Source organism: Mucilaginibacter sp. RCC_168 (genome assembly GCF_041355315.1).
Classification (GTDB): Bacteria; Bacteroidota; Bacteroidia; order Sphingobacteriales; family Sphingobacteriaceae; genus Mucilaginibacter.
The window spans coordinates 1-109,336 of record NZ_JBFUPN010000027.1; the positions used below are offsets into that span (position 1 = coordinate 1).

Here is a 109,336-nt window from a genome sequence, read left to right on the forward strand (position 1 = left end):
TTGCTGTACTCGTCCGCCAGCCAAATACATGCTCCGTTTGCCACGGAATAGCATGGTCACCCTCCGCAGAATACCCAATTAAAGACCCGATGGTGCTTGAATTCTTGGGACTCAAACCGGAGGCCGCATATTATGAAAAAGATCTAGAAAATGCGTTGATCACCCATCTACAGGAATTTATGCTAGAATTGGGAAATGGCTTTTCCTTTGTTGCCAGGCAAAAGCGTATCCATTTAGATGGTGATGATTTTTTTGTTGATCTGGTGTTTTATAACCGGTTACTGCAATGCTTTGTTATCGTTGAACTGAAAACTCATAAGATTACACATCAGGATATCGGGCAGTTGCAGATGTATGTTAATTATTATGACCGTGTTGAGAAATTATCCCATGAAAGCCCTACGGTGGGAATTTTGCTATGCTTAGAAAAGAACGATACAGTAGTGAAATATTCTCTGCCGGAGAAGAGCAATATTTTTGCCTCTAAGTACCAACTTTATCTCCCTACTTCTGAGCAGCTTGCTTCTGAAATTCAGAACGAAATGCTTAGACAAATGCAAAAATAAAAACTTCTAATTCAACGAAAGTTTTGGTGTAAGAATCACGTTTAATTTGATGAAGTGTTCTGATTCCAATTATGGGCACTTTCATTACACACACAATGTCGAAATGCGGTCAAATTTATGCTGGAGCTAAAGGTCACTTAGTTAATCGATATACGCATTCACGATAAAATTAAACTTATGATACAAATATCCGCGGATACATGCTCAAATTAAATATACAATTTTAATATTTTGATCTTAAGCTTAAGGGTATTAGATTTGGACAAACCTTCGTCGCAATACTGCTTATCTGACCCCGTCAAAATTCAAGAAAGAGCCTTATTTGCGGTAAATAAAGCAAATTTGGTATGAATGAGCCATTGAAACTTATAAGATATAACGACTTTGAAACAAGATTAATTCGTGCTAAGAAATCGAATAATTTAGAATCATTTATAGACGAGTTAAATGATTTATTAAGCAAAAATCTGAATATATACTTGGCAAACTTATTTTTAGCAAGGGCTTTTGTTGCGATTAACGATTTACGGAATGCGAGAAAGTTTTACGACAACGCAATTAAACTTGCTAAAGATCCAAAATGGTTAATAGATGAAATTGACGACTTTTATAGAATTTCACGTCTAAGCTTATCGGAGGCCGGCCAAATGTTCAACAAGGCGAAGATACTAGACAACGATGATCAAAAATTAAGCTTATTCCGCGAGATATATGATTCTTCTGATTTGAGATCAGAAATATTTATACATCACTACGTGACATTATTACAGAGAATGAAGATGTATAATAAAGCACACCATTTGCTTGATGATAATCTTAAGTCTAATCTACCACTTGAGAATAAAGCAAAGTTTTTAATATTAAAGGCCCAAATGAATAGTGCCACCGACGATTACCAGGAGGCCATTAAAAACTATTCCGAACTTATTGAGATTAATAAGACACTAAACGCCAAAACCTCTAATCTTGGGCACTTATATTTCGAAGTGGCAAAATTATATTTAAGATTAAATGAAATTGAAAGTGCTACATCTACGGCTCAAATTGCTTATAAATACACTCCGACTGCAATTATTTCCAATTTTTTAAACTCTATAAAAAGAGACGCTAAAGCTGACTTGGAAAGTGATTTTTCGATCGAAATCAATGACGATCAAATTGATTACGTGAGTCCAATGTTGAAATTTGACATAGAGGACTTTGATTACCGAGATAACATCATTGTAAAGAACGGAAAGGTATCGATTGAAGATGCAGGCAGATTATACTCTATCGCTCAAAACAACATTACGAAAGATTTATCCTTAGTTTATCCATTATATTTAGAAGCTGCAAAAGCTTTTAATGACTTAAAGGCTGCAACATACAACTATAGTGATTTCATTGACGCATTAGCTAAATATTCCGCACATAAGAGCAACGCTATTTTTTATACATATAGAATTGAATTATTTAACTCAGAACCTGACCCTAACAGACTTAAAAGGCTTAAGGATAGTACCTGTAGTTATATCGAAGCCTCTTTAAATTTAGAAAACGACACTAGGAAACTACTATTCCTACTTACAAATTATTTAAAAGTAACAGTTTCTTATTTTCTATATAGAAATGGGGATGACTTTAAAGATATCCTAAGCTTAAAATATTTTAATCAAGTAATAAGGTATTGTGTTTATCACACTAATAAAGATATTGTATTAAAAACCCATCAAGCCATTATCCATTTTGGATCGGTGTCAATCAGAATATGGGATAGGATTAGTCGACCGGGCAGAGACACAGGAGAGTTTTATAATTATTTAAAATCATTGAGGCAACAAGTTGTTAAAAAACAGCTTGTTGAACAACTGAATTTATACGAGAATATACGGGTTGACTCCAATTTAAGTGTTGGACAAGTGTTCTATAGATATATTAAACGCCGAAAAAATCAAAAGGAATTATTTGAGAAGAACTTAGTAAGCCTTCGGAGCCTTGCGTTTATTCCTAAAAACACCCCTATTATTCTTGAAACGTGGAATTCGATAAAGAATGAAAGCGAATTACTCAGCGAAACCGATCATGAGATTTCAAATTCACTGGATGATATATTAAAAATTTATCTACCATACTTAGATAGGACAATTTCGGAAAGAACAAATATACTGTACCAAGTCAGAACGGAAATAGATAACCAAATTAAGTTTATATTAGAAAACACGACCTATTGGGGACGAGCTATGTTTTATCCATTGTTAAAAAAATGGAGAACCGATATAAACCTTATTGAAAGAGAACGGGTCAGGCAAACAATACCAATTTTATCTGCATTGACCGATCCGAGCTTTATATTTAAAAAAAATGGCAGCTTTTTTGTAAACTTAGTAGTAAAAAACCAAGGTCAGTCCACAGCGTCATCTTTTATTTTAAAGCTACAGGTATCGGCATTAGACGGCCAATCCATTTTACACTCAGAAAAAAAATTTGATACAGAGATTGCCGTTAATGGCTTGGTTCCCATAGAAATAGAATTAGATTCCCACCTACTTAAAATTCAGAAAGCTGCTAAATTAAACGTTCAACTTTCACCTATTTATCAAAATAAGGAAATCATTCAACAGGCGATTGAATTCACTCTTGAAAAAGAAACTGGTTCACTTTTGAAACTTGACGAATTACCATGGAATGAAACTAAAATCCCTAAACAGCATTTATTCAAAGGGCGCGAGACTTTGATAAAGCTATTAAGCCAGCATTATAAGTCAATCAATAGAGACAAGACATATATACTATACGGCCTGACTAGGACTGGAAAAAGCTCGGTATTGAGATACTTGGAAAAAGAAATTGAAGGAGAACTGATTAAAATTGAAGGAGAAGAAAAGCATATCATCACGTTCTTTTGGGATTTATCGGAAGCCTCTGGTCAATCAAACGCTCAGGATTTATGGGCATTCCTTTTATATGATAGCACAATTAGTAAAATTGAAAATCTCTGCACTAACGGCTTTCTGCCCCCAGAAGCACTGTTGGCTTTGAACTTAAAACCACGTTTTAAAGATTGGAAGAAGATAATCGAACATCTTAATAACAAGGGATACTATCCAGTTTTCTTAATTGATGAATTTGCCTACTACAAGTTATTACATGATAATGGAAGATTAGACCAGTCATTCCTTGCAGCAATAAGACAATATGCGCTAAATGGCATATCGAGTTTTATTTTCGCTGGCACATACGATCTTAAAGAACTTATTAAAAACTCCCAGTATGGTATAACCGGTCAATTGACTAACACAGTAGAAAAGCTTATTTCGAATATTGACGTAGTTGCAGCAAAGGATCTTATAAATGTTATAAAGGACAAGTTAGAGTTCACACCAGAAGCTATTGAGCACATTTTATTTTTATCTGGTCGAGTGCCTTATTTTATACAAATACTATGTAAAAATTGCGGCTATTACGCGGTTGAAAATAATCGATCAATTTTAGGTTATCCAGAGATTGAAATTGTTGTAAAAACATTGATTGGTGAAAATCGCCCTCCGTCCGAAGATTCACTAATAACTTTACTATCGGCAGGAACATTTCAAAATAACCAGTATAGTCCTTCCGATACGCATGAAATTCAAAGTCTGATTAGTTCTATATGCTTCAAAAATAAAAACAAGATCGTTCCTAGAGGTATTTCTTATCCTGAGCTACAGGAACTATGGAGTTCAAGAGACATTGTAGGTTTCGCACCTAAACTCGCTGAAGCCATCGCTTACTTACGAGACAAGGAAATTATAGAAGAGGTGGAAGACGAAACAATAACAACCTATATTATCAAAGTTGATTTGTTTCGAAGATGGTGGGAAAATCAACATCGAGATATAGAGTTAGAACTAGACATATTAAAGGATAAGTAATGAAAGCTCATTTAAAAGGTATAATTACTGATCCTCAGTATTTATATGGAAGAAATAAACCCGGAGGGCTGCTTGAAAAATTGGTTGGTCACCTGTATCGGTACAATAATATCCAAATAGTCGGCGAAAGAAGATTCGGAAAAACGTCTGTATTACGATGTCTTGAAACGCGACTAAAGTCTGACAATAAATTTGTGACTGTTTTCATAGATATTAAAGAATACTCTTTTATTAAGGGGAATGCAAATGTGTACAGATTTATTTTAGCCCGATCGGTTCAGGAGTTATCGATAAAAGGCCTATTAGACTCTGAGATAAAACTAAAAAATGTTGTTTTTAAAAAAACACTTGATTGGGAAGATTTTTATGAAACGTTACTTAATGTTGCTGACTATCGAATTAATGATCTGCTAAAAGAGTTTTACAATTTTTTTTCTGAGTATTTCAACACAACTTTTGTCCTACTTATTGACGAGTATGAACATCTTTTTCTATATGGATTTGATGACCCCAAAGGATTTTTTTTATTTAGAAATATTGGACAGTCACAAATTAATGAGTCAATAGTACCCCTATGCTTTATTATCGCGGGAACAATGACTTGGGATAAGATTTGCACTATGACAGGCTCAGCAGAGTTAAATACGTTAAGCAGCGAAATTTTATACGTTGATTCCCTGAAAGAAGACAGTTTCACCGAATGGATAAGTAATAAAGTATCTTTCCCAAATAAGGAAAATAGTGACCCCCATTATTATTACAAATTATGTGGTGGCGTTCCATTTTACACAACAATAATAATTGAGTCTCTATTTTCAGGTTTAAGATTTTCTGATAATTCACTATACCCGCACTTTGAGGAAATTTATCGAAATTTCGACGATAGAGAAACTAGACTATTAATGCAGATAGTTAATAAAGAAAAAGTAGACATTAAAAACTACATTGCTCAAGTGCTTATCAACAAAGGACTAATAGAAGAAAACAACAAGCAAGGACTAATTAAAGGTGATCTATTCAAAAATTATTTAATTTCAAAGTTTGATAATACTACGACTGGATTAGATTTAGAACAGTCTGAATTATTTAAAAAAGTGTCGGCACTCTTCCAAAAAATGGCGTCAATTAATGAAACTTGTGAAAACAAATCAAGAGACCACATCTTTAAACCAGTAAATCAAGATGCATTTTTATTAAACGATGTGCAATTAAAGTGCAGCGATTCGCAAGACATCAAACGGTTTGCTAGCGCAATTTATTTGATAACATTCGAAAAGACAAAACTTAATAACAAATCGCTTCAAACGCTTCCATTGAAATTCCAAATTAAAAATGAATTCATAAGAACAGTAGATAGTCTAAGGCATTTCTTTGGAGGCCATTTGAAAGACACTTTTACTCTGAAACCTGGGCAGCTATCAAAAGCCGACCTTTTAATTAAAATTTTGAACTCCCCGAATAATCCGGTTGATGATGAATATTTTATAATGCAAAATTATATTCTCTCCGCTTTTACTGCTTATCTAAAAGATCTGGACAACTTTATAAAGAATCCACAAAACGACAGCAAATGGTAACATCATGCTGACGAGATGCCATTAACATTCAGTCCGACTCGGACAAACTCGGAGTATTTTCCCACTCACTTAACTCAATTTTGTACCAAAGCGATGCATCTCATAATTGTAATGCATGAAGTTAAGCTCATGTCAATTCATACTGGCTCAACCGCTAATAAAAGTGATTTAACAAAATTGAAGTTATGGCAACAGAAATTATCACCAGGGAAGACCTGACTGAGTTTGGTGAGAAACTCGTAAATCAAATCAAGGCATTATTATCCGGCGGATCAGCCGAAGGGCTACCACCTAAATACCTCAAGAGTTACCAGGTCAAGAACCTGCTCAAGATCTCCAACAATACCCTCCAAACTTTGCGGGACAATGGCACTATTCCCTTTACCAAGATCGGCGGCATTTTATATTACAGCTTCGAGGATATACAGAAAGTATTGCGTGGGGAAGTGCAGAGTAAACGTATCCGTATCGCTAAATGAAACTGTCTTTTAGGAATGGAGCAAGCCATGTTTTCGCTACGCTTAAACGGCTTGCTCCTTTGGAGACAAGAGCGATTTTGCACTTCGTTTAAAATCAAAGATCATGGGAAGACCACTGGTAAAGGAAGAAGACAAAAGAGTTGTCCAGGTCAATATCCGATTAACAACCGGCGAGAATGAACGGGTATTAACCTATGCCGAAGCATCGGCGATGACACCCGCCAACTGGATACGGCAGAAGATCTTTACAGGGAAATTCCCACAGGTTAAAATATCGCCGGTCACTGCCGCGATGTACCGGGAGCTGCATCAAATCGGCGTGAACCTGAACCAGATCACCAGGCAGATGAACGCGGGTAAACAACCCAACTTCGTTGGCGTTATCGCGGAACTGGCCAAACAGCAAAGAGACATTCTTAAATTATTGATTCATGACAGCAGACCAGGTGAAGGGCAAAGGATTCAGGGGAGCACTGAATTATAACCTGGAGAAAGTTAGCCAGGGCAAAGCAGAAATACTGGACACTTCTTTTACTGAAGTAAACGAAAAATCCATTATGGAAGAAGTGAAGATGGTCAGGATGCAGCGCCCCAACCTGGCCAAATATTTTTACCATACATCCCTGAACTTTCCGCCTGATGAAAACCTAGGCAATGAACAAATGAACATTATTGCAAATGAATATTTGAACAATATGGGCTTTGATCAGCACCAATATATGATCTTCCGGCATTATGATGCCGACCACCCGCATTTGCATCTCCTGGTCAATAGGATCGGCTATGACGGTAGTTTGGTATCCGATAGCAAAGACTACGAGCGCAGTGAAGCTGTTTTAAGAAAACTCGAAAAGCAATACGGACTAACAGAAGTGATCTCCAGCAAACAGGCACAGGAAAGAGCAATGACCAAGAACGAACTCGAAATGATAAAACGGACCGATACCCCTTCTACCAAAATGAAGTTACAGGTTATGCTAAAAGAAGTGCTGAGTAAGAAACTAATTACAGAGCAGTTCATCAAGCAATTGGAAGCAAAAGGCATCGATGTCCGGTTCAATCAGGCCAGTACCGGCTTCGTGAGTGGTATCTCTTATGGTTTTGAAGGAATGCAGTTCAAAGGGCAACATTTAGGCAATACTTACAAATGGTCATCGGTAAAAAACAGTATCAGTTATGAACAAGAAAGAGATTACGCAGCAGTTCACGAGGCAAACCTTAGAACAGCAGCCGGGCAAAGTGCAACGGGAGTCGATACCTATGGAAGAATCATCGCGATTGCAAAAGGACATAGAAGAGGCCCGAAAACTGCTCATGGAGATCCGTCTACTACATCTCAAGGCACAGGACGACTACAGGAACGGATCAGCAAAGCGGATAGCAGACAGCACATACCGACTACAAGAACTAGAGAGACTAGCGACGGGTATCGTCTTTCAGATCAAAATGACGGAGGCCAGCACGGAACAAATAAGACAAGACAACAACCGGATCGGCAGCAGGTGGCTGCTCAGAGTGTATCTGATCGCGGTTTTATCAGCGATCTGCTCGGCACTAACCACTCTAATAGTGATATGGCTGATCCGGCACTAACACCAAACCGGCGCAGGAAGCGAAAAAAGAAACGCGGGTTATCCATGTAATGGCTATTGCTGTAAATGAATAAAACTGCAATTGTAGTTTTATAGAAATACAGCACTTTTTGCATAAGGTGAGAGGGAAATATTCCAACATTTTGTAAACTGAATTTAGATATTGAAATTAAGAATATATGCTTGTTGGCAAGCTTGCTCGTTCGTGCAAAGATTTCATCAGCCAATAATTTAATAATGCAAACCTACCTGCTTATTATCCAAACAAAGATCACGAACGTAAAAATTCTGGATAGTAAGTTGGTACTAAAGGAATGTATTATGCAAACTATTAAGTACTTCAAACTACCGCACCCTGGCATTTTTTAAACCTGCCCCTGGGTTTAACGCACGAACAGTTTGTCAAATTTGTAAGTGAAAGCGATAATAATGTTTATAGTGCGATCCTGAAGACGGAAGCAAGCCTGCGGGACAAAGGTTTAACACCCGATCAAAAGAACGAGGCGCTAAAATACCTGATCCATCTGGTCGGTGACGCTCATCAGCCGATGCACGTCAGTCGTAAAGAAGATAAAGGTGGTAACACCATACAAGTACGTTTTGACAATAAGGGAACTAACCTGCACAGCCTTTGGGATAGCAAACTGATCGATCATGAAGGTTTCAGCGAAGCGGAAATTGTCAGGTCTTACGATGTAGCGACAACGGCGCAGATCAAGCAATGGCAATCAGATAGCCCCATGGAATGGATCTGGGAAAGCTACCTGGTCAGTAGCGAGCTTTATGCACAAGCCAAACCCGGTCAGGAAATAGATGAAACTTATTACCAGAAATACATCACCGTTATCCATAAGCGTATCGATCAGGCCGGTATCCGTTTGGCTGGTGAACTCAATAAACTGTTCAATAATGGGCAGGTGAAGGTGAACAGCGTATTGCCCTCGCCGTCAGCTGGTACTCAAAGTGTAAGTGCCGTAAAGCTGGAGGCGATCAGGAATGCGATTGGGAAAAACGTGAGTGTGCAGGGCAAGGTGTACAGCAGTAAGGATATTGGCAGTATGGTACTGGTCAATTTAGGCGCAGCCTATCCCAATCAATTATTGACGATCGCGCTAAAAGGTAAAGCAAAAGAATTGGGAAATCAGTTGAGCGGTAAGATGATCACGGTGGAAGGGGAGGTAATTGACTATAAAGGAAAGCCGGAAATTATTATCACGGATACATCAAAGGTCAAATTTTAATGTGCATGAACCGTTTATCATACTCGTATCCTACCTACCAGGGAAAGGAGTACGAATTTAAAGCGCGTTTTGATGGGTGGGGTACACCCACCGATCGCCGTGCTGAATGATGAAATGACTTTTACCTTTGAACCTGATGAGGAAGGCGGCTACAAGGCTTTGATCAATCCGGAGCAGCCCATGGCACCGATTCGATGAATCTTTTCTTTGGCTGACTCTGACTCCAGAGATTGTTTGCGAATTCAAAAAAAAATCTGATTTAAGAGTCTGAATGTGATTGTTGATGTTAAAAAGCGGCTCCGATAAAATGGCTAATTTGGGACGCAATCATGGGATTTGTTATTATAGAATTCATTATTGTTTCTATATCCATAATAAATTCATTTCTAACCCACCTTTGGGGGTTTAAACTACTATCGTATCCGGAAATCTGGCTGAAAGGAATTTTAACAGGATATCAGATCGTGATTCTTTGTTCGAGCCGTTGTTACAAATGTTTGATGATGTTAGGGAATTGGACTTTCTTGACGATGCGCTAAAGAAATTCAGGGGTGCAAGCAACCTAACCTGTTTTACGGACGTATATTGAATATGCCAACCGATGCCTTATTAAAACCGAGCCGCGACATTCGTTTGGATTTAATGCGCGGTATTGCCGTGCTATTGGTGATCTTCAGTCATTTAATAATACCAGATATTAGTCCGGCTGGGGTTAGTGGCCATTTTATACGGTTTTTTTGGAGTGTCTTAAAGTTCATCCGAACGGGGGGCTGGATCGGTGTCGATCTTTTCTTTGTACTTAGTGGCTTTCTGGTATCAGGCCTATTATTTCAGGAATTTAAGAAGACGGGTGAAATAAACCCATATCAATTTTTGATCAGGAGAGGCTTCAAAATCTATCCGGTGTTTTACACCTTTCTGCTTCTTACCTTTTTGATTGATTTTGCCATATTTAAATTAAAACTGCCTGCTTTATATAATTATGAAAGTATAAAACAACAAGTTTTACTTTATACCCGGGATGCGTTTTTTCTGAATAATTATTGGCCGGGTCGCTGGCCACATACCTGGTCACTGGACGTAGAGGAACTTTTTTATATATTGTTGGTTTTCTATTTTTTGCTCCTGATCAAGTGGAAGAAACTGAATTATCGAAATATACTCTACGCCTGGGCTGTTTTATTATTATTGGGTATCCTATTCCGTACTTTCGCATGCATCAATCACCCTGGCTTTAATTTCGGAGCACAATATGCAAAATCGCACTTCAGACTGGACGCATTACTCTTTGGCGTACTGCTTTCCTGGCTTTATCATTATTCCCCGGAAAGATTTCTTTTTTTTAAGCGGTATAACTTTTTCTTAATTACCTTAAGTATAGCATGGCTGCTTACAAACTTCCTGTTCGCACGGTTTGATAACTCCTGGATCGCCATTGTCTCGCTTGGTGTGAACCCCGTTTGTTTTGGAGTTCTGTTAATGGGGGCATTAAATTCCAACGCGCAATTTCTGAGATATAAAATATTGGCTTACATTGGGCGTGTATCCTATGCAACTTATCTCTGGCATGTTTTTATCAACATGTGTTTCATTGCGTGGGTGCCATCGATAAAGGACAATACAGTAATTTGGGCATTATATGCTATTTGCTACCTTTTATTTTCAATACTGATAGGGGCTATTTTCACTCACCTGGTGGAGGCACCTCTCCTTAACTTGAGGAACAGGTATTTTCCTTCCAGTACATCTCCGGAGACTAATCAATGAATTTCTATGAATTAACTTTTTTAATATTAATTAATTTTTTTAATTCAAAATCATAGTTAAGGGTGTTAATTGGAATGTTTTTTAATTGCTTGAAACATAGGGTTATAGTATTTCATTTTTCACATTGATTGAATGATGATTTAACATAAATTATTGCTGCAATGAATATTATTATATTAGATTTGAATACCTAAATCATTTACATATGAAGATACTTCATTAGCGTCTCGCTTATATTTTGCAAGGTTAGGCCAACGTTTGCCAAGGCCAAACTGGCTGTCCTCTGCCGAAGGATGTTAACCGTTCATCCAACTCCCGGCTTTTATAAAATAATAAGACCGAATGTTCCAAGCCTATACTTAACCGATAAATAAACCTAACACAATTTTAACTTATGATAAGAAACGTTGTACTCCTTTTCTTAGGATACTTTGTTATTCAAGGTGCAAACGCACAGAATTCATCTACAAATGCTGCTTCAACAGGAACGGAACTGACAACGCCGCCAAATGCGGCTGCATTTACAACCTATGGCAAAGTTCCTGTAAGCCAATTCACCGGTGTAGCCGACATTAAAGTCCCGCTGTATAATATTAAAGTCGACAATCTCAACCTACCAATTTACCTATCTTATTATTCAAAAGGAATTCAACCGAATAGTCATGCAGGTTGGGTTGGTACCGGTTGGAGTTTATTTGCGGAATCTGCCATCACCAGGAAGATCAATGGAATGACAGATGAGTATGTGAATCCCGATATTGGAATTACTACAGTTAATGGCCGGAGAGAGATTGGATGGTATTATGCAGATGTACATAACCGATTAAATAACGGTACCTGGAGCAGCCAATCCCAAATTGTAAAATATACCGGCGATAACATAGTTGATGGTGCTTTTGCGGATGCCGCTGCTGATGAATTCGATTTTAACATCAATGGTATAAGTGGCGCTTTCTTTATGGGAGAAGATGGTAAATGGAAGGTTAGAGCTGCTGGCGGAGAAAATATAACCATCGAGGAGACTCTTGGACAATGTACATTCAATACTTATCCCTTAAACACTTTGCATCCTTTTTCAAATACTATTTATAATACGTTTACAAAATTTGTCTTGACAACTGGAGATGGAACGAAATATGTATTTGGTGGCGGCAACCCTGCAAACAATACCAGCATAGATTTTAACCGCGCCGGTCCCCATGTTAATTATAATTATTACATCATTCCAATGGCCTGGCATATCACCCAAATCATCCTGCCAAGCGGCAAAACTATTAACTACAATTATTTCCGGGACGGTGTTCAATTAACTTATAGTCCTTTTGCGAATGGGGCTTATTATAATTATCAGGACGGCGTTAAACCAGCTTGGTACCAAATCTTTGATGGCTATGGAATTTCATCTTCGACCACTAACAATGATTTTTTAGATGCCAGCATGAATTTCATGGACCCAGTACACCTACAAAGTATTACTTTTCCGGAAGGTAAATTAATATTTAATTCCACAGTCTCTCCGGAAACCAACCAATTGGACTATCCATATACTGGATTGAATTTTATGGCTAATACTAGTGTTTATAGCGGTGCCCAAACAGCCTATAGCATTTTTAATTCCTTTTTTGATTTGACCTATAATATTGACCCCAATTTGCACGATACACCTTCTTGCCGCTGGCGTCAGCTAAATGATATTGAATTGGATGATTATAACGGCAACAAACTAAAAAATGAACATTTTAGTTATGGTACCCAAGGCAATTATACAAACCAAAACGGCATATCTATTGCCACCACGAGGATGTTTTTAAACTCTGTTCAGGAAACCGGATATTACAACTCGACAACCGGAACATCACTGCCGCCATATACCTTTCAATATAATACCACACCATTGCCAGCTTATGCGACGCTACAAACTGACCATTGGGGATTCTATATCGGCCCATCAACTAACCGACTCTATAAACTTCCAACTACTTTCGACAGTCACAATTTTCCTGATGCAACATGGCAGGCTTATTATACTAATTTTAGAGAACCGGATGCAACCTACGTTACAGCCGGAATTTTAACCCAAATCAATTACCCTTCCGGTGGTTATTCCCAATTTACATATGAAGCTAATCGCTACCGGAAATGGGTGGCTGACCTTCCAATTACTGTCAATATGTTGTCAGCAGATGCTATCGGCGGCGGTGTTCGTGTGAAGAACATAGTTACAACCGATGCGGCAAATGCTGCTCCAATTACCTATGAATATAGTTATGTTAATGACTTAGCTTCGAATGTTTCCAGCGGCGTATTGGGTATGTCCAAACCGGTATACTTTAATGTGACATCCCAGTTTAGATATGGGAACGGCACAAGTTTTTCTTATTTGACCGCTGACTACGCGTTCTATTCCAGCAATCCCATATTTCCTTCACAGAACGATGACGGAAATATCGTCACTTATGGCAACGTTATTGAGCGGCAAAAAAGTAACGGAACATACAATGGAATGACCGTCAACACTTATTCTAATCATGATAATGGTTATGGTAATAACGGCCCCGATGCCGCATTTTGGATATTATCCAGCGAAACTTCGATATATCACTACAATGACCGGGCATTTGAAAGAGGCATGTTGTTGACACAGTTAACAACAGATAACAACAATAAGCCTATAAAGCTAATCCAGAATACCTATAATAATGATTCTAATAGATTCAATTCCTTCGTAAAAAGCGTATTCTCAACCAGTAGGGTACAACAGGTTAATGCTGGCGGAGCGACAAGAATCCTGAACTTCTGGAAAAGCTCCGCCATTCGCAATTATACCTTTTATCCTTATCTGCAACAAAGCGTGGAAACAGATTATCCGTCAGATCAAACTGCTCCGACTACGGTGACCACCACAAACTATGTATACGATGCTGTAAATGGCACCAAAAACATGGTTCAAAAAACATTGCTCAACAGCAATGGAGAAAAACTCATCAATAATTATACTTACCCATTGGATTTTTCCCAGGGCGCCGGAGATAGTTTTACACTGGGGATTATAAATCTCAGAGCACTAAAAGCCGTCAGTCTACCTGTTGAACAGTACACTCAACGCTCGAATGGAGATGGGACGAACCTGCGTACAGTCGCTGGTTCATTAAACAGTTACAATACTGATTTTCCAATCCCGGATCTGGTTTATAAAACAGACCTAGTCTCCGCAAAATCGAATTTTCTCAAAGCGACGAATGCGACGGGTCTTACCAAAGATGCCAGCTATCAACCAAGAACGTATATCGATCGTTTGGACCCTTCGGGAAACCCGTTGCAACAACATACAGCCTATGGCCGAAATCAATCCTATCAATGGGGCTATAATAGTAACTATCCGACGGTATTTATCGATAATGCCTCGAATACCTACAAAGTAACCACCACCCAAACAACGAGTGGGAATGGCTTTACCATTCAATTCCCTTATACCGATAGAAACACCTACACGCAGCAATTCACCGTTGGTGCTGATGGTGCGACAGTTCTGTCTATAGATTATGGCGGCGATGAAGGAAGTGGTACGGTTCGGGCAGAAATATCTATCGACATTACAGGGCCAAACAATTATGACACAGGCTTCTTTTCCCTTTGCTTGGCAGGAGGAACCGCTACATGTGGGAATTATTCTTCAAGCAGGGTAATTAATGGGCTGGCACCGGGAACATACACTTTGCAAGGCAGCATTTATGATTTGCAGAATCTGAGCCTTCCTATCAATTTATCCGTTTCATATCCCACACTTTTAACCACGACGACGACCAGCGGAGTTAAAGACTTTTACTTTGATGGCTTTGAAGAAGGGGGAGGCAACAGCTCCGTCAACGATAGCAAGACCGGCCATTTAAGTTTCATCGGAGCCTACACAAAACCTTTAACTAATCTGTCATCAAAAAACTATGTGCTGAGCTATTGGCTAAAATCAGGCGGCATCTGGACTTTGCAAACATTACCTCCTGTAAGTGTAACCGGAGGAACGTATACGATTAGCATTCCCAACGGGCAGATCGATGATGTACGTTTTTATCCGGTCGATGCTAAAATGACGACTTATACTTTCGATCCGATGGTCGGTATAACAAGCAGTACGGATGCAAAAAATGAGACTACCTATTATGAATATGATAGTTTTCTGCGTCTGATGAACATCAAGGATAAAGACCGGAATATCACAAAACATAATGAATATCACTATCCAGGACAATAAGTAACCTAAACACTTTGACCGATATCGCCATGCTAATCAATCTGAAAAAAAATATAAAAAATAAATTTCACTTTTTATCTGCTTTATGCCTTTTTATCATATCGGGTAACCTGATGGGGCAGGTGCCTAATATTTCCTACAACAGCCCTCAGACATATATCGTTAATACTACAATACCTGCACTTTCTCCTTCCAATAATGGAGGAGCGCCGAGCATCAATGGACAAACCAGCAGGTTCGCCGGAAGTGGCGGTGCGGGAGCTGTTGTCGACGGAACAGGCACAACTGCAAGTTTTAACGGCCCCGTTGGCATAGCGATGGACAAACAGGGTAATGTCTATGTCGCTGATGCGACAGGTAATGTAATCCGTAAGATTACCCCATCGGCTGTGGTGACAACCTTTGCTGGTAGTGGAACACCCGGTGCGACCAATGGAACCGGTACCGTGGCTACCTTGGGTCACCCGGACGGGATCTGTACCGATAATGCCGGCAATATTTATGTTGCGGATTTGGGTAACCAAATGATCCGAAAGATCACGCCTTCGGGAGTTGTAACAACACTGGCGGGAAGCGGAACAGGCGGTTTTGTTAATGGCACAGGTGCTGCGGCCAGTTTTAATTTTCCCACAGGTGTTGTTGCTGATCCATCGGGTAATATTTATGTTGCCGAAAGCGGGAACAATTGTGTCAGAAAAATCACCCCGTCTGGTGTAGTGACGACGCTGGCCGGCAATGGAACCGGGGGATTTACCAATGGAACAGGTACCGCAGCAACGTTTAACTCGCCATTCGGAATCGCCATTGACGCTTCAAATAATATTTATGTCGCCGATCGGTTTAACCACGTGATCCGCAAAATAACCCAGGCTGGCGTGGTTACCACTTTTGCTGGTAGCGGTGCTTCCGGGATGGCAAACGGCAGCGCTACGACTGCCAGTTTCAATGACCCGGCAGCAGTAACGGTAGATCCATCCGGCAACGTATATGTGGCGGATAAAGGGACAGGCAGCTTTCAGATAAGAAGCATTACTCCCGCCGGGAACGTAAGTACACTTTCCGGAACCGGGGCCACTGGCTGGAACGATGGCGTTGGAAATGTAGCCACCTTTGCGACACCGTGGGGTATTACCAATGATGGGCTGGGTAATTTATATGTCTGTGACTACAGCAACAATATCATCCGTAAAGTGATCTATTCCGCGTTTACCATCAGTCCAGGTCTTCCGCCGGGGCTCTCCTTTAACAATGTCAATGGGGCAGTTAGCGGCACACCTACAGTTACCGCACCTATGGCCACGTATACTATAAATGCTTACAACGGCTCTGGTAAGAGCGCTGACGCCCAGCTAAATATTACCGTGAATGCCGGCCCCCCGCTTAATTTTAGCGCAAATCAAAATTATATTGTAACCTCTATACCCCGTGACAGGGGCCTGACGAATAACGCGCTGTTAAGCACTGCCCTTACCGATAAAGTAAAGGTTCAAACCAGCATACAATATTTTGACGGTTTAGGACGAGCCATTCAAACGGTTCAGGTGCAAGGCAGTCCCGGGGGAAAAGACATCGTCCAACCCTTCGCTTATGATGGATTTGGGCGAGTGAGCCAAAAATACCTGCCTTATACGCCAGCTAACGGTTCAAATATAGACGGGAGCTATAAAGCTGACGCATTGACGCCTGGATTAGGGCAAGGGCTGTTTTACGTTTCTCCACCGGCTGGCGTCACAGCAACAAACTATCCTAAGTCTGTCACCGCATTTGAGCCGTCGCCATTAAACAGGAATATTGAACAAGGTGCTCCCGGCACTGATTGGCAACCGGTGCCCAATAGCGTTAATGGACATACCATTAAAATAGCTTACACGGCCAATAATCAAACGACGTTAACAGATACAGCGAATACCAAACTGGTTCTCCTATATCAGTCAACTGCAAACAGTAATCAAAGCCGGACATTAACATTGAACGGCAGTTACGGTGTTGGTCAATTATTCCTAACAACATCCAAAGATGAAAACTGGAAAAGTGGACGAGGCGGTACAGTGGAAGAATACAAAGACAAAGAAGGACATATAGTCTTAAAACGGACCTTCAATTATGTGCCCGGATCATCTCCTGTTTTGCAGATGTTTTCTACTTATTATGTGTATGATGATTTGGGTAACCTGGCTTATGTGTTGCCTCCAGGGGCATTTCCGGATAATGGAATCCCATCTGCTACGGTACTCAACGGATTATGCTATCAGTACCGTTATGATGAACGGAATCGGTTAACACAAAAACGCATTCCAGGAAGAGGCTGGGAATTTACGGTATATAATCGTCTCGATCAGCCGGTACTTAACCAGGACAGTGTGCAAAGGCTTGCTAACCAATGGACGGTTACTAAATATGATGTGTTGGGACGTGCAATCATGACGGGTTTATGGAACGCAGGATCAGTTATTGCTTTAGGAACGCTGCAAAACAGTATCTATGGAGGTGCACAATGGGATGAACGCGACTATACCAATACAGCTTCAACCTATCCAACCGGGTATATACTCACTACCTACCCCACTTTGTCCAAAACCTTAATTATTAATAATTATGATGATTATAAAATTGCGAACTTGCCGGATGGATACAAAGTAACTAACGGCGTGAGTCAGATGACGAATGGTCTGTTGACAGCAACCAGAATGACAATATTAAATACCGTTTCTAATCCAACGCCAGATTTCCTTTGGAATGTAAATTATTATGATGATCTGGGTAATACGATTAGGGCGTATAAACAACATTACCTAAATGGAATATCAAGTCCCGCGAATTTCGATGTCATACTTTATACGTATAATTTCAATAAACAGATGACTACCGCTAACCGGAGGCATTTTACAACTACCAGTACTACAAATCCACAATTGACCATAAATACCCAGTATATTTACGACCATATGGGCAGGAAGACGAAAACCTGGGAACAAATTCAGAATTTGGGGCAGTCTATTGATGCACGCACACTAATATCAAAAACGGATTACAACGAGATTGGTCAGGTTTACAAGAAAAACATCCATAGCCTTGATAGTTTAAATTTTTATCAAACTGTTACTAACAGCTACAATGAACGGGGATGGTTGTCCGGAAGTTCGTCAGATCAGTTCACAATGAATTTATATTATAATTCGGGTACTATCCCTCAGTATAATGGGAATATGTCTAATCAATCCTGGCTGACAGCGGGAGGAACTGCCACCACCGCGATTTACGTATATGATCAATTAAACAGGCTTGTCCTGGGCAACACGACGAACGGGAATAATGAAAGCAACATTGCCTATGACTTTACGGGTAATATCAAGACATTAAACCGTTATACCACCAATACCCTGACCGACCAATTGACATACACTTATGCAACAGGCACCAATAGGCTGCAAAGCGTGAACGATGCGATAGTGGGCACAGTTGGACAAAAAGGCGGAACGACGAATTATACCTATGACGGTAATGGTAACCTTTTCAGTGATGACGGTAAAGGAATCACTGGCATAACTTACAACTTACTAAATCTGCCGCAAACAATAAATGGAAAGAATACAACATATGTATATGATGCCGCCGGGCGCAAATTACGTAGAATAATAAGCACGTCGACTACAGATTATATTGATGGAATACAGTATGACGGAACAACCTCGGCAATGCCAACAGTAAGCTTTATTCAGACAGAGGAAGGCCGCGTATTACCAAAAGATGCTGCGGCTTACAACTATGAATATATGCTGACCGACCACCTTGGTAGTAGTCGGGTAAATTTTGATACAGGCACCGGTGTTACCCGACAGGTGCAGACAGATGATTACTATGCATTTGGAAAAGAAATAAATAATAAAACAAACGGTATTAAGAATGAGTATCTTTATAATAAAAAGGAATTACAGGAGAATCTAGGGCTTTATGATTACGGTGCGAGGTTCTATGATCCGGTGATTGCAAGGTGGACGAGTGTGGATCCGTTGGCGGAGAAGACGAGGAGGTTTAGTCCTTATGTTTATGGTAAGAATAATCCTATTAGGTTTATTGACCCTGATGGGATGAAAGCCTATGACTGGTTGGATAAAGGTAATGGTAACTATGTTTGGGACGACCGTGTTGTTGACCAAAAGACGGCAGAACAATTTCATGGTAACGACGCTAAATATGTAGGAAAGGAGGCGACAATTACATCTTACACAGCTTCAACGGGCGGAGAGAAATTAGATCAAGTAAATCTACATAGTGACGGTACCATAAGCGCGGAAAAGCTTATGGACCACCCCGGTACTCCTAGTTTAAGGTGGGCCAAGGATGGAACCATAACCAATGCTGCGGGCTCTGTGATTACACCAAGGCGAACAGAGGGGGCTTATGTAGACCTAACTGCACAATTTGCATTTATAGGTGGAGCCGGTATTGCTGCTGGAAAGGTTATCGACGCAGTTGGAAACTCAAAAACATTTTTTACATTTTCTGGTAATATAGGAATTGCAATGGGGGCTGGTGTTGATGTTGGAGGTATTAAGCCTACACGCGGAAATCAATTCTATGTAGATCAGTTTTCAGGTACGTCCTCATCTTATAGTGCTTCTGCATTTATCATCGGCGCAAGTTACGGAGGGAGTATTAACCCTAATTTAACAGGCGCTCAACAGATGAACCCTGCTAATTTTGGAAAAAATACAGATGGCTATACTACCGGAGGTGTAACTCTTTCAGGTGGTTTTGATGTAGGTTTAATGTTTAGTCATGGACAAACATGGCTTGGTAATTAATAAAGAAATATGAGAAAAATTGATAAGATTATTATTTACAGTATTTTAGGTATAGTTCCTACATGTCTGATCTTATTTTTTCTTTGGAATACAATTTGGGGACCTTCTTCCAAACAAATAATTACTGAGATGGATTTGTCAGAAAATGTTAATGGCGTAGTTGATTCATTATTTGATGATAAAGCAAATCATAACGTGAGGACAGCTATACTGAAAAATCATTATGTGTTTCAAATAGAATCCCAATGGGCATCAAAAATTGAGATAGGAGACTCATTAAATAAGAAAAAAGGCTCATTTCTTTTAGAAGTATATAAAAAGGGGAATAAGAAGTTGGTTTTAGATTATCGATCGACCTTGCGTTAGTATCCCGGCTGGTGCGCGTGAGCCACGCGTTCTATTGATAAGCGATAGGTAGTTTAAACAGGGCCTGCCCGATGAGCGCCGGGCTTTGTTGTTGTTACTTTTTATAAACTATTCGGGTCTTAGCATGCTGAATGAGGCCATCTATAGCGTACATGATGTGCTCCCTGTCTTCATCAGGGAGTTGCTGGATAGATAGCACCTTATCAAAAAGGGCTTGGTCTATTTGCTTATAGATGATCAAAGACAAGCTACAGACAACCCCGAACTGCTGCATTACATCGCAGGTAAGCTGTACATCACTATCTTGGGTGGTATAAATTAACCGGTCTGGACAGACTGAAAGTAACCCTAAAGATGATCTGTAGTAAAGGAGGAAGTGAGGGTGAAGGTTCAAAAGGAAATCCATTTAATCCAGCTTCATTTGGCACGAACAATCGGGGGTATACAACCGATCAGTTTTCCATTGCTCCAACTGCAAGCGTTGAAGCTGGGTTTATGTATAGCCGCGGTTACACATGGTAAGATTATGAATAATAATTTGGCAGTTAGTAAAACAGGAGTGATTAAAATAATAGTACTACTTATAATAGTAGTATTCTTCATTCTTTGGCAAAAGTATTGGTCTCTCACTAAAGAGGAGATCGTACTGGAGGGCGTTTCTTCTATGGAATTTCACGGTAGAATAGATTCTATTTATCGAGACAAAGGGGATCATAATACAATGAAAGTAATTCTATCTGGAGGGTATGTATATGGTATTTATGCTGATTGGGAATCAGAAGTCGATTTAGGAGACTCTTTATCTAAAACAAAAGATTCTCTTAGGGTAAAAGTATTTAAAGTGAGTGGGGAGAGAAAATATTTAGACTATAGACAGTTAGTTAAAGGGTTTAAGAAAAATTAATCCATTGCTGGCACACACCTGTGAACAGCAGCTATAGTAACAACTAAGCCCAACCAGCGCGTTGGGCTTTTACTTTCCATTCTCGTGCTTATCTGTGCAGGAACCGACCACAATGTTGACCTGCTGGCCGATTTTATAAAGACCGAGCGCCAGTGCTGCGATTTCTTTAACTTTAGTATCGACGTTAACAATGACGAAACGGCCAGGTTGAAGATAAAAAAGGTGTAAATATTATTTGACGGAGAAATCGCGCAGTATTTCTTCCCTAACCATATTGACGTCATGCTCCATTTTTGAGTAGAGGTCCTCATACTGTGAACACATGTCAAAAACGGCTAATGCATATTCTGCGTATAAGGCGTCCTGATCTGTATTCGGGGCCTTCCTGATCCTGTGCATGATGTTCTTGACTTTTAAATAGAGCTGTTGAGACCTGGTATTTGATTCGATGACTTCACTATTGGACATGGATACTCTAAAATAGAGGTTGATCAGGTTAAACTTCCAGTTTTCGGTTTTCAACTTATCCATGTACGTGTTTAATTTCACCATTTCCTTGTTTAAGAATTCCAGGCTGGCCTCGCTTCTGGTATTGTTCCAGTTTTTCCAGTAACCGATATTCTTTTTGATGATCACCATCATCTCGCCTGTCATATAAATTCTCTCCAATCTCCATTTTCCTGGTCCGGTAAAGGTTATTTCTTTCACGGTTATATTTGCGCTTATTGGATCAAGGTGCATTAAATGAGTTTAAGCGAAAACGGAAGAAGAAACGGGGCTTGAGTAACGGAATGTAGAAGTATAGAATTCTGCATTTGTTCAATTGTAGAAATGTAGAAGAATAGATTTACAGATTTGTATAAATGAACATTTATACAAATCTGTAAACTTAGAAATACATAATTATGTATTTCTAATAAACCAACTAATAAGGTCTTAAAACCTTTTGATAAACTGGAGGTCGTTGGGGAACCGTAAATTCATCGGACAGTAAAGAATTATCTGCTGGTTCTTCATTGATCTTTACCGTTAGTTCTTTTCCATCCAACGTAGTGCCGTTTAATGCTTCAACAGCAACTTCAGCACCTGCCCTTTCGTTCATCTCGATAAAGGCATAACCTTTACATAGTTTTGTTTTTTTGTCCCGAACGATTTTAAGGGTGCTGATGTCACCATGGGGTGCAAATAACTTTGCCAGTTCTATTTCTTCAATATCAAGCGGAAACCCGCCAACAAATAACTTAACCAATGCCATACCTTGCTACAAATGTAGAGATATAGAAAACTAGATTTCTACATTTATAGAAATGAATATTTCTGTGACTGTAGAAACTTAGAAATGCATAAGCATTTCTAATACTTGAACTATGCTGATCTCAACTATAAAAGATAAAAGCCCCTTTTTTGGGGCTTCGTATTATTTTGAATTCTTTAAAATCTCAATTTTCTCTCTTTCACTTTGTAACAACTGCTCATAGAGTTTTTTATTTTCTTCGTAAACCTCGATAAGCTTATCGATAGGATTGAAAGTACATTGGTATTGAACCGAGCTTGAATTGTCATGGTAGTTATTTCCAATGATATTGAAAACCGCCTCTTCATTAAAATTTTTTATTCCTTCAGCCGTTACCCCCAGAGCTTGTGCTATTTTTTCAAGAGCCAGGTCCTCAACTTCATCACTTTGCTCAATTTTAGAAATAGCTTGTTGGCTTACACCTAATAAAGTAGCTAACGCTTCTTGCTTCATGCCCCGCAATTCGCGAATCTTACTAATTTTTCGTCCAAGGTTCAATTTAGGTTCTGCCATAATTCAAAGGTATATTATAATGGTAAATGTACAAAACAACCTGCTTATTGTAAAGTACAACTTGCTATGGTTCGCTACGGAGATGTTTTGCTATTCTTTTGTTTTGTCGGTTAATGGAGGCCGGTTCAATGTAGGAGTGATGGAAGCAAACCAATTTAACACACAAAATTTTTATCCAAAATATCTTGATCAAGATGAAGTCGATAACCCTTTATTCGTAATCAGGGACTTCTATTCTGCGGACTGGCTGGCGGGACACCTGGAAGAGTTATTGAAGTGGCGTAAGTATGTAATAGAAGAGGGATATTATAAAGATGATACCGACAATCCAGCCAGCCTGTTATATACTCATCGCCTGAATGTTAAACTTGTTGAAGCTATATACCTGATTAGTCAGACCAAAAGAGCTAAAAAACTTGCTAAACAAGTTCTGATAAACTTTGATGACCAGTTAGAACAGGAAGAAAATGAATGGATAGATTATCCGGTACACCTTTCGGCTGTTGAACGCATAAATCCATACAGGTTTATCCGAGAATTCTTTAAAACATATAGTATTGACCAATACCGCAACTTTCTGTATGAATGGCTGGAAACCGGTTTATCAGTCAATGCGGTTGATGAATCAATGGAAGCTTGTGAAATCATATATTTTTATGAAAATATGCAAAAACTGTACGAGGCGGCATGGATCATAAGGCAGAGGGAAATCGCGCCAACCCTTAAAATCAAGACGGATAAAGCAGAAGACTTGCCGGAAATTTCGCAAAAAATTAAAGCCGGTATCCCCCTGTTCAAACAGGACTGCACTTTCAATAATGTCCTAACCAGTGCAGAAAAGGATGGTTTAGGCGAACTGATCGAAATAATTTGCGCGGAAATCGCTTCCGTTCAACTGATTGTTTATTTAGGCACGCATCCTTCCCCAACTACTTTTTATTTGCTCATTATCATAGATGAAGCCGATAAAACACCGGAGCATGAGCTCATTAATAAGATCGAAACGAATTGCAAATATTTGATAAATGTTTGCGCCATTGTGCATAAGTCTGACGGTTTCCTTCGCGCGATAAATGAAGGAAACCGATTTTTTATCAATACGTTAAAAAGGACTAATATTGCTTATCGTTCAGCAGAATTGGCGATACCGACTTTACGTCACATCGACAAGGAGGTAATTAAATTTAGGGCCGAAGCAAACTGGGCGCGATGGGGAAGTCAGGGAAAGAGTTTCCTGGATGCGGCATTAAACAGTATCGATGAAGGAAATTATAACCTTTCAGTGTTCTTAATGCACCAAGCAGTTGAAAGTACCCTAAGTGCAATTATTCGGGTAAACCTTGATTACCGGATCGCTATTCATAATTTGGCGAGAATGCTCCGTATAAGTTTAATTTTCACTAACGAACTTAAAGAAGTTTTTGATCTCAGCTCTGCTGAAGACGTGCAGCTTTTTGAACTGTTACAAACTGCTTATTCCGCGGCTCGATATAAGGATGATTTTAACCCCGATCAAAAGTTGGTTAAAGAATTATCCGATAAAGTGTGTTTGCTTTACATGACGGCGGAACAAATTTACAATGAGATAATAAAAAGCATTAAGGATTAAGCTCGGCAAGGAGGCAGACGGTTTCATTACACCGACAGCCTCCTTACTTATGACAATCTAATGTTCGCTGAAGCTCACAATAGTTTTTCGATGTCTCTCAAATGCCGTTACGAACACCATTACACCGCAATCACAAAATTAGCATCGCAGGAAAAATGTCAAGGGTATATAAACGGTGCAGTTAATTGCTATTTACAGGCAGCACCGCCCTTGACAATTTTCCTGCTTGCCGCTGCCGGTTGTTTAAGCGCTGCAATGGCGCGGTGTGTTCCAATAAATCAAACAACCGATACCGGCTTGACTAAACAAATCATACGTAATTTGTCCAATCGCCACCAATATAATTGTAATAATACTTTATTTCTTAAACACAATAAAACCATACTAAATTAATTAGCAAAACAAAAGATTTTTATATATTTGCATTTATAACGTACACCATCTATTTTACGGTTATAAACATTAAACAGCTAATGTTAACAAAATTTGACAAACATATAGTTGATAACTACTAACTTGCGGATAATCCGCAACGACTATCAAACGATACACCCCATTATGAGCATTTCAGTAAAATTAGCCGCATTTGATCACGTAGTGAATCAGTTGATAGGTTGGTACACGGAAAAGCACGGTAACTGGCACGAAAACGATCTCTCACGACTGAAGATTACGAAATTGCTTTTTTTTGTTTCAGCTGTTACAGCCAAGCAGGATGAATACGGGTTGTTAAATATCTTCGACAACTTTTCGGCGTTACCTTACGGACATGTCGAAAGTGACATCCAGGATCGTATATTGGAATCTTCGAACTATCTAATTACCAAAGATGCTCTATCCTTCCAGGATGGGGTGCAAACCTATGAAAAGTCTCCTGAATTAAGCGAGAATTTGGAAGCACAGGTAGACGAAGCGGTCAGAAGTTTAAAAGCAAAGAACCCGGATTTGATTTCCTATAGCGCATTCGACCTTGTTGAACTCAGTCATCGCTGGCAATCTTGGAAGACGATATTTGCATTGGCAAAACAGAACGGAAAGCTGTCGATGAAAATCCCGCGTGAAATGATAATGAGCGAACCTAAAATTTTCATTTAAACGCCGAGCTAGTCATGAGTGTTATTCTGGCTAAAGCTTATGCCGACCTGACCACTAGGTTCCCGCAAACCTGGGCAGACCAGTTCATACCAATCGGTCCGGATAATCCTAATGATGCCACCACTGTGCTACAACTACAGACGGCAATGACCGGCGGCCTAGAATCAATTGCTAATGAATTGTTCGATAATCTTAACTACTCAGTGCTTTCCGGTGAATATGTCAGCGACATTGATGCTTGCGAGCAGTTGGTCGAACAATTGGAAAACTACATTAAATCGGTTGGTGCTCAAATCGACTTTCCGCTACATCCCCAGATGACATTTATCGCACAGGACGTCTTTCAATCTTACTTTTACGTTTCCGCGAAAGAATTGCTAAAATATTACAGGAAGTTGTTGTATTTCGTCAACAGACATCTTGTACATCAGCCTAATTCCAGTACACTGTTTTACATAACTAGCCCGGAAAATTCAAAAGCTCGGACCGGCAATGAAGCAGCTAAACAATCTGCAGAATTATTTCGATTAAATACGCAGCTATCAGAGGTCGACCATAGCCTGACGTTTAGCAAACAGTTTTTTACGCGCCTTATTTTGTTGCAGGACGTTTTGGACAAACTAACACCGTCAAGCCCGCTGGCTGAAATATTGTATAAGAAATGCTCTTTTCTGCTTTATAAGATCTCAGCGCGTTTAAAGGAAACTCGGAAAGAATATCTTTACGGTATTGACTTCAAATTGTCTGCGGTGGGGCTGGTCGAAATACCTGACTTTGATTTATTTAACCAAATTATCAACGGGCATTACGGAATCACGGTTAATACGCCACTATTTGACCAGCGGCTGCGGAACGCACTTAACAAAATTGACCAGCAAATGGCTCTCGACCTGGGAGATTATCACGCGCTTATCAAACATTACAAAGACGAACTGCACGATTTGGGGAAATTACAGCATTTAAAGACACTGTATCAACCCTATTATCAGTCGCAGTTATCAAGTACTTCTAAATTTGACAGAAAAGCATTAGACATTACGTTTTGCTACCTACTCAATAATATCCTATCTCTAGAGCTGGAAAAGAAACAATTTAACCTTGCTAATTGGGAAACTAAATTTAAGTATTATACAGATGAGGCCGACCGTTATAAGAACAAAAACTTTTTTCCATATTATAAGATCGTAAAGGAATTTCTGATTGCCGAGATATCACGCCTGCTCAAAGAAAAGGATAGTGACCTGATAGTGCTCGGAACGTTGATCGATGATTATAAGACCAACCTGAAAAGTCTTTCCGAGAACCTTCAGATTTGTGAAAACACAGATTACCTAACATTTCAAAACAACTACCAGAACTGCCTAACGACGCTGCACGACTCGACCGGGCGGGCAACGGAGTGTTTTGTCGCTTCTTCTTTTGTGCTCCCACTGTACTATGGTGAGTATAGAGAGGAACTGGAATTTTTCAAAGCTGAGTCCTACAAGTTCGATGCGATGCTGGAGATTCAGCAAATGATGGTATCCGATAGGGGCGAACTCAATTCCGTTAAACAGGAGATGAAGAACACGGACAAACGTAATATTGAGATTCTCTCGATATTCGCCGCCCTGGTGATGTTTGTCTCAAACGAGATACAGATTTTCGGCAAGGTCGCCAATATGGCTGATGCAGTCGCCTATTCCTTATTCTTCGCCTTTGGCCTGAGTTTATTTGTAATGTTGATTTGGCTAATTACCCGACCCGAGGGTTTGAAGAAAGATGACTTTAAGCTAAGCCACAAGATTGGTCTTACATTTTATATTGTAGGGCTGCTAGCCGCAATCGCTTATGTCAGCTTCATCAAGTTCGCTGACTCACCCGAAAAGAAACTGTCACGTATGCAGTTTAAGATCGACTCGCTGAAAAAAATCCGGACTTTTGACACCCTGCAAATGCCTGTTCCAAAACCGAAACTTAAAACATCTGCAAAACTCTAAGACAGCCAAATGTTTGCTGCTAATACTAAGTGTTACAAACTTCTCTTATCTACTAGTCGAGGGAGTCGAACTGTGATTTAATTTAATGCTTACGGTAAAATTACAGACGTTCGGGTGAATCCAAAGGACATACAAGCGGAATATGTATTTCTTTAAAGGTGCCTGGCTTTGATATCGTTCGCCAGTGTGCGTCGAGTTAAAGCGTTGAATAAGACGTTCGTGAAAATATACTTTCAGCCCATCTATTTGATTTTCTTTAGTGTATTTCCCGAATACTTATATGTAAACACAAACGGGCTAGCTTCTGAATGAATGGTATGCAAAATTTTAGGCCACAAACTTAAGACAGACAATGAAAGCTGAAAGATATCCACCTTTGCGACTAACCTACTTTTGAAGGCGAATACTTTGTATCCCTCTTCATAATGCCTTTCCGTAATAATGTCAATTCCCTTTTTCGTTCTATCAAATAAAAAAACAACAGAATTTGCATCTGCATCTTCAAAGTCGCTCGTTCTTATAATTTTAATTTCCTCGGGAATTTGCATTTGGTGCAATAAAACTAGCCCCTCGGCTAAGTTTTTAGGGTATTGAGTATCTAAATAAACTTTAATCATATCAATTTAGATATTCAACAGCAGCTAATATTTGTTCTTTTGTAATTTCGTACTGGATAGATAACATATCAATTGATCCCAGACCATCATAAACAGAGGCTATCGTTTCTGCCCAGACAGCGGTTCCATTATTAATCACCGCTTTACCCCCACCTTGTTTTGGATCAACCACAATCAGCTTTGAATTTTCAATAGGAAAAAATTGTTGTGCTAAACCACTTGTATCAAAGGATATGTTAGAAAAGAAAGATTTGATAATGTCTAAATTAAGTTGACTGGTACCATCTAAGGTTACAACATTATCACCAATCGTAAACTTAATGCTATTACCTGCTACTTTTAAATCATCGCGTACATTATTGGTAGCAAAAGGATATATTTTATTTGTAAGGTTTTTGAGGTTAGTACGGGCAGTAAGAATCTTTTTTAATGCAAATTTATTATCGCGAAGTGTTCCTATTACGACCAATTCGATAAGGCCATAAAAGCTGATGCGCATTTTGTTAACATCTTGCTGTTGCCCAGTAGATAGACCCTCATAATTTTCTTTAGACAGTTCTTTAAACCACCTCGTCACCTTATCTCTTTTAAGACGGCCTTTTGTGATTTGAACTACGTCATTAACGAAATATATGCCTTCATTTAACGAAAACTCTTTCATAGGATTAGCAGCGATATTTTCATTGGCATTTAATGATTCATCTAAATTATAAATATTATTTTCAGTGTCAACTAAATTTTCGCCTATATCGAACGACACTGCGGGTAGGCTGTTAACAATGTCCACTGTTTTTACACTTACATTTATTATACTTAAAAGAAGGTCCAAAATATATCTTGGGTTTCCATTCCCTGCTCCCCAATCATTAGGATCGTTAGAAATACCGCTTTCTTTGTGTTTAACAACCTGATAACGTTCAACTATCCATTCAATCGCACTTTTGCCATTCACTATGTATTGATAGGCTTTATCGGGGATGTTTGAAACACTTATTTGACTGTTATAAATAATCTTATCTTTTTGCTCTTTCTTTTGGAAACGCATCTTTTCTACTGTAAAAAAATCTGTTTCTTCTCCAGTTACTAAACAATCTTGATAAGGAGCTACAGATTCATAATTAATGTGCAGCTCTGCAAGTTCACGGCCAGCCCTACTGATCTTGTAAAAATCCCGAACGTCCTCTACCAACTGTAAGCGAGGGAGCATTTTTTTCAAGTCATTGGCAAATTGTGTACGATATTGATGACTATGTAGAAAGCCATATATATAATAGAAAATATCTTCTTTAGTTACAATTTTACCGTATATGCTTCGTGCTCGATTCAATATATAATCACTTATCCCATCTCTGCGAATATATTTGCTTTCACCTACAGCGTCAAATAGCCCGGGTGTTTGGAGCTGGCGCTCTTCATAATAATATAAGGGTAAGCATTGACAACCCCCATCGAAAATATTGAGGTCGACGATATTTTCAGAAATTGTAACAGAGAATCCCCGTCTCTCACCCAATCCAGGTATTACTATCACAATATTAGGACTTTGCTCATTTGGAAAAAGACTGTCGAATTGTCCTCTTCGGTGAATTAACTTTTCACCGAAATATAGATGCCTTTTATGAAACAATCTGTACGTAGCAATTTTTAGTTTATTACTCTCGAATTTGATTTTATTTCCTTTTTCAAAATGAGGGATTAAGCTGCTTGACCAGCTAATTTTAGTTGGATCATTATTAATGAACTCTGCTACTTTGAGATCATTTTTCTTTTCCCTCGCCTTAATGAAGTCAGTTGTATGACTATTATAAAAATCTATCATTTGCGTAACATTGGCGATAACATTCTTTTTTGCCGAGTTATAAACCCAGGCATCCCGATTTGTATTCGCGCCCAGGGAATTAATTACAAATGCTGATTTTGAGGATTGGTCAAATTTTTTGTCCGGAACCAATGGAATAAAAAATTCAAAGCCCCCCATCCTTTGATTTAACCAATCATTGTGCTCGTTAGGAATCAAGTTTTGCCATTCGATCTCAGGATTAGTAACCTTTGCAAATTTTCTTATGCGATTTAGTTTTTCCTTTCTATTCAAATAATCTCCAATGTCAGTATAATGTATTTTTGCTTTTTCATAGGAATTTGGCTTCTTTACCGCCAATGTAATCGATACACCCGTCATTATTTCAAACACATTTTGCCCTTCACGTCTTGCTGAATCGCCGGAACGCCCACGAATAGAGCCTCTTAGGTTGAACACATAGATTGTTGAGAATTCCTCTTGTAAACACTTACGAAACCCATCAGAGTCGTTTGCTTCGAGCCAACCACTATTAGTTATGAATGCTATGATGCCTCCATATTCTTTATCTAACCTGTCTGACGCCCAGCGAAAGGCTTTAATGTAAGAGTTATACAAATCCTTTACTGAAGTCGCAGCGCTTTCTTTGGCATATGTTGCCGTAATTCTGCTATCTAATTTTGGATAGCTCTGATTCTGCGCATTGTCGTTAGCTGACTTTTGCCCAACTGAATATGGAGGGTTGCCCATAATAACTTTCAGAGGTGCAGCTTTTTGTTTTGCTACCCGTTCTGAATTTTGCGGGAACATATCTTTATGGAGTTTGTAATTATTGTCAGTTTCACCCAATTGAAAAGTATCAGTTAAACAAATCCCATCAAATGCAGTATATTCTATTTGGTCTATAGCATCGTGATAAGCGTTTTCAATATTTACCGCAGCTATATAATAAGCCAGCAATACAATTTCGTTAGCATGAATCTCATGCTGATACTTACGCTTTAAATCGGCCTTATTGATTAGACCACTTTGGATAAGCCGGGTTACAAATGTTCCTGTGCCGGTAAACGGGTCAAGTATATGTATGTTTTCATCACTGATACTTCGACCGAATTCTTTTTTAAGTACATCATTAACCGAATGGATTATAAAATCAACTACTTCGACTGGAGTATAAACAATACCCAACTTTTCGACCATTCGCGGAAACGCTGTTTTGAAAAATTTATCATATAGTTCTATGATAATACGTTGCTTACCCTCGGCGTTATCAATTCCGCTTGCCTTTTTTCGCACCGAATCATAAAACTTTTGGAGTGTTTCTGTATCCTTTTCCAATGATCCAGTTTCGAGTAAATCGATCATGGTTTGCATAGATATTGAAATGGGATTGTTACTTACAAAAGAATAACCTTCGAACAGCGCTTCGAAAACAGGCTTGGTAATAATATGCTGCGAGAGCATCTCAATCGCCTCTTGTGACGTGATACTAGGGTTTATATTTTTTTGTAAGCCACTTAGAAAGTTATCAAATCCTTGTTGATGGATAACATCTTCTTTAACCAATTTGGTAATACGGGCAACTTGTCGTTCAGCGATTTGAGCCACATCTTTTGCCCATTGCTCCCAATACAGCCGATCACCTACTTTTTGCACCATACGAGCGAAAACTATATTCTGTAATTCCTCAAACTTGACAGCTAATTGCTGACCTAAAGCATTACCAGCAACGTCACCATCTTTATCACTGAAAACTGGCATCCCATCCTCAAAAGTAATATCAGGTCGGCCTACTAATATTTGCTCAGGACGGGCTTTGTTCAACTCAATTTTGTTAACAATAGCATTAAAACGGTCATCGTGCGCACGTAATGCGTTTAGGACCGTCCAAACGACTTTATAACGTTCATTGTCGTTTAATGCCACTTCGGCCTTTACAGTCGACGGAACAACGACAGGTATAATGATATAACCATATTTTTTACCGGGTGAAAGGCGCATCACGCGGCCAACAGATTGAACTACATCAACCTGTGAATTTCGCGCCGATAAAAACATTACAGCATCTAATGACGGAACATCAACCCCCTCACTTAAGCAACGCACATTAGTTAGTATACGGCATTCATTTGGTGCAGCTTCTGCTTTCAACCAACCCAATAGTTCATCGCGTTCGGGTGCCGACATAGTGCCGTCAATATGTTTTGAGGCTACGGATACCATTTTATCCTTTTTTTCGCCGGGTAATGAAGCAATGTAAACTTCAGAAGCTGTATTGTACGTTTCCGTAATTTTTTTTGAATTGGCTATTGTTTGACAAAATGCAACAGCTCTGCGCATTGGTTCGGGGTCGTTTTCTTCAAGTATCCCTGCATCACCTAATATTTGCTTTGATAATGCATTAACACAGCCAATTAGTTTAGATGCATCATCTGTGTTGATTTCGTTGTTGCCATTCTCTATCATTTTTTGAACGGCTGGTGGTACATCATTTTCATTAAGAGTTAAAATGAGTACCTTATAATCTGTAAGTAACCCTAACGAAACTGCCTCACCAAACCCTATCCTATAAATTTCTTTACCGTATAAAGCCTCATCATCCATAGAACATAATACAGCATCAGCCTGTGCAGCTTTGGTTTTGGTATCATCGCTATACAAACGAGGCGTAGCGGTCATATACAAACGCTTTTTGCTTTTTATAAAGGTGTTGTCATGAACTTTAGTAAAAGCCGACTCATCGGCACCAGCTAAAGAAACACCTGTGGTACGGTGTGCCTCATCGCAAATTATAAGGTCGAACTCTCCAAATCGACTTTTTTCTTTTAATAATTCAGTTTGTGCTTTGGCAATTACTTCAATAGATTGATACGTTGAAAATACGACTGTCATCCCCGGATTACCAGAGAGTTTAAAATGGTTGAATTGGTGTATGATTTCCTGTACGTTTGTAGATGCCGGCAATGCAAGATCAACCACACTGAAACCATCGCTATCTTCGTTTTTGGTTTGTTTTTTTGTAATGGCAGGATCGGAACAAATGCAAATCGCATTAATTGGCTCGTCAGCTAATATAGTCCACTCTCGCAAGGTTTGTCCTAACAAAGCGATAGAGGGAACTAAAAAAAGAATAAAACCTTTGTTATCGGTTTCGTTTTCAGCTATACGCAGCGAATTAAATGTTTTACCTGTACCGCAAGCCATTACCAATTTACCGCGATCTACCGCTTTGAAAACTTCGTGAGTTTTTTCCATTGCTTCTCGCTGGTGCGATTTGAGCGTGTATTTTCGTGTACGTGCGGCTTCACCATGTACACCATTTTCTAATTTCTCCCATTCAATAGGTGCTTGTTGAAGATCATGTAGTTTTATGCGATTTACAGCGGGGTATTGATTCTTAATGGCTTCCTCTGCATTGCTACCCCATCTTTTACCTGTAGTGTCAATCCATAATCTGTGTGAAAACGCCACAGTCTTCAATTCTTCATTTTTAAACTGACGACTTGACGTCGAAAGAAAGCTATCGACAGCAGGTTTATCTATTATTGCCCCCTCCGCATAACACTTGCACTGAATCGCCCAATAATCACCATCAAAAGTTTTAGCTACAAGATCAATACCCGTATCCACACCACCGAGATCCCGTTTACCATGAAATTCGTTCCATAACCAAACGTTTTTAAGACGGGGCGTATACTGGGGGTCTGTCAATAAATATGCTTGCATTAAACGCTCAAAGCGGTTGCCTTTATCGCGTTGTGAAAAAGATATTGTACGGTATTTATTGAGAATATTGTTGAAAGCAATCATTAGACAAAGTAAACATGTTTAAGCCAATCTACTAATAAAATGGGAATTTGATACGAAACTCTATGTACTCTCAAACCTTTTAACAAAAACCCTAATTAGAGTAGGGGTTAGATATTAGATTTGTTCTACCAAACTGAATGTGTATATTTACATATAAGTTCTTTAAAACAACTCATACTCACTCAAATTATACGGTGACTTTTAAGGTGTCTCTATTGATTTTCGAGTTTATATACAGCTGATATTTAGATATTTAAAAGAATGGTTCGAGTCCCGTCCATTCCGCTAAATACATTCACAAAATGTGCAAAGCCCTTCAAATTAAGTGATTTGAGGGGCTTTTTGTTTTTAGCGCCTCCCAAATCAAACCCGCAAAAGAAGACTTTAACGCCGGCTAAGCATAAAACGAAAATCGATTAGTTTGTATAATACACCAATAATCTATACGGCACACATGATCAACTCGTTCGAATTTTCAGCCAAAAACTTCATCAGGCGAGGGCCTTGGTTGCCCAGTTCCTCAGCGAATCTTTTTTGATCGTAGGTGTGTCATTCCTGATCGCTGTTCTCTTGGCCTGGCTTTCTTTGCCGTTTTTCAATGACGTCTCGGGCAAGCAACTGCACCTGATCTGGACTGACCCGCTCGTCTGGCTAACCTGCTTTTGTTTTTGCCTGTTCACAGGGCTTATCGCAGGCAGTTACCCGGCGCTTTACTTGTCGTCATTTAATGCCGTTAAAGTATTAAAGGGCACATTCAAAGCAGGCCCTGCGGCCGCCGTTCCTCGTAAGATACTGGTGGTTATTCAGTTTGCTGTTTCGGTTACCATGATCATCGGGACCATTGTTGTTTTCAAGCAAATTGAATTTGCAAAGGACAGGCCGGTAGGTTATAACCGAAACAACTTGGTATCCATCCCATACAACGCTATAAAGGGATACAGCGCTTTTCGTGATGAATTGTTAAGGACCGGCGCTGTATCCGGGGTATCGGCATCCTCCAATCCCACAACCGGCGTCTGGTCATCGGCAGATAACCTGAGCTGGAAGGGGAAGGATCCTAACCGTCAGGAAGTATTCGGCACGGTACTGGTCGACCCTGATTTTGGCAGCGTTGTAGGCTGGCAAATGAAAGAAGGCCGGAATTTCTCTAAACAGTTTCTGAGTGATTCTTCAGGCTTTTTATTCAATGAAGCGGCCATCAGGCAGATGGGACTGAAGGAGCCTGTAGGCGAAACCATCCAATGGCACGGAAAAAACTGGAAAGTATTAGGTGTCGTCAAAGATATGGTCATGACCTCGCCTTTTGACCCTATTACGCCGGTGGTGTTTTTAATGGACGACCGGGAGCGGTCATTCAATGTGGTCAATTTAAAACTCAAGGCGGGTATTCCTGTTGCCGGTGCATTAACCAGGGTTGAAGCGGTTTTCAAAAAATTCGCGCCGGATGCGCCTTTCAATTATAAGTTTGCGGATAATGAATACGCGCAAAAATTCATAGCGGAAGAACGTACAGGAAAGCTGGCTTCCGTATTCGCGGTGCTCGCTATCTTCATATCCTGCCTTGGCTTATTCGGGGTGGCATCTTTTGTAGCAGAACAACGTATCAAAGAGATCGGTATACGAAAAGTGCTGGGCGCATCTGTAATGAGCATATGGGGTTCCTTATCCTGGGACTTTGTTATCCTGGTGGGTACCGCATTGCTCATCGCCGTTCCTGTTTCCTGGTATTTCATGCACCAGTGGCTGCAGCATTATACTTATCGTACGGGACTGTCCTGGTGGGTATTTGCGCTGACCGGAGCAGGCGCCGTCTTCATTACTTTACTGACTGTTAGCTATCATAGCATCAAAGCGGCATTGACCAACCCAGTGAAAAGCCTTCGGTCAGAATGATGCTTAAATTTCAAATTTGCACTAAATGTTTATCTTACAATAGCCATTTGCAGGAAGAAAGCTTGCGATGTAAATGAGTAAATAATGAAGAAAAATTCAATTAAAACAGTAATTCTGCTTTGTGTATTTAGTATTGTGCTCTTTACAGGTGCTCGTGCATCGGCACAAATACTTACCAAAAACCGTCTGATTGTAGTTACCGATATCGGAAATGAGCCGGACGATTTTATGTCAATGATCCGGTTAATGTTATACTCCAATCAGATCGATATAGAAGGACTCATCGCATCAACCTCGGTTCACCAGTCAACAAAGGTCAGTCCTGAGCTTATTAAAAAAGTGGTGTATGCTTATGCTAAGGTCCAGCCGAACCTGCTCAAACATGAACCCGGTTTTCCGTCAGCCGAGAAACTTTTAGGGCTGATAAAAAAAGGACTGCCAGTCTATGGTATGGAAGGCGTAGGCAAAGGTAAAGATTCAGAGGGCTCAGAATGGATCATTCAAATGCTGGAGAAAAAAGACAGCCGTCCATTATGGATCGCTGTCTGGGGCGGCCCCAATACTCTGGCTCAGGCACTTTGGAAAATAAAAGAGACGAGGAGCGAAACAGCTGCAAAACGGCTGATCAGCAAATTGAGGGTGTATACAATTTCCGATCAGGATAATACCGGACCCTGGATCCGCCGCAATTTCCCGGATCTGTTCTACATCGCGAGCCCGGGAAATTACTACAATGCGACCTGGTCTGCTATAAACCGGGTATTTTCTGGTGCCAATAACGAGGTGATTTCTAATGACTGGCTTGAAAAAAATGTTCAGGAAGGCCATGGGCCATTGGGCGCCATTTATCCGGATGTGGCCTGGGGTATGGAAGGCGACACGCCATCCTGGCTGATGCTTATTCCAAACGGCCTGAACGAGCCCGAGCGTCCTAACTGGGGCGGCTGGGGAGGACGCTACGAATATTATAAACCGGCCTATGACCCCAAAGTAAAATGGATTGTGCCGCTGGAAGAAGAGACAAGGCCGTTTTGGACGAACGCAGAAGATAGTTTCAAGCCATACAAAGCAGGCAAATGGGGCCTCGCACTGGTAAAAGATACAGCGACTTACAAAGGTAATCATGTGACGCTCTGGAGATGGCGCGAAGATTTTCAAAACGATTTTGCTGCGAGAATGACCTGGTGCCATAAAAATTACAAAGATGCAAATCACCCGCCTGTTGTTAAGCTGTCCACGCCCGAACGGATCACAGTGAAATCAGGTGGAACTTTTTCCCTTGATGGCAGTGCGTCATATGACCCGGACGGAGACGGATTGAGTTATTTGTGGTTTCAATATCCGGAAGCTGGAACATCTAATAAAAGCGTCATCATATTTCCCGAAAACATCTCCGCTTACAATGATTTGAAAGCTCCGGAAGTAGATAGTCCGCAAACTGTTCACATTATACTGAAAGTGACCGACAAAGGTATGCCAAGGCTAAGCCGTTATAAGCGGGTAATCGTGACAATTCTTCCAAAGTAGTACTTGCAGATCACAGCAACTTATTGCGACAATATTTATTGTAAAAAATGGAGAACCGAATAAGAGAAAAAGGTGCTTTTATTCCTTAGAGCCAATTCTGCGGCACGGCTTTACTCCATTAAATTATGCAGTTGCGGGCGGATGCACAAATTTATGGTTGCGGTAAAGCAGCCATAACATACTGGGCAGCACGATTAGCAATAGCGGCAATGCAGCCAGAAAACCACCAATAACCGCGATGGCCAGCGGCTGATGCAGCTGAGCACCCGCGCCTATACCCAAGGCCAACGGCAGCAGGGCAATAATGGCGCCCAGCGCCGTCATTAATTTGGGGCGTAAACGGGTGGAGATAGAATAGATAATGGCTTCATTGATATTTTTGTGCCGGGTACTTTCCCTGAACTGCCAGAAGGTAAAAATGGCGTTTTCGCCAATGATACCTACAATCATGATCAAACCGGTATAACTGCCCACGTTTAATGGCGTTTGCGTTAGCCATAGTGCAAGGAAACTACCACCGATACCCAATACCGCCACCACCAGTATAAGCAGCGCTATGCGGAATTGTTTAAACAGGAAAAGAATCACACCAAAAACCAGCAGACTTGAAGTGATCAGAATGATCAATAGCTCCTTGAATGATTGCTGCTGTTCGGCATAAGCACCACCGTATTCTACGTGATATCCTGTTGGCAGATTGATGGCGCTGATATTTTTTTTGATAGCTGGTATAACCGAGCCTAGATCTACATTATCCAGCCGGGCACTGATAACACCCATGGCCTGCAGGTTTTCGCGCTGTACTTCCGCATCGCCTGTTCTTAACTCTACATTAGCCAGCTGACTAATGGGCAAGGGCTTGCCATTGGGTAAAAAGATGGTTAGTTTTTTAAGACTGGCCACATCTAAGGAACGGTTGCCGGGGTACACCATGCGGATGGGGGATTGCTGTTCTTTCTCGAACAAACTACCGATCACATTACCCTGTAAGGCCGATTGTACCTGTGTTTGCAAATTGGCAGGTGTAAGGTTGTATTGCGCCAGCATGGTATAATCGGGTATAATGTTTACCGATGGCCCGGCAATCACAATGCCGTCAAATACATCCGCAGTGCCTTTTACATTGGTTACGGCGGCGGCTATTTGTTTGGAGAGCTGTTGTAATTTAGCTTGGTCATCACCAAACACTTTGATCTCGATAGGCTGGGTGGATGTCATTAGGTCGCCCAGCATATCACCAATCACTTGTCCAAAATCAACCCGCAGCGCAGGTTGGGTCGATTCGATCTTCTGCCGCAGATCGCCGATCACTTCTTCGGTGGTTTTACCATGACCTTTTTTTAGCTGTATCAGGTAATCGCCGGTATTGGGTTCGGTTATAAAAAAACCCATTTGCGTGCCTGTTCTGCGTGAATAGGCTGCCACCTCGGGATCTTTGATGATAATCTTCTCAATGTCGCGCAGCATGCGGTCGGTTTCTTCGAGCGATGTACCGGGAGGTGAAGTATAATCCAGTACGATACTGCCCTCATCCATGTCTGGTAAAAAGCCTGTTTTTAAGCCGGCTGGTATAAAAATAATTACAGCGGCAAGTACCAGCATCATCATGATACTCAGGTAAGGGCGCAGAATGAAAAAGGATACCCAGCGCTGTTTTTTTACACCGTGTGCCTCTTTAACCTGCACACTGTTGGTTTGTTGGTTGCGGGTAAGCAGCAGATATATGACCGGTAAGCCTATCCATGTTACAAAAAAGGAGCAAACCAGCGTAATGATCATCGTGTTGGTCATTACCTTAAAATAAGCACCGGCAACACCGCTCATCATGATGAACGGGATAAAAATAACAATGGTGCTGATAGAAGAACCCACCATGGCCGGAAAAAGGTAGTCAACCGCCCGTTGAAGCAATGTCAGTGTTGGTTCTTCGGGATGCTCCTCGTGCGTGCGGTGGATCTGCTCTACAACAACAATGGCATCATCAATGATGAGTCCTATGGCGGCCGCTATGGCGCCCAGTGTCATGATATTAAAGGTATAACCCAATGCGTACAGAACAATCAGGGTGAGGCAGAGCGTAACCGGGATGGTGATCAGGATAGTGGCGCTGGCCTTTATCGACCATAAAAAAATAATGGCCACAATAATAGCGAGCGCCAGTCCGATCCATAAGCTATCGCCTACGCTTTTTACAGAAGCGTTTACAAAATCAGCCTGAACATAATATGGTTTGATGGTTACACCGGCTGGAAGTAACTTCTGCAGGTCGGCCACCTTTTGGGTCATCGCATCAGAAAGGTCAATCAAATTAGCGTTAGGCTGTTTGATCACGGCTATCAAAACACCCTCGTGGCCATTGGCGTTTACCTTAGTATACTCAATGCCGGGATTGATTTGTATGCTGCCAATATCCTTGAGCTGTATTACTCGTTTACGGTTATTGCTGATCACCATGTTTTCCAGTTGCTCACGGGTATTTACAGAGGCATCCGTAACGGTTAGGTACAGCATTTTATAATCAGACAGATAACCCTCTGATTTGATAAAGCCTGTTTGGGCGAGGGTATTGGTGATAATGTCTGGTGTGAGCCCCAGGGATCCCATCTTTTGTGTGTTCAGCACCAACCAGTATTCCTTGGTTTTACCACCGATGACCCTGATCTCGGATACACCATCCACCTGCGAAAGGAATGGTTTCACAGTATAGGTAGCCAGCTGCTTTAGCTCAATAGGTGATTTACTATGGCTCTCCAGCGTATACCCGCTTACCGGCAAGATAGAGGGGTTCATTTTTTCGACACTGATATTCACATCTGGGGGGAGGTCGTTTTTGATCTGGTCAATACGTGATTGAATCTGTTGCTGGCTTAGGTCGATATCCGCGTCCCAGTTCATGAAGGCAGATATTTCGCAGCTTCCTCTGCTGGTAGTACTGCGTACATATTGTAGGTTAGGCACCTGCTTAACGGCATTCTCTAACGGTTTGGTCACCGTGATCATCATTTTATTTACCGGTTGTAAACCGGCATCGGCTATAATTTTGATCTTAGGGAAAGTGATCTCGGGGAACAAGGAGGTTTGTAAGCGTGAATAGGCGAAACCACCACCCAGCAATATGATGAACAGCATCAGGCTGATAGGCTTTTTATGCGTAATGAAAAAGTTGTTCAGATTCTTCATGGCTTCACAATTTTCACTTTGGCGGTATCAGCCAATCCATAATTACCTGTAACCACAATTCTATCAGTCGGGCTAAATTTTGGCGAGAGGACTTCTACCTGGCTTGTGGTTTCAATACCTTTTTGCACCGGTACCTTGATGGCGGTGGTATCATTAATGAGTTTCATTACCCAAAAATCGGTTTGTGTTTCATTGGCTAACACGGCTGATTTCGGGAGAGAGGGTACATTGCTTTTGGCGGATTTAATGATGTGCGCACGGGCCACCAGGTTTTCAGGGATAGGGTCAACGCTGTTTACCCTGATCACCACGCCCTGTGTTTGTGATAAAGTATCAACCGAAGGTAAAACCGACGCTACACGACCGCTGAGCGTACGACCACCAGGTAAGGTGAGGGTAATATCCTGGTTGTTGTGTAAAGTGCTTTGAAGCTCGTAAGGCAGCTGCATCACAAAGGCAAAGCTTTCCTTATCACTTATGGCTGCCAGTTGTTCACCATCCTGCACGTAATCCCCAACCTGGTGCAGCAGTTGGGTAATATAACCGCTGCTTGCTGCCTTGATGCGATTTATGCCCGAAAACTTGAAGGTAGTATCCAGCACATTGATGGTATTGCCAATGCTTTGCGCCTCCTTGGTTTTAATAGTGAACAGTAATTGCCCCGCATTTACATACTGACCGGGTTTTATATATACCTTTTGTATATAACCAATGGAATTAGCCTTTACATAGCTCTTTTGCATAAATGACGAAGTGGCATTTAGCGTTATAGAATCGGCCATTGTTCCATTGTTGATGGAAGTAACCGTAACCGGGGTTTGTGATTTTACGGCAGCATCCTCGTCGGTAGCAGCGGTATCATGATTGCAGGCGGATACCGCCAATACAACACATGTGCACATAAGCACTAAAAATTTAAAATATGGCGATGATAAATTTTTCATATTATCGGTTCCAGTAGTTGAGTTGGTTAATGAGCAGCAATCTGCTGATGGTGTTTTGCGTAAGCAGGTTACGGATAGTGAGATAATTATTGATAGCCAGTATCAGATCGGCCATTCGGAGGTCACCGGTTTGCAGCAGTTGGGTATCTACCTTTATTAAGGTTTCTGAGTATTTGAACTGGCTATTGATATCGGCTATCAGGGTATCGTACCCATCTATCTGCTGGTTCAGCTGGATGATCTGCTGGCTGTACTGCTGAGCAAAAAAGCTCTTATAATTTTTGCGCGATTCTTCTTCCAGCGAAAGTTTTTTGTACGATAACTTACGCTGCCCGCCATCGTAAATAGGTACGGTAAGACTAAAGCCGACACTGGTGCCAAAATGTTTATAGTAAAGCGCAGTAAGGTCCGAGTTATAACCGCCATCGGCAAAGGCTTTTATTTGGGGTTTGTAACTATAGTCGGTCAGTTTGCGGGTATTGAGTAATCGTAAACTGTCAAGGGCATATTGCCTAAAAAATATACTATTGGTTTTGTCGGCCGTAATGGCTCTTTGCAGTTCGGGCTTTTGTAACTCAGTGATGGTAGTATCCGTAACGCCCGTAAGGTAATTCAACGTAGCAAAATCTGTTTTATACTGCAATGTGGCCTGCGAAAGTTGTAGCTGAGCCTGCTTTAAGGTAACCAGGAAGGTGAGGTAATCACTTTGATGGTACACATTGTTGCGGGTGAGTTTTTTAAGCAAGTCCTCTTCGCCACTCAGTAGGGTTACCACTTCTTTATTGAATTTTACCTGCTGCAGGCTCCCATAAGCGGCTATGTATTGCGCGGCAATTGTACGGCGCAGGTCCTGCTCAGAGAGTTTAATGTTATTGCGTAAAGAATCGCGCTGAAGCCCTATGCCGTTATATTGCGCTTTCAGGTAACCATTGCTAATGAACGATTTATTTACCGATAGCAGCGCATCAAGTGTTTGCCCGTTGGTAATAGCCTGGGAATAGCCATAACCATGAATAACAGGAGCATATAAACCGGCGCTCCCAACGCTTACCTGTGGTTTTAAGCCGGCCTTTATACGGACGCTATCCAGTTGTGCCGATAGTATTTGGTTGTTGAGGTCCTTGAGCAGGGGGCTATTTTTTACAGCTATCTGTAAGTAATTGTCCAATGTTTTTTGCTGCGCGAAGCAAAAAGAACTCATCATTAAGCATAGGAGTGATACGAACAGATGTTTCATAATTCAAGATACCCATACCGGTTACTCAGATGGGGTTGAGCTTAGCGACCGATAGTTTAAATCTAAGCTTTATAATTATTAATTGTAAACAGTTTGTGTACAATACTTATCAAAGGTCTGTTTTTTCAATTTGTTGATTTGGAGCTAAATTTCAACTTTGATTCTGTAGAAAACTTGTAAAAAACCGGCTGGTATAATGTGCTGCTCTAAAAACTTTTTAAACCTTGAATTTTAACACTTTTCTGATCGGAAACGACATGAAAACCGCTAAAAACACTCGGGAGAAAATCTATTTTAACACTTTTTAACAAATTTCAACGCGATTTTGATGTGTTTAGAAAAGTTTAAAAAGTATTAATAATTGACTGCCAAATAAGCATGTCAAACGGCCGGTTTGTGGACTTGTTTTGGTCTTAACATAACAGCCCTGTTTCTTTCAAAAAAAAACAGGGATGTTGTATAGACAAATATTTTTTTCTGTTGTCCGGGCTTGTCGGGTATATATGCTTAGCGCAATACGAATCGTTAGCAGGTTGGGGTGGGATCGGTTACACCAGGTTCGCTTTTTCACCGGGTGTTAAAATCCGTAGTCTATCGGCAATTCCCAGGGCGGCAAACGATTGCTGAAGGATCTCTCCGCCCTCAGTGTAATGCGACCATCCTTCAAAATGCACCGGGATAATGGTGGCGTTCGGAAAAGCGAAGGCAGTATCAATAGCATCATTGCTTCCCATGGTTACGTTGAACGGCCCACGGGGTTTAGCGGCGCCTGCAAAAATAAAAACATATTGCGGATTGTATCTGGAGGCTATTTCCCTGATCCCTTCGTAAAAAACGGTATCGCCGGTGATATAGATCTGCAGTCCTGCACTTTCTACAATAAACCCGGTCACATCTCCAGTCAGTTTCTCGCTGCCGGCGGGCCCGTGCCTTGCCGGTGTACTGGTTATGGTAACCCGGTCATTTAAGCGGACGGTTTCCCATGGCGATAAACCGGTGGCATTAAGTCCCAGGCGCTCCGCACCAATGGGCGTTGTGAATGTTTTGCCAACAGCCTCCAACAACCGGCGGCCGGTATGATCAAGGTTATCGCCATGTTGATCATGGCTGAGTAAAACGGCATCAATATGCCCGACATCCGTGGTGGCTGGTCCCGCAGTTTTCCAGTAGCCTGGTTTATCACCTATCATAAATGTTTCACCTGCGGGGTCAAGCGTTGGGTCGGTCATTAATCTTAGTCCTCCTATTTCCAGGATGATGGTTGGGCCGCCCAGATAGGTTACGTTAATTATGTCTTTCATGTTTTTAATATCGTGATGTGTCGTAAACGATTTTTGATTGGTGTATCTTAAAACAAATCTATCATACCGCAGTCTGAAAACTGTGTGAGATGTGTCACAATTTTTACCTGGGAAAAAGGAATGATCCATTGAGGGTTAGGGAATCTATACTAATTGGCCACATCATTATTTTCGATAGATTTCCGGCTCTTATTAACACCATCATTAAGCCCGCCAAATTTATAATTAAGGCTGATGCCGAACGAGCGGTAATAATCACGGGAGGTGTACAACTGGTTAAAATCGGGTCCGAAGGTACGGTTAATATTATTCCTGTAGCCGGTGAATGGGTTATTCACACGCACAGCAAAGCCCAGTTTATTTTTGATCAGCTCTTTATTTACACTGAAAGCAGTACCAACAAATCCGTTCGAATAGCCTTGCAAGCCTGTAGGGTTGCGGTTAACTACATTCAGATCGGCATTTACTGCCCATCCTTTATTGAAACGGAATCCATTTGAAAGGGAGAAGGAATACATCAGCTGGTCGTTATGTACAATACTCCTGTCCGCGGTTCCCTGCAGCCACAGGTACATCAGGTTGCCATTCAGGCTTATATTGTACAGCTTACTAACCGGGTAGGAGAGTGACAGGTTACCGCCAAAGCTGCTTGCTTTGCCTGTATTTGCATAACTTGTACGTGTAATTTGTGTTGATGGGTCAAAGTCGGCTACCTGCAAGTCCAGGTTGTTCATAAAGGAATAGTCCAGGCCTATGTTTAGGGAGAGTTTTTTATTGCTGCTATATCCTGCCTGCACATCGTTCAGCAGTACCGGGCGCAGGTTGGGGTTTCCGGTCGATTCAAAATTAGGATTGGAGCGGTCGATGTAGGGGTTAAGCCTGTTGATACCCGGTCTGCGGATGCGTTGTGAAAACCCAAAGTTAAGCGCGGTTTGATCACTGAAATTTTTACTTACGGCGATGGATGGCAGTACATTAAAATAATTTTGTTTGGCAACTGTTGTTGTACTGATAAAATCAGCCCTGATCACAGTTTCTTCTACCCGGATCCCGGCGCTGATGTTCCAGCTTTTTAAATTAACCTGGTAAGCATTGTACGCGCTAAACACGTCCTGGTTGTTAGTGTATTGGTTAGATAATGCCGCATCCGCATCAAACTGGCCTGTAGCACTGTTAAAACTATTGTAGCCAAAATTGCTGTTGCTGGTACGCAGGATGCCTTTTACACCAGCCTCAATGTTCACATTTTTAACCGGGGTTACAAAATCAACTTGTAAGGTATGCTCATTGAATTGTTGGCGGTCATTTTGGGTATAGCCTGGGGTGTTAAAATTTACCGGGTTGGTGATGGTTACGTCCCCATTACGGTTATTCCAGTTATCGGAATATTGATAAGAGAAGGTCAGTAACCTGTTTTTAACCGTTTTAAAACCAATTTGGTAATTTAGGGCGGCATCCCAGCCATAGCCTGTTCCTTTATTATTATTCAGCAGATCATAAGCTTCGTTTATCCCGGAGGTGCCGTTCAGGCCGGATACCTGGGTCATATGAGCGCTTGCACGACTGCCGTTTAGGTTAAACTGCCCCGAGAGCAGGTGAAGCGAATCGATTTCGTAGCTCATTTCGGTGCCAAAGTAGGCTGTTTTATTGTTCGACCGGCGATCTCCTGTTTGCAGCAAGTTGGTTGAGGCTGTGCCAAATGTTTCCCTGCTATTAGTAAAGGTGGTTTTAGGGTTGTTAGCGATACTTGCGCCGCCAAAAGCAGCTATAACAAAACGGCCGCTTTTAGCAGTGAAAGATCCCCCGGCTCCGGGACCGCCAACCGGGAAACTTTCATTGACATTTACTGATCCGCTGTACCCGTTATTTATTTTTTTTACGGTAATAATGTTGATGATGCCTGCCAGGCCATCGCCGTCGTATTTAGATGGCGGAATGGTAATCACCTCTATTTTTTCAATAGTTGATGCCGGCATGCTTTTCAGTATGGCGTTTAAATTGTTTTCTATACTGGGCGATGGCTTTCCGTTTATAAGAATTTTAAAGCTGGAATTACCTTTTAACAGGATGTTATCCTGGCCATCAAGCGTAATGTACGGTATCTTGTGCATCATCCCCAAAACATTGTTGGATTTGCTTTCTGGATCGGCCTGCAGATCGTAAATGATGCGATCCGCTTTTTGTTTGATGATAGGCCTTGTGCCGGTTATAGCAACCTCTTTTAAACGGTTAAACTGCTGTTTCAGACCGATAGAACCCATATCCGTGTCTTTTTGCAAATCAAGCAGGCATGTTTTTGGCGCGTAACCTATAGTTACCATCACCACATGATAAGTTGCGGGTGCCAGCATTGAAAAAGCAAATGAGCCGTCCTCACGGGTTACACCGGCCCTGATGGTTTGGCCTTTGTCATCGTTTATTTTTACCGTTACAAAAGCCAGTTTATCGTGTGTGGTCGAATCAGACAGGATTCCTTTTAATATCAACTTACCACTGTTGGTTTGGGCAAGGATACTACCGGGTTGCATGATCAGCAAAGCAAGCAGTAAAATTATGCTAAAGGTATGTTGTTTAGTTTTCATGGTGATTAAGATTTGGGGGTTGGAATTTTTTGGACAAAGCAATCCCCGTAAAGACTAACAGCCTTTAAAATTTGCAGTATTTACCGGGAATGCTTTTTAGGGTAAACTACCCGATGATTGAATTAAAGCGGATGCTTATCGCGATGATTGCGGATGAAAAGATAGTACAGGAAGAACCCGGCAGCCACAAATAACATTTCTACCCCGTACGGAAGCGGTGAATCTTCGGCGCTGTAAGGGATAAACTGCATAACGATGAGCCCCAAACCTGTAGTTGACAGGATGATAGCCCATTTCATGGCTTCGGTGCCAAAGCCCGAAAGCTGCTGTAAAAATTTAAGACCGATCTCATCTAATGGGCCTGCATCAATAATGCGTTTCTTTAAGCGGTAGTTATACAGGGCAAGTATGAATATGGCGATGAGGATAAAGAATATGATAAGAATGATAAAAGGCATTAACTGTTTCATGATGTTTTAATTTAAATGATTTGATACAGTAGTCTTTAAAAATAACAGAACGGTTGCAAATATTTTTCTTTAATTTTTGCAACCGTTAGCTGGCCGAAACAGACTACTATAATATGTTTAATGAAAAGGAAGTTGTTTCCAGGATATTAAAGGGAGATTTCCACGCTTTTGAATTATTGGTTAAACAATATGAGAAGCTGGTTTTCTTTGTAGTGAATCGCCTGGTGCAACACCTGCAGGATAAGGAGGACATTTGCCAGGAAGTTTTTATTAAAGTACATCAAAGCCTCCCTAAATTCCGTTTCCAATCCAAGTTAGCCACCTGGATTGCACGGATAGCCTATTTAACTGCTGTTGATCATGTAAAAAAAAGCAAGGCAGCCCGGCAGGCTGATTATCCGGAAAATATAGATCATTATCATTTTAGTGAAGATAGCCCTGAGTCTGAACTGGTGAAAAAAGACACAGCGGCTTATGTTAACCTGCTGATAGCGCAAATGCCGCTGCAATACCGCACAGTTTTAACCTTATACCATTTAAACGAGTTTAGCTGCCCCGAAATTGAACAGATCACCGGCATTCCCGAAGGAACGGTTAAAAGCCACCTTTTCAGGGCCCGCAAATTATTGAAAGAAAAAATTGAACACGATCTTAAAAATTAAATCATGAAAAAGCTGACCGATGAACAGATCCAGGCACTGCTGGATAGTGAGTTAAAGCCATCCGGCGATATGTTATCTGCTTCAGAAAAACAGCAGATGGAAAGCTATCAGTCTTTATTTCAAAAATTAAATACAGAACCAGAACAGGGTTTGCCTTTTAATTTTGTCTCAAAAGTTAGTCGTCAGCTCCAAATAAAACTGAAAAGACGAAGCGATATTCGCTTTAATTTACTGGCCTTGTTTGGCATAATAGCAGGCTTGGGCATGGCTTACGGTATTTTAACCCTGATAGATCTTAATTCCGGAAACCAATTTTTATTGGCTATGCTTAGATATAAATGGCTGCTTATTTTCGGCTCGTTGATACTGGTAGGTACTTTGATGTTTGAGCAGAGGGTTGTTGAAGAGAACTGAGAGTTTATATGTTAAAAATTAAAAACCAGCGAAGCGCAGACCGGGTGAGTTGGTTATGCGACAATCCTATTTTTTAAAAATATACCACAAGGAAATAATAACCGACACATGTTTAAAACAAACCCGCAGATGTTTAAGCGCCATGGTGATTTGGTTTTCGACCGTTCGCTTAGAGATACCCAGGCGACCGGCTATTTCCTGGTTGGAAAGATGATCGATACGGCTCATCTGAAAAATCTCCTGGCAGCGTTTGGGTAATTGCTCCAGGTACTGTCCTAATTCATACAGCAACTCCTGATCGCTGATCCGGCTTTCGCCTTTGTTGTGATCCAATAACTCGCTGATCCCATCATCGGAAATACTTAAAACAACCGGCGATTTTACCGCCCGCAACCGGTTATAAACCTGGTAACGGATAGCGGTCAATAAAAAATTGGGAAATGATTCAATCTCGAGTTCATGCCTTCGGTTCCAAATATTCAGGAATACATCATGTACAGCTTCTTCACTGGCTTCGCGGTCTTTCAGGTAGCGCAGAGCCGTTTTATACAGCCGTAACCAGTACCTGTCAAAAAGCACGGCAAAAGCCTGTTCGTCATCACTACGGATGGCAAGCCACAGCTCAGCGTCATTAATCGGGGAATTGTACATACAACTGGTTGGATAAAATTAGAAAAAGCCTGCCAAATAATTCGACAATTAATGATTAACCGAAAAAAAAATTAAAAATTGATGTGTGTGTCTATATAAAATTTACACTAACAAAGTATAAACCTGCTATTACAGCCTAATGATAACCAAAGAAGAATTCCTTGCTTTGTATGAAAAGTACATGAGCGGACAATGTACAGCCGATGAAAAAAAGTTGCTGGGTACATACCGCGATGAAATGACATTGGCCGAAGAGGGCTGGGATGATGACCTGGTGAAGGAAGAAGATGTGCGTACACGCATATGGCAGCGATTAAACGATAACCGTAAAATAGTTCAATTGCCCTCACGTAAGGTTACCAAATACCGTTGGCTGCAGGTGGCCGCGGTTTTTGTGGCCGTGTTGTTGGCGGGGCTGTTTTTTATGCAGCGTAAAAAAAATCAGGAAACTGGTAGTGTAAAGCTGACAAATAAAGTACAGCCGCCCATATTACCTGGCGGCAACAAAGCATATTTAACCTTAGCCAATGGCTCGCGCATTGTGCTTGATGATGCCCAAAACGGCAAGCTGGCAACCAGGCCTGGTGTTACCGTAAGTAAAACCGGGAATGGTATGTTGGTATATCACTTCACCAATTCAAACAACAATACTGCCACCGCTACAACGCCCGAATTTAATACTATTACTACACCCAGGGGTGGGCAATACCAGGTTGTACTGGAAGACGGTACACGGGTTTGGCTTAACGCGGCTTCATCTATTAAGTTTCCGCAAGCCTTTACCGGTGCTACCCGCGAGGTTGAACTAAGCGGCGAGGCCTATTTCGAGGTAGCCAAAAACAAAGCTAAACCATTTATTGTACAGGCTAACGGCACAAAAGTGCAGGTGTTTGGTACCCACTTTAATATAAACGCTTACGGAGATAACAATAAGGTAACTACTACACTGCTGGAAGGCTCGGTGCGGATGAGCAGCGGCAGTTCGGCGGTAATGCTGGCGCCAGGCCAACAGGGTGATGCTGTTAATGGCGCCACCATCAAGGTAAGCCCGGCCGATATTCAGCAAATAATGGCCTGGAAAAACGGCCTCTTTATATTCCATGATCTGAATATTACCGAAGTAATGAAGCAAGTAAGCCGCTGGTATGATGTTGACGTGGAATATCGCGATGACGAAGTGAAAAACAATGAATTTGGCGGTACTGTATCCAAATATAAAAGCATAAATGAGTTGCTGGATGTGATGGTACTTACCCGCTCCATTCACTATAAGATAGAGGGAAGGAGGGTAATCATTATGAAGTAACTTTCCTTACCTATAGTTTACCTGTTTATAACCAGGAGCGTTCGCAGCGCCCCTGGTATAAAGCTTTGAATAGCTGTCAGGTATCAATTAATGATCATATTTCTCATAACCAATTATTTAACCTAACATTCAAATGTATAAAAAATCTGCTGCAATAAGATGCAGGGAATGGCCCTGCCTTAGATCTAAATTATTTCTGATTATGAAATTGTCGTTTTTTTTGTGCCTGGTCTCTATACTGCAAGTAAGCGCAGCCACGTTATTTGCACAAAAGATCAGCCTTGATAAAAATAACGCCTCCCTGGCCGAAACCCTGCAGGAAATTCACCTGCAAAGCGGCTTCAGTGTGTTTTATAACGCCAGGCTGCTTAAAAAGGCGGTACCGGTAAACGTGCACCTGCAAAACGCCGACCTGAGCGACGTGTTAAAACAATGCTTCCAGAATCAGCCGTTTAGTTATGTAGTGAATAACAATACTATTGTAGTTACTCCCAAACAGGCTGAAGCCCATACTGCCCAGGATATTGTGATTACCGGGCAGGTAACAGACGATAAAGGTGTGCCACTGCCGGGTGTAACCGTTAAGGTAAAAGGTACCGATGCCGGCGCCCAAACCAGCATTGATGGCCGTTATAAAGTATCGGTAAGCAATAACAGTGCTGTATTGGTTTTCAGCTTTGTAGGTTTCGCGTCAAGAGAGATCGCGGTAGGTACCCAAACCCAAATTGATGTGATGCTTAAAGAGCAACCATCGGCATTAAATGAAATTGTAGTGGTAGGCTACGGTACACAAAAGAAAGTGAACCTGACCGGGGCGGTATCAACAGTAAATGGTAATGACCTGAATAAACGTCCGATTGTTAACCCGGCCTCTATGCTGGAGGGCCTGGCTCCCGGTGTAGCGGTAAATACCGGCTCCGGCGAACCAGGTAATGAAAGCGTATCTATCCGTATCCGCGGTAACGGAACATTCAGCGGCGCCGGTTCAGATCCTTTGGTGTTAATTGATGGTGTGCCTGGCAACTTTAGTGACCTTAATCCAACCGATATAGACAACGTGTCTGTACTGAAAGACGCGGCTTCTGCATCTATATATGGATCAAGAGCCGCCAATGGTGTGGTGCTCATCACTACCAAACAAGGTAAGGCCGGACAAATGTCGGTAAGTTATGATGGCAATGTGGGTTTTTACAGCCCTACCAATATGTATAAACTGGTAACCAACTCTGCCCAGTATATGGAGTTGTTTAATCAAGCCCGTATCAACAGCGGTACAACAGATCCGGGTTCCCTTTATCCACAGGATCAGATCGATCTGTACCGTAACAGTACAGATAAGGTGAAATACCCTAATACCGATTGGCTAAGCCTGATATTCAGAACAGCGCCTACTCAAAATCATAACCTTACTTTTAGCGGTGGTAATGATAAAACCACCTATAATGTGTCGTTGGGTTATGTTAATCAGAATGGTATTGAGCGCGGCTTTGATTACAAACGTTATAGTGCCCGTATCAATTTAACCTCTAAGGTTAACAATCATATTAAATTCGGCACCAACGTATTATTAAAATCGGGTACAAGGGATGCTGTGGCCGGTACTCCTTCGTCACCCAGCCAATGGGATGGTTCTTCTATGGATCTTTTCCTTTCGGCCATGTCGCAGGCGCCTACTTATGGGCCTTACCTAACCGATGGCAGTGGACGTTACACCTTTAAAGCCTACGATTTTGAGTATAACAATAAGAACCCGATAGCCGAACTGAACCAAAACTTTACCAGGGTTACCAATGATTACGCGGTAAACGCGCAAGGCTGGGTTGAAGTGCAGTTCAATAAAGATTTTTCCTGGTATACCAAGGGAGCGGTGAACTTTAATATGGATAAATACAAGGATTTTAAAGCCACCCTTGATGAATACTATTTCAGGACTAATCAATTTGGAACTTCATTGGATCTGGGTAAAGGTTTAACCGAGCAGGATGAACAAACCGTTTATACCAACTTATATAGTTACCTGAATTATGCGCATGATTTTCACGGGCATAATATTAAGGCGCAATTTGGTTACAGTATTGAACAAAGTAAATACCAAAACCTTCAGGGTTACCGTCAAAATTTCGCCGATCTGGACCTGAGAGAACTAAATGCGGGTGGTTCCGATATACAAAAAGCTGGTGGTACCAGCAATCAATGGGCGCTGATGTCATACTTTGGTCGTTTAAATTATGATTACAAAGGCCGTTACCTGTTGGAGGGCAATATTCGTGATGATGGTAGCTCTAAATTTGATGGGGCAAACAAATGGGGGGTATTCCCTTCGTTTTCTGCAGGCTGGCGCGTTACCGAAGAGCCTTTTGTAAAAGCGATGAATTTAACCTGGCTGGATAACCTTAAGCTAAGAGGATCATGGGGAAAGCTGGGTAACCAAAATATAGTAATTAATGGATATGGCATAAACTATCCATATCAGGCTTTATTAAATCAGGGCTATAATTACTCGTTTGATAATTCAACACTAACAAATGGCGTTGCACAGCAAAACTTAAACAATCCAATAATTAAGTGGGAAACCACTACCATGACAGATGTGGGATTGGATATAGCGGTGTTTAAAAACTTTACGGTTACTGCCGATTGGTACAATAAAACAACCTCTGATATTTTAAGAGCAGCTCAGGTTACCGCCGTTGTGGGCTTGGGGCAACCAACTATTAATGATGGTGTTGTTAATAACAGGGGCATTGAATTGGGTTTGTCCTATAACAATGTAGTACGTGATGGCGCATTAGGGGGCTTAGCGTATAATGTAGGCGTTAATCTTGATCATAACAGTAATAAACTCGTAAAGTACGGTGAAACAGATATAGGCGGTTATACCATCAATCAAAATGGCCTGCCCTGGAACTCATTTTATATGCTGCAGGTGATCGGGATATTCCAATCAGCGGCTGAGGTAGCCAGTTCACCTAAGCAATTTTCTGATTCAACCGTACCCGGCGATCTGAAATACAAAGACGTTAATGGTGATGGTAAAATTGACCAGAATGACAAAACCGTTATAGGGGGTGTATATCCAAAGTTAAATTACTCTTTTAATCTATCAGCCAGTTTCAAAGGCTTTGACTTGTCGGCCATGATGCAGGGTGTATATGGCGTTAAATCATACGTATCTGGTTGGGGAACCATTCCATTTGTTCAGGGCGCTGCGCCAACTACAGATTGGTTAAATGCCTGGACATCCGAACATCCATCGGCCACTATGCCGCAAATTTACTTTGGACAAGGTGCTCCGGATAAGATCAGTCGCCCATCCACTTTCTTCCTGCAGAATGCATCTTATTTAAGGCTTAAAAACCTGGTATTTGGTTATACCATTCCTGCACAGGTAACCAAAAAGATAGGTATTAACAGGTTGAGGGTTTATTTTGCCGGTGATAATTTATTCACCATAACCAAATTCAAGGGTCTTGATCCTGAGCGTTATGGCAGCGGCGACGGGGTACAATACCCGCAAAATAAAATATACTCCTTTGGTTTAAATGTTACTTTATAATTAGCCCTACATGAAAAATCGAATTATAATAACCATCATATTAATTACATCGCTGTTTTTAGGCGCATGTAAAAAGGCGCTCGATCTAAACCCTACAGATCAGATAGCCACCCCGACCTTCTACAAAACAAAAGCTGATTTTGACCAGGCTCTCGCAGCGGTTTACGCTTCTTTACAGGCAGAGGAGTTTGCCGTTGGCATCGGCTTCAGGGATTGTTTTACGGATAATGGATATAATCAATTTAACTCGGGTAGTTCTAAAGATTTTGTTCAGGGTAATTTTAATCCCACTACAGGCGGTTACGAAACCAGTATTTATAATGACAGCTATACTGGCATCGCGCGGGGAAATCTATTCCTCCAAAATCTGGCTAATTACAAGGGAGGTGATATCTCTGATGCGCAAAGAAAAGTGTACGAAGGCGAAATCAGATTTATTCGCGCTTTTTACTATTTCCAGTTATACAGCATTTATGGCGATGTGCCACTGGTATTGCAGCCGCTTGATTTGAGTACCCAGAAACAGCCTAAAGTACCGGCTTCGCAAATCCTGACCCAGATCACTGCCGATTTGGATTATAGTATTGCCAATTTGAACACCGCGGCTTATTACGCTAATGGCGGCCATGCGGCTGCATCTTCGGCAAAAGCCTTAAAAGCAAGGGTGTTGTTATTTGCCGCTTTCGGTAATACCGGTACTCCAGATCCAGCTATACTTACCCAGGTAAGGGATCTGTGCAAGGACCTGATGGGACAGTATAAACTGAGCGCCAATTTTGAGGATATCTTTAGGGATGCCACACAAAAAAATAATACGGAGATCATCTTCTCTATTAATTTCCTGGCGCCAAACAATACTACACCCTGGGATATGTACTATGGCGACTGGGACGCTTGTGCTCCGCTGCAAAATATGGTTGATGCGTTTGAATGTACCGATGGTCAGCCTTATGGCACATCTCCGTTAACCGATACCAAAAACCAGTTCAATAACCGCGACCCAAGGCTGGCGAAAACCGTATATGCCGATTCTGTTAATTTTGGTCCGGGCAAAGTGTATCACCCATCCAACTTAAGGCCTACCGGTTACGGTACTATTAAATTCCTGGAGCCTAATAATATGCCTTATGGTTTCTCGACCCTGAGCCAGCAGGATGCCGTAGTATTACGTTTAGGCGAGGTAATGCTGATGTATGCCGAAGCCCAGAACGAGATCGCTGGTCCGGATGCCACCGTTTACCAGGCGATGACCGATCTGCGTGCCCGTGTAAATATGCCGCCATATCCGGCAGGCTACACCAAAGATCAAATGCGCGAAAGGATACGGCATGAACGCCGCGTTGAGCTTGCTTTTGAAGGCCTGCGTCATTATGATCTGTTAAGATGGCACATTGCCGGCCCGGTGCTTAACGCGGTAAAAAGCACCCTTATCAACTATCACTTCGAAGATAAGTTTTATCACTGGCCGCTGCCTCAAACAGAAATTGACAAGAGCGGAGGTGTATTGGTCCAAAATCCGGATTATAAATAATGGCTACTTAACTATTAATGGACAAAAACCGGCAGTGAAAGTTTTACTGCCGGTTTTTTTTATAAAAAGGGATCAGGAATGTTTCCCTTTAATTAAGTTATTTGTTCCGGTCTTTTCATATTAAGCAAATAGCTTATTAAATAATGATAAAATAATCAATTTTTATGGTTTTTATTGGCAGAAATCAAAATTCAATAACTTAGTTTTGTATCTATACCATGGAAAACCTTACCTATTTACAGCAACAGCTTGCACAGTATCAGCAACGTGAGGCCGAACTCGAAAAGAGTGAGGCCAGGTTACGCATGGCCATTGCTTCTGCTAATTTAGGCACATGGGATTACAAACCACTGACCGGTGAACTTACCTGGTCTGATGAATGTAAGCATCTGTACGGCTTACCGCCGGAAGCCGAAATAAATTTTGAACTGTTTACCGAACATATTTACCCGGCCGACAGGGACGCCCTGGAGCAGGCTATGAAAAAAGCTATGGATCCGCTTGGTGATCATAGCTATGATATGACCTATCGCATCATCAGGTTTGATAAGCCGGAGATAAGGTGGCTAAGGGCACAGGGGAAAGTCTATTTTAATAAGTTACAGGAGCCCGAACGATTTATAGGTACCATTGTTGACCAAACCGAGGCCAAACTGGCCGAAGAAAAAAGTGCCAAGCTCACGGCCATTGTGGAGTCGTCAGACGATGCCATCATCAGTAAAACACTGGAGGGCGTTATCACCAGCTGGAACCCGGCGGCAGAGCATTTGCTGGGTTATACCGAAAAGGACGTTATCGGGAAGCATATTACCATGCTGATCCCCGAGGACCGCTTGGAGGAAGAGGACCTTATTCTGGAAAGGATCCGGAGTAACAAAAAGGTGGAGCATTATGTAACTTTCCGGGTAACTAAAGCTGGCCTGGAGATCCCGGTTTCTATATCGGTTTCTCCTATCAGGGATAATACAGGCCGGGTTATCGGGGCGGCTAAGATCATTCGTAATAATGCCCATCAGAAAGAAACGGAGGCCAGGTTATTACGCTATGCGGAAAATCTGGAGGTATTGAATGCGTTGGGGAAAATTATTTCGGAGCGCATGGATGTAAGTGAGATCCTCCAAAAAGTAACCGACGCTACCACCCGGCTGATCGGCGCGGCATTTGGCGCATTTTTTTATAATGATGAGAGCGAGGCCGGAGAATCCTATATGTTGTTTGCATTATCGGGCGCGCCAAGAGAAGCCTTTGAGCGGTTCGGGATCCCCCGAAACACGGCCGTCTTTCATCCTACATTTACCGGGGAAGCTATTGTTCGTGCCGATGATATAACCAAAGATCCGAGGTATGGGCATAATAGTCCTTTCTTTGGAATGCCTGAAGGCCACTTACAGGTAGTGAGTTACCTGGCCGTGCCTGTAATCTCTAAGTCGGGTACTGTAATAGGCGGTCTGTTTTATGGGCATCCCGAAGCAGGTAAGTTTACCAGGGAACATGAACAGCTGGTATCGGGCGTTGCAACCCAGGCGGCTATTGCATTGGATAACACCAAACTGTACGAGGAAATTAGAAAGCTTAACGATAAAAAGGAAGAATTTATCGGTTTGGCAAGTCATGAGTTAAAAACACCGGTAACCAGTTTGAGTGGTTATTTACAAATATTGAACCGTACGCTTCCGGATACAGACCGTAATAAACCTTTTTTGCAGAAAGCCTTGTTACAGGTTAAAAAACTGTCAGAACTGATATCTGATTTGCTGGATGTTTCAAAAATAGAAACGGGGCAATTGCCCCTGTCTTTCAGCAATTTTAACATAACACAGATTGTGCAGGAAACTATTGAGCTGATCCAGTACTCAACCAAAACGCACCAGATCATATTGCAGCAGCCAGAACAGGAGATCATCATTTCGGCAGATAAACAACGGATTGAACAGGTTATTGTAAACCTGCTTTCCAACGCCATAAAATATTCACCCAACGAAAAATTAGTGAATGTGGCCATTGCTGTGACGCCCGACAAAGTTAGGGTATCAGTGGAGGACTATGGGATGGGGATTCAGAAAGAACACCAGGAGCGCATATTCTCGCGCTTTTACCGGGTAGAAGAACTGGCCTCCCATATATCGGGGCTTGGTATAGGTTTGTATATCAGCAAAGAGATCATCAGTCGCCATCATGGTAAGCTCTGGCTGAATAGCGAGCCGGAAAAGGGATCCACATTTTTCTTCGAGATACCGCTCAATATATAATACTTTACAAAAAGGCATTTGCAGAATTAACTCGTCCGGTCTACGCTTCACTAGACCACCCTTTCCCCAGCTTCGCCGCAAAGAGGGTTAAGAAAAAGAATTAAAGACCCCTCTTTGCCCAAAGGGCAGAGAAGGGTGACAAGCATAGCGATATCGGGGTGAGTCGATTCTGCGCCTTATGTTTTCCGTGGGTAGCCATAAAAAATAATTTTTAACTTTTTTTATTCTATAATGTCCAGTTTTCCTGATCTCATTCATCATTGGTATATAAATCAAATATTTCAATAATTATTAAAGATCAAGAAAATGGAACAACGACTTAATGTACATCAAAAAGGCCAGGCCGCAATGAAAGCTATATATGGTTTAGCTATTTACCTGGCCAAATCGCCGGTTGAGGAATCACTTTTACATTTAATTGAATTCCGCGTATCACAAATTAACGGTTGCGCTTTCTGTTTAGATATGCACTCCAAAGACCTCCGTGCAGAAGGCGAAACCGAACAGCGCTTATATCTGCTGAGCGCCTGGCGCGAAGTCCCTTTTTATACCGAACGAGAACGTGCCGCGCTGGCCTGGGCCGAAGCCTTAACCAAAGTTGCCGAAGGTTCAGTGTCTGATGAACTCTATCAGCAGGCCAGCAAGCATTTCTCAGAGCAGGAACTGATTGACCTGACTATGGCCATCATTACTATCAATAGTTATAACCGGCTTAATATCGCGTTTCCGGCAAAGGTTGGTACCTATCAGCCTGGGGCCTATAAGGTACAGGCATAAAAAATAGCCGCCTAATTTGCGTGGCTGTACCAACAGGTGCCGGGAAGATCGAAAAAAGCGGAAGGCTGCGCGATTCCCCTCTTGAGAGGGGTGAAGGGGTGTGTTATTTACTTCATTAACACACCCGCTGTTACTACACAACTCAACGGACCCCCCCTCAAGAGTAATAGCCCATGAAGAGGCATAATGAAAGAAAAACGCGAAAAAGGAGGGCTGTCACCCTGAGCTCCGTCGAAAGGTCGAGCGCAGAGGCCTGCCCGCCATGCTTCGACGAGCTCAGCATGACACCCTTTTTTGGACAGCTGTCTTTTCATGGGCTATTACTCTCTCAAGAGAGGAGTTTGATCGGAAACATACTATTCTTCCTGGTTCCTATGGGTACAGCCGGGCGCAAGTTTAGCACTGATAAATTCTCTTATTACTTCCTGGGGCGGTTGCTGCTAAAAGAATCCCTGAACATTTTCCATCCTTTTACTGTTTTTTTCCAAAGCACCAGGAATTTTCCATTATCAAAAAGCCGGTGTTTTGCATCGAATGATTGCCATAATCCTTCTTCGGTAACAAATGTCTTTCCGTCGCCATAAACGGCTGTGGTAATAAATTTACCATCGCGTAAGCCAAACTGCTCATATGCCATTTTGAAAAATTGACGTGCTCCGGCAGCTCCGTGCAGCGGCTCCATGTTGGGCGGCATAATCAGGCAGTCGTCTGCATACCGGTTAATAAAAATGGCCGGATCGTTTTTTACAAAAGCCTGGAAATAGATCTGATTGCTTGCAGCTATAGCTTTTTTAGCCTCAACTAAGTTTGATTGCGTTTCTATCTTCGGGTTTTGAATATGAAAACACATCGTAAATATAGCCCATATGGGCATCGCTCCTAAAAACTGGTTCATCTTTTTTTGAATTAATTTTTTATTGATCTGTTAAATAATCTGTTTCAAAAATAATGAGCCGCTAAACCGATAAATTGTACAAAACGGAACAGGTGCAGTAAGAGTTAAATATTTTGATCCTTAGCGTAATTGCAGTAATTGCCTCCTGTTTTTAAACAGCCGGGTTGTTAATTGACTCATCACATGCCAAAATGTTAATTATTGACCCCTCTTGACATATTTTGCGCTTTTTATTTACCTTCATATTTCCATTTATATTGACTGAGGCATGAGAAAAGCGCTTTTAACATTAGTACTGTTATTTGGTTTTTTATTAACATATTCCCAAAACCGTAGTCCCCGGCAATTATATCCGGGTTTGTTTGAGACGGTGCAGCTTACCGATATATTCCCGGATAATAAGATATTTGTTGATGCTATACCTAAGCGTAGCTCATGGAAAAATATAATGTGGTGGATACAGGATCAAAGGCCGGTGGAGGATGAGTATCTGCTTCAGGATGGTTTTGGGTGGACCAACGGCGTGCTGCTTAATTTATTAAATCATTACAGTTATAACAGTTTTTAAACAAATACCCTTTTTTTTGGTGTGTAATTAAATGATAACGCCGTTTTTTTTAATACAAATTTAAGCCATTGCAGTACGCCATATCAGTTAATCGATTTACTATGAGAGTTTATATACTAATTTTATTTCTTGTACTTTTTGGATCCATCACCACATTTGCATCATCGAAAACAGATAGCCTGCTGACCGTATTAAAGCAGGAACTTACAAGGAAAAAAATTTACGACGATAAAAAAGAGGCCGACATACAAAATCTCAGAACAGCGTTAGCGGCTACCCCTTTAACTGATCAAAACACCAGGTACAGGCTATGCAACAAAATATATGAAGCGTTCAAGGTTTATCAGTTCGATTCGGCTTTTGTTTATGTTCATAAAATGCAGGATATCAGCGAAGTGCTGAAAGATGCTTCGAAACAAAATGATTGCAAGATGAAGCTGGGTTTCATTTTGCTTTCGGCCGGGATGTTTAAAGAAGCCTTTGATTGTTTTAATGGTATCAACGTTCAATTATTAAATAATGAAGGCAAAATTGAATATTACTCGCTAAAAGCCAGGGCGCACTCAGACATCGCAGATTATGACGATAACGCGTTTTATAGCCAGTATAATAACTCTCTGTCCCTCAAATACCTCGATTCAACCATAGCGCTTTGTAAACCCAACTCCTATGAATGGTTAAGGAATCAGGGCGATAAGCAGGTAAGGTTAGGTGATACAAAAAGGCCATCGGTATATTATAGCCGTTTGCTTTACCATGCCCCATTAACCACACATCAGATAGCTATGATAGCTACCGCTTTAAGTAATTTTTACCGTGATCCTTCGCAAATAGAAGAACGCACCAATTTGCTGATTATCGGTGTTATCAATGACATCCGGTCATCAACAAAAGAAACCGTAGCCAGTTTTGAATTGGGCAACTTGCTGTACCGTACCGGTAATATTATAGATGGCTACACCTTTGTTGACCAGGCCATGAACGATGCGGAATATTATGGAGCCCGGCTCCGCAAAATAAAGATAGGCGCGGTATTACCTGTGGTAGCCGCCCAAAAGCTGGTTTTGATGGAAAAGGAAAAAAACAAGTTCCTGGTATATCTCTTATCTATTACCGCGGTTTCGCTTTTGGTGCTCATGGTAGCCTTTATCATATTTAACCAGCTCAAGCGCCTAAAAGCAAAAGAAAAGATCATCGAAGAAAAAAATCAGCAGCTGGAAAGCATCAACGATAAGCTGATTGAGGATACGCACATCAAAGAAGAGTACATTGGCTATTTTTTCAATGTGATATCGGGCTATATCCTCAAGCTCGAAAAATTGAAAAGAAATATTGACAGAAAGCTGCTGTCCAGAAAATATGACGATATACAGCTGGCTGTTAATGAAATAAATATTAAAAAAGAGCGCGAATTATTATTCTATACTTTCGATCATATTTTTTTAAAAATATTCCCCAACTTTATTACTGTTTTTAACTCCCTTTTTAAACAGGAAGACCAGATATGGCCCCGTGATCATGAAGTCTTGAATACCGACCTCAGGATATTTGCGCTGATACGCATGGGGATAAGCGATAATGAAACCATTGCCAATATTTTGGAATATTCTGTAAATACCATATACGTGTATAGAATGCGTATTAAGGCAAAATCCATACTTCCAGGTGATCAGTTCGATCAAAAAATAATGGCTATAAAAGCAGTAGAGGTATTAAGCAAAACATAGTCGGTAAATAACTGATTTAGGTATAAAATGCACTTAAAAACTGCTTAAAACTGCTTAAATTTTATTTATACTTTTTAAAAGGCTTGTTTTTTTAAGATTCTCATTATCAATTATTTGATTTTAAGAAAAGCCATATATTTTTATATTTTAACAAAAAAAATAGGTAATGCCCCCATCTGCATATTACTTTGTATGAGGTGATCTTATACCATGTAAAATAATTTAAATATTTTCATGATAAATGATCCATCCAGCTAATAAATATAAACCATAATAAATTAAATTTTCATGAGGTGGTTTACCACCAGCCTTGCAAAAGAGCACATCTCTTGCAGTAAATGGACTAAATGCTTTTGCCGGTTATTGGCATGGTGTATTGATGCAATTTTTGATTTGAAAACAAACCTGAATATGAATATTAAACCTACTAAAACATGCAGCCCTCCGTAATAATGAAACTGTAGCTCTCGCAATAAATTAATTGCCAGTTACTTAATATTTATTAGTACAAAATAACATTTACAGTTATTTTATTTTGATAAATTAATAGTTTACATTTATAACAAACCAATTAAACACTAAATCTAAATTTATGCAGCTAAAAAATTTACTTAAAGTAAGCTGTCTTGCCATTTTTTGCTTCTTTGCTGTGCCTGCATTGGCACAAAATAAGGTGATAACCGGCAAGGTTACAGACTCTCATGATGGTTCGCCGATGCCTGGCGTATCCATCGTAGCCAAAGGTTCAACCATTGGTACCAATACAGGCCCCGATGGTAGTTTTAAACTCTCATTACCGGCTACAAACAATACATTGGTGGTATCATTTATTGGCTACGCTAAACAGGAAGTTGACATTACCGGTAAAACAAGCATAAACATTGCGTTGGTAGGCAGTGCAACCGCCTTAAGCGAAGTGCAGATTGTGAGCGTGGGTTATGGGTCGCAGCGCAGGAAGGATGTGACGGGAGCTATATCAAGTATTAGTGCTAAGGATTTTAACCAGGGCGAAGCTACCAACCCCCTAACACAATTACAGGGTAAGGTGCCCGGACTTGTTATAACCAATGCGGGCAGCGATCCAACGAGTACGCCTACTGTACGTTTGCGAGGGCAAACCTCTATTACCGGCAACCAGAACCCTTTGGTTGTTCTTGATGGGGTTTTACTTGACGACCCTAATCAGCTTCGAAACATTCCTCCGGGTGATATAGCGTCTGTAGATGTTTTAAAAGATGCCTCTGCAGCATCTATCTATGGTGCCCGCGGTGCAAACGGGGTTTTATTAGTTACTACCAAGAAAGGCCGTGAAGGCGGCGTTTCCATTAGCTATGATGGCTATACAGGCATCGATAAACAAAGTAAATATTATGACCTGCTAAACAGATCTGAATATTTAAGCGCGATATCGGCATTGCCAAATGTAACGGTTAGCACTTATGATAAAGGTGGTAACACCGACTGGCAAAAAGCCGTATCGCGCACCGCTTATACCCAGAGCCATGCTGTAGCTATATCCGGTGGTGCCAATGGCTTTACTTACCGGGGCTCTGTATCATATCTGAACCAGCAGGGTGTGGCACTTAACAATGATAAAAATATGTTAGGCCTGCGTTTCAGTGCTGAGCAAAAAGCGCTGAATAATAAATTGGATATTAACATGGGGATTACCTATTCCAGAATAAAGCAGAATTTTAATAACGTAAATTATGATTGGATCTTCAATACGCCGCCAACTTATCCGGTTTATAACGCCGATGGCTCGTATTATTCTTATTCTTTAGAGTACAACGGACATAACCCTGTTCAGCATGCGGTAAAAACCTTAAATAACTCCTATGAGAACCTGGCTATACTATACGCCTCGGCCGATTATAGTATCATCCCCAGCTTAAAGATAGGCGTAACCGGATCTACCAATCCGGATCATACACAGAATAATTTATTTAATCCGTCTTTCCCTACAGAAGGCACGGTTAATAACGCTAAATCATCCAGTTACGATGCCAATTCCTATAAAGGTAATATCCATATTAACTATGATAAAACCTTTGGCAAACACTCCGTATCTGCAACAGCTGTTTATGAGTATAATGATTATTTTACCAATAACTTTACTGCTTACGGAGAGAACTATCTTGTTCCCGAAAACCAGACCGATAACCTGGGTGGCGGTAATCCTCAAAAATCAGCTATCACATCAAACAAAACAGAATATAAGTTAATTTCGTTTTTGGCCAGGGCGCAGTATAATTACGATTCACGTTTTTATGCCACCGCTTCTATTCGTCGTGACGGGTCAAGCAAATTCGGGCCAAATCATGAGTGGGGCTATTTTCCTGCAATGGATGTTGCTTACCGCCTGAAAAGAGACCTGGTAAAAAATGTGGAATGGATAGATGACCTGAAAATACGGGCTGGTTTTGGTGTTACAGGTAATGCCGATGCCATTACCCCATACAGCGCTATAGGCTTGTATGGTACCGGTAACACGTATTATAATCCATCAGATAATTCTTTTCCTTATAAGCCTTCATACCAACCGTCTCAAAACCCCAACCCTGATTTGAAATGGGAAAGACGGCAGGGCACAAACGTTGGTATTAATTTTTCATTATTTAATAACAGACTATCTGGAGATGTTGATTTTTATAATGATAAAACTAAGGACCTGCTTTATCTTTATCGCGTACCAACACCTCCTTTCTTGTTTAATACGATACTGGCCAATGTGGGCAGCTTAAGCAACAAGGGTGTGGATATTGGTTTAACCGGACAGCCAATAATCGGAAAAAGCTTTAACTGGACCGTATCCGGAAACATCACTTTTGTAAAAACCAGGATCACCAATTTAGCTGGAACATATAATGGCTTCAATCTGGCGGTAGATCAGATACCATTGGGTAATGCTTTAGGACGTGGCTTATCTGCTACTCCTATTACTTATCTGAAACCCGGTTATGCGCCATTTGTATTTTACCTGCCTCATTACACAGGTGTTGACGCAAACGGACAAGAGCAATTTGATGGGCAAACTGTTGACAAATACCCTGGAGGTATTCCGCCAAGCCATTATATTGATCCCTCTCCTAAATTCAATTACGGCATAACAAATTCATTTAATTACCATAACTGGAGCTTTAACTTTTTCCTGAGAGGTGTTTATGGGCAAAAAGCATTTAACAATACTTTTTTACAATATGAAACCAGTACCCGTTTACCAAGTAATAATACAACACGCGCAGCACTTACCAACGGTGTAAAAAGCGCACCTACAGCATCAGACAGATGGCTCGAAGGGGCGTCATATTTACGAATGGACAATGCTGCATTAGGCTATACCTTTAATAAAATTAAAGGTATAAATTCATTGCGGGTTTACGTGGCTACCAATAACCTGTTTGTTATCACAAAATACCGTGGGTTAGATCCTGAAATTTCCAATGCCATTTCATATAACCCTGATCCGAGCAATGCTACGCCTCAAAATCAATCCTATATTGATAACGTTCCATATCCAAAAACACGGTCTTTTGTAATTGGCGCTAATTTTTCTTTAAAGTAACAGGCGTTTATAATTGACAAATTATTAAAAACATGAAAAAGAAAATCAACATAAAGCATATAGTCGCACTATTGAGCATGTGTATACTTACGCAGGCTTGCACTAAGCTGGATAAAAATGTATATAGTAACGCTACATATGACAATTTTCCTAAAACTCCAGCACAGGTTGCCGCAGTTGTAGCTGGTAGCTATAACGCGATGACCGCTCTTGGCGGTCCGGGTAATACTTTCACCATGAATGAAACTACGACCGACGAAATGATCGTTCCGACCAGGGGAAATGACTGGTATGATAGCGGTAAATGGCAATCATACTGGACACACAACATCAGACCTGACGATAACACCATTAATGGGGCCTGGGGCGACCTTAGTGGTGGGATCACCAAATGTAATTTCGTGCTTAACCTGCTTGCAGGTCAGTCGAACATTCCTCCGGCTACCATAGCCGAAGTTAAAGTTTTAAGGGCGTATTACCTTTTGATGTTTATGGACATGTTTGGTAATATACCCCTGGTAACCGATTACAATGTTGACCCTTCAAAAGTTAAACAAACACCGCGCGCCGATGTTTACGCGTTTATTGAAAGCGAGTTAACCGCCAATGTTCCTTTATTATCAACTAATGGCCAGTCAACAGATGCTACTATTTATGGTCATATTAATCAATGGGGCGGTTATATGGTATTAGCTAAGCTTTATTTGAACGCGCAAGTATATACCGGCACCGCACAATGGACTAAGGCCGCTGCGGCTGCCGATAAGGTTATTCAATCAGGTAAATACAGCTTGCAGCCTGTTATGTTAGATAATTTTGCCGTAGTTAACGATGCTTCTGTTGAAAATATATTTGTAGTGCCTTTTGACAACACCTATATACATGGGATGACCATTGCATGGAATACGCTTAATTATAACAATAAATTAACTTATAACCTTCTGGGCAATCCAAATAATGGCTGGTGCGCACCTACGGCCTTCTACAAATCATTTACTGATCAGGACGCGCGTAAAAAAATGTGGGCGATAGGGCAGCAATACACCTCAACCGGTGATCCTATACCTGGGGTAGTTTTAAGCCCATATGTATTACAGTTAAGCAACCCTGCAGATAGTTTTAAATATGCAGGAGCCCGGAGTATAAAATATTATCCGCAAACCGGCTCTGGTGCAGATATGAGTAACGATGGGGTTATTTTTCGTTTAGCTGATGCTTACCTGATGAAGGCCGAGGCTGAAATAAGAGCAGGCTCACCCGGAGATGCACTTACTTTAGTTAATGCCATCAGAACAAGATCTGGCGTGCCAGCCTGGAGCGCAAGCAATTTAACATTGCCAAACCTATTGGCCGAACGTGGCCGTGAAATGGCCTGGGAAGGTTGGCGCCGCAATGACCTGATCCGGTTTGAGGTTGCTGATGGTATTAAGTATTATACAGGCCCCCGTGTACCCGGAAAAACACAGGATGCTTCAGACAATCATACTTTAATTTTACCCATCCCGTCACAACAAAAAATCTCAAATCCTAATCTGGTTCAAAACCCGGGCTACGGGCAATAAAAACAGATATAATATTTAATAAAAACAATGGAACAGCCTAAAACTGTTCCATTGTTTTTACTAAAATGCTGAACAAAACCAGGTATATGGCAGTAATAAAGGTTTTCAGCTTACGCATAACATGAAAACAACGGTAATTGCACTCGTATTACTTATCATCATAGGTTTTATCCCGTTTAGGCAACATGCCAGCATCGATATCCGGGCCAATTATTTCGATGTTTGTCAACAGTTTATATCAGCCAATAACTGGAAACGCTGGCAGCCCGATATCCGTAATGAATATAACCTTACTAAACAAGATAAATCAGTAGCAGATAGCTCAGGGTTTTTGATCAGTACACCGGAACAAACTTTTAAAGTTGAAATTATAAACGCCAATACCTTTAAGGTTATCAGAACATTAAACCACATTGATCATGAATATTTTTACACGGTGATTCCGGGGAGTAAGAATAATACTACCACGGTAATGGTTGATGTTAAAAACAATGTTGGTAAATGGTTTCTTTTAAAGTTGAGCTCATCGGGAAGTATTTTGAATATACCCGAAGAATTGAAAAGCTTTATAGAAAATGCCCGATTATATTACGGGTTTAACATCCGTGAGAAAAATGTTGATGAAAGCTATCTGGCTGTAAAAAAAGAAACTATCCCGGCTAAAAACAAATATCCCGATATGGCAAAAGCAGTAAAAGAACTGCATAGCTTTATAACACAAAACAATATACAAGCTTTACCGGGGCTATTTTCAGTTGGCTACCCACAAAAAACAGATTCATTACAACTATTGGTAGGGATCACTGTAGATAAAAAATTAAATTCAACTGGTGGCATTACCTTTATGCATATGCCAGGCGGAAAAGTACTGGTTGGCGATTATAAAGGCAAATACAGCGAAAGACAACAACTGTATAATGCCATGGAAAAATATATGCAGGATCATGCTTTATTAAAACAAATAGCCCCATTTGAAAGATATTTGGATAATAAACCCCCTGCCAGCGACGATGATATTATAAACATGCAGCTTAATTATCCGGTACTTTAACAGCGCTCAAACAATGCGGTACAGATCATTTTATTTTTTAGGCTCATTGTCTTTATGCCTGATAGCATGTAAACAGAAACCAACCATTCCGCCGCTTTTTGAGCAGTTATCATCCGCGCAAACTAATATCCATTTTGTAAACCGCATCAGCGATAACGAACGACCGGGTATTCTGGATTACCTGTATTATTATAATGGCGGTGGTGTTGCTGTTGGTGATATCAATAACGATGGGCTACCCGACTTGTTTTTTACGTCCAATCAAAAAGGTGGTAATAAACTATATCTCAATAAAGGTAATTTCAAGTTTGAAGATATTACCCAAAAGGCAGGTATCGCAGGTTCTGCCGATTGGAGCACCGGCGTTACCATGGCCGACGTGAATAACGATGGTTACCTGGATATTTATGTATGCGCAGTGGCCGGGAAGCTGGGTTTAAAGGGGCATAACCTGCTTTACATTAATAACCATAACGGCACATTTACCGAACGGTCGGCCGAGTATGGGCTTGATTTTTCGGGTTTCTCTACACAGGCTGTATTTTTTGATTATAACCACGATGGCAAATTGGATTGTTACCTGCTTAACCAGTCGGACCATTCCGTAGCGGTTTATGGGGATACGGCATCACGCAAAATCGAAAATAAACTGGCGGGAAGTAAATTATATATGAACACCGGCGGTCATTTTACAGATGTAACCAAAAAAGCGGGTATTTACAGCAGTGCGTTGGGTTATGGTTTAGGGGTAGCTATTGGCGACCTGAACAACGACGGTTGGGAGGATATTTACGTGGGTAATGATTTTCATGAGAATGATTATTACTACATCAATAACCACAACGGAACTTTCACCGAATCAGGAGCCAATCATTTTAATCATTACAGCCGCTTCAGCATGGGTAATGATATGGCCGATTTTAACAATGACGGTCAGTTGGATATTATCACCGCCGATATGCTTCCATCCGAAGAAACCGTGTTGAAAAGCTATGGCGGCGACGAGTCTTATGATCAGTATAAATTCAAGATCACCCGCAATGGTTTTCAGGATCAATATTCGCGCAACGCCCTGCAAAAAAATATGGGCAATGGCGAGGCTTTTAGCGACGTGGCCCTGATGGATGGCGTTTATGCTACCGACTGGAGCTGGAGCCCATTATTGGCCGATTTTGATAACGATGGCATCAAGGACCTGTTTATTGCTAATGGCATCAAACGCCGCGCATTGGATATGGATTACGTAACCTATGTTTCCAACGATCAGGTACAGGGAATGCTGAACAGTGGCCGGGGTTTTGATAGCACCGTACTGGATAAAATGCCAATAGGTGCCGTACACAGCTATTTATTTAAAGGAAACGCCAATGAAAAGTTTACCGATAAAAGTATAGACTGGGGAATGGGAAACCCCGGCTTAGCCAATGGCGCTATATACGCCGACCTGGACAACGATGGCCGGCTGGATCTGGTGACCAATAATGTAAACCACGAAGCCGGGATCTATAAAAATAATTCGCCCCAAACATCCTATCTCAGTCTCAAATTTACGGGTAGGTTTGATAATGATTTTGGTATAGGTGTAAAAGCTTATGTTTTTTGCGGCGGGCAAATGCAATATGAACAATTGATGCTTACCCGGGGCTTTGAGTCGGCGGTGGAACCAAGGCTGCATTTTGGTTTAGGTAAAAGCAAGAGTGTGGATAGTGTGCTGATCGTTTGGCCCAATCAGGCAATGCAGTTATTTAAAAATGTAAGAGCTAATCAGCAATTAACAATCGACCAGCGTAACGTGACAGGTCAGTTTGATTATAAACAGTTCTTCCCGTCGCCAAAACCATTGCTTCAGGAAATTACCAATACCATTCATACCAACTGGAAGCACCGGGAAGATGACTTTGTTGATTTTAACCAGCAGCCACTTATCCCGCATATGCTTTCGGCCGAAGGACCGCGGATAGCGGTTGCCGATGTAAACCATGATGGCCTGGACGATTTTTATGTATGTGGTGCCCGTAACCAGCCCGGCGCTTTGTTTATTCAAACAGCAGGCGGCGATTTTAAATCTTCGGTGCAACCGGCTTTTGTAACAGATTCGGCAAGTGAGGATGTGGATGCCGTTTTTCTGGATGCCAATCATGATGGCTTTCCCGATCTGTATGTAGCCAGCGGCGGCAACGAATTGCAGACCGGAGTACCGGAACTGGCCGACAGGCTGTATATGAATGACGGCAAAGGGAATTTTACGCGCTCAATCAATATCCCATCTATTAACGTAAATAAAGCAGCTGTAGCCGTTGCGGACGTGAACCATGATGGTTACCCCGATATTTTTGTGGGCGGCGCACCGGATAGTTTTGGTTTCGGTAAAACCCCCGAATCATACCTGTTGATGAATGATGGGCATGGGGTTTATCATCAGGTAGAAATTCCCGACGAATTGAAATATGCCGGAATGCTGCGCTCTGCCGCCTTTGCCGATCTGGATAACGATGGCTGGCCCGACCTGGTAGTGGCCGGCGAATGGATGCCCGTAAAAATATACCTCAACAAAAAAGGTAAACTGGTGCAGCAGCATCAAACCGAAATGGATCAGTTATCGGGCTGGTGGCAAAAAGTGGTATTAGCCGATGTGGATGGCGACGGCAAAATAGATATACTGGCCGGTAACTATGGCTGCAATTCCAAGCTGAAACCAACGCTTGATAATCCATTAAAACTCTACCTCTCGGATCTGGATAAGAACGGCACTATTGATCCAATAATCGCTTATGGTATCGATCAAAAATACTATACATTTTTAGGCAAAGGCGATATTGAAAAGCAGGTTCCGCTCATTAAAAAGAAGTTTTTATACTTTCATGATTTTGCAGGTAAAACGGTTGAACAGCTTTTTGGCGATTCATTAAATGACAGTAAGCCATTAAAAGCTGCATTTTTCCAGTCGGGCATTTTTTATAATAAAGGGCAGGGGCATTTTGAATTTAAAGCTTTCCCATCTTCGGCACAAGTAGCGCCGCTTTTTGGTCTCGCTGCATTTACAGCAGGAAACAATAAAGGGGTATTAGCCGGCGGTAATTTTAGCGGCGTATTACCCTATGAGGGCAAATACGATGCCGATTATGGTGATATAATGCTGCTGAATAATAAGAAGGAATTCATCAATAACTCTGTCGTATCCTCCGGATTTTTACTCCGTGGCGAGGTGCGGGATATTAAAACGATAAAAACGGCAAGGGGCGTCATATACGTAGTCGCGATTAATAACAAGCCGCTCCGGTTTTTTAAATGGAATAATTGATATGAATAAAAGCGACTCACCCGGTCTACGGCTTTGCCGCAAAGAGGGTAATGAAAAAAAGAATTAAAAATCCCCTCTATGCGCGAAGCGGAGAGAGGGGTGACGAGCGAAGCGATGTCGGGGTGAGTCGATACTGCATGCAGTTCTTACTGTAGTCTCTTGAAGGGTTATTACCCTCTCAGAGAAGACATAAAACAAATGATTGATATGAACAAAGTATATATTTTATTGATCGGCTTTTGTTGTTTAGGTGTGGTGGCAAAAGCCCAGGACGCCTGGAAGATAAAAGCCGATAAGATAGATCCGGCTAATTATTATGGTATTACGGTGGCTAATGGCATGATCGGTATAGTATCATCGCCCGAGCCATTTAAGGTGAAAAATGTGGTACTTGCGGGGGCGTATGACTTGTACGGTCGTGGAAGGGTAAGCAATTTCCTGAACAGCTTTAACCTGTTGAACAGTTACCTGGAAATAGGCGGTAAACGCATTGATGTTAAAAACATCAGCAATTTTAAGCAGGAACTGGACATGCAGCATGCGGCCTTTACTACCTCTTTTGATTATGGCGATGTTGCTTCTGTTAAATACACCTATTACTCCCTAAGGCAACTTCCGTTTACCGTATTAATGGATATCAGCATTACGGCTAAAAAGGCTATCAATATCACTGCTGCCAGCGTGATGGAAGCACCAGATGCCTTGAAGGAAGTGCAAAACTATTATAACGAGATAGACAGGCCGCATGTAACCATCAGTCTGCTCACATCAACCGCTAAAAGTCCGACAGGTAAATTACAGCTTTGCGCCTCTAATACATTTTTGTTTAACGAGCAGCACGGCCAGGAACCTCGGGTGATCCACGAGATGTGGGATAACAATATGCACCTGATGAAGTTTAGCAAGAGTATTGCCGCCGGGCAAACCTATCAGTACGCCCTGGCTGGTTCTTCCATCACATCAGCACATGATGCCGACCCCTTGAACCAGGCCGAGCGACTCACCATGTTTGCCAAACTGGAAGGCCGGGATCGCCTGATCAAATATCATGAGCAAACCTGGGATGAGCTCTGGAAAAGCGACATCAAAATTGAAGGCGACGCGCAAGCACAGCAGGATGTGCACAGCATGTTGTATCACCTATACTCGTTTTCGCGAGCGGGTACGGCTTACTCACCATCGCCGATGGGGCTGTCTGGCTTAGGCTATAATGGTCACGTTTTTTGGGATGCCGATCTGTGGATTTATCCGGCATTGCTGGTAATGCACCCGGATATTGCCAAGTCACTGGTCGAGTATCGTTTTCAGCGATTAGCAGCCGCAAAACAAAATGCCTTTTCGCATGGTTACAAGGGCGCGATGTTCCCCTGGGAAAGTGCCGACAGCGGCGTAGAGGAAACCCCCGTTTGGGCACTAAGCGGCCCGTTTGAACATCATATTACCGCCGATGTAGCCCTGGCTGCCTGGAATTACTATTGTGTTACCCAGGATAAACAATGGCTGCAGGAAAAAGGATGGCCGATCCTGTCGGCAACAGCCGACTTCTGGTCAAGCCGGGTAGAGCGTAACGGCGAGGGACACTATGATATTAAAGATGTAGTAGCCGCCGATGAATGGGCCGAAAATGTAGATAACAACGCCTACACCAATGCCGCGGCCAAAGCCAATCTGCAGGCAGCAACAACCGCAGCCAAAATACTGGGCATCACTGCCGATCCGGATTGGCAGCAGGTAGCGCAAAATATACCAGTGCTGCAATTCCCGGATGGTGTTACCAAAGAGTTTGCCAGCTATAAAGGCGAAGGTATTAAACAGGCCGATGTAAACCTGCTGGCCTATCCGCTGAAAACCATAACTGATCCGGCACAGATCAAAAAAGATCTGGAATATTACGAAACCCGTGTGCCAAACGAAGGTACACCTGCCATGACACAAGGCATATTTACTTTACTATATGCCCGTTTAGGCAACGGAGATAAGGCTTATCATTTTTTTAAAGATGCTTATGAGCCCAACCTGTTACCACCGTTCCGGGTTATTGCCGAAACAAAGGGCGGTACCAATCCGTATTTCGCAACCGGGGCCGGAGGTATTATTCAAAGTTTACTGATGGGTTTTGGCGGCCTGGATATTACACCCGAAGGTATTGTGCAGATCAAAAGTAAACTACCCAAAAACTGGAAATCGTTAACCATAACCGGTGTGGGTATCGATAAAAAAACGTATGTTGTAAAGTGATAGATGGAACCAAGTTGATGCTCAAAAAGGAGAAAATCACTAATTCACTAAATCATTAATTCAATAATTAACGAATGAAACCATTACTGTTTTTTATAGCCGCTACGCTGTTATTTACCTCCTGCAAAAAATCAGATTATAAAACTGTTTTGCATGATCCGGCATTGTTTAGCCGAACGGTGCATGAGCTTAACCGGGTGGTGATGGGTAATAACTTTACGCCGGTGGTAGCCTCACGTAATTATGCCTATGCTACCGTGGCTGCTTATGAGGTAGTTGCGGCTGGTAACCCTAAACAATACCGTTCACTGGTTGGGCAGCTGAACGGCCTGCAAACCGTAGCTAAAGCATCTGCCAACCAAACTATTGATTATGAGTACGCCGCCCTGTTGGCCTTTTGCAAAGTAGGCGAGGCGGTTACTTTTCCTGAAGGGAGTTTAAAATATTATACCGATAGCCTGCACAATATGGCAGTACTGCATGGGATGCCACCGGAGGTGGTAAACAATTCCGAGGCTTTCGCAAAAGCGGTGGCAGGCTCCATTATGGCCTGGAGCAAAAAGGATAATTACCTGAAAACCCGCAGTGCCCCCAAGTTTGCCATCAACAATATACCCGGCCGGTGGACACCTACGCCTCCTTTGTACGGTGAAGCCGTTGAACCGCACTGGAGCGAGATCCGTACCATGGTAATGCACAATGCCAAAGAATACAGCGTACCCCCGCCTCCACCGTTTAACCTGACCGACAAAAACAGCAAATACTATCAGGAGGTTATGTACATCAAACATGCGGGCGACAGTCTGAATCACGACCAGGTACACATGGCTGATTTTTGGGACGATAATCCCGGTAAGCTCAATGTAAGCGGGCACCTGATGTTTGTGACCAAGAAATTCTCGCCGCCGGGGCATTGGCTCAGTATTGTAGGTATCGGTGCCAAACAGGTCAAGGCCGATTTTAATACAACCGTGTATGCTTATGCCAAAACCGCCATCGCGCTGTTTGATGCTTTTATAGAATCATGGACAGCCAAATACACCTACGCTACGGCTCGCCCCGAAACGGTGATCAACAAATACATCGATCATGAATGGCGGCCACACTTGCAAACACCGCCTTTCCCCGAATATACCTGTGGACATTGCACCATATCTGCCGCCGCTGCCGAAGCGCTGACCAGTGCATTGGGCGATAACGTAGCTTATACCGATACCTCCGAACTGGAATTTGGTATCAAAAGCCGCTCTTACAAATCATTCCGTGATGCAGCGAATGAAAACGTTTGGGCCCGGTTTTATGGCGGTATCCATTTTCATAATTCCTGCATCGTATCTAATCAATATGGTAAAATAGTGGGCGATTCGGTGGCGATAAAACTGGTGATGAAAAAGGGGAGTCAGGAATCAAGAGACAAGAATCAAGACAAATAATTTTAATAACAAAAAGACTTATCAAATCAAGAACTTTATGATTAGACTTTTTGTTTATTATCTTGACTCCTGATTCTAATATCTTGATTCTTATCCACTATGAAGCTGAATTTTATTGTCATTTCATGTATCGCGGCTGCCCTAACTCTGGGCGGTTGCCAAAGCAATCAAAAGAAAGTCGCGGTTAAGGTTGATACTACCGATAACTGGGCTATTTTACCTTTCACCAAATTGGATAGTGTTAACCCGGTTTTAGGTCCGGGCAGGGGTAACTTTATCGATCCGATATTAAAAACGAAAGTTTTGTGGGAATCGAAAGATGTGTTTAATCCGGCCATCGTGAACCGTGGCAGCAAGATCTGGATGCTTTACCGGGCGCAGGATAGCACGGGCAAACCAGCGGGTACCTCGCGTATAGGCCTGGCAGTGAGTACCGACGCCACACATTTTGTACGTAAGCCAACACCGGTATTATATCCTGATAAAGACGATTACCAAAAACTGGAATGGCAGGGTGGCTGCGAAGATCCGCGGGTGGTAGAAGATGGTCGCGGAACGTATTACATGACCTATACCGCTTTTGACGGCACCACAGCCCGCCTGCTCATAGCTACTTCAACTGATCTCATCAACTGGAAAAAACATGGCAGCGTGTTTGCCAAAGCCGATAGCGGTAAGTATGCCGCTAAGTGGAGCAAATCGGGCTCTATCGTATCTACTTATAAAAAAAGTGGAAAAGTGATCGCCACCAAAATTAATGGCAAGTATTGGATGTATTGGGGCGATACCCAGATCTGGGCGGCCACTTCAACAGATCTGATCAACTGGACACCGGTAAAAATGCAGGCCGGCGAAAAGCCTCCCGTAAAATTACGGTCGCAGGCCCTTAACATGCCCGAACTCAAAATAGCCCTGCCCACGCGCGAAGGCAAGTTCGACAGTGATTTGGTGGAATCCGGTCCTCCGGCTATTCTGACGGATAGGGGTATTGTATTGATCTACAACAGCCGGAACGTGCCATCCTTCGGTGATAAAACACTGGCCGAGGGTACTTATACCGCCTCCCAGGCTTTGTTTGATAAGAACGATCCTACTAAGCTCATCAAACGCCTGGATCATTATTTTATGAAGCCCGAAAAGCCATACGAGCGCTCAGGCCAGGTAAACCAGGTTTGTTTTGTGGAGGGTTTGGCTATATTCGACAATCATTGGTACCTGTATTATGGCACCGCCGATTCCAAAATAGCCGTGGCCGTGAGTCCCGTTAAATAATTATTGAATTAGTGATTTAGTGAATTATTGAGTTTTTTCTGAACCTTGATCCATCGGATTGAAGAATTCTATAATTTTTACCCATCCAACCCTATTCCTTATTCCCGTCAGCAGATAAGCTTCGGACGAAAGCGGGCAGAACAATGTGGGCCTGTGCGGCTGCAGGGCATAGCAAGTTTTTGCTGAGGTAAGGGGCTGTGGCGAACGAAGTGGGGCAAAATAATTGCAGCCGTGGTTCTGTCCGGTTTGTGGGGTAAGGGCCTTGTGCGGCAAAGAAGCATTTCTGCTGACTTGATTTTTGGTTACTTTTCATCAAGGAAAAGTGACTGGCCCTCCCGCGGCCAAGAGCGGGTATGCGGCATACAAAACCATGATAGATCCTTCACTTCGCTCAGGATGACAAACCTAAAAAGCGGCCTACTCACCATGCTTCGACTGGCTCCGGCACAACATCTGTTAAAACCTAATTTGCCTTCTTCAGCACATCCTGTATATCCCTGATAGCCCAATGGTCGGTATAGATGCCGTCTTTTAAATAGATAATATCCATAGTAGGTATCACAACTTGCTTTCCGCTGCCTTTTATTCCCATAAATTCACCGGTGTGTGTGCCATGCAATAGTTTGTGGGTAAATACCTTATTGCCTTCAGCTACCATGTTTTTGATCTCTATGCGGAGATCCGGAAATGCCTTTCTAACTACTTGTTCTATAAAATCAAAAGTGGCCTGGAAACCATTGTCCGTACCGGCAGGAGCAGTATGATTAATAAAATCCCGGCTTACAATTTCCTGGTAAGCAGTAAATTCGCCTTGTTCTAAAACCTCCCGGTTAAAGCGGGTTACTACAGCTTTATTTAATTCCTGTTCTGTCATGTTTTTATTTTTATGTAGCGGCAAAATTATCCTGCAACGTTTAAAGGATATGGTACAAAACCATGCATTAACGGTAAATTTCGAGGATGGATCTGCGGTATTCCGTAGGGGTTGAATTTTCCAGACGCTTAAAGAAACGGTTAAAGTAGGCATCATCTTCAAAACCCAGTTCAAAGGCAATTTCTTTTACAGAGTGCCCGGTATGAAAAAGCAAACGTTTGGCTTCGACCACCAGGCGCTCATGGATATGCCGAATGGGCGTTTTGCCGCTTTGGGCTTTTACGACTGCGGTTAAATGCCCTGTTGAAATATGCAGCAATTGGGCATAAGCAGCTACTTCATGCAACTGGGGGTAATGTTCTGCTATCAACGTGGTAAACTGGCGGAGTAATTGCCGGTCGGTATTTTGCTCCGTGGCGGTAAACTGCTGCTCATAAAGCCGACTAAGATAAATGAGCAGGTTATGGAGGTAAGCTTGTAAAGCGGCATTCTTCCAGCTTTGGTGCTGATGTTGTTCATCCAGCATGAGGCCAATGATGCGGCGTATAAAATCACGGTCGGCAGGTTGTAGTTTCAGCTCATGACCGTTTTGCGGATTGGTGATGATAGGCAAATCCCTGAATACCCGGTTATTTTCCAGCTCAATAAATTCGCGGGTAAAGCAAATGTTTACACCCATAAAGGGTTTGGCCTGTTCCTTAATATGAACCTGCTGCGGTGTAGAAAAATAGAAACAATTGGGATTGAGCTGATACAAGGCAGAATCGACCCAATGCCGTCCATCACCTTCATCAACCAGGCCCAATTGGTAATAATCGCGCCGGTGCGGCACCAGGAACATCGCCCTGTGCTTGTTGAACTGACCATTGGCTTCAATCAGCTCCAACATGCCATTACCCGCCGGAAACATTTCCTGAAAGGAGTATTGCGGTATGATATGATCTTTTGCTGATAGTGTCATAATGCTTGAAATGGAACAGCAAACTTACTTTTTATGCAATTCATATACTGTACCTGCATCCTCAACAAATAGTTGCTTTCCGTCCTGGTCAAAATAAAAGAAGAAGCCAAAAGGAGCGTTCCAAAACTCCTGCTCAGAGATAGCATCCAGTTTAAACGGTTGTCCTTTAAGCGATAGTACTAATTGCCCCTCATCAAGTGTATTGGTTACTTCCAAGCCCGAATTGCCACTATAAGTGCCCGTATAGGTTTCCAACAGTTTTGTATTTAAGTGCCTGATCTTAAAATCCGGGATTGTGTCTGGAAGATTAAAACAGCTTTTAAATACATGGTCCAGGATATTACTCTTGGGATAAACCTCGCCGCTGGTGCAATAGGTTATAGCCAGTTTGTTCTCCGGGTAATATTGCATAGATGATCCGAAGCCTTCCGTTTTTCCGTTATGCCCAAAACCCTGATGCTGTTTGTCCCCGTAAGGAAACATACCCATGCCGTAGCCATCCACTATGGTCTTCATGCGGTCAACACTTTGCTGGCCAATGAGCTTATAGGCAAAAAGGGCATTGATAAATTTACACAGATCTGCCGGGGTGGAAATGATGGCTCCGGCTCCACCAAAATTATCCAGGTACACCGCCTTATCGGGTTTCCATTCGTTATTAAAATATTTATAAGAAATGGCTTCGCCCGGTTGGAAGCCCGGCTTTACCCCATAATAGGTCTGGTTAAGCGATAGCTTTCTGATGATCCTTTCGGTGATTATATCTTTATAAGGCTTTTGATAGATCTTCTCCATAATATAGCCCAGGAGCAGGTAATTGGAATTGTTATAGTCGGCTTTGGCGCCCGGTTCAAAATCGGGCTTTTGATTTTTAATGAAGGCCAGCAATTCATCATGCGTTTTAGGTTGCTCTTTCCAGTTGTCAAAGCCGGTATTATTGGTAAAATTGGCCAACCCGCTCCGATGGCCTAATAACTCGGCAATCGTGATTTTCTCTGCATTGGGTAACTCGGGATAATAAGCAGCGAGTTTAGTATCAAGGGTTAGCTTTTTCGCCTCAATTAATTGATAGATCATTACCGCAGTGAATACTTTCGTAATAGAGCCGATGCGGTATTCGGTTTGGTCGGTCTGATCTTTCCCAAAGGAACGTTGATACACCGATTTCCCGGCAGAAGTGATCATTATGCTACCAATAGCCAGGTGATGTGTATCCAGCGCATTAAAGAAACTGTCTAACTGGGCGCGGTTTACGGATTGACTGAAAGTTGTGAGACTAATAAACAGCAAGACCGATAAAGAAGCAAGTCGTTTCATGTGGGATATGTTACTGTATGATGCAATAGATCACACTAAAGGTACAATCCAAAATAGGTTTTTTCGGTATGATTAACAAGCCAGATGTTAAATGTCATATCAAATAATTTTCAGCCCATAGTAAGGGTAAAAGCACTTTCTCGTGTTGTATATACAAAGGTTTAATTTTTTAATTTGTGTGTTGCAGGCAGTTCGGCTCCTAAAAGGTTGGGCTCCTGCTTTTTTACGTACAGTTAAATCCAGCCCGAAGTGTAAGCTATTTAGCCCTTGTATTTTTGCATTAAATAATAATGCAATATGAATAGCCAGAAAATTATTTGTTTAAATTTTAATGAAATAAGACGCCGGAGTATCAAAGTATGGCTCGGCATACCCCAGGATAAATATGATTGGAAGCCCGATGCCGGAGCGATGAGCTGTATCGAAACTATCCGCCATGTTATCGAAAGCCAGTATATTTATCAGCAGATCGTTATTAACCGGGGAGATCCGGGAGCATTCATTACACCATGGCAGGACAAACCATATATGAGCATTGAGGAGGAAATTGCGTTTGCAGCGCCTCATCATGCGGCTTTTATAGAAGTGATCAGCGGGTTTTCGGAAAAACAATTGGAGGAGATAGAGATTTTAAGACCTAAAGCCAACCTGAGGCGTAAGCTGGGCGACTATTTACAAAGAATAGCCTATCACGAAGCTATACATACCGGACAACTGCTATCTTACTTAAGAACAATGAATGTTGACCGTCCCCAAATTTGGGATTAAACCATGAAAGATGAGTAACCTGAGTAGTTTTAAACAAGCGGCGGCTTTGTTTGGCGAACCGGCCCGCGCCGCCATGATATGGGAGCTGTTTGATGGCAAACCGGTATCTGCAGGCGATTTGGCCATTGCGGCAAACATTACGCCGCAGTCGGCCAGCAGCCATCTCAAAAAGCTGGTAGAGGCGGGGGTATTGAAGGTGCAGAAGCAAGGAAAACATAAATACTTTGTATACGCTAATTCCGAGATTGCGGTAGCTGTTGAAACGCTTAGTAATGTTTTTTCGGTACCAAAAGAGCTTAACCATGCCCAACGGGAAGTGCGTGCGGCACGCAGTTGTTACGATCACCTGGCGGGACTGGCGGGGGTAAAGGTAACCGAAGCGCTGCTGAGGAAGGGATTGATCACCGATCACCCGGATCATCTCAAACAATTCAGCGTTACTCCGCAGGGCCTCAGTTGGTTTAAAGAGTTGGAGATAGACATCCCACAGCTAACCCTTGCCAAAAGACCGCTCACTTTGAAATGCATCGACTGGACAGAGAAAACCCCGCACCTGGCGGGTGGTCTCGGTGCTGCCATGCTGCAATATTTCCTAAAAGAGGGCTGGTTCCGGAAAGTTTATCAAAAAAGAAGCCTCCTCATCACTTCCAAAGGAGAGTTTGAACTGAAGCAACGATTGAACATTGATTTAAAGGGGTAATAAGCTTAATTTCTTGATATGCTCCGCCGCATTGTTATTTTTAGGGTTGAGCTCCAGTGAATGTTTGTAATTTTTAACGGCGAGTTCCCGTTCGCCCAAAGCTTCATATGCTTCGGCCAGGCTGTCGTAAGTATTGGCGCTGTTTGGATACAAACTAACGTTGAGTTTAAATACTTCTGCTGCTTCCCGCTGTTTGTTATCAGACATCAGTATATACCCCAGGCTGTTTAAATCATCTTCGGGCAGTTGATAGGCTGGATTGTTCTTCTTTTCTTTTTCTACTATTTCAATAGCGTGACTGTAGCCACGTTTGGCCAGTTTGGCGCGCAAAGCTTTAATTGCTTTGGGCGATTTAAATCCATAATCGAGCCATTGGGCCTGCCACCAGGTTTGCTTGCCAAAAAATGTATTCAATATATCGGCGGTGATATTTAAGCCGTAAGGATTATGGGTAAAATATACCAGGATCTCCTGCCGATCTGGAAAAGCGATAAAGAAACCTTTAAAGTTACCGTTGTCGCCCCAATGCCAGATTGATTTTCCCAGTTCATTTTGTTGTAAGCCTACACCAAGTCCCCAGTCAATATGCTGGTTTGCTTCGATGATGGGATGATTAAAGCGCGCTCCCGAACTTGATTTTTCAAACATCAACTGGCGGGTAGCCGGTTTTAATCCCTGCCCGGCTAATAAAGCCTGTAAAAAGAGCGTATAATCATGGGCGGTGGTGAGCAGGCTATAAGCCGCGTTGGCATTTTTATGCCGGTTGATAGCTTCGGGGCTATTGCCAAATGCAGATACAGTATCAAATTTACTTTCCCACACATAACTGCTGCTGGTCATTTTAAAAGGGGTAAACACTTCTTCCTGCGCCAGGTCGTTCAGTGATTTCCGCGTTAGTTTTTCAACCGCTTTTTGTAAAAACACATACCCTTCGCCGGAGTAGGAGAAACAACTATCGGGAGTAAATAATAGCCGGGCGCCTTTGTCGTCGCCCCAGTTGGGTAAACCTGTGGTATGCCTTAATACCATCCTCGCGGTTATTTTGGCGTACCGGGCATCTTTAGGATCAAATCGTTCATAACTCCCTGTATAATGCAATAGCGGTGTATCCAGGCTAATGATGCCTCTGTCATACAAGCGCATTACCGTGTAGGCGAACACACATTTGCTTAATGAGGCAGCCTCAAAAATGGTATTCGAGCTTACTTTTTTATCAGAACCCTTGTTTACCGTGCCGATATTGTAGGCCTGGGTCTTGTTGCCCTTCACATAAACCAGTTGTAAACCCTGGATGCCGTATTCAGCGGCGAAGGTTCTTATTTTTTTCTCCTGTGAAAATGCATGGATGGAAGCCAGGAGTAAAATAACAGCACAGCTTATCTTTTTCATGTAATGAGGATTAGTACAGGAACTAATTAAAAGACGCCGCGATTTCAAATTCGTTACAGGTGATGGAGCGCAGATCAAATAAATTTTATATCCCAGTAGGGGTAAATTGTTCTGGAAGTGTTTTAGTGGAAATAAGCATCAATAGAAACTATGAATGATATAAGCCATTGCACGCCAGATAGTTTTGCTGAATTAAAGTATGAAAGTAATAACCCTATGAAAATAATTGAAGACCATATAGACAAGGCCTTAAAGGTGCTTTATTTTAAATTGGTTGACGATTTGCCCATGATCATTTGGTACGTAACCAGCAGCTTATAATTTGCCGATATGAACACGATGGACAGATTATTAACCAAATATATGCTGGGCGAAGCCAGGCTGACCGAGATAGAAACGATTGACAAATGGATAGCCGCCAGTAAGCAGAATTTAAAATATTTTACACAGTTTAAACTGGTATGGGAGATCTGCGAGCTGGTAAAACCCGAAAGCACTATTGATATAGAAGAGGCCTGGGAAAAGTTTAAAAAGATGGCCAAAAGAGGCAAGGGTCCTGCGGCGATCATCAACATGATCTGCCAAATCGTGAAGGCCCCTACTTTAATTATCTAAACTGGCGGGTTACAGCCGGCGGTCCGCTTCATTAATGAGCACATCGTTAATGCTGGCGTATCTTTTTTGCATCAGGCCATGCTCATTAAATTCCCAGTTCTCGTTACCGTAGGCGCGGTACCATTGCCCGGCGGCATCGTGATACTCATATTCAAAGCGTACGGCTATCCGGTTGCCGGTAAATGCCCAAAGCTTCTTTTTTAGTTTATAGTCGAGCTCTTTTTGCCATTTGGCTGTGAGGAATTGTACGATCTCGGCCCGGCCATTGATAAACTGGGAACGGTTGCGCCATTCGCTGTCGATGGTGTAAGCTAAGGATACCCGTTCAGGATCCTGACTGTTCCAGGCATCTTCTGCCAGCTGTACTTTTTGGGTGGCCGTTTCAAAGGTGAATGGCGGTAATGGTAGTTTTTGTTCCATGGTGCAACAAATATAGGCAGGGTAATAGCAATCCTAATGGTATCATTTACTGATTGTGTGGTGCAGATGATGGAAAATATAAAACCTTACGCTCATTTGTACCACTGATGTTATATAGTGTCGATTAAGCGCCCCTCTTGAGAGGGTAATAGCCCATGAAAAGGCATAAGTGAAAATTAAGCATCTATCGACTCACCCCGATGTCGCTGCGCTCGTCACCCCTCTCTCCGCTTCGCGCATAGAGGGGATTTTTAATTCTTTTTTTCTTTATCCTCTTTGCGGCAAAGCCGCAGAGAGGGTGATCCAGCGAAGCGTAGACCGGATGAGTTGGCTATGCGATTTGTTTTTAACCTTGTAAGTTTAAACTCCGCCTTTTCATGAGCTATTACTCTCAAGAGGGGAATCGCATTGCCTCCCGCTTTTTTAATTCTTCCCAACACTTATGATTACAAGTGAGCACAAGTAGAAACCATCTCAAACCTGGGATGGCGCTACGCCGAAAGTTTTCTTAAAGGCGTAGGAGAAATGAGAAAGATCTTCAAAGCCCAGGTCCAGGTAAACATCGGATGGTGCTTTGCCCTGTTCCTTGATCTGATAGTGAGCCTCCTGCAATCTTTTTTGCTGTAACCAACGGCTGGGCGTAATATGAAATATCTTTTCAAAATCGCGCTTAAAAGTAGCCAGGCTGCGGCCGGTTAAATAAGCGAATCTTTTGAGCTGTACATTGAAATGAAAGTTTTTGTTCATAAAACCTTCCAGGTCAATTTTGCCCGGCTCGCTAAAATCAAACAGCACATCTTTGAGCTCGGGGTTGCCTTGCAATAGTATCAGGATAGCTTCACGCAATTTGAGCGACAGCAGATTTTTATCCGTTGGTTGCTGCAAATGCTCGTAGGGCTGCAGCGAATCCATAAAGCTTTTATAAAGCGGGTTGGGTTTTAGAATGATGATGCTGTCGCCTTCATATTGCCTTTGTGCGGTGTAACCATACTCCATACTAAAATTACGGAGCGTTTGCTGATCCAGGAATACCGAAACCGATTTAAATTCGCCGCCGGGTGGGGGCTGTTTCAGGAATTTAACCAGCTGGTTCCTGCGGCTCAGCCTGAAATCGCCGGGGCCGGAAAGGTATACTTTATCCGCATCGGTAAGTGTAAGATCGCCTGAGATCTGGAAGCTGAAGGCATGCTCCGGAATAAACTGTTCGCCGCCACGGCTCCTGGTATAGTAGCAGGAGTAATGTATCTCTGATTGCGGACTAAGCTCGTTCTCTTTAAGCATATTGATCAAATTTAAATAATTAAAACAGGATCATTCGCAATTGGCAAATGATCCTGTTTGGGGATAAGCTGTATAACGGTTAATTACTCTTACGGTTGATCAGATTTTTACCCATTTCTGATTCCAGGAAATTTTCCGCCTCGTGGTGATCTGTAGAAAGGCTCACCGGCATCCATTTTTCCATTTCGGCAGCGCGCAGGCTATCGGCATTTTTTAGCAAGGCAATAGCTTCACTGCCCAATACCAGGTGAGTTGGCGGCTCGGGATGATCAACCAGTTCAACCATTACTTTAGCGGCTTTATCCGGGTCACCTACGGGTACAAATTTACCGCTTTTGAAATAATCTACACGGGCACCAACAGTTGATTCATAACCCTCAACAGGCTCGGCGTAGCTCATGGAATCGCCGGCCCAATCGGTACGGAAGCCGCCTGGTTCCACGCTGGTTACATGGATGCCCAGATCGGCTACCTCTTTGGATAACGCTTCACTGAAACCGCCAAGGCCAAATTTGGCAGTCTGGTATATACTTAGCCCGGCATTACCTACACGGCCGCCAACCGAACTGATCTGTAAAATTCGGCCTGAACGCTGTTTGCGCATATATGGCAATACCACACGGGTAATCTCGATAGGCGCGTACAGGTTGGTTTCCAACTGGCTGCGTACCTGCTCATCCGTAAAAGCTTCGGCGGCGCCGATGATGCCAAAACCGGCATTGTTCACCAGTACATCTATACGGCCAAAATGCGCGATGGTGCCTGCTACAGCCGCAATGATCTGCGCTTTGTTGGTTACATCCAGTTGTACCGGCAATAGCTGCCCTGGATATTTGTTGGCCAGATCTTTTAATTGTTCGGGTTTGCGTGCTGTGGCGGCAACTTTATCGCCTTTGGCCAGCACTGCTTCTGTTAGGCTGCGCCCCAATCCGCGGGAGCTGCCTGTTATAAACCAAATCTTTGTCATTGTCTTTTACTTTAATTTGTATAACAAAGGTCGGCAGTATTTAGGCAGGCAGCTTTGTTGAAACGTTCAAGTTGCTTTGTTGAAACGTTCATGCCTCACCTAAATCCTCTCCAAAGGCGAGGACTTTTACTTGTCACCGCTTATAACCACGAGAGAAAAATAGATGTGCTTAGTCAAGTCCTCTCCTTTGGAGAGGATTTAGGTGAGGCTTTCCCTCGGGTTAGTTCTTTTTTAATATTTTATATAACAAGCGAAGCAACGACCGGTGAACCAGCTCCCGTATCCTTCCTGATATAATCACATTGCACTTTGAATGTGAACTGTTTTTATTGTAATTTAGCCAGTGCCGGCAGCTAAATAGGTAATATTTTTTGGCCAGATTATAAATACAATACGGGTACTTAAGTCCTAATAGTAAGTACTGATCAACATGAGATTTTTTGTTTCAGGAATAATTTCGGTTATTTTTTTAAATATACTATGGATACCGCCTGTTCATGCGCAATCATACGGGCTTGGTTTTTATAGTCATGAGGTAGTACAGGATAAACGCACCACCTTAAACCTGGGCATCAGCAATGTTGCGGCAAAAGATAATCTCGAGGTATCCTTTGATCTGTCGTTCATTCCTAACCGGCAAATATACTTTGGCTATATGCTCCGGCTGGTGGGCGACGATAAACAAAACATCGACCTGGTGTATGATAACCAGTATAATACCAAACATTTCAAGATCATCATTGGCGAAAAGCTTTCCAAAATATCATTCAATATTGATGATAAGCAGCTGTTTGATAACTGGAGCAAGCTCAAAATTTTTATCGATTTTAAGAACAGCAAGCTTACCGTATCTGCCGGCAAAGCTTCCTACAGCGAGGTAGGGGTGCACTTAAAGCAAAGCGCGAACTATAAATTATTGTTCGGGGCCAATGCCTACCGGCAATATCAAACCACCGATCTGCCGCCGTTTAAGCTGCGCGATGTAAAGGTAGCGCAGCAGGATAAGTTGCTATCCTGGTGGCCGCTGAACGAATGGCAGGGCGATATAGTGCACGAAACCGTAAATCAGAATAACGGCACAGTCAGCAATCCACTATGGATCAAGGCGCGTCACCGTAACTGGCAAATGGAAAAAGAGTTTAGTATTGCCGGTGATGCCAGCCTGGCTTTTGACCCGGCTACCGAAACGATTTACATGATCACAGCCGACTCATTGCTTTCTTATTCCATCAACAAAATAAGTCCTTTAAAGAGCGAGGTTTACAAAACCGGCAAGCAACAACTTATCCCCGGCGATCAGGCCCTGTTTAATAATGGTAAGCTGTATTATCTTTTTATCGACCAAAAAGTTATCGCCACTTATAATATCCGCGACCGGCAATGGGATAAAAGCTTTAAAAATATGCCCCAGGAAACCAATACCGGGCACTTGAATAAGTTTTTCTGTAAGGCAGATACATCGGTATACACTATTGGCGGTTACGGGCAGCTGATTTATAAAGACAGCGTGAAACGATATAACGTAAACACCGGTACCTGGCAGGAGATAAAAACTAACGGCGATGTATTTACGCCCCGCTACATGGCTGGATTAGGAGCCAGCGCTGCAGGCGATACCGTGTATGTGATAGGCGGTTACGGCAGTGCATCGGGCCAGCAGATTGTAAATCCGCGTAACCTGTATGATATGATGCGTTTTATCCCCGCGACTAAAACGTTTAAGAAATTATTTAGTATTAATGTTAAAAACGAGGACTTTGTATTTGCCAATTCGCTCATCATTAACAGTAAAAGCAAAACGTATTACGGGTTGATATTTCCGCAGCATAAGTTTAACTCCAACCTGCAGTTGATCAAAGGATCGCTGGATAAACCCATTTACCAACTGGTGGGCGATACCATTCCCTATTTATTTCATGACGCCCGTGCTTATGCCGATATTTACTACTGTCCGCACAGCAATAAATTTTTAACGGTTACCCTTTTTAAGGATAAAGAGCAAACCAGAATTAAGGTGTATTCGTTGCTGAGTCCGCCCGAGCCATTAGATAGCCCTGCACTCAGCGAAGCCGGCATTAACTATATTTTATGGATCGGCGGCCTGTTTGTGGCAGGCCTGGGTGTAGCGGTCGTGGTAATTGTTTATCGCAGGAAAAGCAAAGTACAGCCGCCGCCATTAGTAACAAAAGCTGTTACGGAACCTCTGCCCCATAATACCGAGCAGACCGGACTGTCCATTGAACCCGATCATGACAGCCGGGTGAATAATAACAAGAACGCCATATTTTTATTTGGCGATTTGCAATTGTTTACACCAGATGGCCACGAGATAACCAAATATTTTACACCACTGCTTAAAGAACTGTTCCTGGTTATTTTATTGTATTCGGTGAAGCTGGGCAGGGGGGTAAGTTCCGAAAAGCTGAACGAGATATTGTGGTTTGATAAATCAGAAAAAAGCGCCCGCAACAACCGCTCGGTTAATATAGCCAAGCTCAAATCCCTGTTGGATAAAATGGGAAATTGCCACCTGTCGAAAGATACAGGTTACTGGAAAATTGAGATCGATTATAACCAGATCATGGTTGATTATCATAACTATCTTAACATCGTATCCAACAAAAGTAAGCTCAACAAACAAAAGATCATCCAGCTTACATACATCACCCAGCGCGGCAACTTTTTATCAAACATCGAGTACGAATGGCTCGATGCCTTTAAATCTGAAGTATCCAACGAGATCATCGATTCCTATATCCAGTTTGCCGGATCGGTTCAGATTGCCGACGATGCCGAGTTCCTGATCAAGCTGGCCAATGATATTTTTTACTTCGATCCGGTAAACGAGGATGCCATGATACTGAAATGCAAGGCCCTCTCGTATCTGGGCAAACATTCGCTGGCTAAAAATACTTTCGAGAATTTCAGCAAAGAGTATAAAGTGATCTATGGCGAGGGCTTTGAACGCGATTTTCATTCGATACTGGAGTAAAGCTTAATTATTAAATTAGCGATTTAGTGAATTACTGAATTTTGTTTCCCATCAGCATAAGCTTTGGATGAAAACGGGCAGAACTATGTTGGCTTGTGCGGCTGCAGAGGGCATAGTAAGTTTTTGCTGATGCCGGACAGAAGCACAAGTTGCAATTATTTTGCCCTACTTCGTTCGCACAACCTGCGCTTTTAAGCAAAAAATGTTAAAATAAAGCTTTAAAAAGGTTTTATATAATGCGTGCCTTTGTTAAAGCCGGGTAATAATGGCGTTACCTGTAAGCGCCTTATGCTATATATTCCTGCAATCGCTAAACACATTAGAGGCGTTTTTTTATATTTGCACACTTGTTGGCGTCAGATGCCCAACCGGTTTACACCGCAGGCGATATCAGGAAGGTGGCTTACAGCCAGTAATTTTTTAATAACACCAGAATAATGCAAGCTCAAATTGACCAGTATACAGCCGAAATAAATGCTTTTTCGCCGGCTAATGCCGATGAACTGGAAATATTTCGTATCAAATTTTTAGGTACCAAGGGAATTATAAAAGACCTTTTTGAGCAATTTAAAGCCGTTGGCCCCGAAGAAAAACGCGTTTTTGGTAAAGTACTTAACCAGTTTAAACAACTGGCTGAAACCAAATACAATGAACTGAAGGAAAGTTTTGACTCCGGACTTAAAACTCAGGACTTAGGGCTTGACCTCACCTTGCCTGGTGAAGATTTTGCTGTTGGCTCACGCCATCCGCTTTCACTGGTACGTAATGAGATCATTGATATATTTAAGCGCCTGGGCTTTGTGGTTGCCGAAGGACCGGAAATTGAGGACGACTGGCATAACTTTTCGGCGCTAAACTTCCCCGAAGAGCACCCCGCGCGTGATATGCAGGATACTTTCTTTATCAAAAAGAACAGTGGTAAGGATGATATTGCTTTGCGAACCCATACCTCATCGGTTCAGGTGCGGATGATGGAGCATGGTAAACCACCGTTCCGGGCTATTATGCCGGGCAGGGTTTACCGTAACGAGGCTATATCGGCCCGTGCGCATTGCTTTTTTCACCAGGTTGAAGGTTTGTATGTGGATGAGAATGTATCCTTTGCCGATCTGAAACAAACGCTGTATCACTTTGTGCAGGAATTATACGGTGAGGGCACCAAAGTGCGTTTCCGTCCGTCGTATTTCCCGTTCACCGAACCATCGGCCGAGATGGATGTATCCTGTACCATTTGCGGCGGATCGGGTTGCAATATGTGTAAATACAGTGGTTGGGTTGAGATATTAGGCTGTGGTATGGTTGATCCTAACGTGCTGGAAAACTGCGGTATCGATAGTAAAAAGTATACCGGCTTTGCCTTTGGTATGGGTATGGAAAGGATAGCCAACCTGAAATATGTTATCCGTGATCTGCGTTTATTTTCTGAAAACGATGTGCGCTTTTTAAAACAGTTTCAAACCGAAATACTATGAAAAAGTTTATACTGGTTATACTAACAGGAGTTTGTTTATTTTCATGCGGTAAGGGCGACCCTGTTCCGAGTGTACCGGTAAACTTTCAATCGCCTATAAACCCCAAATATAGTGCGCTAAACAGCCCCGGTGGTGTTGTTACAATTAGCGGCTATGGTGTTTCGGGCTTAATTTTATATCATTCACAAACCCGTGGAATTGTGGCTTTCGACCGGTGCAGCAGCTATCAACCCGAAAAAAAGTGTGCTGTTACTATTGATGCTTCAGGTTTTACAGTGACTGATCCCTGCAGCGGATCAAAGTTTTCGTTGGAGGATGGTACTCCCGTAAAAGCACCTGCAACAAAAGCGTTAAGGTCATACCAGGTTATCACAACCGATTTTACAATCCAAGTTGTCAATTAAATTAATAAATGGAAGCCGATAAAATAAAAGATAGTATAAAGAGGGCGGCACAGGAGTTATTCCGCAAATTCGGTTACCATAAAACCAGTGTTAACGAGATAGCCAAAAAAGCTAAAATTGCCAAGGCTACTATTTACAAATATTTTGATAGTAAAGAGGCCGTTTTGCATGTATTGCTGATGGATTACATCAAAGCCAGTGTTGACGACTTGATACAGCACAATGCCCCTGATATTGACGAGGAAGAGTATTTGAATAACCTCATCATGAAAACCTGCCGCTTATCATACACCATATGTAATGAATTCATCGGCTGGGATTTTATCAGGGAGTCGACCAATTCACAGGATTTTTTGAAGAATCTTTCCAACGAACTGGAGGATTTGCTGATGGCCTCGTTTATACAATTACCCGGCATCCGTAAGCACGAAACCTACCAGCAAAGGCTGCGCTTTTTAATAAAATGCAGTAAGAGCATTGTGTTTAGCTTTGCTTTTACCTCGGTAAGCGACTCAGACGTACGCAAGAATTTTGTTTCTTTTCAAAAGGAGATCCTTCCTTACCTGGTGAAGGCGGCTATTTCGGTTTAATTTTTTTAAAAGAAATTATTTGGATTGTTTAATTCTTCTTTGTTACTTTGAGTTTCAAAGTACTATTATATTAATAGAAAATGCGATAAGGCTCTCAGGGCCTTCTTTTTGATCTTAATACTTTGAATTGCAAAGTACTTTATAATAAAAAATGACATGACCGAAAACGAATCACTAAAACAAGGAATAATGGACGGACTCAAGGAGTCGATAACCATTAAATTGCTCTTTATTTGTACGCTGATCCTGGTATTGTTGGTACCATCATCACTGGTTAATAACCTGATTGATGAACGGGCCAGCCGGCAGGATGAAATGATGCGCGATGTATCCGACAAATGGTCGGGCAGCCAGGTGATCAAAGGTCCTGTGTTGATCATCCCTTACAAACAACAGATTAAAGAAACGGATGCATTAAACAAGGAAGTTATCAGAGAGCATACAGGGAATTTATACATTTTGCCTGATAATCTGCATATTAAAGCCGGGTTAAGCACCCAGATTCTGCACCGGGGCATATTTGATGTGGCTGTTTATAATTCGCAGGTAAAGGTATCGGGTAATTTCTCCAAAGCCGACCTGGGTAGCCTATCCCTGACTCCCGATCAGCTTTTATTGAATAAGGCACGGATCGTATTTAGCATCAGCGATTTAAAAGGCCTGAAAAACAACCCGGTGATCAAAGCCAATGATCAAACACTAACCGCCGAACCTGTATTTGATAACGCATCTGTATTTGGCGGGGGCTTACAGGTAGCTGTGGATATTTCAGGCGCTAAAGATGGGAATGCACCTTTTGAATACGCCCTGGACTTGAAAGGAAGTCAGAACTTAAGCTTTTTGCATCTAGGTAAAACTACCGATGTGGAAGCAAGCGGAACCTGGAGCAGCCCAAGCTTTGACGGCCGCTACCTGCCCGACGAACGCACCGTAAACAAAGATGGCTTTAAGGCCCGTTGGCGCATGTTGTATTATAACCGCCCTTTTCCACAACAATGGATAGACAATGATAGGCTCCTCAGCAACGATAAAAAGCTTACTGATGCTACATTTGGTGTAAAATTGCGCCTGCCGGTTGATCAGTATCAAAAAACAATGCGCACCAGCAAGTATGCGCTGCTTATCATTGCGTTAACATTCATATCACTGTTTTTAACCGAGGTGATCCGCAAGCAAAGGATCCATATATTTAATTATGTACTCATTGGCATAGCCATGATCATTTATTATTCCCTGCTGCTTTCCTTTTCGGAGCAGGTGGGTTATAATTACGCCTATCTCATTGCCTCGGTTTCAACCATAGCATTGGTGTCGGTGTTTATCGCATCCTTGTTAAAAAATAAAATGGCGGCCTTGTTATTTGCCTTTATTCTGTCGGTTTTTTACGCGTTCATTTTTGTGATCATCCAGTTGGAAGATTTTGCTCTCATCATAGGCAGTGTGGCTTTATTTATAGTGGTGGCCATATTGATGTATTTCTCGCGTAAAATAAACTGGGAGAAGCATTAATAAAAAAAGGGGATGGTAGAAAATCTGTCCCCTTTTTTATAAAATACTATATACCGATTTGGTTTTTAGTATAATATTTACTATGTTAGCATAACAAATATTTTATCATGAGTCCCGAGCTAACAGAATTTTCAGACCTGATTGATGAGCAATTTGACATAGCCGATATGGATACCGATGATTTTGTATCCTATATTTTGAGCTTGTTCGCCTGATTGCCTCTTCTATTCCTGGTAGTCCGCTTTTAAGCGGGATGGATATTCTTTTGTCTGGTAATTCATGAATTCGAACTTATAACACCTAAATCTTAATCAAAAAGCGAGTCGGGGAATTAGCTACTTTCTTATTTCCCGGCTCTTATCGCTTTAGCCAGATGCGTTTACCTTGGGTTAACATGTAAAGCCACTTTGTGCTTATCTCTAACCTCCTGTTTTTATCCTAAATAAATACGGTTAACTTTGCAGCCTGATGAATAAAGTTGCCAAACAGAAGTTTTTTGAGGATGTCCGGATCATTGATATTGCCGAAGAAGGCAAAGGCGTAGGTAAAACCGACGATTTTGTGCTTTTTGTAGATAAAGTCATCCCCGGCGATATAGCCGATGTACAGGTTTACAAAAGCAAAAAGAATTTTGGCGAGGGCCGTATAGTCGCGCTTAAACAACCATCCGAATACCGGGTTGAACCCTTTTGCGAACACTTTGGCACCTGTGGAGGCTGCAAATGGCAGCACATGGATTATACCGGCCAGCTCAAATTCAAACAAAAATCGGTAGCCGACGCTTTGGGTCGGATAGCCAAAATTGACGTGGAGGGTATCATGGATATTGTGCCATCACCGGCCGACCGTTATTATCGTAATAAATTAGAATATACATTTTCTGATAAACGCTGGCTGTACGACGGTGAAAACAAGGAAGATGAAACCCTGAACATGAACGCGCTGGGATTTCATATCCCCGGTAGGTTTGATAAGATACTGGATGTAAAGCATTGCTATCTACAAGCCGAACCGTCAAACTCACTGCGTAACAGCATCCGCGATTTTGTGATAGCACAGGGTTATACTTTTTATAACCTGCGTAACCACGAAGGTGCCTTGCGTAACCTCATCGTTCGCACCTCATCAACCGGCGAGGTAATGGTTATTGTGGTATTTGCTTATGTAAGCGAAGAGGACGTCAACAAGCTGATGAACTTTATTGATGCCGGTTTCCCGGAGATCACTTCGCTGTTGTACATCATCAACCAAAAAAAGAACGATACCATTTTTGATCAGGATGTGATCGCCTTTAAAGGACCTGAATACATCCATGAGGAAATGAATGGCATTAAATTCCGCATTGGGCCAAAATCTTTTTACCAAACCAACAGTATCCAGGCCCTACGGCTGTATGAAATAGCCCGCGATTTCGCTGGTTTTACGGGCGATGAGCTGGTATATGATCTGTACACTGGCGCCGGTACCATCGCTAATTTTATTGCCGGTCATGTAAAAGAAGTAGTGGGGGTGGAATATGTGCCTACTGCCATTGAAGATGCTAAAGTGAACTCAGCCATCAATAATATCACCAATACCAAGTTTTACGCGGGTGACATGAAAGATGTGCTGGTTGCCGATTTTGTGGCCGAACACGGTAAACCCGATGTGATCATCACCGATCCGCCGCGCGCCGGCATGCACCCTGATGTGGTAAACCGCCTGATGGAAATTGAGGCTCCGAAAATTGTGTATGTAAGCTGCAATGCCGCTACCCAGGCCCGCGACCTGCTGGTACTCAAAGAGAAATACGATACGGTAAAAATACAACCTGTTGATATGTTCCCCCACACACAGCATGTGGAAAATGTAGTGTTGATGGTGTTACGGGGGAATTAGTTCGTAGATCATGGTTCATAGTAAAAAGAGTAAAAACCAAAAGAGAAAAATTTAGGTAATACTTTAATACAACGGATCAAGGTTCGGACGAAAGAGGTATCAACGAAATCAATATAATCAAATAAATCAACGGTCAATATGCAACCCGAAGATCTGTTAAACGAAGGTAATGAAAGCCCTAAACCAGCTCCGGACAGCCCATTGCTGAGCCTGGAACGTGAGCTTAAAATTTTTAAAGACTCAATCCATGAAGTGGCTGTTGAAATTATGATGGAGGGATTATCCTCGTATCCTATTTTTATAGCTCATCAGCACGAACTGAAACTGGGCGAGGTTATCCTGGACAGAAATGATCTGAATACCGATTGGAGCATCCACGCTTCAACCCTCGAAGAATTTGAGGAGCGGGGTGTTATTAAACCCGAGCTGAAAGACCGTTTTATCAACAGCTACAAAAATCCCAACGATTTTATGTGCGTTTTTGTGGTGGTACCCGAGGGTGCGAATTTTGTTTATTTCCCGTATGGGAAGTAGTAATTAAGGCTTTTGTTGGATAGTTAATTTTCTATATTTACATCAGTATTTTATTATTCGCCCGATGTCTGAAAAGAAACTCCTGATACTAAATCAGCACCAGATAGAGCAAAAGCTCGACCGTATTGCTTACCAGATACTGGAAGATAACTTTGACGAACAGGAAATACTGATAGCAGGCATACTGCCCCGTGGTAATCATATTGCCGAAAGGATCAAAACTATTTTAGACGGTATAGCGCCTTTCTCCAGCAAACTACTTACCATTGAGCTGGAAAAGCAAAGCAGTACCCTGCAGGCTAAAGTTAATTTTGATGTTCAGGAATGCAGCAATAAAGTAGTGATACTGGTTGATGATGTACTGAACAGCGGTAAAACACTGGCTTATGGCCTGGCTGTGTTTTTAGATGTACCCCTCAAAAAACTACGTACTGCCGTACTGATCGACCGTAATCATAAAAGCTTCCCCGTAACTACCGACTTTGCCGGTGTAGCCCTTTCAACCGTGATCAAAGAACATGTGGATGTGGTATTGGACGAAGATGGTGAGGAAGACGCGGTTTATTTGAGGTAATTAGCTCTCAATTCCCAGCGCCGCTTCCAGCTTTTCTACAGACATGTCAATGCCTTCTACAATGTGGCTGGCCTGTAAATAAAAACCTTCACGCTCGGCTAGTTTGCCGGTTATAAACTCCACCAGTTCATCGCCTTGTTTACCCTGCAATACCGGGCGCACAGTTTTGCTGTTGCTAAGCCTGTCGGCCAGTGTTTTGGGCGATAGTTTGATGTACAGGGTTTTGCCATTGGCATTCATCCATTGCATGTGATCAAAAAAGCAGGGTAAGCCGCCGCCTGTTGATACCACCACGTTTTTAGGGTATTCGGTTTTTTTCAGTACTTCTGATTCCAGCTTGCGGAAGGCATCTTCGCCAAAACTCGAAAAATATTCGGCAATGCTCATGCCTGCCTTTGCTTCAAGTACATGGTCGAGATCAATAAATTCATAGCCTAATTTGGCTGCCAGTTTACGGCTCCAGGTGGTTTTGCCACAGCCCATAAAACCAACTAAAAAATATTTCATAAATAGTATCAGCTTAATTTTACCCGCGGATCGATCCAAACATAAATAATATCGATCAGAATACTGATCACCACAAAAATAAAGGCGATGAAAAGGATAGAGCCCATCACCACCGGAAAATCCGACATCTCCAGGGCATCAACCGTAGCCTTACCCAGGCCATTGTATCCAAAAATATATTCTACAAAAAATGAACCTGCCAGCAATGAGGCAAACCAGTTGGCTATAGCGGTGATCACAGGGTTCAATGCGTTTTTTAAGGCATGACGATAAATAATAGCCCGGTTGCCAAGGCCCTTTGCCCTCGCGGTGCGGATATAATCCTGACCCAATACATCCAGCATGGCGTTGCGGGTAAGCTGTACAATAATAGCCAGGGGGCGCAAGCCCAGGGTAATCATGGGTAATATTAAATTGCGGATGCTGATCACTTCGCCCCTGAATGGATCATAGCTATATAAACTGCCCGACATGTTGAGACCTGTATATTTGCTGAGTTCAAATCCAAAGATCCAGGCAATAATAATCCCCGCGAAAAATGATGGCGCTGATATGCCCAGTGTCGAGAAACTGATGGCCAGTTTATCTATCCACGTATCTTTATTCACCGCGCTTAGTACCCCCAGAAACACGCCTATAATAATGGCAAATATCATCGCCGTGGTTGCCAGTACCAATGTATTGGGTATTACATCCATCAGCAAGCCAGCTACATCCTTACGGGTTTGGTACGACCGACGTAGATAAGGCCATTTGATGGCCAATACTTTAGTATCACTTACCGCGAACAATTTGGCATAATGATAGCGCTGCTGCTCTTCGGCATTATTTAGATGGATACCTACCGGCGAAAGATCATTCAGATAATAGGCAAATTGTACGGGTATGGGTTTATCCAGACCAAATTCCTTGCGTACCGCTTGTAATGATTGTACATCGGCACGCTGGCCCTGTGTCATCCGTGCCGGGTCTACAGGTAAAATATTAAACAGGAAAAAAACCACCAGCACCACACCCAGCATTACCGCCAGTCCGTAAAATAATTTGCGGATGAGGTAACGGATCATGGCTATTGTTGCTGAAAGTATTTTTTTACTAAACCATCATAAGTTGGTACCGTATGGTAATGCCATTTATTAATAATGGTACCGTTTTTAAGCAGCAGCACACCCGGATTGGCCCGTACCATTTCTTTTAGCGGAACGCCGTCGGCATAAAAAATTTCGGTAACCAGTTTATGGGCTTTGGCAAATGCCTCAGCGCTTTGTGCCGAGTTGGACGTCAGCAATATGGTACGGATATTATAATTTTCGGTGGCGTTTATGGCCAACGCGTTTAAACGGTTGATAGCCTCGGGATTGGTTTTATCCAGATCATGAGCAACGATAACCAGGCTGTAAAACGGGTTTGATAATAGCTCTTTGGTATAATCATTACCCTGCCCATCTTGTATAGATAAGTCGCGAATTTTAGGTTCGAAACCTTTTTTCACCAGGCGGCTTTCCGGGTTACCTACAACTTCCCAATTAGCATCCTTCCAGATATTGGTTTTCAGGTATTCCTTATCGCTCATGGTTTTGGTTTCGCCGGTCTTTTTGTTTTTGAGATTGTAGGTTACCTCAAACTCATCCAGCTGTACTCCCGGTGGAATTTTCATTTCATCGGGGATATTAGCACCTATTTTATAAGGCAAAAAGTCGATGACCGGCATAAAATTATAAGTATATATGCCAAAACCTAATGCGATAACGGCGGCTCCGATAAGCCATTTATCGGCTGTTTTTGGCTTAAATATGGGCTGTATTTTTTTGCGGTTGATAAAAGGCACCAATACCAGCAAAAGCAGGATCATATCCTTACTAAAGGATTGCCATGGCGTAAGCGGAATAGCATCACCAAAGCAACCGCAGGTTTGTACTACTTTAAAGAACGCCGAATAGAAAGTTAAAAAGCCAAAAAATATAATGAGCAACAATAAGCCCCAGGCCACTTTTACCGCACGAACACCAATAAGCAGGGCAAAACCCAAAAGCATTTCCAATGTACATAGCAATATAGCTATAGTAAGAGCAAAGTTGTTGAGGAACATGATATGAAAAACCTCAAAATACTCTTCCAGCTTGTACGAAAAACCCAGCGGATCATTGGCTTTGATCAATCCTGAAAATATAAATAACAAGCCAACCGCTATCCTGCAAAACCAAATAAAGCTGTTTTTCATAGTTTTTCTTTATGAGAACAAAGATTTTGGGAGTAAGGAGCAAAGACTTTTTCTTTGCTCTTTGTTCTAAAAATCCTTGCTCTTTGTTCCTTTTATCCTTGCTCCAAAATCCTTGTTCCCAAAGTCCTATTGTACCCCTAATTTTATTAAAGCAAACACCGAATAATTGAGCATGTCCTGGTAATTGGCTTTTACGCCTTCAGATGCTTCGGTAAGGCCCTGGTTATCTTCAATTTGTTTAACACGCAGCAATTTCATCAGTATCAGATCGGTTAGTGAACTGATACGCATATCGCGCCAGGCTTCGCCATAATCGTGGTTCTTGGCAAACATGAGTTCCTTGGTTTCCTTTACCCTATCGTCAAACAGGCGTTCCACATGATCGGGAGTGAGCTCCATGGCGGTTTCGGCACTACATTCCAGCTGCATCATAGCTATCACGCAGTAGTTTACTATCCCAATATATTCGCCGGTAATGTCTTCACCTACTTTTGATACTTTTTTTTCTTCCAGCGTGCGTATGCGCTGGGCTTTTATAAATATCTGATCGGTGATAGACTGCGGGCGCAGTATGCGCCATGCGGTTCCGTAGTCGCGGGTCTTTTTCATGAAAAGGCCCTTACATGTGTTAATTACTGCGTCGTACTCTGCTGATGTATTAGCCAAATTTGAAATATTTGAATGTTGAAACGTTTGAATATAGCGTGCTTACGCCAATGTTGCAAAGTTAAACTAAATTACAATATTTAAACTTTGTAAAAACGCATGACTAGAGATACATTTCATAAAAAAATTACCCTTAATGCGGGAGGTAAACTGATAGACCTATCCATTCCAAAGGTTATGGGAATCATTAATATTACACCCGACTCCTTTTACGCCGGTAGCCGTAAGCCTGGTGTGGACGAAGCCCTGCAGCAAGCCGAAAGAATGCTGGCCGAGGGCGCCGCTTTTCTAGATATCGGCGCGTATTCTTCGAGACCAAATGCTGAGGATATTTCCATTGCTGAGGAAACCGAACGCCTATTGCCTGTTGTTGAGGCTATTGTGGCTGCTTTTCCAGATGCGGTGCTGTCCATAGATACTTTTCGGGCGCAGGTTGCGGAAGCTGCTATCAAAGCCGGGGCACATATCATCAATGATATATCGGGCGGAGTTCTGGACGAAGGTATGTTTGCCACCGTTGCCCGTTTACAGGTTCCTTATATTTTGATGCATATGAAGGGCACACCGCAGACTATGACCCAATTGGCGCAATACGATGATGTTTTTACCGAGGTGCTGGACTATTTTGTGTCACGATACCAGCAGCTCAAGCAATTGGGTGTACATGATGTGATCATCGACCCTGGTTTTGGTTTTGCTAAAAAGAGCGAACATAATTACACCCTGATGAACCGCCTGCACGATTTTGATATTTTAGGCCTGCCCACTTTAGTAGGCATTTCCCGCAAACGGATGATCTACGGATTGCTCGAAACCACCGCCGCCGAAGCCCTGAATGGTACCACCGTTTTGAATACTATAGGCCTGATGAAGGGCGCTAATATCCTAAGAGTTCATGATGTTAAAGAAGCGGTGGAGACGGTGAAGATCTGGGAGGCGGTTAACAGCTCAAAAACTTTTTAAACCTCAAATTTTAACAAATTTCTGCTCAAAAACGGCCTGTTTTTCATCAAAAAGTACTCGAAAAGTGTCGATTTTAACACTTTTTAACAAATTTTAACGCTGTTTTTGACGTGATTTTTTTAGGTTTAAAAAGTAGGCAAAACATCACACTGGAATTCGTTTAAAAAAGTTAAATATTCTGGAAGAATAGAAAAATAAGAGCCCTCATAAAATAACTATATTTAATTTTCCAATATTCAATAAGCTTGTCATGAAAAATTTACTACTCCTGTTATTCGTATTACTCCTGTCGTTTAAAACCTTTGCCCAGCAAACGGATGAGGCCGGTGTAAAGCAAACTATCAATACCCTGTTTGATGCCATGCGCAAAGGGGATAGCACCCTGTTGCGGTCGACGTTTGATCAACATATTGTTTTTCAGAGTATCAATGATAGTAAGGCGGGAGCACCGGTATTGGTTAACGAAGACCCCAGTGGCTTTCTGAAATCGGTCGGTACCCCGCACAAAGAAGTGTATGACGAACGGATTGTTTTTAACAGCATCAAGATCGACGGTCCGCTGGCCAGTGTATGGGCGCCTTATAAATTTTACGTCGGCGATAAATTCAGTCATTGTGGCGTGGATGTTTTCCATCTGCTGAAAACCAAAGATGGCTGGAAGATCATTTATATTGTAGATACGCGGCGGAAGGATAACTGCCCGGAGTAGTATTGTGAGTGGTGAGTAGTGAGATCTGAGTTAGGAAAAAATATTCAGCCTGTGGTCGGTGTTTTCACCGTACCACTACTGCACATGCTTAATATTATATGTTTTCAAGTTCAGCTATGAGTGGTGCGGTGAGAATACCGACCACAGGCTAAAATGAATTTAATGAATGATAGTCATTCCATTTCGCTTTATTAATTTAATTTGGGTAGAGTCTTTATATTTTACAATCGAATCTCCTTTTTGTATATCTACTTTATTGCCCGAACTGTAACTCCATGCCCCATCTAAAACATATTCTTTTTGTTTAATAATAATTATCGCATCCCCTTTCTCTCCCTCTCTTACACTATCGATACGACCATTAAAATTAGATGATAAATAACTATAATGGCCCCAAATGCTAAACCCTATTAAAGCTATAGCTCCAATAACTCCAAATATTACAACCCTTTTTAAAATATCAGGTCTATAAATTATCATTTCCCTCATTGATTATAATAAAAATTTTGAAACGGTTTAAGCGAATGCAGAGAAAGCCCCGCTTGAGTGGGGCTTTAAAAGTTCTACAAAGCCCCCAGTTTCATCATGCCATAAAACAGCCCGGCGCAGTGCATGGCCTGGACTACTTTGTTTTCCAACAGGAGTTGTTTTACTTCGGGGATGGTATATTCTTCCACAATCAGTTCTTCATGAGTATCCAAGGCCTGGCCCTGAACTTTTTTGCCGCCTTTGGCCAGGTAAGTAAAAGTTTGATTGTTGGCCGTTGCAGGATTACCGTAAACAGTACAGATCAGCTCAAAATCATCAAACTGGTAGCCGGTTTCTTCCAGCAATTCACGGCGCAGGGCCTCCACAGGTTTTTCGTCGCCATCGATTACACCTCCGGGGATCTCCAGTGAGATAATTCCTGCCGCATGACGGTATTGTTTTACCATGAGTACTTTATTGTCTTCGGTTATGGCTACGCCGTTAACCCAGTTGTTGTACTCTAATACGTAGTAATCATCAACAATGCGGCCATCGGGCATTTCGCATTTATCGAGCCGTAAGGTAGCCCAAGGGCCTTTATGTATATAATGTGATGAAAGTAGTTTCCAGGTGAGATCCATTATTTAATTAGTGTATTATTGATTTAGTGAATTAGTGATTTGGGGGAATGCTTAATTAGTGAATTAGAGACTGGAGATTTAAATTAGCGAGTAAGAAAGTATTATTGATTTAGTAAATGAATGAAGATCTCCTCAAATCACTAATTCACTAAATCAATAACTCACTAATTGCTTCGCCTACCAGCTGCCGCTGGAGCCGCCACCGCCGAAATCACCGCCGCCGAAACCACCAAAGCCTCCGCTGTCGCCACCACTATCATTACCGCCACCGCTGAAACCTCCCCAGCCGCCACCACCGCCACTGCCGCGACCCAGCATATTGCCGGCCAGGAACCACCAGAACGGACTGGCTCCGCCACGACTGCCAATGATCTGGCGACCACCGCCACCACCCCGGTTACGGAAGATAAGTATGATGATCACAATAACGATGATGATGACAATGAGTACACTGCCACCGCCGCCGCCATTTTGTTTAGCCTGCGGTTTTTTATCGGCCTTGTATTCGCCTTTGGTATATTTAATGATCTGGTCTACGCCGGCGTTTAATCCGCCATAATAGTCGCCCTGTTTAAAACGTGGGTTAATATCATTCACCCTGATCTCCTGGGTTACAATATCGGGCAATGCACCTTCGGCACCATAGCCGGTTTGAATGGTAAGTTTCCGATCGGCAAGGGCTACCAGGATCAGTATGCCATTGTTTTTTCCTTTTTGCCCGATACCCCATTTACGCCCCAATGCAGCGCCGTATTCAGCGATGTCATAATTCCCTACCGATTTGATGATCACAATAGCGATCTGGGTAGAGGTAGAATCGTTAAAAGCCACCAGTTTACTTTCCAGCCGTTGTTTATCATCGGCCGATAGGGTATTGGTATAATCGGTAACCAGCGTGGTTGATCGTTCCGGGAAATCCTGTGCAAAGGCCACAAAGGCGCACAACACCAGGCTAAAGAACAATATGATTTTTTTGAACATGAGTTTTAGGGTTAATCGCCATCCATAAAGGCAATGTCATCGGGCAATTCATTGTTATTGTCCTGCGTATGCGGAAAATATTTCTGCAACTGTTCGCCGGCAATTTTTAAGCCGGTAACAATGCCCTCTATAATATCCCCATACTTAAAATGCTGCAGCATATCCTCCTTGGTAGTGTCCCAGAAATCGGCAGGTACTACAGAATTGATACCGGCATCGCCAATAATGGCAAACTTACGGTCGACAGTAGCTACATAAATCAATATGCCATGGCGCAGTTTGGTTTTGTGCATATTAAGCTGGTAAAAATATTTAGCGGCACGGTCAAGCACATCCTCGCTGCATTTTTTTTCGATGCATACCCGGATCTCGCCCGAGCTGCGGTTCTCGGCCTCCTGTATAGCTTTGCGTATCCGCAACTGCTCTTCATCGGTAAATACAGGCATCTTAATTAGTGATTTAGTGAATTAATGAATTAGTGAGGTGTTTGATTAGTAATTTAGTGAATTATTGAGTTAGTGAATATTTATTATTTGAACTTTTCTGAAGCTCGAATCACTAATTCACTAACTCAATAATTCACTAATTAAAATTGGACCTTTGGCGCTTTATCAGCTCCGGGTTCGGCGGTGAAATAGCCCTTTTCGCTAAAGCCAAACATTTTGGCAGTTATATTGGCCGGGAATGAGCGGATCTTGGTATTAAATTCCTGCACAGAAGTATTAAAATCCTGACGCGCTACCTGTATGCGGTTTTCGGTACCTTCTATCTGTGCCTGCAAGCCCAGGAAGTTTTCGTTGGTTTTTAAGTTCGGATAATTTTCGGTTACCGACAGTAAGCGGCCCAACGCGGTACTTAACTCACCCTGTGCTGCCTGAAAAGCTTTGATAGATTCAGGAGTTAGCTTGGTAGGGTCAACCTGTACGGATGTTGCTTTGGCGCGGGCTTCCACAACGGCGGTTAAAGTGCTTTTTTCAAAATTGGCAGCTCCTTTAACGGTATTTACCAGGTTAGGGATCAAGTCGCTGCGGCGCTGATACTGGCTTTGAACGGCCGCCCACTTGGTTTTTACGTTTTCGTCCATTTTAACCATGCTGTTATAACTGCATGAGCTTAATGACATAGCCGTCGCTATAATTAATATTACCGAGAATAACTTTTTCATTTAATGATGTTTTTAGTGATGTTTTGGATTTTAGATTACAAAAGGCGTACCGTTGTTACAACAGCTAATAGTTATGACAACATGACAAGATACGCATTGCTAAAGATAGTCAAAACATTTGTGGTACACGATTAAAGGACTGATATGATTTTATGATAGGGGATGTCTCGCCCCTCGGCATTTCGTTGATAGAAAAATAGATTTGTCATGCTGAACGGAGTGAAGCATCTATTATTGAACTTTTCAATTGTAGAATAGATCCTTCGTTCCTCAGGATGACAAACAAGTATGGTGATTATGAAATGAGCTTTTATTGTTACTGAGGATAAGTTCAGGCGGGTTGCCTGAACTGCGGCGGTGATAAGTGTATGGTTGAATAATCCAAAATTCAGAAGCAGGCAGGGTAAGGGGCTGATTACCCTGCCAGGCAATGCTGCTCACGCATGGTAAGCTGACTGATCATGTCTTTTAAAATATTGCGTGCACGATATAGGGTAGTGCGCGATAATAATTCTGTCATGCCCAATGAATTACCGATCTCCTGGTGCGAGTAGCCTTCAATAGCATACATGCTGAATACTGAACGGTAAGTTTTTGGTAATTTTTGAATCAGTTTCATCAGGTCCTTTGCTTCCAGCCCGTTATCATTGTATGATTTGGTCATGGGCATGCTGCTTTCGGCAGCAAAGTCGTCTACCAAAACCATGGGTTTTAATTTGCGGTAACGTGATATGGCGCAATGTACCATAATACGGCGGATCCATCCTTCGAGGCTGCCATCACCACGATAGTTGTTCATGTTTTTGAACATTTTTATAAAACCTTCTTGCAGTATATCCTGCGCTTCGTCCTTATCAGTTGCATAACGCATGCAAACTGCCAGCATTCTTGGGGCTAAGGCCCTGTATAATTGTTCCTGTTGCTTGCGGTCGTTTTTCAAACATCCTTCCCATAGGGTCATCAAGCGGTCTTCGGCGATATTCATTTTGTGTTGTAATTTTTATAACGAGCCTATGCCAATATGAATGCCATATCATAAATAATTGATTTTCAGAGAAATAAATTTTAATGACCATTTAAAACTGTTCGATAGCGGACGGTTAATGTGCACGGGCGGACAGTTTATTTTCTGGTGATTTAACGGATATCACCCTTTTGGGGGGAGAAGAATGCCCCGCGGTTTAGACTCACCCTGACATCGCTTCGCTCGTCATCCCTCTCTTCGCCTTCGGCGGAAAGAGGGAGAAAATGTAACTAATTCTGTTCCCCTCTATGCGTAGCAGGGAGGGGTGTCGAGCGGAGCGAAGACGGGGTGAGTCGACTCTTTTAGTGAGGCCTTTTTTCACTACCTTTGTTCCGATCCGGGATAAAAACCCGGCAATTATCATGATCAAAGAAGTAGAAATAGTATGCCCTCCCGGGCAGCAGGAAGACGAAGCCGTAATAACCCGCTTAGCGGCGGCTTCTTTAAATATTCAACCCCAAAAAGTTTCGGCGGTACAAGTTTTAAAAAGGTCTATCGATGCCCGTGGCCGCAAGGTGGTTTACCGGATGCAGGTGCAGGTGTTTTTAGATCAGCTTTATCAGCCCGAAATATTTACTGTTAATTATCCTCATGTGCAGTTTGGGCGACCGGTTATTATTGTAGGCGCTGGTCCGGCGGGGATCTTCGCTGCACTGCAATGTATCCAATCGGGATTAAAGCCCATTATTGTGGAACGCGGTAAAGATGTAAAACAGCGCCGCCGTGATCTGGCCAATATCAACAAACAAGGCCTGGTTAATCCCGAATCGAACTATTGTTTTGGCGAAGGGGGAGCGGGTACTTACTCCGATGGTAAATTATATACCCGGTCTACCAAGCGCGGTGATGTGAACCAGGTGTTGAAAATGTTTGTAGCACATGGCGCCGAAGAGAATATATTGATAGATGCCCGGCCGCACATCGGCACCAATAAGCTGCCACAGATCATTACCGCCATGCGCGAAACCATACTGAACGCTGGTGGAGAAATCTTATTTGATACCAAAGTGACCAGTTTACTGGTGGAATTTGGTAAAATAAAAGGTGTAAAACTGGCCAATGGCGAAAAGCTGACAGCCGACGCGGTGATACTGGCTACGGGTCACTCGGCACGTGATGTTTTTGAAATGCTGCATCATCAAAATATACTGATTGAGGCTAAACCTTTCGCTTTAGGGGTGAGGATAGAACATCCGCAGGAAATTATCGACCGTGCGCAATATCATTGCGAATACCGCGGTCCGGATCTGCCGCCATCCTATTATAACCTGGTGGAGCAGGTGGAGGATAGGGGGGTGTTCTCTTTTTGCATGTGCCCCGGTGGTATCATAGCACCTTGTGCTACAGAGCCTGATGAAATTGTAGTGAACGGCTGGAGCCCATCCAAACGGAACAATCCTTTCGCTAATTCCGGTACGGTAGTACAAATTAATATGGAAGATGTGGCCGGTGATGATGCGGATCCGTTCAAGATGCTGCGTTTTCAGCAGGAGATTGAGAAAGCAGCTTTTGTAGCTGGCGGCGGTAACCTGGTTGCGCCCGGGCAACGCATGGTTGATTTTGTAGAAGGACGGCTATCAAATGACCTGCCGGTAAACTCCTACCTGCCCGGAACCAAAAGTACGGAGCTGAAAGAAGTGTTACCTTTATGGATACACAAACGGTTGCAAAAAGCCTTGCCTGCATTTGGCCGCAAAATGAAAGGTTATTATACAAATGAAGCTATATTAGTAGGCGTGGAGTCGCGCACATCATCGCCGGTAAAAGTTCCGCGCGATAAAGAAACGCTGCAGCATCCGCAGGTTCAAGGTTTATTTCCCTGTGGTGAGGGGGCCGGTTACGCGGGTGGCATTATTTCTGCTGCTATTGATGGTATCAACTGCGCTTTGGCAACTTTAAAAATATTAGCATGAGCACCTCAGAAAATCTTTCGCACGAATTGCAAAACGTATTGTCGGGCGATCCCTGGTATGGTTCGCCGGTTTATGATATTCTAAAAAGCGTCAGTTTTGAAACCGCGTACGAAAAGCCGCCGGGCTCAGTACATAATATAGCCGCAATTGTGTTACACATGATTGCCTGGACAGAAGAGGTGATGGACAGGATGAATGGCCTGCCATCGGGCATACCCACCAGCGGCGATTGGCCCGATACCGGCAAGCCGGACGAGCAAAAATGGCAGAATTATGTTGAAGATTTGAAGCTGGTTAACGTAAATTTGATTGGTATCATCCAAAACTTCCCTCCGGATCAATGGAATGAGCCAACAAACGACGAAAGGAACCGCGAACAGGGAACCGGTGTTACCTATGAAGAACTGATCAACGGATTGATACAACATCATATATACCACTCGGCCCAGATAGCGCTATTAAAAAGGATAATTACTAATTAAACAGGATTTCACCGATTAAATAAGATTACACTGATTTTGGAAAGATTACACTGATTGTCGGTGTAATCAAAAAGCAATCAGTGAAATCACCTCAATTATATGGATAATAAAAAAACATTGGTATTGGGTGCTACACCTGATCCCAGCAGATACGCTTACCTGGCCTCGAACCGGCTGGTAAGCAAAGGACACACCATAGTAAACGTAGGGATAAAAACAGGTGAGGTAGCAGGGGTACCCATTGAAAAACCCGAAACCATCCATCACGATATTGATACGGTAACTTTATACGTTGGCCCGCAAAACCAACCGCCGCTGTATAATTATATATTAGATACCAATCCCAAACGCATCATATTTAACCCAGGCACCGAAAACTCCGAACTGCGCCGCCTGGCCAACGAGAAAGGTATCCAAACAGAGAATGCCTGTACGCTGGTGTTGTTATCTATAGGTGATTATTGAGTTGAGGATGTGCAGATGTGCAGATTATAGATGTGCAGATAAAATCTGTATACAAAAGATTTAACCCATTAAGCCAATTAAAAAACATTTGCACATCTATAATCTGCACATTTGCACATCTGAAATCTGCACATCATTTAAAAGGAGCCAGTATCCTAATCTCTTTCGGATAATAATTATTAATTCTGTTGGGTAACAACTTAGCCCAGCCCAGCGCATGACCTTCAAAGGTCATGAGGCTCCAGCCTTTTTGTGTAGAGTTCAAATCGATGTTATCCCGGCGCAGGTATTGGATAGCCTGATCATAGTTAAGTTCTGTTTGTAAAACCGCGTCCTTATTTATTATAGTACTTAGGGCAAGTTCATGATCGGGTATCAGATCTTTCCCCATCAGCTGACCAACGCGCACGCCGGATTTTTTAAGATACAGATGGCGCTGCAAAATATTCAGACTTTCTTTATGGATGCGGTTAATAGCCAGCCAGTCTTCATTCACCTTAAAATAATAAAAACTTTCGGGGTTATTAAGATAGGCCTTTACCTGGTCAATTTCCTTGCTGCTTATTTTTTGCTGCATGTTGTTTTTAAAATTGCCCAGTTCGCCGGTATTGTTTTTCTTGCGCAGGCAGGAGGCAAATAAACCTTCGCCTTTTACCTGGCCCGGATAAAAGCGATAACCCCATGCTTTTTGCAGGGGTGATTCGGTTTCAACAATACCCCAGTCCTTATATATAGGTATGCGAATGCTTTCGAGGTCAAATTCCTGGCAAAGCCAATCCAGTATATCCTCGTTTTCCTGGTGCGAGTAAGAGCAGGTACTATATATAAGGTAGCCATCCTCATTTAAGGCAGGTAATATATCGGCCAGAATACGTTCCTGCCGTTGATGACAAAGATTGACGTTGGCCTCAGACCATTCGTTCATCGCCTGCGGATCTTTCCGGAACATGCCCGAGCCGGAGCAGGGTGCATCAACCAGGATGATATCAAAAAAGCTTTTGAGTCGACCGATATCTTTCGGATCGTTATTACTAACAATAACATTGCTTTGACCCCATCTGCTCAGGTTATCGGTTAACACAGGTACGCGTGTTTTAATGATCTCATTAGCCAGCAGCAGATCGTCGGCCCCAATAGCCGAATTAAGCAGGGTGCTTTTACCGCCCGGCGCCGCGCAAAGATCGAGCACCTTAACAGGTTGCTGCTTGTTTTGCCTGATATGTTTGATGATATGATCAATAAACATGGATGATGCTTCCTGTACATAATAACATCCGGCATGAAAAAGCGGATCAAAAGTGAAGGACGGGCGGGTATCTAAATAAAAACCATCGGCGCACCAGGGCACTTGCGCGCCCGTTTTTAAGGCCGAAGGTTTAAAAGGATTTAACCTTATAGATGTAGGCGCATCAGAATTTTCATGAGCATTTATAAAATTTTGCTCATCAAATCCGTTTTCTGCGCTTAATGAGGCCAGGAAGTTTTCGGGAAATGGGTGCTTGTTCATATACTTTTCAAATATACAAATAAGGTAAATGCTATTATTATGGGCTGAAGTAAGGGTGTGGCGAATGAATTTAGGGTTAGTTTACAGGTAGTTGTAAAATAGTTTTAATTATTTCAAAATTTCTCTTGGAGCGTAAGTGTTTTTCTCTGTACATTTGTGGCCGCTCAAGGAAAAAGGGCGTTGTTTTTTGAAGATTTAGCGAATAAAAAAAAGTTTAAAAAAGTGAAAATTTCACTTGGTAAATTGAAATAAGATTCGCACCTTTGCAGCCCGCTGAGGAGGAAGAGAAAAGAGAGGAAAGGCGGTCAAAACTTTAGGATAAAAAAAAGAAAAAAA

At 42.1% G+C, this 109,336-nt stretch carries 81 protein-coding genes and 1 pseudogene; 51 read left to right on the top strand and 31 right to left on the bottom strand.

The features are described 5' to 3' along the window. The 13 genes and pseudogenes from AB6735_RS23130 to AB6735_RS23190 all read left to right on the top strand — a co-directional run. A partial coding sequence (locus AB6735_RS23130) for a PDDEXK nuclease domain-containing protein (protein ID WP_370998468.1) occupies window positions 1-566 on the top strand: 566 nt, incomplete at its 5' end. Window positions 567-913: 347 nt separating this feature from the next. After that, window positions 914-4,456 (top strand): hypothetical protein, encoded by a 3,543-nt coding sequence (locus AB6735_RS23135; protein WP_370998469.1) that lies wholly within the window; start codon window positions 914-916, stop codon window positions 4,454-4,456. Beyond that, complete coding sequence (locus AB6735_RS23140; RefSeq protein WP_370998470.1) at window positions 4,456-6,033, top strand: hypothetical protein; 1,578 nt, start codon at window positions 4,456-4,458, stop codon at window positions 6,031-6,033. Before AB6735_RS23135 ends, AB6735_RS23140 begins: the two co-directional genes overlap by 1 nt. A gap of 185 nt (window positions 6,034-6,218) precedes the next feature. Next, window positions 6,219-6,512: a helix-turn-helix domain-containing protein gene (locus tag AB6735_RS23145; protein ID WP_370998471.1), complete on the top strand. Its 294-nt coding sequence runs from the start codon at window positions 6,219-6,221 to the stop codon at window positions 6,510-6,512. Between the two features lie 103 nt (window positions 6,513-6,615). Then, entirely contained in the window at window positions 6,616-6,996 is a 381-nt protein-coding gene (mobC, locus tag AB6735_RS23150) for a plasmid mobilization relaxosome protein MobC (RefSeq protein WP_370998472.1), read from the top strand. Then, window positions 6,944-8,155 carry a relaxase/mobilization nuclease domain-containing protein gene (locus AB6735_RS23155; protein ID WP_370998473.1) on the top strand — a complete coding sequence of 404 codons (1,212 nt, stop codon included), beginning with the start codon at window positions 6,944-6,946 and terminating at the stop codon, window positions 8,153-8,155. The genes mobC and AB6735_RS23155 overlap by 53 nt, the downstream gene beginning before the upstream one ends. A 302-nt stretch (window positions 8,156-8,457) precedes the next feature. Next, window positions 8,458-9,345: pseudogene (locus AB6735_RS23160) on the top strand (S1/P1 nuclease); the annotation flags it as partial. Between the two features lie 591 nt (window positions 9,346-9,936). Then, window positions 9,937-11,112, top strand: a complete 1,176-nt coding sequence (locus tag AB6735_RS23165) for an acyltransferase family protein (protein WP_370998474.1) — start codon at window positions 9,937-9,939, stop codon at window positions 11,110-11,112. 394 nt (window positions 11,113-11,506) lie between these two features. After that, window positions 11,507-15,361 carry a hypothetical protein gene (locus AB6735_RS23170; RefSeq protein ID WP_370998475.1) on the top strand — a complete coding sequence of 1,285 codons (3,855 nt, stop codon included), beginning with the start codon at window positions 11,507-11,509 and terminating at the stop codon, window positions 15,359-15,361. Window positions 15,362-15,375: 14 nt separating this feature from the next. Then, entirely contained in the window at window positions 15,376-20,166 is a 4,791-nt protein-coding gene (locus AB6735_RS23175; RefSeq protein WP_370998476.1) for a DUF6443 domain-containing protein, read from the top strand. Window positions 20,167-20,175: 9 nt separating this feature from the next. Further along, the gene (locus AB6735_RS23180; RefSeq protein ID WP_370998477.1) at window positions 20,176-20,532 is read left to right on the top strand and encodes a hypothetical protein; all 357 of its coding nucleotides are present in this window, start codon (window positions 20,176-20,178) and stop codon (window positions 20,530-20,532) included. A 421-nt stretch (window positions 20,533-20,953) separates the two neighbouring features. Continuing rightward, complete coding sequence (locus AB6735_RS23185; protein WP_370998478.1) at window positions 20,954-21,436, top strand: hypothetical protein; 483 nt, start codon at window positions 20,954-20,956, stop codon at window positions 21,434-21,436. 84 nt (window positions 21,437-21,520) lie between these two features. Further along, window positions 21,521-21,664 carry a hypothetical protein gene (locus AB6735_RS23190; protein ID WP_370998480.1) on the top strand — a complete coding sequence of 48 codons (144 nt, stop codon included), beginning with the start codon at window positions 21,521-21,523 and terminating at the stop codon, window positions 21,662-21,664. A 3-nt stretch (window positions 21,665-21,667) separates the two neighbouring features. On the opposite strand, the gene AB6735_RS23195 is transcribed toward AB6735_RS23190, so the two are convergent. The 3 genes from AB6735_RS23195 to AB6735_RS23205 form a co-directional block, all read right to left on the bottom strand. Next, on the bottom strand, window positions 21,668-22,144 hold the full coding sequence (locus AB6735_RS23195) for a hypothetical protein (RefSeq protein WP_370998481.1): 477 nt from the start codon (window positions 22,142-22,144) through the stop codon (window positions 21,668-21,670). Between the two features lie 217 nt (window positions 22,145-22,361). Continuing rightward, a complete protein-coding gene (locus AB6735_RS23200; RefSeq protein ID WP_370998482.1) occupies window positions 22,362-22,691 on the bottom strand; it encodes an RNA recognition motif domain-containing protein in 330 nt (109 codons plus the stop codon). 162 nt (window positions 22,692-22,853) lie between these two features. Then, window positions 22,854-23,243, bottom strand: coding sequence for a helix-turn-helix domain-containing protein (locus AB6735_RS23205; protein ID WP_370998483.1), 390 nt, complete (start codon window positions 23,241-23,243; stop codon window positions 22,854-22,856). A gap of 139 nt (window positions 23,244-23,382) precedes the next feature. On the opposite strand from AB6735_RS23205, the gene AB6735_RS23210 reads away from it, so the two are divergent. From AB6735_RS23210 to AB6735_RS23220, 3 genes are all read left to right on the top strand, one after another. Continuing rightward, entirely contained in the window at window positions 23,383-24,852 is a 1,470-nt protein-coding gene (locus AB6735_RS23210; protein WP_370998484.1) for a HEPN domain-containing protein, read from the top strand. Window positions 24,853-25,410: 558 nt separating this feature from the next. After that, on the top strand, window positions 25,411-25,947 hold the full coding sequence (locus AB6735_RS23215; protein WP_370998485.1) for a type II toxin-antitoxin system antitoxin SocA domain-containing protein: 537 nt from the start codon (window positions 25,411-25,413) through the stop codon (window positions 25,945-25,947). A gap of 14 nt (window positions 25,948-25,961) precedes the next feature. Further along, on the top strand, window positions 25,962-27,926 hold the full coding sequence (locus AB6735_RS23220; protein ID WP_370998486.1) for a hypothetical protein: 1,965 nt from the start codon (window positions 25,962-25,964) through the stop codon (window positions 27,924-27,926). A 242-nt stretch (window positions 27,927-28,168) separates the two neighbouring features. Here AB6735_RS23220 and AB6735_RS23225 read toward each other — a convergent pair whose 3' ends face one another. Both AB6735_RS23225 and AB6735_RS23230 read right to left on the bottom strand, forming a co-directional pair. Then, window positions 28,169-28,543 carry a hypothetical protein gene (locus AB6735_RS23225; RefSeq protein ID WP_370998487.1) on the bottom strand — a complete coding sequence of 125 codons (375 nt, stop codon included), beginning with the start codon at window positions 28,541-28,543 and terminating at the stop codon, window positions 28,169-28,171. A 1-nt stretch (window position 28,544) separates the two neighbouring features. Next, a complete protein-coding gene (locus tag AB6735_RS23230; RefSeq protein WP_370998488.1) occupies window positions 28,545-34,151 on the bottom strand; it encodes a type ISP restriction/modification enzyme in 5,607 nt (1,868 codons plus the stop codon). A gap of 504 nt (window positions 34,152-34,655) precedes the next feature. Between AB6735_RS23230 and AB6735_RS23235 the strand changes: the two genes are divergently transcribed. Next, window positions 34,656-36,044, top strand: coding sequence for an ABC transporter permease (locus AB6735_RS23235; protein ID WP_370998489.1), 1,389 nt, complete (start codon window positions 34,656-34,658; stop codon window positions 36,042-36,044). An 84-nt stretch (window positions 36,045-36,128) separates the two neighbouring features. Beyond that, window positions 36,129-37,571: a nucleoside hydrolase-like domain-containing protein gene (locus AB6735_RS23240; protein WP_370998491.1), complete on the top strand. Its 1,443-nt coding sequence runs from the start codon at window positions 36,129-36,131 to the stop codon at window positions 37,569-37,571. 123 nt (window positions 37,572-37,694) lie between these two features. Here AB6735_RS23240 and AB6735_RS23245 read toward each other — a convergent pair whose 3' ends face one another. The 6 genes from AB6735_RS23245 to AB6735_RS23270 form a co-directional block, all read right to left on the bottom strand. Continuing rightward, window positions 37,695-40,751, bottom strand: coding sequence for an efflux RND transporter permease subunit (locus tag AB6735_RS23245; RefSeq protein WP_370998492.1), 3,057 nt, complete (start codon window positions 40,749-40,751; stop codon window positions 37,695-37,697). Then, window positions 40,748-41,695, bottom strand: a complete 948-nt coding sequence (locus AB6735_RS23250; RefSeq protein ID WP_370998493.1) for an efflux RND transporter periplasmic adaptor subunit — start codon at window positions 41,693-41,695, stop codon at window positions 40,748-40,750. Before AB6735_RS23250 ends, AB6735_RS23245 begins: the two co-directional genes overlap by 4 nt. A 1-nt stretch (window position 41,696) precedes the next feature. Next, complete coding sequence (locus tag AB6735_RS23255; RefSeq protein WP_370998494.1) at window positions 41,697-42,932, bottom strand: TolC family protein; 1,236 nt, start codon at window positions 42,930-42,932, stop codon at window positions 41,697-41,699. A gap of 548 nt (window positions 42,933-43,480) precedes the next feature. After that, the gene (locus AB6735_RS23260; protein ID WP_370998495.1) at window positions 43,481-44,233 is read right to left on the bottom strand and encodes an MBL fold metallo-hydrolase; all 753 of its coding nucleotides are present in this window, start codon (window positions 44,231-44,233) and stop codon (window positions 43,481-43,483) included. Between the two features lie 149 nt (window positions 44,234-44,382). Further along, window positions 44,383-46,815: a TonB-dependent receptor domain-containing protein gene (locus AB6735_RS23265; RefSeq protein ID WP_370998496.1), complete on the bottom strand. Its 2,433-nt coding sequence runs from the start codon at window positions 46,813-46,815 to the stop codon at window positions 44,383-44,385. Between the two features lie 122 nt (window positions 46,816-46,937). Continuing rightward, window positions 46,938-47,285 (bottom strand): hypothetical protein, encoded by a 348-nt coding sequence (locus tag AB6735_RS23270; RefSeq protein ID WP_370998497.1) that lies wholly within the window; start codon window positions 47,283-47,285, stop codon window positions 46,938-46,940. A 113-nt stretch (window positions 47,286-47,398) separates the two neighbouring features. Here AB6735_RS23270 and AB6735_RS23275 point away from each other — a divergent pair, with 113 nt between their 5' ends. Both AB6735_RS23275 and AB6735_RS23280 read left to right on the top strand, forming a co-directional pair. Beyond that, window positions 47,399-47,947 (top strand): RNA polymerase sigma factor, encoded by a 549-nt coding sequence (locus AB6735_RS23275; RefSeq protein ID WP_370998498.1) that lies wholly within the window; start codon window positions 47,399-47,401, stop codon window positions 47,945-47,947. A 3-nt stretch (window positions 47,948-47,950) separates the two neighbouring features. Further along, a complete protein-coding gene (locus AB6735_RS23280) occupies window positions 47,951-48,361 on the top strand; it encodes a hypothetical protein (RefSeq protein WP_370998500.1) in 411 nt (136 codons plus the stop codon). Between the two features lie 66 nt (window positions 48,362-48,427). On the opposite strand, the gene AB6735_RS23285 is transcribed toward AB6735_RS23280, so the two are convergent. Next, window positions 48,428-49,012 carry an RNA polymerase sigma factor gene (locus AB6735_RS23285; protein WP_370998501.1) on the bottom strand — a complete coding sequence of 195 codons (585 nt, stop codon included), beginning with the start codon at window positions 49,010-49,012 and terminating at the stop codon, window positions 48,428-48,430. 139 nt (window positions 49,013-49,151) lie between these two features. On the opposite strand from AB6735_RS23285, the gene AB6735_RS23290 reads away from it, so the two are divergent. From AB6735_RS23290 to AB6735_RS23310, 5 genes are all read left to right on the top strand, one after another. Next, window positions 49,152-50,318 (top strand): FecR domain-containing protein, encoded by a 1,167-nt coding sequence (locus AB6735_RS23290; RefSeq protein WP_370998502.1) that lies wholly within the window; start codon window positions 49,152-49,154, stop codon window positions 50,316-50,318. Window positions 50,319-50,520: 202 nt separating this feature from the next. Further along, complete coding sequence (locus tag AB6735_RS23295; RefSeq protein ID WP_370998504.1) at window positions 50,521-53,874, top strand: TonB-dependent receptor; 3,354 nt, start codon at window positions 50,521-50,523, stop codon at window positions 53,872-53,874. Between the two features lie 10 nt (window positions 53,875-53,884). Then, complete coding sequence (locus AB6735_RS23300; protein ID WP_370998505.1) at window positions 53,885-55,405, top strand: RagB/SusD family nutrient uptake outer membrane protein; 1,521 nt, start codon at window positions 53,885-53,887, stop codon at window positions 55,403-55,405. 218 nt (window positions 55,406-55,623) lie between these two features. After that, window positions 55,624-57,654 (top strand): PAS domain S-box protein, encoded by a 2,031-nt coding sequence (locus AB6735_RS23305; RefSeq protein ID WP_370998506.1) that lies wholly within the window; start codon window positions 55,624-55,626, stop codon window positions 57,652-57,654. A 306-nt stretch (window positions 57,655-57,960) separates the two neighbouring features. Continuing rightward, the gene (locus AB6735_RS23310; RefSeq protein WP_370998507.1) at window positions 57,961-58,431 is read left to right on the top strand and encodes a carboxymuconolactone decarboxylase family protein; all 471 of its coding nucleotides are present in this window, start codon (window positions 57,961-57,963) and stop codon (window positions 58,429-58,431) included. 418 nt (window positions 58,432-58,849) lie between these two features. Here the strand turns inward: AB6735_RS23310 and AB6735_RS23315 are convergent, their stop codons facing one another. After that, window positions 58,850-59,326, bottom strand: a complete 477-nt coding sequence (locus tag AB6735_RS23315) for a DUF4440 domain-containing protein (RefSeq protein WP_370998508.1) — start codon at window positions 59,324-59,326, stop codon at window positions 58,850-58,852. Window positions 59,327-59,594: 268 nt separating this feature from the next. On the opposite strand from AB6735_RS23315, the gene AB6735_RS23320 reads away from it, so the two are divergent. The 9 genes from AB6735_RS23320 to AB6735_RS23360 all read left to right on the top strand — a co-directional run bounded on the left by AB6735_RS23320 (window position 59,595) and on the right by AB6735_RS23360 (window position 76,043). Next, window positions 59,595-59,894: a trehalase family glycosidase gene (locus AB6735_RS23320; RefSeq protein WP_370998509.1), complete on the top strand. Its 300-nt coding sequence runs from the start codon at window positions 59,595-59,597 to the stop codon at window positions 59,892-59,894. Window positions 59,895-59,995: 101 nt separating this feature from the next. Further along, window positions 59,996-61,621, top strand: a complete 1,626-nt coding sequence (locus tag AB6735_RS23325) for a DUF6377 domain-containing protein (protein WP_370998510.1) — start codon at window positions 59,996-59,998, stop codon at window positions 61,619-61,621. 592 nt (window positions 61,622-62,213) lie between these two features. Further along, window positions 62,214-65,186, top strand: coding sequence for a SusC/RagA family TonB-linked outer membrane protein (locus tag AB6735_RS23330; RefSeq protein WP_370998511.1), 2,973 nt, complete (start codon window positions 62,214-62,216; stop codon window positions 65,184-65,186). Between the two features lie 32 nt (window positions 65,187-65,218). Beyond that, a complete protein-coding gene (locus AB6735_RS23335) occupies window positions 65,219-66,748 on the top strand; it encodes a RagB/SusD family nutrient uptake outer membrane protein (protein WP_370998512.1) in 1,530 nt (509 codons plus the stop codon). Window positions 66,749-66,869: 121 nt separating this feature from the next. Further along, entirely contained in the window at window positions 66,870-67,799 is a 930-nt protein-coding gene (locus AB6735_RS23340; RefSeq protein ID WP_370998513.1) for a GyrI-like domain-containing protein, read from the top strand. A 13-nt stretch (window positions 67,800-67,812) separates the two neighbouring features. After that, the gene (locus AB6735_RS23345; protein ID WP_370998514.1) at window positions 67,813-71,100 is read left to right on the top strand and encodes a VCBS repeat-containing protein; all 3,288 of its coding nucleotides are present in this window, start codon (window positions 67,813-67,815) and stop codon (window positions 71,098-71,100) included. Window positions 71,101-71,307: 207 nt separating this feature from the next. Beyond that, window positions 71,308-73,338 carry a glycoside hydrolase family 65 protein gene (locus tag AB6735_RS23350; RefSeq protein WP_370998515.1) on the top strand — a complete coding sequence of 677 codons (2,031 nt, stop codon included), beginning with the start codon at window positions 71,308-71,310 and terminating at the stop codon, window positions 73,336-73,338. A gap of 74 nt (window positions 73,339-73,412) precedes the next feature. After that, window positions 73,413-74,771, top strand: coding sequence for a vanadium-dependent haloperoxidase (locus AB6735_RS23355; protein ID WP_370998517.1), 1,359 nt, complete (start codon window positions 73,413-73,415; stop codon window positions 74,769-74,771). A gap of 99 nt (window positions 74,772-74,870) precedes the next feature. After that, entirely contained in the window at window positions 74,871-76,043 is a 1,173-nt protein-coding gene (locus AB6735_RS23360; RefSeq protein WP_370998518.1) for a glycoside hydrolase family 130 protein, read from the top strand. A 463-nt stretch (window positions 76,044-76,506) separates the two neighbouring features. On the opposite strand, the gene AB6735_RS23365 is transcribed toward AB6735_RS23360, so the two are convergent. The 3 genes from AB6735_RS23365 to AB6735_RS23375 all read right to left on the bottom strand — a co-directional run bounded on the left by AB6735_RS23365 (window position 76,507) and on the right by AB6735_RS23375 (window position 79,195). After that, on the bottom strand, window positions 76,507-76,917 hold the full coding sequence (locus AB6735_RS23365) for an ester cyclase (RefSeq protein WP_370998519.1): 411 nt from the start codon (window positions 76,915-76,917) through the stop codon (window positions 76,507-76,509). Window positions 76,918-76,984: 67 nt separating this feature from the next. Then, window positions 76,985-77,878, bottom strand: a complete 894-nt coding sequence (locus AB6735_RS23370) for a helix-turn-helix domain-containing protein (RefSeq protein ID WP_370998520.1) — start codon at window positions 77,876-77,878, stop codon at window positions 76,985-76,987. A gap of 24 nt (window positions 77,879-77,902) precedes the next feature. Then, complete coding sequence (locus AB6735_RS23375) at window positions 77,903-79,195, bottom strand: serine hydrolase domain-containing protein (RefSeq protein ID WP_370998521.1); 1,293 nt, start codon at window positions 79,193-79,195, stop codon at window positions 77,903-77,905. A 297-nt stretch (window positions 79,196-79,492) separates the two neighbouring features. On the opposite strand from AB6735_RS23375, the gene AB6735_RS23380 reads away from it, so the two are divergent. After that, the gene (locus AB6735_RS23380) at window positions 79,493-79,963 is read left to right on the top strand and encodes a DinB family protein (protein ID WP_370998522.1); all 471 of its coding nucleotides are present in this window, start codon (window positions 79,493-79,495) and stop codon (window positions 79,961-79,963) included. Window positions 79,964-79,973: 10 nt separating this feature from the next. Continuing rightward, window positions 79,974-80,663: an ArsR/SmtB family transcription factor gene (locus tag AB6735_RS23385; RefSeq protein WP_370998523.1), complete on the top strand. Its 690-nt coding sequence runs from the start codon at window positions 79,974-79,976 to the stop codon at window positions 80,661-80,663. Here the strand turns inward: AB6735_RS23385 and AB6735_RS23390 are convergent. Beyond that, window positions 80,652-82,052, bottom strand: a complete 1,401-nt coding sequence (locus AB6735_RS23390) for a serine hydrolase (protein ID WP_370998524.1) — start codon at window positions 82,050-82,052, stop codon at window positions 80,652-80,654. The genes AB6735_RS23385 and AB6735_RS23390 overlap by 12 nt on opposite strands. 150 nt (window positions 82,053-82,202) lie before the next feature. On the opposite strand from AB6735_RS23390, the gene AB6735_RS23395 reads away from it, so the two are divergent. Together AB6735_RS23395 and AB6735_RS23400 are read left to right on the top strand one after the other, a co-directional pair. Continuing rightward, window positions 82,203-82,373 (top strand): hypothetical protein, encoded by a 171-nt coding sequence (locus tag AB6735_RS23395; RefSeq protein ID WP_370998525.1) that lies wholly within the window; start codon window positions 82,203-82,205, stop codon window positions 82,371-82,373. A gap of 18 nt (window positions 82,374-82,391) precedes the next feature. Next, the gene (locus AB6735_RS23400; protein ID WP_370998526.1) at window positions 82,392-82,667 is read left to right on the top strand and encodes a hypothetical protein; all 276 of its coding nucleotides are present in this window, start codon (window positions 82,392-82,394) and stop codon (window positions 82,665-82,667) included. A gap of 9 nt (window positions 82,668-82,676) precedes the next feature. Here AB6735_RS23400 and AB6735_RS23405 read toward each other — a convergent pair whose 3' ends face one another. From AB6735_RS23405 to AB6735_RS23415, 3 genes are all read right to left on the bottom strand, one after another. Then, window positions 82,677-83,087, bottom strand: coding sequence for a DUF1348 family protein (locus AB6735_RS23405; RefSeq protein WP_370998527.1), 411 nt, complete (start codon window positions 83,085-83,087; stop codon window positions 82,677-82,679). Between the two features lie 474 nt (window positions 83,088-83,561). Further along, window positions 83,562-84,368: a helix-turn-helix domain-containing protein gene (locus AB6735_RS23410; protein ID WP_370998528.1), complete on the bottom strand. Its 807-nt coding sequence runs from the start codon at window positions 84,366-84,368 to the stop codon at window positions 83,562-83,564. A 79-nt stretch (window positions 84,369-84,447) separates the two neighbouring features. Beyond that, a complete protein-coding gene (locus AB6735_RS23415; protein ID WP_370998529.1) occupies window positions 84,448-85,335 on the bottom strand; it encodes an oxidoreductase in 888 nt (295 codons plus the stop codon). Between the two features lie 430 nt (window positions 85,336-85,765). Between AB6735_RS23415 and AB6735_RS23420 the strand changes: the two genes are divergently transcribed. The 8 genes from AB6735_RS23420 to AB6735_RS23455 all read left to right on the top strand — a co-directional run bounded on the left by AB6735_RS23420 (window position 85,766) and on the right by AB6735_RS23455 (window position 95,288). Beyond that, on the top strand, window positions 85,766-88,327 hold the full coding sequence (locus AB6735_RS23420; RefSeq protein ID WP_370998531.1) for a galactose oxidase: 2,562 nt from the start codon (window positions 85,766-85,768) through the stop codon (window positions 88,325-88,327). Between the two features lie 437 nt (window positions 88,328-88,764). After that, window positions 88,765-89,799, top strand: coding sequence for a phenylalanine--tRNA ligase subunit alpha (gene pheS / locus AB6735_RS23425; protein WP_370998532.1), 1,035 nt, complete (start codon window positions 88,765-88,767; stop codon window positions 89,797-89,799). Further along, window positions 89,796-90,203 carry a hypothetical protein gene (locus AB6735_RS23430; protein ID WP_370998533.1) on the top strand — a complete coding sequence of 136 codons (408 nt, stop codon included), beginning with the start codon at window positions 89,796-89,798 and terminating at the stop codon, window positions 90,201-90,203. Before pheS ends, AB6735_RS23430 begins: the two co-directional genes overlap by 4 nt. An 8-nt stretch (window positions 90,204-90,211) precedes the next feature. Further along, a complete protein-coding gene (locus AB6735_RS23435) occupies window positions 90,212-90,793 on the top strand; it encodes a TetR/AcrR family transcriptional regulator (protein WP_370998534.1) in 582 nt (193 codons plus the stop codon). Window positions 90,794-90,949: 156 nt separating this feature from the next. Then, complete coding sequence (creD, locus tag AB6735_RS23440) at window positions 90,950-92,302, top strand: cell envelope integrity protein CreD (protein ID WP_370998535.1); 1,353 nt, start codon at window positions 90,950-90,952, stop codon at window positions 92,300-92,302. A gap of 468 nt (window positions 92,303-92,770) precedes the next feature. Then, window positions 92,771-94,180, top strand: coding sequence for a 23S rRNA (uracil(1939)-C(5))-methyltransferase RlmD (gene rlmD, locus AB6735_RS23445; RefSeq protein WP_370998536.1), 1,410 nt, complete (start codon window positions 92,771-92,773; stop codon window positions 94,178-94,180). A 138-nt stretch (window positions 94,181-94,318) separates the two neighbouring features. Continuing rightward, window positions 94,319-94,714: a hypothetical protein gene (locus tag AB6735_RS23450; protein WP_370998537.1), complete on the top strand. Its 396-nt coding sequence runs from the start codon at window positions 94,319-94,321 to the stop codon at window positions 94,712-94,714. Between the two features lie 64 nt (window positions 94,715-94,778). Further along, a complete protein-coding gene (locus AB6735_RS23455) occupies window positions 94,779-95,288 on the top strand; it encodes a phosphoribosyltransferase family protein (protein WP_370998538.1) in 510 nt (169 codons plus the stop codon). On the opposite strand, the gene AB6735_RS23460 is transcribed toward AB6735_RS23455, so the two are convergent. From AB6735_RS23460 to AB6735_RS23475, 4 genes are all read right to left on the bottom strand, one after another. Further along, window positions 95,289-95,795: a shikimate kinase gene (locus AB6735_RS23460; protein ID WP_370998540.1), complete on the bottom strand. Its 507-nt coding sequence runs from the start codon at window positions 95,793-95,795 to the stop codon at window positions 95,289-95,291. It lies immediately after the preceding gene. An 8-nt stretch (window positions 95,796-95,803) separates the two neighbouring features. Continuing rightward, complete coding sequence (locus tag AB6735_RS23465; protein ID WP_370998541.1) at window positions 95,804-96,862, bottom strand: ABC transporter permease; 1,059 nt, start codon at window positions 96,860-96,862, stop codon at window positions 95,804-95,806. A gap of 2 nt (window positions 96,863-96,864) precedes the next feature. Next, window positions 96,865-98,016 (bottom strand): BT_3928 family protein, encoded by a 1,152-nt coding sequence (locus AB6735_RS23470; RefSeq protein WP_370998542.1) that lies wholly within the window; start codon window positions 98,014-98,016, stop codon window positions 96,865-96,867. A gap of 126 nt (window positions 98,017-98,142) precedes the next feature. Further along, window positions 98,143-98,625, bottom strand: a complete 483-nt coding sequence (locus AB6735_RS23475; RefSeq protein ID WP_370998543.1) for a DUF1599 domain-containing protein — start codon at window positions 98,623-98,625, stop codon at window positions 98,143-98,145. A 156-nt stretch (window positions 98,626-98,781) separates the two neighbouring features. On the opposite strand from AB6735_RS23475, the gene folP reads away from it, so the two are divergent. Continuing rightward, window positions 98,782-99,645, top strand: coding sequence for a dihydropteroate synthase (folP, locus tag AB6735_RS23480; protein WP_370998545.1), 864 nt, complete (start codon window positions 98,782-98,784; stop codon window positions 99,643-99,645). A gap of 250 nt (window positions 99,646-99,895) precedes the next feature. Next, window positions 99,896-100,354, top strand: a complete 459-nt coding sequence (locus AB6735_RS23485; RefSeq protein ID WP_370998546.1) for a nuclear transport factor 2 family protein — start codon at window positions 99,896-99,898, stop codon at window positions 100,352-100,354. Between the two features lie 159 nt (window positions 100,355-100,513). Here the strand turns inward: AB6735_RS23485 and AB6735_RS23490 are convergent, their stop codons facing one another. The 6 genes from AB6735_RS23490 to AB6735_RS23515 all read right to left on the bottom strand — a co-directional run bounded on the left by AB6735_RS23490 (window position 100,514) and on the right by AB6735_RS23515 (window position 104,594). Beyond that, window positions 100,514-100,843 (bottom strand): hypothetical protein, encoded by a 330-nt coding sequence (locus AB6735_RS23490; protein ID WP_370998547.1) that lies wholly within the window; start codon window positions 100,841-100,843, stop codon window positions 100,514-100,516. A 74-nt stretch (window positions 100,844-100,917) separates the two neighbouring features. Then, on the bottom strand, window positions 100,918-101,463 hold the full coding sequence (locus AB6735_RS23495; protein ID WP_370998548.1) for an NUDIX hydrolase: 546 nt from the start codon (window positions 101,461-101,463) through the stop codon (window positions 100,918-100,920). Between the two features lie 177 nt (window positions 101,464-101,640). Then, the gene (locus tag AB6735_RS23500) at window positions 101,641-102,444 is read right to left on the bottom strand and encodes a YgcG family protein (protein ID WP_370998549.1); all 804 of its coding nucleotides are present in this window, start codon (window positions 102,442-102,444) and stop codon (window positions 101,641-101,643) included. Window positions 102,445-102,455: 11 nt separating this feature from the next. Continuing rightward, window positions 102,456-102,890 carry a TPM domain-containing protein gene (locus AB6735_RS23505; RefSeq protein WP_370998550.1) on the bottom strand — a complete coding sequence of 145 codons (435 nt, stop codon included), beginning with the start codon at window positions 102,888-102,890 and terminating at the stop codon, window positions 102,456-102,458. A 140-nt stretch (window positions 102,891-103,030) separates the two neighbouring features. After that, window positions 103,031-103,609, bottom strand: a complete 579-nt coding sequence (locus tag AB6735_RS23510) for a LemA family protein (RefSeq protein WP_370998551.1) — start codon at window positions 103,607-103,609, stop codon at window positions 103,031-103,033. Window positions 103,610-104,024: 415 nt separating this feature from the next. Continuing rightward, window positions 104,025-104,594, bottom strand: a complete 570-nt coding sequence (locus AB6735_RS23515) for an RNA polymerase sigma factor (RefSeq protein ID WP_370998552.1) — start codon at window positions 104,592-104,594, stop codon at window positions 104,025-104,027. A 401-nt stretch (window positions 104,595-104,995) separates the two neighbouring features. On the opposite strand from AB6735_RS23515, the gene AB6735_RS23520 reads away from it, so the two are divergent. The 3 genes from AB6735_RS23520 to AB6735_RS23530 all read left to right on the top strand — a co-directional run bounded on the left by AB6735_RS23520 (window position 104,996) and on the right by AB6735_RS23530 (window position 107,493). Continuing rightward, window positions 104,996-106,546 carry an NAD(P)/FAD-dependent oxidoreductase gene (locus tag AB6735_RS23520; RefSeq protein WP_370998553.1) on the top strand — a complete coding sequence of 517 codons (1,551 nt, stop codon included), beginning with the start codon at window positions 104,996-104,998 and terminating at the stop codon, window positions 106,544-106,546. Then, window positions 106,543-107,028, top strand: a complete 486-nt coding sequence (locus tag AB6735_RS23525; protein ID WP_370998554.1) for a DinB family protein — start codon at window positions 106,543-106,545, stop codon at window positions 107,026-107,028. The genes AB6735_RS23520 and AB6735_RS23525 overlap by 4 nt, the downstream gene beginning before the upstream one ends. A 99-nt stretch (window positions 107,029-107,127) precedes the next feature. Then, window positions 107,128-107,493, top strand: coding sequence for a CoA-binding protein (locus tag AB6735_RS23530; protein ID WP_370998555.1), 366 nt, complete (start codon window positions 107,128-107,130; stop codon window positions 107,491-107,493). Window positions 107,494-107,626: 133 nt separating this feature from the next. On the opposite strand, the gene AB6735_RS23535 is transcribed toward AB6735_RS23530, so the two are convergent. Continuing rightward, complete coding sequence (locus AB6735_RS23535) at window positions 107,627-109,000, bottom strand: RNA methyltransferase (protein WP_370998556.1); 1,374 nt, start codon at window positions 108,998-109,000, stop codon at window positions 107,627-107,629. Between the last annotated feature and the right edge of the window lie 336 nt (window positions 109,001-109,336).

Coding starts and splice junctions, on each gene's coding strand:
- AB6735_RS23320 (WP_370998509.1), top strand. CDS start 59,595: ATGAGAAAAGCGCTTTTAACATTAGTACTGTTATTTGGTTTTTTATTA.
- AB6735_RS23250 (WP_370998493.1), bottom strand. CDS start 41,695: ATGAAAAATTTATCATCGCCATATTTTAAATTTTTAGTGCTTATGTGC.
- AB6735_RS23385 (WP_370998523.1), top strand. CDS start 79,974: ATGAGTAACCTGAGTAGTTTTAAACAAGCGGCGGCTTTGTTTGGCGAA.
- AB6735_RS23375 (WP_370998521.1), bottom strand. CDS start 79,195: ATGAAACGACTTGCTTCTTTATCGGTCTTGCTGTTTATTAGTCTCACA.
- AB6735_RS23380 (WP_370998522.1), top strand. CDS start 79,493: ATGAATAGCCAGAAAATTATTTGTTTAAATTTTAATGAAATAAGACGC.
- mobC (WP_370998472.1), top strand. CDS start 6,616: ATGGGAAGACCACTGGTAAAGGAAGAAGACAAAAGAGTTGTCCAGGTC.
- AB6735_RS23225 (WP_370998487.1), bottom strand. CDS start 28,543: ATGATTAAAGTTTATTTAGATACTCAATACCCTAAAAACTTAGCCGAG.
- AB6735_RS23220 (WP_370998486.1), top strand. CDS start 25,962: ATGAGTGTTATTCTGGCTAAAGCTTATGCCGACCTGACCACTAGGTTC.
- AB6735_RS23265 (WP_370998496.1), bottom strand. CDS start 46,815: ATGAAAACTAAACAACATACCTTTAGCATAATTTTACTGCTTGCTTTG.
- AB6735_RS23405 (WP_370998527.1), bottom strand. CDS start 83,087: ATGGAACAAAAACTACCATTACCGCCATTCACCTTTGAAACGGCCACC.
- AB6735_RS23500 (WP_370998549.1), bottom strand. CDS start 102,444: ATGTTCAAAAAAATCATATTGTTCTTTAGCCTGGTGTTGTGCGCCTTT.
- AB6735_RS23140 (WP_370998470.1), top strand. CDS start 4,456: ATGAAAGCTCATTTAAAAGGTATAATTACTGATCCTCAGTATTTATAT.
- AB6735_RS23280 (WP_370998500.1), top strand. CDS start 47,951: ATGAAAAAGCTGACCGATGAACAGATCCAGGCACTGCTGGATAGTGAG.
- AB6735_RS23435 (WP_370998534.1), top strand. CDS start 90,212: ATGGAAGCCGATAAAATAAAAGATAGTATAAAGAGGGCGGCACAGGAG.
- AB6735_RS23305 (WP_370998506.1), top strand. CDS start 55,624: ATGGAAAACCTTACCTATTTACAGCAACAGCTTGCACAGTATCAGCAA.
- AB6735_RS23510 (WP_370998551.1), bottom strand. CDS start 103,609: ATGAAAAAGTTATTCTCGGTAATATTAATTATAGCGACGGCTATGTCA.
- AB6735_RS23455 (WP_370998538.1), top strand. CDS start 94,779: ATGTCTGAAAAGAAACTCCTGATACTAAATCAGCACCAGATAGAGCAA.
- AB6735_RS23450 (WP_370998537.1), top strand. CDS start 94,319: ATGCAACCCGAAGATCTGTTAAACGAAGGTAATGAAAGCCCTAAACCA.
- AB6735_RS23145 (WP_370998471.1), top strand. CDS start 6,219: ATGGCAACAGAAATTATCACCAGGGAAGACCTGACTGAGTTTGGTGAG.
- AB6735_RS23490 (WP_370998547.1), bottom strand. CDS start 100,843: ATGAGGGAAATGATAATTTATAGACCTGATATTTTAAAAAGGGTTGTA.
- AB6735_RS23420 (WP_370998531.1), top strand. CDS start 85,766: ATGAGATTTTTTGTTTCAGGAATAATTTCGGTTATTTTTTTAAATATA.
- AB6735_RS23335 (WP_370998512.1), top strand. CDS start 65,219: ATGAAAAAGAAAATCAACATAAAGCATATAGTCGCACTATTGAGCATG.
- AB6735_RS23535 (WP_370998556.1), bottom strand. CDS start 109,000: ATGAACAAGCACCCATTTCCCGAAAACTTCCTGGCCTCATTAAGCGCA.
- AB6735_RS23415 (WP_370998529.1), bottom strand. CDS start 85,335: ATGACAAAGATTTGGTTTATAACAGGCAGCTCCCGCGGATTGGGGCGC.
- AB6735_RS23240 (WP_370998491.1), top strand. CDS start 36,129: ATGAAGAAAAATTCAATTAAAACAGTAATTCTGCTTTGTGTATTTAGT.
- rlmD (WP_370998536.1), top strand. CDS start 92,771: ATGAATAAAGTTGCCAAACAGAAGTTTTTTGAGGATGTCCGGATCATT.
- AB6735_RS23205 (WP_370998483.1), bottom strand. CDS start 23,243: ATGGCAGAACCTAAATTGAACCTTGGACGAAAAATTAGTAAGATTCGC.
- AB6735_RS23470 (WP_370998542.1), bottom strand. CDS start 98,016: ATGAAAAACAGCTTTATTTGGTTTTGCAGGATAGCGGTTGGCTTGTTA.
- AB6735_RS23270 (WP_370998497.1), bottom strand. CDS start 47,285: ATGAAACAGTTAATGCCTTTTATCATTCTTATCATATTCTTTATCCTC.
- AB6735_RS23155 (WP_370998473.1), top strand. CDS start 6,944: ATGACAGCAGACCAGGTGAAGGGCAAAGGATTCAGGGGAGCACTGAAT.
- AB6735_RS23330 (WP_370998511.1), top strand. CDS start 62,214: ATGCAGCTAAAAAATTTACTTAAAGTAAGCTGTCTTGCCATTTTTTGC.
- AB6735_RS23530 (WP_370998555.1), top strand. CDS start 107,128: ATGGATAATAAAAAAACATTGGTATTGGGTGCTACACCTGATCCCAGC.
- AB6735_RS23215 (WP_370998485.1), top strand. CDS start 25,411: ATGAGCATTTCAGTAAAATTAGCCGCATTTGATCACGTAGTGAATCAG.
- AB6735_RS23370 (WP_370998520.1), bottom strand. CDS start 77,878: ATGACACTATCAGCAAAAGATCATATCATACCGCAATACTCCTTTCAG.
- AB6735_RS23245 (WP_370998492.1), bottom strand. CDS start 40,751: ATGAAGAATCTGAACAACTTTTTCATTACGCATAAAAAGCCTATCAGC.
- AB6735_RS23475 (WP_370998543.1), bottom strand. CDS start 98,625: ATGAAAAAGACCCGCGACTACGGAACCGCATGGCGCATACTGCGCCCG.
- AB6735_RS23210 (WP_370998484.1), top strand. CDS start 23,383: ATGGAAGCAAACCAATTTAACACACAAAATTTTTATCCAAAATATCTT.
- AB6735_RS23315 (WP_370998508.1), bottom strand. CDS start 59,326: ATGAACCAGTTTTTAGGAGCGATGCCCATATGGGCTATATTTACGATG.
- AB6735_RS23200 (WP_370998482.1), bottom strand. CDS start 22,691: ATGGCATTGGTTAAGTTATTTGTTGGCGGGTTTCCGCTTGATATTGAA.
- AB6735_RS23255 (WP_370998494.1), bottom strand. CDS start 42,932: ATGAAACATCTGTTCGTATCACTCCTATGCTTAATGATGAGTTCTTTT.
- AB6735_RS23165 (WP_370998474.1), top strand. CDS start 9,937: ATGCCAACCGATGCCTTATTAAAACCGAGCCGCGACATTCGTTTGGAT.
- AB6735_RS23350 (WP_370998515.1), top strand. CDS start 71,308: ATGAACAAAGTATATATTTTATTGATCGGCTTTTGTTGTTTAGGTGTG.
- AB6735_RS23460 (WP_370998540.1), bottom strand. CDS start 95,795: ATGAAATATTTTTTAGTTGGTTTTATGGGCTGTGGCAAAACCACCTGG.
- AB6735_RS23395 (WP_370998525.1), top strand. CDS start 82,203: ATGAATGATATAAGCCATTGCACGCCAGATAGTTTTGCTGAATTAAAG.
- AB6735_RS23230 (WP_370998488.1), bottom strand. CDS start 34,151: ATGATTGCTTTCAACAATATTCTCAATAAATACCGTACAATATCTTTT.
- AB6735_RS23180 (WP_370998477.1), top strand. CDS start 20,176: ATGAGAAAAATTGATAAGATTATTATTTACAGTATTTTAGGTATAGTT.
- AB6735_RS23360 (WP_370998518.1), top strand. CDS start 74,871: ATGAAGCTGAATTTTATTGTCATTTCATGTATCGCGGCTGCCCTAACT.
- AB6735_RS23295 (WP_370998504.1), top strand. CDS start 50,521: ATGAAATTGTCGTTTTTTTTGTGCCTGGTCTCTATACTGCAAGTAAGC.
- pheS (WP_370998532.1), top strand. CDS start 88,765: ATGCAAGCTCAAATTGACCAGTATACAGCCGAAATAAATGCTTTTTCG.
- AB6735_RS23355 (WP_370998517.1), top strand. CDS start 73,413: ATGAAACCATTACTGTTTTTTATAGCCGCTACGCTGTTATTTACCTCC.
- AB6735_RS23430 (WP_370998533.1), top strand. CDS start 89,796: ATGAAAAAGTTTATACTGGTTATACTAACAGGAGTTTGTTTATTTTCA.
- AB6735_RS23290 (WP_370998502.1), top strand. CDS start 49,152: ATGATAACCAAAGAAGAATTCCTTGCTTTGTATGAAAAGTACATGAGC.
- AB6735_RS23410 (WP_370998528.1), bottom strand. CDS start 84,368: ATGCTTAAAGAGAACGAGCTTAGTCCGCAATCAGAGATACATTACTCC.
- AB6735_RS23135 (WP_370998469.1), top strand. CDS start 914: ATGAATGAGCCATTGAAACTTATAAGATATAACGACTTTGAAACAAGA.
- AB6735_RS23520 (WP_370998553.1), top strand. CDS start 104,996: ATGATCAAAGAAGTAGAAATAGTATGCCCTCCCGGGCAGCAGGAAGAC.
- AB6735_RS23275 (WP_370998498.1), top strand. CDS start 47,399: ATGTTTAATGAAAAGGAAGTTGTTTCCAGGATATTAAAGGGAGATTTC.
- AB6735_RS23485 (WP_370998546.1), top strand. CDS start 99,896: ATGAAAAATTTACTACTCCTGTTATTCGTATTACTCCTGTCGTTTAAA.
- folP (WP_370998545.1), top strand. CDS start 98,782: ATGACTAGAGATACATTTCATAAAAAAATTACCCTTAATGCGGGAGGT.
- AB6735_RS23495 (WP_370998548.1), bottom strand. CDS start 101,463: ATGGATCTCACCTGGAAACTACTTTCATCACATTATATACATAAAGGC.
- AB6735_RS23515 (WP_370998552.1), bottom strand. CDS start 104,594: ATGAATATCGCCGAAGACCGCTTGATGACCCTATGGGAAGGATGTTTG.
- AB6735_RS23505 (WP_370998550.1), bottom strand. CDS start 102,890: ATGCCTGTATTTACCGATGAAGAGCAGTTGCGGATACGCAAAGCTATA.
- AB6735_RS23300 (WP_370998505.1), top strand. CDS start 53,885: ATGAAAAATCGAATTATAATAACCATCATATTAATTACATCGCTGTTT.
- AB6735_RS23325 (WP_370998510.1), top strand. CDS start 59,996: ATGAGAGTTTATATACTAATTTTATTTCTTGTACTTTTTGGATCCATC.
- AB6735_RS23400 (WP_370998526.1), top strand. CDS start 82,392: ATGGACAGATTATTAACCAAATATATGCTGGGCGAAGCCAGGCTGACC.
- creD (WP_370998535.1), top strand. CDS start 90,950: ATGACCGAAAACGAATCACTAAAACAAGGAATAATGGACGGACTCAAG.
- AB6735_RS23310 (WP_370998507.1), top strand. CDS start 57,961: ATGGAACAACGACTTAATGTACATCAAAAAGGCCAGGCCGCAATGAAA.
- AB6735_RS23345 (WP_370998514.1), top strand. CDS start 67,813: ATGCGGTACAGATCATTTTATTTTTTAGGCTCATTGTCTTTATGCCTG.
- AB6735_RS23365 (WP_370998519.1), bottom strand. CDS start 76,917: ATGACAGAACAGGAATTAAATAAAGCTGTAGTAACCCGCTTTAACCGG.
- AB6735_RS23525 (WP_370998554.1), top strand. CDS start 106,543: ATGAGCACCTCAGAAAATCTTTCGCACGAATTGCAAAACGTATTGTCG.
- AB6735_RS23340 (WP_370998513.1), top strand. CDS start 66,870: ATGAAAACAACGGTAATTGCACTCGTATTACTTATCATCATAGGTTTT.
- AB6735_RS23285 (WP_370998501.1), bottom strand. CDS start 49,012: ATGTACAATTCCCCGATTAATGACGCTGAGCTGTGGCTTGCCATCCGT.
- AB6735_RS23170 (WP_370998475.1), top strand. CDS start 11,507: ATGATAAGAAACGTTGTACTCCTTTTCTTAGGATACTTTGTTATTCAA.
- AB6735_RS23260 (WP_370998495.1), bottom strand. CDS start 44,233: ATGAAAGACATAATTAACGTAACCTATCTGGGCGGCCCAACCATCATC.
- AB6735_RS23390 (WP_370998524.1), bottom strand. CDS start 82,052: ATGAAAAAGATAAGCTGTGCTGTTATTTTACTCCTGGCTTCCATCCAT.
- AB6735_RS23465 (WP_370998541.1), bottom strand. CDS start 96,862: ATGATCCGTTACCTCATCCGCAAATTATTTTACGGACTGGCGGTAATG.